We start from the raw sequence: 98,102 nt of genomic DNA on the forward strand, positions 1-98,102 counted from the left end.
TACCGAAGGCATGGAGCAGTTGTTGCGCGAGCTTGGTCATGGGCTGGGGTCCGGCGAGCTGCCGCCAGCACCCGATACTCCGAGCGAAGAAGTGGTAAAGCAGCTCGCGCAACAACTCGATGCCATGGGCTATGAGGCCGTTGCCGCGCGTCATGGCGAGGAATGGCAAGTCGAAGCATTCAATTGTGTATTCCATGCGCTGGCGCAGCAGCATCCGCAGGTGTGCAAGTTCGATCTTGCCTACATGGAAGCAGCCACCGGGCGGCGCATTCACCACATGGAATGCATGGTGCGTGGCGGGCAGTTATGCCGCTTTCGCGTGGGTGCGGTGTTGTCCCCGGAGGAGGAAAATTCATGACCGCCATCGCGGTATGACATCACCGGCGTGACGTCGCTCGCTTTTGAGAATCGTCTGAATACAAAAAGGATTGAGACAGTTCTTATGTTTTGAGCGTAGGGCAAATCCGATCATTTACCTCGTGCAGACGGACAGCACGAAGCGCAAACACCTTACACGCGCTTCCCGACCACTTCGGATGGTTCCCGTCAATGATCTCTCGAGGAATTGCCATGAACGCCGTGTATCGCATCGTGTGGAACACCACCCAGCGTACCTGGGTTGTCGCTTCTGAATTCGCCAAGGGCCATAAGAAGCAGTCCAAGCGCCGCAACATGGCGTTGGCCAGCCTCGCCGCGTCGGTCGCGTTTCTTGCCGGTGGCCTGCTGACGGCCAATGAAGCCCATGCAGAGGGTCCGGGCAATGCGACGGGTGCCTGCACCACGGCCAGCACCGAAGGCAGCGTTGCCGTTGGCGGCAATGACGCCAGCAAGTGCACCACGGCCAGCGGTGCTTCGTCGGTGGCGATGGGTGAACTCTCGCAGGCGGTCGGCGCTCACTCCGTGGCCATGGGTTATAACGCCGTTGCCGGTGATACGCAGGGCATCGCCATTGGCGATAACGCCCGCACCATGCAGGCCCCGTGGGGTCTTTCCGGCAACATCGCCATGGGCACCAATGCGCTCAATCACGGCAACAACGCTGTGGTCATCGGCACCAACGCCTCTTCCGGAACGGAATCGAACTGGAATAGCTGGGGTGGCTCCGTGACCATCGGTAGCGGTGCCCATACCGAGAACGGCGCGCAGATGGCCCTGGGCGGCAACTCCTACGCAACCACCACCGGTGCGATCGCCATGGGTTTCGGCGCGGAAGCATCGGGTTGGTTCTCTACTGCTATCCAGACCGGTGCGACGGCGAGCGGTGCCAACGCCGTGGCCATCGGCACCAGCGCAAAGGCAGCCGCCGACGCGGTCGCGATCGGTGGCAACAGCGATCCCAATGATCCGTGGACGACAGGTGCCAACGCGCAGGGCGCGCGTAGCGTGGCGCTGGGCGCTCGCGCAAATGCGACGGTGGACGACAGCGTCGCCATCGGCTCCGGCGCCGTCGCAAAGGCCGCGCAGGCCACCACCGGTGGCGAGATTGCCGGCAATCACTACGACTATGCGGGCGCTGCCCCGATGGGTACGGTGAGCGTGGGCGATGTTGGTGCCGAGCGCACCATCACCAACGTAGCGGCAGGCCGCGTAAACGCTGGCAGCACCGACGCCGTCAATGGCTCGCAGTTGCATGCAACGAACCTGGCGGTGGAAAACCTCGACAAGGCCAGCGCCAAGTACGACGTAAATGCCGACGGTTCGATCAACTACAACAGCATGACGTTGGCTGGTGCCACGTACGATTCGGCAAGCAAGTCGGGTGGCACCCGCATCAAGAACGTGGCACGCGGCATTGACGATGGCGACGCCGTCAATGTGCAGCAGCTGAAGGACGTGGGCCTCATCGACAGCAGCGGTAACAGCATGGATGCCGTGGTGTACGACCCGGGTTCAAACCGTGCCTCCGTTACTTTGGGCGGCGTCAACGCCTCCGCCCCGGTGGTCCTGCGTAACGTGGCAGCCGGTGTGGCGGAAACGGACGCAGTCAACGTGTCTCAGCTCAACCAGCTCAAGGGTCAGGTCAACAACATCGACGCGCGTGTCACCACCATGGAGAACGGTGCTGGCGGTACAGCGCAGGCCCCGCGCCCGGAGAGTGCCGCCGCGATCGAACAAACGCCCGTTACCCCGGCCAACACGGCGAGCACGGCGCAGTTGCAGGGTGTGACCAGCGCTCTGGGTGGCGGCAGCACCATCGATGCCTCGGGCAATGTGACCGCGCCCAACTACAACGTCGCAGGTAGTTCGTACAACAACGTCGGCGATGCATTGCATGGCCTGGACACCAAGCTGGACGACAACTTCAACAAGCTCAACAGTTCGATCAGCAAGGTGAATCGTCAGGCCAACCGTGGTATTGCCGCCGCTTCGGCTGTGCAGTCTGTAACGCCGTATATTCCGGGCAAGGTGGCCATCAACGCAGGTGTGGCCGGCTACCGTGGCGAAGCTGCACTGGGTGTAGGCATCTCGCGCTGGAACAACAGTGGCAAGGTGAATTTCAACGCGGGTGTATCGACGGCGCGTGGCGATGTCCCGGTGTTCCGCGTCGGCGTGGGCATGGTGCTGGGCGAATAAGCCTTACACGGGGTGGATCAACGAAGAGGCCGGCGATGTTTCCATCGCCGGCCTCTTCGTTGCTGTATCGGTGAAACTCATTTCGACGCTGGCAGATACTTCTCAAACCACATCAGTGCGCGTTGCAACACATCGCGCTGGTGATCGGGGTCGACGAAATGGTGCCCCTCATTCGGATACACCACCAGCGAGGTGGGCACGCCTTGCGCGCGTAGCGCATGCCAATATTCGAACGATTGCGGCGCCGGACATTCTGCGTCGCGGTCGCCCACCACCACCAGCGTCGGCGCCTTCACCTGTTTGATGAAGTTGATAGGCGAACTCTTCGCGTACACGGCCGGGTCGTCGTATACCGAGGCACCAAAGAACGGCACCATCCACTGATCGATCAGGTTCTGACCGTAGTAGCTCTGCCAGTTGGCAATGCCGGCGCCCGCCACCACGGCGCGGAAGCGCTGCGTCTGCGTGGGGATGAACATGCTCATGAAGCCACCGTAGCTCCAGCCGGTGAGGCCGAGGCGCTTGTCGTCGACCGGCAGCTTCTTCTCGATGGTGTCGATGCCAGCAAGGATGTCGCGCAGATCGCCATGGCCAAAGTCTTTGCGATTGGCCTGCACGTAAGCCTCACCCTGACCAAAGCTGCCACGCGGGTTGGGCATAAATACGAAATAGCCAAGCGCGGAGAACGGCACGCCGCCGAAACCAACGCTGGGCCAGCGCGGCAGCACCGCTGCCGATGGACCACCATGCACGGTGACGATCATCGGGTACGACTTCTTCGCGTCGTAGTTGGCCGGGTACAGCAACCAGCCCTGCACGTGACGGCCTTCGTTGTCCCACTCCACCGACTCGGCCTTGCCCCAGCCCGGCTTGAACGCGGCGTTGATGGTGGTGACAGCAGCCGGCGGGGTGTCACCCAGCGCACCGGCATACACCTCGGGTGCGGATGCATAGGAACTCTGCTCGAAAGCCACCTTGCGATGATCGGCGGAGAGCGACAACCCCATCCAGGCACTGCCATCACCGATGGTGGCGGGCAGGGTAAACAGCGTATGCGTCGCCACCGCCTTGTCGGCAGCGACGGCATAGGTCGCCACCTGACTCTGGCCGTTGCTGATTTGCGAGACCAGCCATTGCTGATCATCGAGCCACGTGAACCAGCTGGGAGTCACACGGATATCGGGCGTGAAGTTGACGGGATCGCCACCGCTACTCGACACCGCATAGATGTCACCACCGGTGGAACCCTGGTCACTCATCAGGCCACCGATGAACGCGATGCGCTTGCCGTCCGGTGACCAGCGCGGCAATGCGATCTGCAGACCGTGCAACGAACCTTTGACGGTGGAGGGATCGAGCACCACGGAAGCCTTCGCATCCGCCTGCGCGTTCTGCACGTAGAGCTTGGCCACCCACCAGTTGTTGTCGCCCGGCGGTAGGGCACCGATGTAGGCGATGCGCCGGCCATCCGGCGACCACGCGAATTCGTAGGCGTAGGTGTCGGCGGCGGTGAGCAGATGCACGGCGCCACCGGCGGCATCGACCGCCGCCACACGCTGCACTTCCAGGTCGTCCACGCCGATCTCACCGGCTGCCGGCCTGGCGGCATACACCGCGCTGGCCCGCCGCGTGCCGTTGGGCACGTAGAGGAAGCCCACGGATTTGCCGTCCGGCGACCAGCTCAGGTCCTGCGCCATGCCGGGCAGGGAGGCCATATGCCGGGGTGATTCCCGGGTGGAAGCGTCGACCACCAGCAGGTCTTTCTGCTTGCCGCCGGCGCCGCAGCTGGAGAGAAAGGCGAGATGGTGCGAGTCCGGTGCCCAGGCGATCTCGCTCTCGTTGCAGTCACCGTTTTTGACGGCGCTGACGCGATGCGCGTCACTGCCATCCGCTTTCGCCACTTCCACGGCATCCTTGCCGTTGGTGCGCACCACCCACGCAAGCTGGTTGCCGTCCGGCGAGAGCTGTACCGCACTGATCTGGCGCACCTTGCCCAGCTCAGTGAGCAGTTGCTCGATGCGCGGATCGACGGTGGTGGGCTTGGCCTGCACGGCCGGAACAATGGCTGCAGCCATCAACAGTGGCAGCAGACGGGTGGGGTGTCGCATGGCGGAGCCCGTATGGCGTGGAAAGCCGCCAGCTTACAGGCGCAGGAGCTCTCTGTAAGAGCGCACTGGCAGGAAGCCCTCGTCGCGCACCCGTGCGCTCCTACAGAGAATCGGCGACGGTTTCAGTGCGCGGCGACGGCCTGCTGCTGACGCGCCGCCTGTACCGCCGCGAGCTTCGCCTTGATCGCCGGTATCGCCGCCAGCGCAGCACGTTCGCCTTCCAGAATGGCCTGGTTCTTCTGTTCGAAATCGGTCGAACCAATCTGACTGACCTTGGGGCGTATCACGATGTCCGCGCGCGCCAGCTCCTGCGCACCGAGCTTCTGGCCCATGATGGCAATGGACTGGCCGACAATATTCAGCATGCCCTGCGGGTTGGTGCCGCTGGCTTTGCTCGAGATATCCACCGCGATCACCACATCCGCACCGAGTTGGCGCGCCGCGTCGACCGGCACCGGGCTGACCACGCCGCCATCCACGTAGTGCTTGCCGTTGATATCCACTGGCTCGAACACGCCGGGCACGCTGCTGGATGCACGCACCGCCTGGCCCGTATTGCCGCGAACGAACACTGTGCGTTCGCCGGTCTCCAGTTGCGTGGCGACCGCAGCGAACGGCACGTTGAGCTTGTCCAGCGGGCGGTTCTTCACCATCTGGTTTACGTAATCCTGCAGCTTCTGGCCCTGCACCACGCCGCCGGAAAACAGCCGCACATCGCGGATCTGACTCTGGTCCATGGCGGAGGCCGTTTCCTGTAGCTGGAATGCATCCATGCCGCTGGCATACAGCGCACCGACCACACTGCCGGCGCTGGTGCCGGACACCACATCCGGATGGATGCCGTTGGCTTCCAGCATCTTGATCACGCCGATATGCGCGAAGCCCTTGGCCGCGCCGCCGCCGAGCGCCAGACCGATGCGCAGCTTCACCGGTGCCGGTGGCACCACGGCAACGGGCGGTGGCGTGGGCTTGGTGCTGCCGAAGCAGGCGCACAGCACCAGGCTGGCGAGCAGGGGCAGGAGCGGGCGGTAACGGCGGGTGGACGTCATGTCGGTGGGCGCGGTCGGCTGGGTGATGGGAGGCCGGTCCACTGATCCGTCAGCGGGCCGGCGATTGGCGGCCGAGTGTACGACCGCCGAAGGGCGCCGCGATGGCGGGATGCGGCGCCCGTTGGGCGCCGGTCAGCTGGCGATGCGCCACTACGCTCGTCATCCCGGCGCAGGCCGGGACGACGGTGAGGGGAGCTGGCGTCGAGGCTAGCCCCCTCCCGCGAATCACACCGCCGCGTCAGCCTCGACGTGGTAATGCGTCGCCACTTCCACTTCCTTCTTCGAGCCAAGGAACACCGGCACGCGCTGGTGCAGGCCAGTGGGCTGGAGATCCATGATGCGCTGGCGGCCGGTGGTGGCAGCGCCGCCGGCTTGCTCGATGATCATGGCCATCGGATTGGCCTCGTACATCAGGCGCAGCTTGCCGCCCTTGGACTTGATCTTGGCGTCCAGCGGATAGAAGAACACGCCGCCGCGCGTGATGATGCGATGCACGTCGGCCACCATCGAGGCGACCCAGCGCATATTGAAATCACGACCGCGCGGACCGTCCTTGCCGGCCAGCAGCTCGCCGATATAGCGCTGCATCGGCGCTTCCCAGTGGCGCTGGTTGGACATGTTGATGGCGAACTCGCCGGTTTCTTCCGGAATGCGGATGTCGCGGCGGCTCAGGATGAAGCTGCCCACTTCGCGATCCAGCGTGAACTCGTGCGTGCCATGGCCAAAGGTCAGCACCAGCACGGTGGCCGGGCCATAAACCACGTAGCCGGCGGCGAGCTGCGTCGTACCCGGCTGCAGGAAGTGCTCAGCCTTCGGTTCGGTGATGCCATCGGGGCAACGCAGCACCGAGAAGATGGTGCCGACGGAAATGTTCACGTCGATGTTGGAGCTGCCATCGAGCGGATCGAACAACAGCAGATGGTTGCCCTTCGGGTACATATCGGGGATCGGCTGCGGATCTTCCATTTCCTCCGACGCGCAGGCGGCGAGCTGGCCGCCCCAGGCGTTGGCTTCGAGCAGGATCTCGTTGGAGATCACGTCCAGCTTCTTTTGTGCCTCGCCCTGGATGTTGCCGGTGCCGGCTTCGCCGAGCACGCCGCCGAGGGCGCCCTTGTTGGTGGCCACCGCGATGCGCTTGCACGCACGCGCAACCACCTCGATCAGCAGGGAAAGCTCGGCGTTGATGCGGCCGGCGCGGCGTTCCTCGATGAGGAACTGGATGAGTGAGATGGACTTCATGACAAACCCGAAGGCAAAGGAGCGCCTATTGTCCCGGGAGACCCGGCCACTTGTCAGCTCAAAGTGTGACCAGTGGGTTCATCTTCCCGTTCTGAAACCGTTTTCTGGCAAACCACCTGCCGCGCTCCCGCAGGGGCTGACGGGGCGCTTGGTCACCCCTGCTGACAACACGTTGGCAGCAGGGGGTACCCAGACTGTGCACCTCATAAGGAGGGAGTCTCATGCGCGACACGGTGTATTTCCTGGCATTCGACGGCTTTGCGGATTGGCACGCGGCGCAGGCCCTGTGCGAGATCCGCCGCCCGGGCGAATGGCGGCTGCAGACAGTAGGGTTCTCCATGCAGCCGGTGCTGTCGATGGGCGGGCTGCGGGTGGTGCCCGAGCTGACCCTCGATCAGCTGGACCTCAAGCGGGCGGCGTTGCTGATCATCCCCGGCGGTTACCTGTGGGAACGCGGGCAGGGTGAGGAAGCGGTGGCGGCTGCACGCCGCGTGCACGCCGCAGGCGCCCCGGTGGCGGGCATCGATAGCGGCGTGCTGGTGCTGGCCCGGGCCGGCCTGCTGGATGCCTGCCGTCATACCGGCAGCTGGCCCGGCCACATCGGCGCTCACGTGCCGACCTACGCAGGCGCCGAACAGTACGACGCTCACGTGCTTGCCGTGAGCGACGGCGGCGTGATCACCGCCAGCCAGCTGGGCAGCGTGGAATTTGCCCGTGAGGTGATCCGCACGCTCGATCTCTACAGCCCCAGTGATCGCGAACACTGGTTCCGCTTGTTCAAACACGCCATGCCGCCGCCGTGGCTGGCCAGCGAACCTGCCGCCGTGGCGGCGTGAGGAGGGTGCAATGGCATTTCCGATTGGAAAGATCCTGATGGCCTACCGGCCGATGTACCTGCGTGGCCTGATGATGGATGGCCACTACCGGCTTCCGGCCAGCACGCCAGCGCCGGTGCAGGGAAAGACCATCAAAGCGAACCGCAAGGTCGTAGCCGAGCGCAATCCGGCCACCTCATCCAAAACCCCGCAAGGAGCTAGCGCATGACCCGCATTTACCAAGGCAGCTGCCATTGCGGCGCCGTTCGTTTTGAAGCCGAACTGGATCTCGCCGGCGGCACCGGTCGCTGCAACTGTTCGATCTGCCGCAAGCTCCGCTTCTGGGGCGCGATGACCAACCCGAAGACGTTTCGATTGATCAGCGGCGAAGACGCGCTGGCCGACTATCAGTTCGGCACCAACAGTGCACACAATCTTTTCTGTCGCCATTGCGGCGTGCATGCGTTCCACCGCGGCTACGTCGAACAGATCGGCGGCGAGTATGTCTCCATCAACATTGCCTGCCTGGACGATGCAAGCGATGAGGAATGGGCGTCCGCGCCAGTGCGTTTTGCCGACGGCCGCGACAACAACTGGCGCCAGACGCCTGCCGTGACCAGCCATCTTTAACGACGAGGTTGCCGCCATGAGTGCCGAACGCGTCACCTTCTATCACGCTCCCAACAGCCGCTCCGGTGGTACGCGCGCCCTGCTCGAAGAGCTGGGCGTGGAGTACGACATGCATGTGCTCAACTTCAAGAAAAACGAGCAGCGCCAGTCGGCCTATACGGCGGTGAATCCCATGGGCAAGGTGCCGGCCATCTGGCATCGCGGCGAGCTGGTGACCGAGCAGCCGGCGGTGTTTCTCTACCTCGCCGATCTTTATGCGGAGAAAGGGTTGGCGCCCGCTCTCGACGATCCGTTGCGTGGTGCGTATCTGCGCTGGATGGTGTTCTACGGTTCGTGCTTCGAGCCGGCGATGGTCGATCGCGGCATGAAGCGCGAAGCGGTGCCACCGTCGACCTCTCCCTATGGCGATTGGGACACCATGTTCAACACGCTGGTGGCTCAGCTCGAACGCGGGCCGTACATGCTGGGCGAGCGCTTCAGTGCGCTGGATGTGCTGTGGGGCAATGCGCTGCACTGGATGACGATGTTCAAGCTGGCGCCGGAGTTGCCGGTGATTCGTGCCTATGTTGATCGCGTCATGTCACGGCCGGCACAGCAGCGTGCGGCGGCGTTGGATGCAGAGTTGGCCGCGTTGCAGGTGGCGTGATGAAGGTAGTCGTGGCCTCAGTCTTCAATCCCGTCATCCCAGCGAAAGCTGGGATCCAGTGCCTTTCAGCGCTTCAGCAAGGTCACGAAGTCGCTGGATCCCAGCTTTCGCTGGGATGACGGTCGAAAGGTCAGTCCATCATGAGGTTGTCCCCGATCTTCATGACGCAGCCCATTCGTGACCACCGGCGCTGGTCGAGCCCCCGCGAGTCGGCCATGATTGCCCGATGCGTCGCGCCGACCGGCTCTTCCTCATCATTCACGCCCTGCGCGGGCGTCGTACCGCGCTGCAGGCGCGCCAGCTCGCGGGCACGCTCGGGGTCTCGTTACGCACGGTCTACCGTGATGTGGCCGACCTGCAGCTTTCCGGCGTGCCCATCGAAGGCGAGGCCGGCGTCGGCTATCTGCTGCGCAAGGGCTCGGATATCCCGCCGCTGATGTTCACCGCCGACGAACTCGAATCGCTGGTGGTCGGCACACGCTTCGTGCGCGCATTCGCTGGCCAGAAGCTGGCGGAAAGTGCGCAGGCGGCGTTGCTGAAGATCGAGGCCGTGCTGCCACCTGAGTTGCGTGAACGCGCCACCCGCACGCGCATCTACGCGCCGATCTGGCGCGATCAGAACAAGACGGAGTTCGCCGCGTTGATCGATCGGCTCAACGCCGCCATCACCGACAACCAGGTGCTGCGGCTGGACTACAGCGACGAAGCCGGCCGCACGAGCTCGCGCGAGGTTGAGCCGCTGTGCCTGGCGTTCTGGGGCGGCAAGTGGACGCTTGGCACGTGGTGCCGGTTGCGCGTGGGGTTTCGCAATTTCCGTCCGGACCGCATCGCCGGTTGCACGGTGACGGGCGAGCGCTTCAGTGATGCGGAAGGGCGCAATCTGGATGCCTACCTGCAGGCCATGCAGGGGTATTACGAGGGCATGGAGAGCTGAGCTTTTCGCTCCCTCTCCCCTGCGGGGAGAGGGCTGGGGTGAGGGGCCAATCTAGCGACAAGGCATCCAAGGGCGGCTGTTCTCCCTGAGAGAAGAAGCCAACGCCCCAGATCAGCTACCCTCGACTCGCCCTCGTGCCGGAGCGATCCATGTCCTCCCCAGAGACCCCCTCGCTATCCACCTGGCGCCCCGACCTCATCGCGGGGCTTTCCATCGCCGGCCTGCTATTACCGGAGGCGGTGGCTTATTCCAGCATTGCCGGTCTACCGCCGCAGGCGGGCGTGATGGCCCTGTTCGTCGGTCTGGCGACGTATGGATTGTTGGGACAGAGCCGTTTCGCGATTGTCTCGGCGACGTCTTCGTCCGCCGCGGTGCTGGCGGCGGGCACCCTTGCGCTGGCGGGGGGCGACAGCGTTTCCCGCGCTGCGGTGGGGGCCATGCTGGTGCTGCTGGCGGGCGTGTGCTTTCTGATCGCCGGGGCAGCGCGTCTGGGCGGCCTGTCACAACTGATCGCCCGCCCGGTGCTGCGCGGCTTCACCTTTGGTCTCGCGTGCGTCATCACGTTGAAGCAGCTGCCGCACCTGCTCGGTGTGGGCGGCATGCATGGTGATTTCGTGCCCGCACTGGTGGGCCAGCTGATCGAAGCGATTCCTCGGGTGAACCCCGCTGCGCTGCTGGCCGGTGCGGTGGCGCTCTTGCTGCTGTTCGCCTGCGAGCGGGTCCGCCGTTTGCCCGGCAGTCTGCTGGCGATTGTGCTGGGTGTCGCCGCGTCTGGCTGGTTGGCTGCGCATGGGGTGGAGCTGACCGGTGAGATCCGCCTGACCGCCGCGCTGGAATGGCCGGCCTGGCCGCAAAGCGGGCAATGGCTGCCCAGCGTGGAACTGGCGGCAGCGTTGTTGCTGATCCTGTACGCGGAGTCGTACAGCTCCATCCGTGGCTTTGCGCTGAAACACGGCGATCAGGTCAATCCGAATCGCGATCTGCTGGTGCTCGGCGTGGCCAATGTGATCTCGGGCGTGATGCATGGCATGCCGGTGGGTGCGGGCTATTCGGGCACGTCGGCCAACGAAGCGGCGGGCGCGCAGTCGCGTCTGGCGGGGCTGATCGGTGCGGCCAGCGTGCTGGTGCTGGTGCTGCTGGCGCTGCGCTGGATCGAGCGCATCCCGCAGCCGGTGCTGGCGGCCATCGTGATCCATGCGGTGAGCAAGTCGCTGCGCCTGTCGACCTTCGCGCCGTACCTGCGTTGGCATCGCGATCGCCTGGTGGCGCTGGCGGCCGTGCTTGCGGTGCTGTCGCTGGGCATCCTTAACGGTCTGCTGGTGGCCATTGCCTTTAGCCTGGTGATGCTGCTGCGGCAATTGGCGACGCCGCGACTGGCGGTACTGGGTCGTCTCGGTGACGGCCACGATTTTGTCGACACGGTGCAGCATCCCGATGCCAAGCCGGTGCCGGGCATGCTGATCGTGCGGCCCGAGGAGCCGCTGTTCTTCGCCAATGCGGAGGCGGTGCTGGCGCAGGCGCGGCTCCGGGTCGAGGCAACCCAGGAGCTGCGCCGGGTGGTCCTCAGCCTGGAGGAATCGCCCGACCTCGACGGCACGGCGCTTGAGGCCATCGGCGATTTCGCCGCCTGGCTGGAGGCTCGTGGCATCGAGCTGCGCGTGGCACGATTGAAGGACGCAGCGTGCGATGCCCTGACACGCATGGCACTCCCCCAGCTTCCGCCACAGGCGCTGCAAGACTGGAGCGTGGACGATGCCGTGTTGGCACCGCCCGCTATACCCGCCTATTCCAAGGGAAACACGAAGTGATCAAAGCGCACCGCATGACCTGGCTGGCCCTGACCGCCCTTGCACTGACCGCACCGGCGCTGGCCGCGCAGAACGCGGACGCCCGCTTCAAGCAGATCTATGAGCAGGAATGGGCATGGCGCAACGGCCAGTCCGGTATTGCGACCTCCGGCGAGGCGCAACCCAATGGTGCGCGACTGGACAATGTGGACGCCGCCAGTCAGCAAAAGCGGCTGGATTACTGGCAAAAAGTGCTGACCGACCTCGACGGCATCGACGTCAAGCAGCTATCGCCTGAAGAACAGATCAACTACGCCGTGTACCGCGCGCAGATCCAGAATTTTTTGGCTGCGCAGCAGTTCAAGCAGTGGCAGATGCCGTTCAACAGCGACTCGGCGTTCTGGAGCGATCTGAACTACGTGCTGGAAGCCGACAACCTGCGCACGGCGCAGGACTATCGCCGCTACCTCGATCGCCTGGGTGAAGTGCCGGCGTATTTTCAGCAGCAAACCGACAACATGCGCGATGGCCTTGCACGCGGCTTCACCGTGCCGCGCGACGTGCTCAAAGGGCGCGATGTGTCGATCGCCTCCGTGGCCGAGCTGAGAGATCCCACGCAAAGCAGCTTCTACAAACCGTTCGAAAAGATGCCCTCATCGATCGCACCGGCCGACCAGGCGAAGATGCGCGACGAAGCGAGGCAGGTCATCGCTGACAAGGTGATCCCCGCTTACGGCAGTCTGCTCACCTTCTTCCGCAACGAGTACGTGCCCAAGGCGCGCGCCACGCTCGCGGCCGAAGCCATGCCGGATGGCAAGGCGTGGTATCGCCAGCAGATCATCGAGTACACCACGCTGGACCTCAGCCCCGATCAGATCCACCAGGTGGGTGTGGATCAGGTGGCAAAGATCCATGCCGAGATGGTCAAGACCATGCAGGAGACGGGCTTCAAGGGAAGCTTTGCGGACTTCCTGCATTTCCTGCGCACCGACCCGCAGTTCTACGCCAAGACGCCGGACGAACTGCTGATGCGCACCTCGTGGGTCGCCAAGCAGGTGGACGCGCAACTCGGCAAGGAATTCGGCCGTCTGCCGCGCCAGCGTTTCGCCATCGTGCCGGTGCCGGCCGATATCGCGCCGTATTACACCTCCGGCCGCGGCGGCGCGGGCACCTATCTGGTGAACACTTACGATCTGCCGTCGCGCCCGCTCTACAACATGCCTGCGCTGACCTTGCATGAATCCGCACCCGGCCATTCGTTGCAGCTCGCGCTGGCCGCCGAGCAGCATGGCCAGCCAGCGTTCCGCCGCGAGGGTTACATCTCCGCGTTCGGCGAGGGCTGGGGCCTGTACTCCGAGTATCTCGGCAAGGAAATGGGCATCTACAAAACGCCCTACGAGCGTTTCGGTTATCTCACCTATCAGATGTGGCGTGCCTGCCGCCTGGTGGTGGATACCGGCATTCATCATCTTGGCTGGACGCGACAGCAGGCGATCGACTTCATGACCCAGAACACCGCGTTGTCCGATCGCGAGATCGCCAACGAAGTGGATCGCTACATCAGCTGGCCGGGTCAGGCGCTGTCGTACGAGCTGGGTTATCTGAAGATGCTGGAGCTGCGCCAAAAGGCCGAGCAGGCCCTGGGGCCGAAGTTCGACATCCGCCACTTCCACGACACCGTGCTGCAGATCGGTTCGGTGCCGCTGCCGGTGTTGGAAAAGCGCATCGAGCGCTTCATTGCCGAAGGCGGTCCGGAGCCGGAATTCGGTTGCGATTGCGGGAAGGATAAGGACGGGAAGAAGTAAACGCGCCCTAGCGGCCACTCGCACGCGGTTCCACACGACGTCATTCCCGCCTCCGCGGGGATGACGTTTTGTTTCCCGACGTCGTGAGGGTCAAGCTCAACCCTCTATCGATGCTTCAAGGCGTGTTCTTCTCCGCATAGCCCTGTAATCGCTGCAGCTGTTCCATCAACACGCCGTCGACTGACGGCGCGAGCTTATCCAGCCCGCTCGCGCTCGATCCGTTGACGCGATACTCGAATTGCAGCGCGGTGCCATCAGCGGCGGGCTTGAGCGTGAACGTCATGACGCCTTGCACCGCCAGGCTCTGCAAGGGGCCAAGCGCGGTGTCGAGCCGAAGCAGATGGGCTGGCGATGCCCAGATCACACGCCCGTGCGCGACGCTCTGGTTGTCCCAGCGCTCACAGAAGCAACCGCCGGCCTCCGGCTGAATGCTGAGGTGCGCGGCGTCGCCGGAATACGTGTGCTTGCCGTTCCACCAGTGGCCGATGTCGACGAGGGTGGCGTAAAGCTTGTCCGGTGGCACGTGCACCGTGCGGTGGTCCTGGATCAGCAGGTGGTCTGGGCTGGCCTCCTTCACCTCCGCCTGAGCGGCGGTTGCCAGCGATAGCAGCGGAACGAGTGCGGCAAGGGCGCGGAAACGCATATCGGCGACTCCCGGGAAAGGGTGGCCGAGTATGCGGCCGCCCGGTATCCGGCGTGCACTGGCCGTAAGGCGGAGAAACGCCGGTTGCGGACTGGCGAAAAATTCACCAGTAGAGTAAAGTCACATCTAACTTCACTGGGAGAGTTCGCCATGGCCGCGCATCTCCAGCCTGAATCCATCCCCGCCGCCGACCTGAGCGGCCCCGCGCTGCGAGCCTTTTTCAATCTGGCCGAACGCTGGGATCTGCGCATTGCCGACCAGCGCCGTCTGCTGGGCGACCCGCCGGAATCGACGTTCTACAAGTGGAAGCGCCTGCAGGGTGGCACGCTGGGCCGCGACACGCTGGAGCGCATCAGCTACCTGCTCGGCATCTTCAAGGATCTGCAGATCCTGTTCCCCGACCCGCAACAGGCAGACGGCTGGGTCCACCGCGCCAACCAGGCACCCTTGTTCGGCGGGCAGTCGGCGCTAGAGCGCATGTTGTCCGGCAACGTCGCTGATCTTTACGTCGTGCGCCAATACCTCGACGCGCAACGCGGCTGAAAGGCAGGAGTGAGTTAAGAAGAGTGAGAAGTGAGAGAGAGCTGCGGGTTGCCGCTCTCACTTCTCACTCCTCTTTACTCACTCTTCGCTTTCCCGGCTCAGGTCGCAGCCTGCGATACGCCCGGTTGCGATACTCCCCATCTCTGGCAGACCGCGTGAGAAGCACTCGTCATGGCCGACATTCCACCGCTCAAACGTATCCGCTGGAGCCAGGCCTATCGCATCGTTCCCAGCCGCTTTCCGCCGGTAGGCGTGTTTGATCGCATTGCCGCGCCCGGTGATCTGGAGGCGCTGTACGCCATCGAGGCCATGACCAATCCGCGTCTGCGCGAGGAAATGGGCGAGTTGAAGCTGGTGCCGCCCGAGCGTCGTGTCAGTGGCCCCGGCACCACACCGGTCATGGCGGCCTTCACGCATCTCAATCCCGAAGGCAGCCGCTTCTCGGATGGCAGCTGGGGCGTGTTCTACGCCGCACACAGCGTGGCTACGGCGGTGGAGGAAACGGTGTATCACCGCGAGCTGTTTCTTGCCGCCACCGCCGAACCGCCGTGCGATATCGAGATGCGCTGCTATCGCACTCACATCCAGGCCAGGCTGCATGACATTCGTGGCGGATGGAAAGCCGAGCACGATCCGGATCACTACGCTGCGGGCGTGACGCTGGCGCGGCGGTTGCGCAAAGCCGGTTCCGATGGCCTGGTCTACGACAGCGTGCGCCATCGTGGCGGCGAGTGTGTCGCGGTGTTCTATCCCGATCGGGTGGGGCCCTGCGTCCAGGCGCAGCATCTGATGTATCGCTGGGACGGCAAACGCATCGCCCAGGTGCTGACGGTCGACGAGTGGAAGCGCGGTTGAGTTTCGCCCCAAAAAAAAGGCCCCCCTTTCGGGAGGCCCGTCCAGCATTCATGCCGGTGACCCTGTGAAGGGTCAGAAGCGATAGCCGAGGCTCACGCCGAAGACGATCGGGTTGATCTTGGCCGTGCCGATCTTGGTGCCGTCGACCTTCACATCGCTCTCGATGTTGACCCAGCGGACGTCAGCGGTGGCGAGCCACTTCTCGTTGATCTTCATGTCAAAGCCAGCGCGGGCGGCCACACCAAAGCTATTGGCGATGCTCACATTGCTGCCGTACAGCGCACCAGCGCCCTTGGTGTTGTAGAAATTGGTGTAGTTGAGGCCAATGCCCACGAACGGCGACCAGTCGCTGTTGGGCATGAAGTGGTAGTTGAGGCCGAGGGTCGGCGGCAGTTCCATGGTGCGCGCCACGGTGCCGACGCCATCGAGCTTCACATCATGCTTGAACGGCCATGCCACGAGCAGATCGACGCCCAGGTTAGGGGTGAACATGTACTCGATGCTTCCGGTCGGACGCGCGCTGCTGGAGGTGCTCGACTGGACGCCGGCCAATTTGCCGGTGTTGTTCTGCGGAACCACATCATGCACGCCAAAACGCACGACCCAGTTGTCATTGGTGTCTGCATGGGTGGCGGGAGCGGCGACTGTACCGAGTGCTGCGGCGATAACGAGGGGAAGCAGGACTTTCATGGATCTCATCCGTTAGTTTTTTTGCGGGGGGTGAGTCCATGCTCGTGAGAATTTCGTTGTGCATGCTTGATCTGAATCAAGCACGTGTAGGGCATACGGCCGCAGTTCCGTCGGCCCAAAAGCAAGTGGCCCGCACGATGGCGGGCCACTTGGCATCAAGCGATGTACTGCATCAGGTGTCGGCGTTGGTCGCCCAGCCTTCGCGATTGCCACGCGTAAACACGCGATCACTATCGAGCACCGCACCTGCCGCATGGGCCGGCTCTTCGCGCAGCTTTGCGTAGATCGGCGTGAAGTCCGGCCGGGTGGCTTCAAACAGCTGCTCGAAGCTGTCGATCACAAAGTACGTTTGCTGATACGTGTCGATGCGGTAGCGCGTGCTCATCACGCGTTCCAGACCGAAACCGATGCGGTTGGGCGAGGCCGAGTCGAGCGAGTAGATCGATTCGCCCTTGGAGCTGACGATGCCTGCGCCGTAAATGCGCATGCCTTCCTTGGTGTTGATCAGGCCGAACTCGACCGTGTACCAGTACAGGCGCGTGAGGTTCATCAGCGCTTCGGGGCCGATGGCAAACGCCTTCATGCCGCCGCGGCCGTAGGCCTGCATGTAGTCGGCGAACACGGGGTTGAGCAGCAGCGGCACGTGACCGAACAGGTCATGGAACAGGTCAGGTTCGCTGAGGTAGTCGAGCTGGTCGGGCTTGCGGATCCACCAGCTCACCGGGAAGCGGCGATGGGCGAGGTGGTCAAAGAACACTTCGTCCGGCAGCAGCCCTTCCACGGCCACCAGCTCCCAGCCGGTCGTTGCGCCGAGCACCTTGTTGAGGTCGGCAAACTTCGGGATGCCACCGTCGCCGAGGCCGAAACGCTCCACGCCATCCATGAATTCCTGGCAGGCCCGGCCCGGCAGCATCTCGCGCTGGCGCTTGTAGAGGGTGTCCCACACTTCGTGATCGGTGGGGGTGTAGTTCGACCACGGCTGTTCGACCACGCCAGTGGCGTACACCGGCACATAGCCACGGTCCGTCTGGTGATGTTCGACGCGGCGGGGTGTGGTGGTGTCCATGTCAGGCTCCTGGCATTCGGGCCGTGGGGTTTATCGGATGACTGAGCATAGGGCCGTTGCCACGCACGATGTTTGTTTTGTTGCTCCATGAAACCGCGTTTGCGCAATAATCGTGCGTACAAATGGCTCATGTTGGGGTTTTATTGCCATGGCGAACCTGGACCGCACCGACCTGCGCATCCTCGCCGTTTTGCAGGGCGACGGGCGCATCACCAACGCCGATCTGGCTGAGCGGGTCAGCCTGTCGGCGTCAGCCTGCCTGCGCCGCCTGCAACGGCTCGAATCGGAGGGCATCCTCACCGGCTATTCGGCCCAAGTGGACCCCCAGGCGGTAGGGCTGGGGCTGGAGGCCTTTGTGCGCGTGCAGCTGACCAAGCACGAAAGCGCCGCGGTCGAACGCTTCGTGGAACTGGTCAATGGCTGGGACGAGGTAGCGGCGTGCTACGCGCTTACCGGCGACATGGACTACCTGTTGCATGTCTATGTGTCTGATCTGCAGGACTTTTCACGCTTTCTGCTCGACCGTCTGTTGAACGCCGCCGGGGTGGCCGATGTCAATTCCAGTTTCGTCTTGCGGACGGTGAAACGGTCGACGGCTCTGCCGTTGGCCCAACTGGAGCGTTAACAGCCTTGGCCTGCGACACGGGGCCGCAGACCCCCGACTAACGCTAAACTAACCGAACTGATGAACACCCAAACCGTTTCCGCCCCGGACCGCCGCGACCTGTTGCGACCCCTGCGTTACGCCTGGCGCGTGCCATTGCTGCTGCTGCACGTGGTGCTAGGCGTGCTGTTGTGCACGCTGATCCTCAGCTGGGGCCGCAACGCGGTCATGAAGAACGGCCGCGAGCCGTTTCCGCACCGCACCATTCGCTGGTGGTCCACGGCGCTGCTGCGCATCTTCGGACTGCGCTCGGTGCGGGTAGGCAAGCCGCTGGCGGACCCGGTGCTGTTTGTCGCCAATCACACGTCCTGGGTGGATATCGAACTGCTGCACAGCCAGCGTGCGGCCTGCTTTGTGGCCAAGGCCGAAATTGCCAGTTGGCCGCTGGTGGGCTGGCTGGCCGCTTCCGGTGGCACCATTTTCCATCGCCGCGGCAGCAACCACTCGCTGGCGGCGGTGATGCAGGTGATGGTTGACCGCTTGCGCATGGGCCGTTCGGTAGCGGTGTTCCCCGAAGGCGGTACCGGCCATAACGGTGTGTTGCGCGTGTTCCATGCGCGCATCTTCCAGGCTGCGCTCGATGCTGAGGTGCCGGTGCAACCGGTGGCCTTGCGCTTCGCCCGCGATGGCCGCCGCGTGGTCGATGCCGGATTTCGCGAACGCGAAAACTTCATGCAGAACTTCCTGCGCCTGCTGGGCGAGCCGTCGATGGATGCCGAGGTGCACTTCCTCGAGCCGGTGCCGGCCACCCCGGACGCGCGTCGCCGCATGGCGGAACTGTCGCGCGAGCGCATCGCCGTGGCGCTGGAAGACAAACCCGTCAACGAACAGCACGCATGACGCTTCCAACCGGGAAGGATTTCCTGCCACCGAGGCCGCTGCGCAGTGGCCATATCCAGACCATGCTGTCGTCCAGCGGTGTGCGCCGCGTGCTGTTGCCCAAGGCCGCGCAGACCGTGCTGGAAGGCGCGGAACCAGTGACCGTGGATGGCGGCGACGGCGTACGCCTGACCGGTGCCTACACCGCGCAGAAAGTCCAGCCGCAGTCGCGTGGCCTGGCCGTGCTGTTCCATGGTTGGGAAGGCAGTGTTGATTCCACCTATGTCTTGCAGACCGGCAGCCGCCTGTTGCGCGAGGGGTGGGACGTTTTCCGGCTGAACTTCCGCGATCACGGCGATAGCCATCAACTCAACGAAGCGCTGTTCCATTCGTGCCGCATCGATGAGGTGGTCAACGCACTGGGCGATATTGCCCTGCGTTATCCAGACCGGCCAATGGCGCTCGCGGGTTTTTCGCTGGGCGGCAACTTCGCGCTGCGCGCGGCATTGCGTGCACCGGCCGTGGGTCTCCCGCTGGCTTACGCGCTGGCGGTGTGTCCCATCATCGATCCCAGCGAAGGTTTGTTTTCGCTCGAAGCCGCCGCGCCGTGGTTTTACCAGGCGTACTTCATGCACAAGTGGCGGCGTTCGCTGCAGGCCAAGCAGGCAGCGTTTCCCCATCGCGAATACTTCGAGCTCTCCGAGCTCAAGCAGAACCTGCGCGGCCTCACCGCCTCACTGGTGGCGCGGCACACGGATTTCGGTTCGCTGGAAGCCTATCTGGACGGCTATTCGGTGGCGGGCCGCGCGCTTGCCGATCTGCACGTGCCGGCCACCATCCTCACCGCGCGTGATGATCCTGTGATTCCGGTGGCCGCGTTCGAAAAGCTGGAGCTGCCTGCCAACGTCGAGCTGGATATCGCCACCTATGGTGGTCACTGCGGTTTCATCCGCGGCTGGGACATGACCAGTTTCACGGACGACTACATCGCCGCGCGTTTCAATGCTCTGACCACGGCGTGATCCTCCGGCGTCGTTGACGCGGGCTGTCACGCCGCCATGGCACCATGCACCGCGCCATGACGCGCACGAGAGGACATGGATATGGCGACACTGGCCAAGGGCACGTTCGACATAAAGATGTTGCCGCTGCCGGCACAGGATGATGTGGGCGACCCCGCCATCGGCCGGATGGCGCTGGACAAGCAGTATCACGGCGACCTCGATGGCGTCGGCAAAGGCCTGATGCTCGCGATGGGAACGGCCGTCGACGGCTCGGCTGGCTATGTCGCCATGGAGCGCGTTGTCGGTAGTGTCCACGGGCGCCATGGCAGCTTTGCGCTGCAGCATTGCGGCGTGATGAATCGCGGCACGCCAAGGCTTTCCATCGCCATCGTGCCCGATTCCGGGGCCGAAGCGTTGGCGGGCATTGCCGGCACGCTCGAGATCGTCATCGCCGAAGGCAAGCACACCTACGCCCTGTCCTACACGCTCCCGGATACGGCATGAGTGTTCGCATGAGGTTGTCCTAAGCGTTACGCTTTCCCATCCCGATCATGGAGGCCACGTCCATGCGCAAGCTGATGTTCGCCTTGTCCGGTTTGCTTGCGATGCATGCGGCCGTTGCCGCACCGCAATTGGACAAGCTGACGCTGCCCAAGGGCTTCCATGTCGCTGTCTATTCGGACCAGGTGCCCAACGCACGCGAAATAACGCTGGGTGCCAAGGGCACCGTGTTCGTGGGATCGAACAGCGCAGGCAAGGTCTATGCGCTCACCGACAGCAAGGGCGATGGTCATGCCGACCAGGTGCGGGTGATTGCCAGCGGTTTGCAGTTGCCAGTGGGCGTGGCGTTCAAAGAGGGTGATCTGTACATCTCCGCGGTCAGCAAGATCCTCGTGCTGCGTGACATCGAGCATCATCTGGACCATCCGCCGAAACCCGAGATCGTCTACGACAAGTTTCCCACCGAGACGCATCACGGTTGGAAGTTCATTGCGTTCGGACCGGATGGCAAGCTCTACGTGCCCATCGGCGCGCCCTGCAACGTCTGCGACAAGGGCAAGGACTACGCCAAGCTCACACGCATGAATGCTGACGGCAGCGGGTTGGAAGACGTGGCCTACGGCATCCGCAACACCGTGGGTTTCGACTGGCAGCCGGGTACGAAACAGCTGTGGTTCACCGACAACGGGCGCGACCTGATGGGCGACGACATGCCCAGCGACGAGCTCAACAAACTCAGTCATGCCGGTGAGCATTTCGGCTTTCCATATTGTCACCAGGGCGACACGCTCGATCCGGAGTTCGGCCAGGGCAAGCGTTGCAGCGATTACACGCCGCCCGTGCTCAAACTCGGCGCGCACGTCGCATCGCTCGGCATGCGCTTCTACGAAGGTGCGCAGTTTCCGGCCAGCTACAAAGGCGCCATCATCATCGCTGAGCATGGCTCGTGGAACCGCACCAAGAAATCCGGTTATCGCGTGATGACAGTGCGCCTCAACGGGGACAAGGTCGTTTCCTACGAACCCTTGCTCGACGGCTTCCAGCAGGATGAAAAAGCGTGGGGCAGGCCGGCTGACGTGCAGCCGCTTCCCGATGGCAGCCTGCTGGTCAGCGATGATCTCGCCGGCGCGGTCTATCGCGTGACTTACCAGAAACCCTGACGTCCGCCACCGGCGACGCCACACACGCTTTAACAGGAGAACCGCCTTGCAACTGCGTAGCGACAACTTCGAACACAGTCAGCCGATTCCCGCGCCACTTGCCTTCGGCAAGCCAGGCGCGCCGGTTGCGTTGTCGGATAACCTGAGCCCGCATCTGGCGTGGAAAGACGCACCACTCGCCACGCGCTCCTTCGTACTTACTTGCATCGACTTTGACGTGCCGAGCAAGCCCGACGACGTCAACAAGGAAGGCCGTACGGTGCCGGCGGATTTGCCCCGCGTGGAGTTCGTGCACTGGCTGATGGCCAATATTCCGGTGGAATGCGGCGAGCTGGCCGAAGGCGCGTGCAGCGACGGCATCGTGCCGCGCGGTAAGCGCGCGCCCTATGGCCCGCCCGGCAGCGTGCAAGGCATCAACGACTACACCGGCTGGTTCGCCGGCGACGCCGACATGGGCGGCGAGTATCTCGGCTATGACGGCCCGTGTCCGCCGTGGAACGATGCCATCGTGCACCACTACCACTTTCGCCTGTACGCGCTGGATGTCGACAGTCTCAAGCTCGCGGACGGTTTTACCGTTGCCGAGCTGCGTGCGGCGATGGACGGCCATGTGCTGGCCGAGGCCGAGCTGATGGGAACCTATACGCTCAATCCCGCATTGGGTTGAGAGCCGCTGGCAAAACGACTGCGCGGCCGCTCGCTACGTTTTGTCAGCGACCCCAGGGCGTTGGTTGAGGCAGCGTGAATGGCGCGCAACGGCGTGTTGACGGCGCGCCAATTTCACGCCCGCAAGGCAGGCGCTGTGGATGAATGGCAACGGGGCGATACGCTGCCCCGTCGAGAGGAACGCACCATGCTCCATTACGCCCTGGTATTTCTGGTTATCGCCATCATTGCTGCCCTGTTTGGGTTCACCGGCATTGCCGGTACGGCGGCAGGCATTGCGAAGATTCTGTTCGTCATCTTCCTGATCCTTGCCGTGATCGCCTTCTTTCGCCGCACAAGCTGAGCGCCGGCGCGCAGGGTCTTGCCCCAACCGGTGCGCGCCCGGCTGATCAGATTGGTAAAGTGGATCCCCCCCGCCTCATCGGAGAACGTCATGAACAAGCAAGTCCAGGCGCATGAGGAAAACAGTGCCGCCGAGCGCATCGAGGAGCGCGCCGAACGCATCAAGCAGGCCACCTCCAGCGCCGTATCGAGCACCAAGGAAGCCGTGGAACGCGCCGCGGACCAAGTCGAGGAGCGTCTGCACCAGGCCACCGACAAAGCGGCCGATGCCGCCACGCGCGCCAGCGCCAAGGCCGATGAATACCGCCAGCGCGGACGCGATGCCTACGGTGACGCCAAGGATCGCGCCGACGAATGGCTGGAGCTGGCCCGTGAGTACGTGCGTGAGAAGCCCGTGCAGTCCGTGGCCATTGCCCTTGGCGCAGGCTGGCTGCTGGGCCGCATACTCCGCCGCTAATTCACGCCATTTGAGGACAGCGGATGGACCAGACCGGACGCGACGACGCGCCCGCCTCGCCTGACGAGACGCCGCCGGCACCGCCAGGCTTGTTGGAAGACCTGGGCCGGTTGGGCCGCGCGTTCCAGAAGCTGTTTGGCGCCCAGCTTCGTCTGCTGGCGACCGAGCTGGGGCTGGCGCGCGCCGCGGTTCACTGGCTGCTCGCCGCCGGCCTGGTAGCCACGGTGGCCGCCGTGGGTTTTGGCCTGACCCTGCTCGGTCTCATTGGCTGGCTGCTGGCCCAGTGGTTCGGGTCGTGGACCTGGGCGCTGATCGTGATGGCGCTGTTGGAGCTGGGCGTTCTGCTCGGCGCCATCGTGCTGTTCCGCCGTTGCATGCACTGGATGACCCTGCCCGCGACGCGCAGCGAGTGGAATGCGATCATGCAGGAGACCCTGCGTCGTCCCAAAACGCAGGAACCGTCCGGTCCGGAGGACAACCCATGAGCCTCGCCAAGCAACTGCATGCCGTGCGCACGGCAAAACAACGTGCGCAGGAAGCGCGCCACGAACTGGCCGTGCCGGCGCAGGCGCTGTTGTCGCGCGGCCAACGTTATCCCCTGACCACGGTGGGCGCAGCCGCTGGCGCAGGCTTCGTGCTGGGTCAACTCAACGTGCACCCGCTGCGTGTACCGGGCCTGGGTGCTCTGATGAGCGGCACGGCGGCTGAAGTGGTAGGACAGGTCACGCGCCTGCTCGCCGATTTCGCGCAAGATCAGTTCAACGCCTCATGAGTGCATCTGGTTCAACGTCAACGCCCGCCACCTCGAGTGACGCGGCGCACTCCCCGGCATCCGCAACCCGGTCGCAGGCATACCGGCTGCAGCACGCACGTAGTGCGCGCAGCCATCTGCGGGCGATACGCATCGCGTTGAATCTACTGCTGGTGCTGGCGCTGATGTACACCATCACGCTGATCAAGGGCTTGCTGATACCGTTGGTGCTGGCCGCGTTCATCGGCCTGGCGCTCAACCCCATTGTCGCCAGCGGCGCGCGCCTGGGCCTGCCGCGCTGGCTGTGCGCCAGCGTGCTGATGTTGGCGTTGATTGCCGGCATTGGCACCGGCATCAGCGCACTCGCCACGCCGGCGCTTGGCTGGTTCCACGAGGCGCCCGTAGCCATCCGCGGTTTTGTGCCTAAATTGAAATCGGTGCTGCAGCCCATCGAGGCGGCAAGCCGCGCAACGCAAAGCCTGGTGACAGGACAAACGGTGCGTACGCCTGCGAGTTCGCCCGCCACCATGGCCATCAGCATGTGGGATGTCGTCGCCACTACGCCCAAGGTGCTGGCGGCTGTGCTCACGGTGGTGTTGCTGGTCTTCTTCTTCCTGATCTATGGCGATTTGCTGTTACGCCGGCTCGTGGAGTCGGCGCCCAGTTTCGGCGTCAAACGCCATGCCGTGGCTATCGTGCGCAGCATTCAGACCGAAGTGTCGCGCTACATTCTCACCACCACGCTGATCAACCTGATGTTGGGCGCGGTGACTGCCGGCATGCTGTGGCTGTATCACATGCCTGATCCCTTGCTATGGGGCGCGGTGGCCATGTTGGCCAACTTCATTCCCTATGTGGGTGCGATCACCACCACGACGGTGTTGGCGCTGGTGGGTCTGATGAATTTCAACGACGCCGGCCCGGCCTTGTTGCCGGCGCTGACCTTCGCGGGCATCACCGCCGTCGAGGGCAATCTGGTCACGCCGATGATCCAGGGCCGGCGCATGCGCCTGAGTCCTATCGCCATCCTGCTCTGGCTATTGATCTGGGGCTGGTTATGGGGCGTGCCTGGCGCGTTGCTGGCGGTGCCCATGCTCACCAGTTGCAAGCTGGTGGCGGAGCGTGTGCGCGGCTGGCGATGGTTTGCGCAGATGGTGCAGCGCTGATGCAGGCAGTCACGGTCCGGTTCGTGACAGAGGCGGACTTCGATGCGTGGAAACCGCTGTGGGATGGCTACAACGCCTTTTACGGGCGTAGCGGCGATGCCGCCTTGCCCGACGAGTTCACGCGCATCGCCTGGTCGCGCTTTCTCGATCCGGACGAACCGATGCACGCACTGGTGGCCGAACGCGGCGGGCAACTGCTGGGCCTGGTGCATTACCTGTTTCATCGCAGCACGACTAACCCCGCCAACAGCTGCTACCTGCAGGATCTCTTCACCGTGAAGGAAGCACGCGGGCTTGGCGTCGGTCGCGCGTTGATCGAAGCGGTCTATGCCCGGGCGCGCGACGCCGGCGCGGCGCGTGTGTACTGGCAGACGCACGAAACCAATGCGACGGCCATGCAGCTTTACGACAACGTAGCCGAGAAGTCAGGGTTTATCGTGTATCGCAAGCCGCTGTAGCATCGCGAAACGTTCATCCGGGACAGGATTTCCGATGTCTGCCGTATCGCCTCGTTCGACGCGCATGGTCCGTCTGCTGACACGTACGGCTACTGCAACGATGCTTCTCCTCGGCTGTGGCTTGCCGATCGCCGTTACTGCGCAGACGCCCGGCGAGCACCCCTTGTGCGCAACGTCATCGGCCGCAGGCTATCCCGTCGTGACACATACGACGCTGGCGGGCGTGCCGGCCATCCTTCGTGTTCCCGAGCACATACGGAAGCCACCGGTGGTTCTGTGGCATGGCTTCGGTCCTCCCGCGAGCGAAGAGGCCATGATGGAGGCGCTGCCGCTCGACGACGTGGACGCGGTGAAGGTCTATCTCGGCCTGCCGCTGTTCGGCGCGCGTGCACCAGCGGGTGGCAACAAGGAACTTGCTCGCCGCCAATCAGAGGATGTGGGATTGCAGGTGTTCAAGCCTGTGGTTGCCGGCGCGGGCGATGAGTTACCGGGCGTTGTCGCTGCTCTGCAAAGCGGTGCCTGCATGACCAAAGGCGGGGCCATCGATCTGGTCGGCTTTTCGGCAGGCGGAGCGGCGGCCTTGTACGCGCTGTCACAGGGCGGGGTGCATGTAGCTGCCGCCGTGCTGATCAACACCTCCACCGGTCTGAGCGCGTCAGTGCAGGCCTATGAACATGCCACCCACCAGACCTACGCGTGGTCGCCGGCATCGCGTGAGCTCGCGCAGAAAACCGACGCGGCCGGCCGCGTGGCGGATATTGCCGGTGCACATCCGGCGTTGCTCTTCGTTACCGGCACGGCCGATAAGGTGATCGACACCGACGCGATAGCCGACGTGTATAAAAAGCTGAAGCCGTACTACCGGAACGATGATGCACGGCTTCAGTGGAAGGCGATGCCCGATATGCCGCATCAGTGGGCGGCCGACCCGCAATCGCTGGCCAGCATCCGCCAGGCCACGGGTGAATGGCTCAAGGGTTCCTCAACGCCTCAATGATCGATGCCGTGCGACCTGAGCACGTCGCTGATATCGAACAACCAGAGATTGCGCGAGCCGTTGAGCGGTTCCTGCAACCGGTGTTGCAGGGAGGCAACATCATCGCGCGCTTTGGGAAAGCTCACTTCGGCTTGCCGATTGCTCGACACATACAGTTCGCCGAACTGGCGGCCCAATGACGGCGCGTTTTCCAGCGACGCCGAATTGACGTCGCCCGACAGGTGCACGGGCTTGCCCCAGTGTCCGTCCGCATCGCGGAAGGCGATGTAGATATCGGCACTGCCCATCGAATCGCCTTCGTTACCGGCGTAGACCAGGAAGCGCTGTTGCGGATCGATGCTCGGGTCCATGCGGTTGTGCGCGACATCGCCCAGGTCGATGCGCTCCGGTGCCGCGTAGCCGCTCTTGCTGCGGCGAGCGACATAGATCTGGTAGGCCTTGCCCGAATCGCTGCGATGCGCGGAGAAATAGATATCGCCGTTGGCTGCAATCGATGGGTTGTAGATCATCGCGCCGTCGTTGAGTGCGCCATCCACGTGCATGGGCTTACCCCAATGTCCGTCCGGCTGCATGTCCACGTACCAGAGATTTTTACCGGGAAACGTTTGCCCCGCCATCTCCGCCATCACCGGCACGCCACCGGGTTGCGGCGGCCTGTTGGAAACGAAGTAGAGGCGCTTGCCATCGGGCGACAGGGCCGGTTCCGAATCGTGCCACTGGCCGGAGAACGGCACGACTTCTGGCGTGCTCCAGCCGTCGCCAGCGCGGTGGGTGACGAGGATGGTGTCATCCTTCTCGGCGAAATCCGAGCGCATGAAGTACAGCGTGTTGTTGTCAGGACTCAGCGCGGCTGACGTCTCTTGCAGTCCGGTGGATATCACACCTGGCGCGAGCAGTTCGCCTGCCCATAGCGGGGCAGCGACCAGCGCAGCTAACAAGGACGTGACCAGCAAGAACGGCTTGGACGGCATGCACGACGCTCCTTCAGAGGTGGGGACGGTGAAGTGGCATCAGCATGAGCAGGGCGGCATGCCTTCGCAGCAGCTTTGTGATCGGCGGTGGCGCCCGCGTGACAAGCGGTTGCTGTCAGCGTGCCGGCGGTCAGGCCATGCCGAGTGCGCGGCGCGCCTGCGCACGAAAGCGCCGGCTCAGGCTGAGCCGCGTGCCATCCTGCAACACCACCTCCGCACTGCCCTGAAAGAGCGGGTGCACTTCGCGGATGCGTTCCACATTCACCGCGATGCCGCGATGGATGCGCAGGAACCGGCCAGGATCGAGCACGCCGAGCAGATGCCGCAGCGATTCGCGATGCAGATAGGTCGCTGTACCCGCGTGGATGTGCACGTAATTGCCGTCAGCGCGAATCCAGTCGATATCGTTGGCGGCAACGACACGAATGTGTTCGCCCTGTTGCACGCTGAGCCGTTGGAGGTAGGGCGAAGCCGCGGGCGCAGGGGCCGTTGTGCTTGATACGGCCGAGGTCACCTGCAGCCCATGCCAATGGCGGCGCACGCGTGCCATGGCCTGATCAAAGCGTTCCTGGTCGATCGGCTTGAGCACGTAGTCGATGGCATTGGCGTCGAACGCGCGCAAGGCGTGTTGCCCGTAGGCGGTCGCAAACACCACCATGGGTAAGTTACCGCGCTTCATGCCGTGCAATAGTTTGAACCCATCCATGCCCGGCATGCGGATATCGAGAAACAGCAGATCCGGCTCAAGGGCCTCGATGGCCTGCCGTGCTTCGCCTGCATTGGCGCATTCGCCCACGATGGCGACGTCGTCGTGCGCGGCAAGCGCCTGCCGTATCGCCAGGCGTGCCAGCATTTCGTCGTCGACCAATAGCGTGCGGATGAGCGGCCGGTTCATGCGGCGCACTCCCGGAACGGAAAGCGCAACTCCACGCGCGTGCCGCCCTCCACCTTGCGTTGCAGATCCACCGTGGCCGCCTCGCCGAACAACATGTCCAGCCGCGTGCGTGTGTTGCCAAGCCCGAGCCCGTCTTTTGGCCCTTCCGGCGGCAAGCCGATACCGTCGTCGTCCACACGCAGCAGCAGATCGTCGCCATCGCGACGGGTCACGATATGCAGCGTACCGCGCTCGGTCTTGTCGAGCAGGCCATGGCGCAATGCGTTCTCCACCAGCGGCTGCAGGATCATGTTGGGCACCAGCGCACGCAGCGTGTCGGCTGATACATCCAGATGCGTGGTCAGGCGATCCTGAAAGCGCACCTGCTGGATGCCGAGATAGCAGTTGAGAAATTCAACCTCGCGCGACAGGGGCACCTGCTGCGCATGACGTTCCTCCAGCGTAAGCCGGAGAAAATCGCTGAGGCGGGCAATCATCTGCCGTGCCTGCACCGGGTCGGCCAACGCCAGCGCCGAAATCGCGTTGAGCGTGTTGAACAGAAAGTGCGGTTGCAACTGCACGCGCAGCGTTTGCAATTGTGATTGCACCAGCTGGGTTTCCAGTTGCGAACTGCGCAGCCGCTCGTCGCGCAGACGGCGCTGTGATTCCAGGGCACGCAGCACCACCAGCACCACGCCGTAGGTAAGCAAGCTCAGGTGGAAGTTGTACGCAAACTGCATGCGCGCGAAAGCGCCAAACGTCAGGCCGGGCCGTGTGGCGGGCGGTCCGCAGAGCGTCCAGTAGATACACATCACCAGGCCCACCTGCGTGGCGGCGAGCAGCACGCTGCTCGGCCCATGCACGGCCCAGAACCGGCTCCAGCCGTCACCGCCGCCCTGGCGCCCAAGCCACGCCACCAGTGGTGTGAGCAGCATCCACAGATACGCGTTGGTGAGGTTCCAGGTAAGCGGCCGCGTCCAGGTGAACGCCTCGCCCTCGCTCATCATCGAAATCACCGAGCTCGCCGTGTACGACAGGGCGAGCACGGTCCATAGCGCGAAGACGAGCGCCCAGATCTTCCAGCGTGGTGCAGTCATCAGGTCGGACACGGTGGCCTCACCGGCATGAGCCGCGGTAGCGAACCGCGATAGTGTGGAAGCGGCGTCACTGCGGCGACAGTGCCTGAAGACGCAGGCTGGTCATCAGCCAACCGTGCAGGACGGCGCAGCGGCGGGCACCGTCTCGCCGTGCGCCGCAAGCCACGGTGTCAGCGAGACCCGCCAGATGTGGTCGCTGCCTGCATCAGGCTTTGGATCGCGCTGGGAAACGGCCGGCGGCAGGCTGCGGTCGCTGGCGAAATACAGTGTGCGGTGGTCGCAGCCAAACTGGGAGTCCATGTTGTGCGTACCGCCATTGACCCCATCGCCAAGGTCCTGCGGCGGACTCCAGCTATCGGCGGTGTGGAAAGCGATCGCGAGGCGGTACGCCTGCTTCGGATCGTGGCGGATGCTGAAGACCATGAACGAGCCATCCGGCGCAATGGCGACATCGCGGATTTGCGCGTCCTTGTCGCCCACGGCCACCACGTCAGGTGCCCGATAGTGACCGTTCTCGTAGACCGCCCGCAGCGGACGCAACACGCCATCCGGCGCGCAACCGATGTAGTAAATGCTGCCGTCCGCCGCCACGCTGGGCGCAAAGATGCGACTGCACGCGTTGACGGTGTCGGGCAGGCGCACCGGTTCGCTCCAGTCATCGCCCTTCCGGTCCACGCGCCAGAGGTTCAGGCCCTGGCCCGTCAGAAGCTTTCCGTTGCTTACGGCATCGAGGGCTTTGCCATCCGGCGTGGCGGGTCGATTGGAGGTAAACAGCAGAAAGGAGCCATCCGGCGCCATGGTGGGATCACCGTCGCGCCAGCGCCCGGAAAAAGAGGCTGTCACCGGCGCGGACCACTGGCCGTTCACCCGGTGCGACACCAATACGGCGGCACCGTTGCTGCTGCCGCGCATGAAGTAAACGGTGCCGCCATCGGGAGTGAACGCGGGCGAGGCGCTATCGGCGAGATCGCCAGGAAGGAACACGCTGGGCACCGGTGGATCGGCGGGCAGCGGGGTGATCGCCGGCGACATCGCCAGCAGCACGACGCAGATCATCTCTTGCCACATGGTGAACACGCCCTCGGATGTGCACGGGATATGGCGCTTCAACCTAAGGGAATTCAGGCCGGTCGTCGCCCGTTCTGTGACGACCGGTACCTGCGCTGCCGCAAGCGGTGGTGCGGGTGTGCCCAGAGGCGCCAGCGAGGACGTCAGTCCTGCGCTACGCGCACCACCAGCTTGCCGACGTTTTGTCCCTCCAGCAGCCCGATGAAGGCCTCGGGCGCGCTTTCCAGTCCATCCACGACGTGCTCGATGGCCTTGACCCGTCCGTCGGCGATCCACGTTGCCATGTCGCGGCGAAACGCTTCGAACCGGTCGGCATAGTGGTCGAGGATGATGAAGCCTTGCATGCGGATGCGCTTCATCAGGATCGCGGAGGTCACCCGTGGCAGGCGGTCCGGGCCGGCGGTCGGCGCGTGATCGTTGTAGTGCGCAATGAAGCCGCACACCGGGACGCGTGCATGTAAATTCAGAAGCGGCAGTACGGCATCGAATACCTCACCACCGACGTTCTCGAAATAGACGTCTATACCCTTGGGGCAGGCGTCGGCCAGGCGTGCGGCGAGCAGCGGATCGTGGCGATCGATGCAGGCATCGAAGCCCAGCGTCTCCACCGCGTGGCGGCACTTGTCGGCGCCGCCGGCGATGCCGACCACGCGCGCGCCCTTGATCCTGGCGATCTGCCCGACCATGGCACCGACCGCGCCAGTGGCTCCAGCGACGACCACGGTTTCCCCCTGTTTTGGTTGGCCGATATCAAGCAGCCCCACGTACGCGGTGAAGGCCGGCATGCCCAGCGCACCTAGCGCGAGCGACGGCTGCGGCATGTCGCCGAGCGGCGACAGTTCCTTGCCATCCGATACAGCATGCTCCTGCCAGCCAGCGTTACCCAGCACCAGATCGCCCGCGCGGAACTGCGGATGTTTCGACACCACCACGCGACTGACCGTGCCGCCAACGATCGGTTGGCCAATGGGTATGGCCGAGGCGTAGCTCGTGCCCGCTTCGTCCATCAGGTTGCGCATGTACGGGTCGAGCGAGAGATAGAGCGTGCGCAGCAGCAATTCGCCATCCGCAAGCGTGGGCAGGCGAGTTTGTTCGAGCCGGAAGTCGTCTGGAGTGGGCCGGCCCTGTGGGCGAGCGGCAAGGACGATGCGGCGATTGGCGAGTTCGTTCGATGACATAGCGATTCCGTTCGAAAGGGATGGTGTTACCAGTCGATGCGCATGCGGTCGCGGAAAAAGCCGCCCGTAACCGCGGGCCGCCCAGGCAACATGGCGGCCCACACGATACCAGCGGCACCCTCGGCAACCGGCCGACCGCCATGGCCGCCCATGTCGGTGGCGACCCAGCCAGGGCATACCGCATTGACGAGAATGCCGCTGCCTGCGAGTTCCGCCGCTAACATGCGTGTGTGGCTGTTGAGCGCGGCCTTGGAGACGCGGTAGGCGGGACAGCAGGTGCCATCGCTGTCCATGGCACCGCAGCCGCTGGAAACGTTCACGATACGGCCGTAACCGTGGCGCTGCATCAGCGGCAGCATCGCCTCGGTGAGTTGCCAGGCGCCGAGCAGATTGGTCTCAAGTGCCTGACGCACGACATCCAGGCTGACCGAAGATGCCTGATTGTCGACATCGAAGTACGCACCGGCATTGTTCACCAGAATATCCAGCCGCCCGTACTCACCTTGGATACGGGCGGCAAGCTCGCGCACGTCACCTGCTGAGGTGACATCCAGCGGCACCGCGATCACCTTGCCGCCATCTCGGCGCAGCTGTCGCGCCGCCTTTTCTCCGGCGAGCGAGTTGCGCGAGCCCATCAGTACGGTCACGCCGCTGGCCGCGAGTTGCCGGGACACCTCGAGTCCGAGGCCGCGATTGGCGCCGCTCACCAGCGCGACACGCTGGGAGGGCTCCGGCTCGGCCGCCGTCACACGACGGCGGGACGGCCTTACCGGAAACGCCACCGCGTTCATGGCGTCGTGGCCAGCTGATCGCAACGCTCGGTGGCGCATGCCTGCCAGCCGCCACCCAATGCCTTGTACACCGACACCGCGCGCAGGTTGATCGCCGCCTGCGCATCGGCCAGCGCGTCCTCGGCTTCCAGCTGGGTGCGCTCGGCATCCAGCAATTGCAGGAAGTCGGCGGCACCTTCGTTGTAGCGGATGCGGGCAAGATCCGCAGCACGACGGCTGTTGGTCACCTGATCCTGCAGCTTGAGCACGCGATCGCGTTGCAGGTTGTAGCCGACGATGGCGTTGTCCACGTCTTCTACGGCTTGCAGCACAGTGCGTTGGTAGTAGGCGAGTGCAGCATCCGCACGTGCCTCGCTGGCCTTTACGTTGGAGCGAACGCGCTGCACGTTCAGGCCCGACCAGGTAATGCTCGGGGCGATCGACCATGCACGTGACTGTGCGCCGCCAAAGTCGTTGCTGCGGCCGGAAAGGAAGCCAAGAAAACCACCCAGCGTGATGTGCGGGTAGTAGTCGGCCTTGGCCACGCCAATGCGGGCATTGGCGGCAGCGAGCTCGCGTTCCGCGACGCGCACATCCGGCCGGCGTTGCAGCACATCACCCGCGTTGCCGATGTCCAGCGCGACATCGATGGGCTTGAAGCTCTGCGGCGACAGATCGACGTCAAGTTCACCCGGACGTTCGCCCAACAGCACGGCCAGACGCGACGTATCGTTTTGCGCCAGCGTCTGCAGCGTGGGTAGCTGCGCTTCCACAAACTTCAGTCGTGCCGTGGCGCTGGCCACGTCCTGTTCCGAAACCGTACCGATGTCGTTACGGGCATGGATAAGACGCAGCGTCTCGCGCTGGTTTTCGATATCGCGGTTAGCCACGTCGATACGCAACTGCACGCCGCGCAGGTCAAAGTAATTGCGGGCGACTTCGGCGAACAGTGTCACCTGCGCGTCCTGCAGCGACGCTTCGCTGGCACCGGCCTCCGCGCCCGCCGCTTCCACCGAGCGGCGAATGCCGCCGAACAGATCAATTTCCCAGCTGGCGTCGAAGCCGGCCTGATAGCTGGTAATGGTGGTGCGTTTGTCGGTGAAGCCCGGTTGCTGCTGGCGGCTGCGCGAATAGTTGGCGACCGTTTCCACGTCGGGAATCTGCTGGGACTTCGCTACGCCCAGCATGGCGCGCGATTCGCGCAGACGTGCATAGGCGATCTTCAGATCGGGGCTGTTCGCGGCAGCGCGCTGGATCAAAGCGTCCAGCGTGGGGTCGTTGAACTGCTTCCACCATTGCGCCTGGAACGTCTGCGTGGATTCCTGCGCGTTGACGCCCTGCATGGCCACAGGTTTTTCCTGTGGCGCGTGATAGTCGGGGCCGACGCTGGCGCAGCCGGCAAGCATGATGGCTGCCGCGATGGCGGTGACTTTCTTCGCGGCAGAGCGGCGCGACACGGGGCCACAGGAGGGCGTCGGCGTTGCTGCTATATCCATGAAACCGACGCCGGATGAAAGGGTGTCGCCAGATTGGCCCCTCACCCCGGCCCTCTCCCCGGAGGGGAGAGGGAGAAGTGTGGCGAAGAGGTTTTTCAAAGAAGACATATCAATGCTCCTCGAGGAGGTTGCTGGCCTGCGCAAGTTGCGCGGCCTTGCGGGCGCGGCGGCGTTCGCTCGTGCGTTCGCTCCAGCCACGTACCAGCACATAGAACAGCGGCGTAAAGATCAGGCCGAAGAAGGTGACGCCCAGCATGCCGGCGAACACCGCCACACCCATCGCGTGACGCATCTCCGCACCCGCACCGTGCGAGGTCACCAGCGGCACCACGCCCATGATGAAAGCGAACGAGGTCATCAGGATCGGGCGCAGTCGCAGGCGGGCTGCTTCAAGCACGGCCTGCGTGCGATCCATGCCTTCGATGATCTGGGCTTCGCGGGCGAACTCCACGATCAGGATCGCGTTCTTGCACGCCAGGCCAACGAGCACGATCAGGCCGATCTGGGTGAAGATGTTGTTGTCGCCACCGGAGAGCCACACGCCCGAGATGGCAGACAACAGCACCATCGGCACGATCAGGATCACTGCCAGCGGCAGCAGCAGGCTTTCGTACAGCGAGGCCAGCACCAGGAACACGAGCAGCACGCACAAGGGGAACACGAGCACTGCGGTGTTGCCGGCAAGAATCTGCTGATAGGTAAGCTCGGTCCACTCGAACGTCATGCCGTTGGGCAGGTTTTCCGCGGCGAGCTTCTCGATCGCCGCTTGCGCCTGACCACTGCTGTAGCCCGGTGCCGGGCCGCCGTTGATCTCGGCGGTCGGGTAGCCGTTGTAGTGCTGCACGCGATCCGGGCCAACGGTCTGCTTCACCGTAAGGAACGAACCCAGCGGAATCATCTCGCCTGTCGAGCTACGCGTCTTGAGGCCCAGGATGTCCTGTGGCTCATGACGGAAGCCCGGCTCGGCGGAAACGTTCACCTGGTACGTGCGACCAAAACGGTTGAAGTCGTTGACGTAGAGCGAGCCGAGATACGCCTGCATGGTCTGGTACACGTCGGCCAGGTCCACGCCTTCGGCCTTCGCCTTCTCGCGATCCACGTCCGCGTCGATCTGCGGCACGCTCACCTGGTAACTGGAGAACAGGCCCGCCAGCGTCGGCACCTTGGTGCTTGCCTGGATCAGGTTTTGCGTCTGCTTGTAGAGCTCCTCGAAGCCTGCGTCCGAACGATCCTCCACCTGCAATCGGAAGCCGCCGATGGTGCCAAGGCCATTGACAGGCGGTGGCGGGAAGATCGCGATGTACGCGTCCTGGATGCCCGCGTACTTCTGCTGCAGAGCCGCGGTGATCGCACCGGCCGAGAGCGAGGCATCACGACGCTCCTCAAACGGCTTGAGCGTGACGAATACGATGCCCGAGTTGGTGCTGTTGGTGAAACCGTTGATCGACAGACCGGGGAATGCCACGGCGCTTTCCACGCCCGGTTGCTTGAGCGCGATATCGCTCATGCGACGAATCACGTCTTCCGAACGATCCAGCGAGGCGGCATCCGGCAGCTGCGCGAACGACACCAGGTACTGCTTGTCCTGCGGCGGCACGAAGCCGGTCGGTACATGGGCAAAGCCAAACAGGCCAAGCAACACGAGGCCACCATAGATCACCAGCGCAATGCCGCCCGAACGCAGGATGCGCTTGACGCCACCCACATAGCGGTTCGCACTGGTGACAAACAGGCGGTTGAACGGACGGAACAGCCACCCGAACGCACGGTCGATGAGCAGGCTCAGCTTGTCCTTGGGTGCGCCGTGTTCCTTCAGCAGCAAGGCGGCAAGCGCGGGGCTCAGCGTGAGCGAGTTAAAGGCCGAGATCACCGTGGAGATGGCAATGGTCAGCGCAAACTGGCGATAGAACTGGCCGGTCAGGCCGCTGATGAAGGCCGCCGGCACGAACACTGCGCACAGCACCAGCGCCGTGGCCACGATGGGCCCGGTCACTTCATTCATGGCCTTGCGCGTTGCTTCCTTGGGCGACAGACCGTGCTCGATGTGTCGCTCGACGTTCTCCACCACCACGATGGCGTCGTCCACCACGATGCCGATGGCCAGCACCAGGCCGAACAGCGACAGCGCATTGAGCGAGAAGCCTGCCATCAACATCACCGCGAACGTACCGATCAACGACACCGGTACTGCGACCAGCGGGATGATCGATGCACGCCACGTCTGCAGGAACAGAATCACCACCAGCACGACGAGCAGGATCGCTTCGAACAGCGTATGCACCACCGCTTCGATCGAACCGCGCACGAACACGGTCGGGTCATAGACGATCTTGTAATCCACGCCCTGCGGGAAATCCTTCTTGAGGTCCGCCATCAGGGCGCGGACTTCATCGGAAATCTGGATGGCGTTGGAACCCGGACGCTGGAAGATCGGCAAGGCGACCGCCGGCTGGTTGTTGAGCAAGCTGCGCAGCGCGTAACTGTTGGAGCCGAGTTCGACGCGGGCCACGTCGCGCAAGTGCACGAACGAGCCATCGGCATCCTTGCGCACGATGATGTTGAGGAAATCCTCCTCAGAGATCAGGCGGCCCTGCGTGTTGATGTTGAGCTGGAACGCAGCATTGGTGGGGCCCGGCGGCGCATTCAGCGCGCCGGCCGCCACGGTGATGTTCTGCTCCTGGATCGCATGCACCACATCGCCCGTGGTCAGCTGACGCGAAGCAAGACGCTCCGGGTTGAGCCACACGCGCATGCTGTATTCGCCCGCACCAAAGATCTGCACGTCGCCCACGCCATTGAGGCGGGCGAGCTGATCCTTGATGTGCAGCCGCGCATAGTTCGACAGGTAGAGCATGTCGTAGCGCTGATCGGGCGAGATCAGATGCACCACCATGGTGAGGTCGGGCGAGCTCTTTTGCGTGGTCACGCCAAGACGCTGCACTTCCTCAGGCAAACGCGGCAACGCCTGCGACACGCGGTTCTGCACCTGTACCTGCGCGTTGTCCAGATCGGTGCCCAGCGCAAAGGTGACGGTGAGCGTCATCGCGCCGTCGCTGGTGGACTGCGAGCTGGTGTAGAGCATGCCTTCCACGCCGTTGATCTGTTCTTCCAGCGGCGTGGCGACAGTTTCGGCGATCACCTTGGGGTTGGCGCCGGGGTAAGAGGCACGCACCACCACGGTGGGCGGCACCACTTCGGGATACTCGCTGATCGGCAGTTTGAACAGCGCGATGCTGCCCGCGATGACGATCAGCACGGAGAGGACGCCAGCCAGAATCGGCCTGTCCACAAAATACTGAGCGAGTTTCATTGCATTCGTCCTGGTTGCTCTTGGCACCATTCCCGCGCGAAGCGGGGACTTTGGGTGCCTTGTTCGCGTTGTGCTGGGACAAAGCGGCCCTGGCCCTCTGCTCAAATGAGAGAGGGCATCCATGATTTGCGTGTTTCCTTCCTAGTTCGTCATCCCTGCGAGAGCAGGGATCCAGCGCCTTTATGCGTGGCGACTAAGTCACTGGATTCCTGCTTTCGCAGGAATGACGATCAAAACCGATTACGGGTTCTGCGCAGCCTTGTTGCCGCTGCTGCCACCCGCCATCGCCAGCTGCTTGTTCGGATCGAGACTACGCGTCTCCATCGCCACCTTGGTCGGGTTCACTTCCACACCCGGACGCACGTGCTGAAGGCCGGCGACGATCACGGTGTCCTTGGCGTCCAGACCTTCGCTAACCACGCGCAGGCCGTCGAGCAGCGGACCGGTGACCACGCGGCGGTATTCCACCTTGCGATCCTTGTCGATCACGTAGACGAACTTGTTGCCAAGGTCGGCGCCTACGGCGCGGTCATCGACCAGTGCACGCGGCTGGCGGCTGTCGCTACGTAGCTGGATACGGACGTACAGGCCCGGTGTGTAGCTGGCGTCGCTGTTGTCGAACACCGCACGCAGGCGGATCGTGCCGCTGCCTGCACGCAGCTGGTTGTCGACGAAGTCGACGCGGCCGGCGTGGGGAAACCCTTTCTCATCCGCCAGTGCCATCGAAATCTGCGGCGAACCGCCATGGTCGCGACGCTGACGGTCGAACTTCAGATAGCTGTGCTCATCGACGTCGAAGTAGGCATAGATCGGGTCGATGCTCACCACGCTGGTCAGCACATCGTTGCTGGTCACCAGGTTGCCCGGCGTCACCAGCGCATTGCTGACGCGTCCGTCGATAGGCGCGCGTATTTCGGTGAAGCCGAGGTTGAGCTTGGCGGCGTCGAGTGCGGCGGTGGTGGATGCCACCTGCGCCTTGGCGCTCTGCGCGGCCGTCTGCTGACGGTCGGCTTCTTCCTTGGCGATGGCGTGCTGCTCAAGCAGTCGCTCGGCGCGTTCGGCATTGGCCTGCGCGAGTCCTTGCTCTGCCCTGGCCTGGCCGAGATTGGCATTCAGACGATCCACTTCGGCCTGATAGGGCCGCGGGTCGATGCGGAAGAGCAGGTCGCCCTTGCGCACGATGGCGCCTTCCTTGAAGTGGACGGAATCCACATAGCCGCTGACGCGGGGCCGCAGCTGGATGGTGTCGACGGCCTGCAAGCGGCCGGTGAACTCGTCGGCGTCGTCCACGGGGCGTACCAGCACCTGGGCTACGGTGACAGTGGGTGCCGGCGGCGGGCCAGCCTGCGCATGGGTGTCACTGCTGTGGCCCAGCAGGGCCCAGCTTCCACCCACCACGGCGACGGCGAGAGCGGTAAGGATCCATCGTTTTTTCATGTCGGACTCCCAGAATGATCTCGTCGGCATGGGGGTAGGGCCGGCGAGCAGGGGCGAGAGATTAGGTGTACGATGGAGTTCAATAAATCCCTTTTGATGCAATGCAATAGTGACTGGCAGTCACGAATGGGGTGAAAATCGAGCCTATGGAAGACTTTGCAGCAATCTCTGCCTTCGTCCGGGTGGTTGAGGCCAAGAGCTTCGCCGCCGCCGCCGCCCAGCTCGGCATGACCCCCTCAGGTGTCAGCCGAGCCGTATCGCGCCTTGAAGAGAGCCTGGGTGCCCGGCTGCTCTACCGATCTACGCGTTCGCTGCGTTTGACCGACGATGGCGCCGCGTTCCACGCACGTTGCAAGGAAATCCTTGCTGATCTGACCGAGGCCACCGAGGCTCTGGGCTACGCCAGCCGCAAGCCCACGGGCAAGCTGCGCATCGGTGCGCCGGCGGCGGTGGGGCGTACGGTGATCATCCCGAGGCTGGCGGAATTCGAGCAGCGCTATCCGGATATCCGGCTGGAGCTCTCGATGTGCGATTACCCCTACGACCTCAATGAGGAAGGCATCGATTGCGCGGTGCGCGTGGGGCCGCTGGAGGATTCCAGCCTGATTGCTCGCAAGATCGGTTACCTGCGCAACGTGATCATCGCCTCGCCGGAGTACCTGGCCAAACACGGTGCGCCGCAGAGCATCGAGGACCTGAAGAACCATCGCTGCATCAACTACATCATGCCCAACGGGCGCCCGCGCCAGTGGCAGTTCGACACGCCGAGCGGTCAGGTCGCCGTGGATATCGATGCGCATCTGCTGATCAACGATGCGGAATCGGTGATCCAGGCGGTGGTTTCCGGATTGGGCATTACCCAGGCGCCGCATGTCATCGCCGCCTGCATGCTGGACATGGGCAAGCTCGAGCTGGTGATGACTGACACCATTTCCGCCGGCAAGCCGGTGTGGATCGTCTACCCGCAGAAGAAGCACCTGTCCGCGCGCGTGCAGTGCTTTATCGAGTGGGTGCGCGAGGTGTTCGAGCAGACCAACGAGCCGGGTAAGCACAAGAAGCCGGTGGTCTCGGCGGTGCCGCAGCGGTTGAGCGCGTAAGCGCGGGGTCTTTTCAAATCCACCGGTGAGCTTCGCTATCGCCCCACCGTCATCCCCGCGAAAGCGGGGATCCAGCGACTTTCGGTTTACCTCAGCGCTCAAAGGCACTGGATCCCCGCTTTCGCGGGGATGACGGTGCAGGGTATTCCGTTACGCCCCTGCCGGAATCAGCAGCAACAACGCCACGCCCAGCGCAATGCGATAGATCGCAAACGGCGTAAAGCGATGGCTGCGGATGTAGCCGAGCAGCCACTTCACCGCGATGAACGCGACGATGGCCGACACCACAAAGCCGACGCCAAAGGCGGTCCAGTCCTCGTGGTGCACACCGCCTTCCTTCAACACCTTGAGCAACTCGTAACCGCTGGCGGCATACATGGTGGGAATGCCGACCAGGAAAGCGAACTCCGTCGCCGCTGCGCGATTGCTGGTGCCGGCAAGCATGGCGGTGAAGATGGTCGCCGCCGAGCGCGACGTGCCCGGGAAAATGCCAGCCACCATCTGAGCAAAGCCAACCAGAATCGCCACGCGCCACGTCACCTGCGTGCGGTCGGGCTGGCGGGCGGCGAGCCGTTCCGCCGCGATCATCCAGAAGCCACCGATGACCAGCGCCCATGCCACCGGGGTCACCGCCTCGGGCAGCTTGAAGCCGAGTTTCACGGCAATGAAGCCGAGCACGGCGGTGATCATGAAGGCGACAAACAGCTTCGCCAGATAGTCGCGGTTGGCCGGGTCACGCCACTGCGTGAACAGGTTCCAGATGCGGTTCCAGTAGATAAAAGTCACCGCGAGAATCGCGCCGGCCTGGATGCCGACATTGAACAGATCCGAGCGCTCGCCCAAACCGAACTTCTCGGCAATCAGCAGGTGACCTGTGCTGGAAATGGGAAGGAATTCGGTGATGCCCTCGACGATGCCGAGCAGGATGACGTTGATGAGATCGCTCACGAAAACTCCGGTGGTGGGCGGGCGCCGGTTCCATACCGGCGCAAAGGGGCATAGCTTAAGGGACCGGGGTGGCGTTTTTGGGGCGAGACCTTGTTAGCACCCTTTGTCCCCCCTCACCGTCATTCCGGCGAAGGCCGGAATCCAGCGCCGTTGAGTGAGTCAGAGCAAAGTCACTGGATTCCGGCCTTCGCCGGAATGACGTGATCGGATTAGAAATGCCCCATAATGGTGCAAATCACCGTTTCATTTTAGTGCAATAAAGTCATATCAATATGGGTGGCAGCAGCCTAACTTATTGATATGGCAGACATCCATCGCTTGGCACGCGCCTTGCTCAGAACCACACGTTTCCTCACCTTCTATCCCGCCGAGGTTGTCCATGTCGTCCGCCGTCCAGAAAGTGCTCGATCAGATCCAGGAACACGAGGTCGAATTCGTCGACTTCCGTTTTGCCGACATGCTCGGCAAGCATCACCACGTCACGTTCCCGGCTCATGCCATCGACGAAGGCACGTTCGAGGACGGCAAGATGTTCGACGGTTCGTCGATCGCCGGCTGGAAGGGCATCAATGAATCGGACATGGTGCTGATGCCGGATCCGGACACGGCCTACATCGACCCGTTCAGCCAGCACACGCAGATGGTGCTGCACTGCGACGTGCTCGAGCCGTCGACCATGCAGGCTTACGGCCGCGACCCGCGCTCCATCGCCAAGCGCGGTGAGGCATTCCTCAAGTCCACCGGCATCGCCGACACCGCCTACTTCGGTCCGGAGCCGGAGTTCTTCATTTTCGATTCCGTGCGCTGGCAGAACGACATGGGCCGCGTGTTCTACGAAATCGGCTCCGAAGAAGCCGCATGGAGCTCGCGCTACAAGTACGAAGACAACAACACCGGTCACCGTCCGGGCGTGAAGGGCGGCTACTTCCCCGTCAGCCCGGTCGACTCGCTGGGCGACCTGCGCGCTGACATGTGCAAGGTGCTCGAGTCGCTGGGCCAGGTGGTGGAAGTGCACCACCACGAAGTGGCCAACGCTGGCCAGTGCGAGATCGGCGTGAAGTTCAACACGCTGGTGCAGAAGGCCGACGAACTGATGACCATGAAGTACGTCATCAAGAACGTCGCCCATCAGAACGGCAAGACCGTCACCTTCATGCCCAAGCCCATCGTCGGCGACAACGGCAGCGGCATGCACGTGCACCAGTCGCTCGCGAAGGACGGCAACAACCTGTTCGCCGGCGACCTGTACGGCGGCCTGTCGCAGACGGCGCTGTGGTACATCGGCGGCATCTTCAAGCACGCCAAGGCCATCAACGCCTTCGCCAACTCCACCACCAACAGCTACAAGCGTCTGGTGCCGGGCTTCGAAGCCCCGGTGATGCTGGCGTACTCGGCCCGCAACCGTTCGGCCAGCTGCCGCATTCCGTACGTGTCGAGCCCGAAGGGCCGCCGCATCGAAGTGCGCTTCCCCGATCCGATGAACTCCGGCTACCTCGTGTTCACCGCGCTGATGATGGCCGGCCTCGACGGCATCATCAACAAGATCGACCCGGGTGCGCCGAGCGACAAGGACCTGTACGACCTGCCGCCGGAAGAAGAGAAGAACATCCCCCAGGTGTGCTCGAGCCTCGACGAAGCGCTGAACGCGCTCGACAAGGACCGCGACTTCCTCAAGGCCGGCGGCGTGTTCAACGACGACTTCATCGATGCCTACATCGAACTGAAGATGCAGGAAGTGACCCGTTACCGCGCCAGCACGCATCCGCTGGAATTCCAGATGTACTACGCGCTCTGATCGCGAACCCACATGTGGAAGAGAACAACGGGCGCTTCGGCGCCCGTTGTTTTTTGGGGTACTGGCGCGCGGCGAAACCCCTCTACGGCGCCCCGCTGGCGAAGCGCCTCAGCGCCCCGATTCGTTGCCAAAATCCACCACGCTCAACGGTGCTGGAAATTCGTTTTGCCGCATGTCGGCATCCGGAAGAGCCTGCCATGGCTGACCTTGCGCAAACGTATCAATCGTCGCGTAGGAACCAAGCAGGCGGAATCGGTCCAGCCCATAAGGCAAACCTTCGGCAGCGAGCGGTGCGTTGGCGTCGCTCACATGAAAATGCAGGTGCGGGCCGGTCGATTCGCCGGTGAAGCCGAGCTTTCCGATGACCTGTCCGCGCCGCACGTGCTCGCCGGGCCTGACGGCAATGCTTCCGGGCTTGAGATGTTCGTAGAACGCGAAACGGCCATCGCCGAGATCCAGCGCCACATAATTGCCCGCTGCGTTCTCCAGCGGCGCCTTGTGCGCCATGCCTTCGGCAAGCGAACTCGCCTCGGCGACACCTTCGCCGATGGACGCCACCACGGCGTCCGTCACCGCGAGCACATCGGCGCCGTAGCCGAACCATTGCGATGCCAGCTTGCCGTCGCCGCGAGCAAATCCGCCGTGGGGACCGACGCGAATCCAGTCGATGGCGAAGCGCCCGGGCACATGCACAGCGCCGTTCACGGCATACAGCACACGTCGATGCCCCCGCTCCCAGCGTGCATCGTAGATGGCGACCCATGGACCGCCACGCAGGGGCGGACCCAGTTCGGATACGTTGGACGGCTGCACGATCAGTGCTGCGCCATCCACCGTCGCGGTACCTGGCTCCGCCCCCGCCCTGACATACGTGGCACGGTGGACCAGCCGCAGCGGCTGAGTAACACGGTCCTTCAGCGGCACCGATAAATAAACCACGGCATCGATGCCCGGTGGCCATTGCGTGCGAAGCGCTTCGGCGGGCCGATCGCTACGTCCGATGGCATGGCTGAGCGCGTCACCTTCGATCTCTGCCAGAGTCTGACCCTGATCATCCAACACGCTGATGCGCTGAAGCGTCAGGGGTTCTTTGGCAAAGTTGGTGAGGTGCAACTCGTACAGCAAGGATGTCCGGCCATCGACGTTGACCGGTTCAGGCATCCATGCCACGCGCATATCAAACGACTGTTGCTGCGGTGCGCGTTGCGCCAGGGCCGCGCCGACCAAAAGCACACCAAGCAGCGCGAACAGGGTTTTGAACCATGAATGCATGACGGCCGCTCCCGCTCGGTTGGGGTGCCCAGCTTCAGGGGCGCTGGCGAACGGTACCAATGCCATATGTCATTGCGAGCGGCCCTTGTACGACCGCTGCTCGGACAGCACAGGACGCTATGGTGCGCCGGGATGTCGCGCCGAGTCAGCTTAGGTCAGACAAAAGTGGGGCATCATCGCTACCTTCGACAACAGCGATAGACAGGTCGCGAAGACTGGGTGTTCCGAATGATCAAGAGCTGGCAGGCCGTCACATTTTCCATCGTGCTCAGCGCAGTGCTGGTTGCGTTTGACGTGCCATCAGGTGACTGGTGGTCGACCAGCGCTTTCAGCCTCGCGGCGGGCGTGGCAGCGCTGTCGATGATGGGTATCGCGGCGGTGTTGAGTGCGCGGCTGGCATGGGTCGAGTCGCTGTTTGGCGGGCTCGATCGCCTCTATCTCGTGCACAAGTGGCTCGCCGTCTGGGCACTGGGGTTGGCATCGTTCCACCTGGTTTTTCACGCGGGCATGCAGGGCTGGAACACAGCGCCGATCATCGCGATGCCGCGCGACGTCACGCGCTTTCTGCGGCAGTTCTCGTTTGTCGGTGTGATGTTTATCGTGCTGCTGGCGCTGAACCGGAACATCCCTTATCGGGTATGGCGGCAGTGGCACAAACTGTCGGGGCCGTTGTTCATCGTAGTCATCCTGCACTGGCTCAGCATCAAGTCGCCGGTTGCGTGGACGAGTCCCGCAGGTCTCTGGATGGCGCTGACGACCGGGGCAGGCGTCGTGGCCGCGTTGTACAAGCTGGTGTTGTATCGCTTCGTCTCCGGTCAGGCGGAATATCGAGTGGTGGCAGTGTCGCCGGGCAAAGCGGCCATCCATCTGGAACTGGAACCGGTCGGTAAACCGATCGCCTTCACGCCTGGACAGTTCGGTTTTCTGCGCATGAAGCACGACGGTCTGCGCGAACCGCATCCATTCACCATTGCGAGTGGACAGCACCCCGATGGCCGCGTGGACTTTGTGATCCGCGCGCTGGGCGACTTCACCAGCCAACTCGTTGCCAACGTGCGTGTGGGCATGCTGGCCGATATCTATGCACCGCATGGCCGCTTTACCCGCAACACACAAGCGCCGCGCGAAGTGTGGATTGGCGGCGGCGTGGGCATCTCGCCGTTCATCGCCTGGCTCAAGGACAGCGAAGCCGGCGGCTTCGAGCACGTCACCTTGTTCTACTTCTATACGCCAGGCCGGGAATTCCCCGAGGTGCCTGTGCTGCAGGCCATGGCTGATCGTCGTGGCGTCACGCTGGTGCCGGTACCGGATGGCCCCATCAGCCCGACGTTTCAGCAGCGCTTCGGTGCCATCGTGCGCGAGATCGGCGGGCCGTCCGTGGACGTCTCGTTCTGCGGCCCATCGGGGCTGCTGCACGTCATTCGCGCCCAGATGCACGCGGATGGCGTACCGGAGACGAACTTGCGCTACGAGTACTTCAACTTCCGCTGAGGCTTGTGGACAGAACTGCAAGGTTCAGTTGAGCGCCTGACAACGCAGACACTTTTCGATTCGTCGGATGCTGATGCGAGCTCTGGCGTGCCGATGGTACGAACTGGATGGCAATCGCCGGGTGGGCGGCGGCGGGACATTACGCGCGGAAACGCAGCTGCGGTATGTCAGTGCGCTGGTTTGTCATTCGCCTTGGCTTCGTTAGTCATCGCCGCGTGTGCCAGTTCGAGTGCCTTGTCGAGCGCTAGCTCGGGCGGGGTTGGTACATCCGGCTTCACGCCCACACCCTGCCAGTCGGTGCCGGTGATGGGATTGATCGAGCGCATTTCCGGCAACTTGATCAGGAAGTGATCGGTGAGGCGCCGACGCTCATACGGATGCGCCCCACCGCCGCTGGCTTCGCCCACCACGGTGACGCGCTTCATGGCCTGCAGGTCGTAAGCGAAAGCTTCAGCGGCGGAAAAGGTCTTGTGCGAGATGAGTACATAGACCGGTTTGACGCCGCCGAATCGGCGGCCGGCCACCCACACTGGCGACATGGCACGGGTGAGCCGATTGCTCGGGCGATCATAGATGGCGCTCATTTCCGCCGGCTGGTCCAGCAGATATGCGGCCATCAGCATCTCCATGCTGCTGTCGCCGCCGCCGTTGTTGCGCAAGTCGATGATCAAGGCTTTGGACTGCGCCAGCAGGGTCATCGCGGATTGCAGCATGTCGGCCGCCACGCGCGGCGGTGCGAACACGCGCAGGTCGAGGTACCCAATGTCACCATCGAGACGTCGCACGCTCTCGAAGCCATGGTTGATAGCCGGGCCGGCCCAACTGTCGTCGTCTTCTTCGTATTGATCGGCAGCCTTCGCATCGGGCATCGGTACGGGCTGCACGCTGTAGTTGATGCGAAAGTGTCCGTCGCCGGATAGTTTGCGCAGCTCGGTGGTCAGCGCCTGGGCGAACGCTTCGGGATCGCGAACACCCTTGAACGCATCGGTGTTGGCCTGCTGGCGAATGGTCTGGGCGACCTTGAGCCCCAATGCCTGATCCACATAGCGAGCCTGGATCACCTCGGCAGCTCGTTCGATCACCTCACGTTGCCCGTCCGCTGTGATCACCGAAGCGTCGAGTTCGGTCGCGGTGGCACAGCAGAAGCCAAGGGTCAATGACATGGCAAGCAGGATGCGTTTCATAGAGGGGCCTGGCTGGGATGGCTGCGTGAGCTACGCCAAATATTCCGGCACGTTGATCAAACGATAGGCATGGGCGTCGCGGTAGTTCACAGCGAGTGCTTGTGATGTCGAAAGGGGAGCTGTCGACGAAGTAGCGTGGTGGACGTGTAACGTTGGCCGTTGCTCGCGAGTCACCGTGCCCGCACAAGGTGGGCAATCACGCATCGTTCGTTCGTTTCTTCTTCGCGGCACCCTTGCTCGCACCTGCAGTGTGCTTTCTCGCAGCGCTCCTGCCAGATGGCGACTCCGCAACGGATAGTCGCGAGCGCGCTTTCGCCATTCGATCGCCGAACGATTCCACTTCAAGTGCCGCGATGGCCTCGCCGAGTGACTGCGCCAGGGGGCGCGGTAGCGATGCATCGAGGCTTTCGCCGGCCATCTGCGTTACCTTCCAGCATTCGCGCAGTCGCGGAAGCATCGCGCGACCGCGGGGCGATAGACGAATCAGTCGTTGGCGACCGTCGACCAGCCCAGGTTCGGAGTCGAGCAGCCCTTCCTTGATCATCAAGGCCACGGTCTGTGTCGCTGCCGGTTGAGTGATCTTCGCCGCCTCGGCAATCTGCCCGATCGTGCATGGCTCGCACGCGATCAATGCGCGCATCACCGGCGTGTATCGAGGTCGATAGCGAAGTCCTGCCGATGCGTAAGCTTCTTCCACCGCGCCGTCGAGCAGTTCGATCAAATGGCGTAATTGGGTACCGAGTCCGGGCATCATGTGGACATATATATAAGCGCTTATGTAATGTGTCAAGCACAGCTGATGAGAGGGCTGGTGTGGCTGCAGGGCGGTACGCGACCGCTTTACAGCGCAACTCGGGTGCCGCGCTCCTCAGCTGTAAATGGAAGTCCGTTTACACCAAAGGGCGCAGGCCCTTCCCACATCATCCCCAAGGAAGAAAGCACCATGAATGACACGACGTTCATCACCATCGGCGACGGATGCCGCATCGCTTACCGCCTCGACGGCGCCGACGACAAACCCGTGCTTGTCTTGTCGAACTCGATCGCTACGACGTTGCACATGTGGGACGGCCAGATTGCCGCGCTGACCCAGCACTTTCGCGTACTGCGCTACGACGCACGTGGCCATGGCAACTCGGACGCGCCCGCGGGTGCCTATTCCATGGATCGTCTGGGCCGCGACGTCATCGAGTTGCTCGATGCGCTCGGCATCGAGCGCGCACACTTCCTTGGCCTGTCGCTTGGCGGCCTGATTGGGCAATGGCTGGGCATCCACGCGCCGGATCGCATCGATCTACTGATCTTGAGCAATACGTCTGCCCACCTGGGACCTGTCAGCGAGTTCGATGCACGCATTGCAGCCATGCAGACGTCGCCCGACATGGACGCAGTGGCGCAGGCGTTCCTGGCAAACTGGTTTCCGGCCCGCATGCTCGAAACAAAGCACCCCGCCATCGAGCCGTTCCGAGACATGCTGCTTTCCACTGCGCCTCAAGGGCTGGCCGGGTGCTATGCCGCTGTGCGCGACAACGACATGCGGCGAACGATTGCCCTCATTAACCGCCCAACGTTGGTGATTTCCGGCAGGGACGATACCGTCACGCTGGCAAGCCATGGTGAGCACATTGCCGCGACAGTACCGGGTGCGCGCCTGGTGATCCTCCCGGCCGTCCATTTGCCCAACGTCGAGCATCCGGAGATGTACGTGCGCACGGTGCTGGACTTTCTGCTGGAAGGCGAAGCCGCCTAAGGGGTAACCATGACCGTAGATTCACTTCGGTCCGTCGGTGAAGGTATCTGGCCGGCGTAGCCACGCACACCTTCTGGCGCACATGGCCGGGTTGTCGAGCCAAGCGCGGCAACCCGGCAACACCATGTACGTTGGAGTCGGTGGTTACGGAGTCGCGCCTGCGCTTTGGGTGGCCATATACGTCTTTGCCCAAAGCGCCATCTGCATATGCGCCGATTTGCACCAGGCGCTGTGCATGCCGGCAACGTCGGACTCATCATGGCCTTTGGCGGCGAGATAGGGCCGTATGGTTTCGTTGAGCACAGCAAGAAAGGCGACGATATCGCTGTAAGGCACGTGGGGCGTGGATACAACGCCGTCCGTCTGGTTCTTTTTCACAGGGGTATGCCGAAGGGCAATCTCGTGCTGGTAGTTGAGCCAGTCCTGATCGTAGGGACGCTGGCAGGTATCGCGAATCCATTGCTGGAACCGCAGGTTGCTCCGCGCCAGATAGTCCGGCAACGGCGAGCCATCTTGGTGGCGCGAGTGCTTCGCCAGATGAGGAATGCCCGCGATGATCTGGGACCGCCAGTGATTGACGATGGCCTCGACCTGATCATCGAGTACCGTGCCTGCCAGTTGCAGAAAGTGCTCGTCCTCTTGCGTGAATCTTACGGACGTCTTGAGCTGCTCGAGATCGGCAAGTGTGGCGGGAGAGGGCGCAACCTCGGTTGTTCCGTACGTATATCCCGGGATGTCGATCGCAGAACGATTCATGGGGTGCCTCGGTGATGAAGTGCTTGGCCACCCGCTGCATCTGGATGCGGTGGCATCTGCTTTTGCACAACCACCTGGCGGGCGCCGCGGCCCGCCGGGTGGCCGATGTTTGCTTGTATCGGTGAAGCTTTCCTGTGCCACTCGTTGGGCCGAACACGTCGGCGCCGCAGAGATGATCAGGCCGACGCACCGTACTGACTGGCGGCGTCCATGACGCGCGCGGAATACACCAGCGCGGCGCCTGCATTCAGCGCGATAGCCACGCCAAGCGCTTCTGCAATTTCCTCGCGAGTGGCACCTTGCTTGAGGGCTTCGCTGGTGTGGACCGTAATGCATCCGTCACAGCGACTGGTGACCGACACCGCCAGGGCGATCAACTCACGCGTCTTCGCGTCCAGCTTGCCGGTCTTGCTGCCAGCCTTGGACAGCGTCTGATAGCCGGCGAGCGTATCGGGGCTCAGCTTGCCGATCTCCCCAATGCGACCCAGCAGTTCCGTGCGGTATTCCGGCCAGTTCATCATGCGAGTTCTCCTCAGGTGGTGATGGCCGCGTAAGCTACGCCGAACTGTTCTGCTTGTTGATCGAAAGTTGTGCATAAGCTTCATGCACAATTGCATGGGGATCGCGGTGGTCCATCGCGACAAAACCGTGCGTACGATCAGGGAGCTTTCGATGGAATGGAGTGATCTGCGGGTTTTCCTTGCCGTGGCCCGAGAGGGAACGCTGGGCGGTGCGGCGCGCAAACTGGGGCAGACCCAGCCCACCATGGGGCGACGATTGCAGGCCCTTGAACAAGCGCTCGGGCAACGGTTGTTACAGCGCACCAAGGATGGTTTCGTTCTGACGGGCGAAGGCGCGGCGGTGCTAGGTCATGCCGAGCGCATGGAGGAGGAGGCGCTCGCCTTTCAGCGCCAACTTGCCGGGAAGGAGCAACAGCTCGACGGCATGTTGCGCATCACCTCGTCGGATTGGTTTGCCGAGTACGTGTTGACGCCCGTCATCGCCCAATTCTCCGTGCGCTATCCGCATGTCATCCTGGAACTGCTGACCGATTCGCGGCTCTTCAGCTTGTCGCGGCAAGAGGCTGACCTGGCATTTCGCATCCAGCCATTCGACGAGCCAGACGTTGTTTCCCGCAAGCTGCTCCGTATGCCTTACGGTGTTTATGTAGCGCCAGGTCATCCGCATCCCGTGCCGGGTGATGGCGAGGGCGCGTCATTGCTGGTGATGAATACCGCATTTGGCGGCATGCCCGAAATCGAATGGTTGCAACGCATGCTGCCCAACGCGCGCGTTGTTTTCCGCAGCAACGCACGCGCCGTGCAGGCACGCATGTGTATCGAGGGCGCGGGAATCGCCGTGCTTCCGCGGCCATTGGGCGACGCCATCGGGCAACTCGATCGCATCGACCTCGGCGAAGAGCCGCCTATACGTGATATCTGGGTGGGCTATCACCGCGACATGCGTGGGCTCGCAAGGCTCCGGATGCTGCTGGATATGGTCGTGGATAGGCTGGCGAACTGACGAATCCGATGGCTCTTTGTCGGCCTTCGTCGCTAACAACGTCAAGACAAAACCTGACAGGCGAGGCTGCGGGGTTCTGTTACGTTCGGCGTGTCGCTCGCGCCGTCTCTCATAGGGCAACGCGAGCGACCATGGCAGTGATGTCATGAGTCGCGGGCCGCAGGTGTTACAAGCACCTACGACCCGCTAACCACAACCAACTTACGACGAGTTGATCATGGCTAACCGCGATCATACGGCACACACACGCCCGTTCGTTCCCCCTGACGGCACCCTCACTGGCCCGCCCGGCGGCCCGCATCCTGCGGGTAATCAAGCCACGCCACGGCGTTTATCGCTCCCACTCGATCCGGTCCTGGCGTCGTATGTCTTGACGCGCTTGCGGATGGATCTGGAAGCCCGCCGAGCGGATGAGGCCTCTGGCCACCCGGCAAAGCCATGGCAGTGGCCCCATTCCGGTGAAGTCATTGCCTGCCTCACCACGGCCATTCACTGCCTTGACCATTACGCCGGCCTGCTCGGTCACGAGCCCCCAGTGAACACTTAACCCCGTCCGATGATCGTCCCCCGTGGCGCATCGGCTCTCCGGTCGATGCGCCACACCTGGATGATCACGGACGGGCAAAGAGGTCATTCCCCTACACGAAGCAGCGTCATCCCAACGCCGCCGCTTTGCTGTGCCCGACCGGAAAGCCAGCCCATGGACCTGATCACACTCACCCCGCGCGTCAGCGTGGACCTTTCGCTGCGTCTGCGCTCCCCAGGCCAGGTGCTGCTGCATGACTACCTGGTGCCACAAGCGCTGAACAACGCGCAGCTCGCCCGCCGCACGGGCATTCCCGTAAAGCACATCAAAGAATTCATCCTGGGCGACCGCCCCATGAGCGCCAATCACGCGATACGACTAGCCGCCGTGCTCGGTACCACCGAGTTTTACTGGCTGGCGCTGCAGGCGCATTACGACCTGGTGCGTGAGTGGCAAAAACATCGCGCAACGTTACCGCTGGTGGGCTAGGTGAAATCGCGCTCTGCATAGGAGCCGGAGATAGAGAGGGAGCACCGCAAAACGGCGCGATAGGTCTAACTAACTGCGCTCCCTATTTCCGTCCCCTACTTCTGAGGTTGGGATCAGCGGAAGAAGCGCTGATCGATGAAGAACGGCTCCACCAGGCTCTCGGTCAGATGCGTGGCCGCCTGCGGGTGTTCCGGATTGATGATGTAGTTGGTCGAGTGCGCGAGGATGGCCGACGGTACGGGCATCAGGAGCGCGGTGCCACCTTTCAGCCAGGCACTACCGATCGCGCGGGTGGCGGGTTCGTTTGCCTGCCAGCCTTCGGGTAGGTCCGGCGTTACGTCCATCGTTGCGCCGTCCGCGATGTCGACCCGTATCAACTTGAGCGTCGTGGGAATGTTCGGCAGGTCCAACTGCATATGGGCCATGGTTTCGGCGAGCGCCAGTGCGGGATGCTCGCCCAGGTAAATGACGCGGTGGCCCTGGCTGTGCCAGCGACCTTCCGCGTATAGCCCACCCTCGCCCGTGAGTCCCGGGTACTTGGATATCCGCCATCCGTGCATTAGAGCATTCCGTATGCCGTGCGCTTCATCATCGACTCGACCAGGCGTGCGCCGGAATCCGTCTCGGCCAACACCATGGGCGTCACGTCCTTATCTTCATGCAGGAAGTCACGCGGCGTATTGAGCCACTTCAAAGCGCTGTCGCGGTTACCGAAGAGAAGTGTGGCTTCCGCGACGATTCGTGCGTAGCGCACCGCTTTTTCGCTCTCGGCTTCGTTGAGCACTGGGATGGTCGGTTTTTCGGCGGCAACTTGAGCACGCGCCTTGCTGCGCGCGACGGCCTTCTGCCTGCGCGTCTTCATGCGCTCGAGCTGTTCGAGGCGGCGCCGCATGGTGGTGGCAGGCGCGACGGCGTCCGAGCGCAGGCTCACCATGCTGGCGAACTTCACGTAGTTGGCGGTTGGGACGCCACGCTTGGTGACGCGCAGCGCGTCCGCTTCGTTGCGGATCTCGGTGCCCAGGAGCAAGGCCATATGGTCGTAAACCGTATGAGGGATGCTCGGCTTCTTAAGGATGGTCACAGGCATAGCGGCTCTCCATTTGGAGAAAATAATACGCCAAATGGTGAAAGCGGGCGTTAAGCCCGTCCGAGCTATTTACGTGTGCCTCGCGAATAGCGATCGAGTCGCTTGGCCAGATCCTGCAGGCGGGCCTGGTCTTCGGCGGGCCACTTTCCGTTCGCCAACGCCTCTATCACCAGGATGCGCACGATCGTGCAGGTTTCCGGGGAAAGCGTCAGGCGTTTGCCGCCCTGAACTGCCAGGCGGCTCCAGTGCACAAACTATGCGATTCGAAACACACAACACACCCGCCTTTGGCATCCATCCGGAAAAGCGATTGCACCAGCACAGCGCATTGTCCATGATGGTGCAATGAGTGAAATGGCAAGCCGGACGTGGGCTGAGCCGCTGGCGACCGGTGTGGCGCTGGCGGATGCGCAACTGCGTCTGCTGTGGGTGAACCCAGCGCTGGCTGAGCTATTGGATATCGGGCCGCGTAGCGCGGTGGGCCAGTCGTTGGCCGTGTTGCTGCACGATCCCGCATGGATGGCGTTGGCGGAACGCGCGCTGGAGGAACCCTCGCCGTTGCAACTTCGCGGTATCGAGATACCTTCCGGGCGTGGCGAGACCGCGCACATCGATGTGTCGATGCAGCGCCTGCCCCATGGTGAACTGTTGGTGGAAGTGCACGCGCTGGCGCCGCCGGCTGTATCGGAAACGCCGCTATCGGCCACGTTGCGTGGCTTCGCCCATGAGGTAAAGAACCCACTCGCAGGCCTGCGTGGCGCGGCGCAGTTGCTGCAGCGGCGCGTGGAAGAGGAGTCATTGCGCGCGCTGGCCGGGTTGGTGATTGCCGAGGCCGATCGGCTGACCACGCTGGCCAACCGTCTGTTGCGCCAGGACGGCGCCGCGGCGCAGCTCGGTCCCGTGAACATTCACGAGCGCCTGGAGCGGCTGGGCGATCTCTTGCTGGCCGAGCCCACGCCGTTGGCGTTGCGGCACGACTACGACCCCAGCCTTCCCGATGTGTTTGGCGATGCGGATCGACTGCTTCAGTTGTTGCTCAACCTTGCGCGCAACGCGACCGAAGCCGGGGCGCGTACGCTGACCTTTCGCACCAGGGCAGAGCCCGGCGTGCGGTTGGGCGAACGCACGGCACGCATGGCCTTGCGCGTGGATGTGATCGACGACGGTCCGGGCGTACCCGCCCACCTGCGAGACACGCTATTTGAACCGCTGGTATCGGGCCGCGCGGATGGCACCGGTCTGGGTTTGGCCCTGGCGCGTGAGATCGCACGCGAGCATGGCGGCGAATTGCGCCATGCAAGCCGGCCGGGCGAAACCGTGTTTTCCCTCTATTTGCCAATGGGGCCCACCCATGACTGAGACGCGCCCTGAAATCTGGATTGCCGACGACGATCGCGGCGTGCGCTTTGTACTGGCCGAAGCGTTGCGCGATGCGGGCCTGCTGGTGCGGGAGTTCGGCAATGGCGAAGAAGTGCGTGACGCTCTGCGCGATGCACGTCCCGCGTTGCTGCTCACCGATGTGCGCATGCCCGGCGAAGGCGGGCTGGCGTTGGTATCGGCGCTGAAAACGCAGGACGTGGGTCCGGTGATCGTGATGAGCGCCTACACCGACGTTGCTACCACGGCGGCGGCCTATCGTGCGGGCGCTGTCGATTACCTCGCGAAGCCGTTTGATCTCGATCAGGCCGTAGCCGCTGTGCAACGGGCGCTTGCCGACGTACCGGCGACAGCCGCCCCGCCAGCACCGCAGCCAGCACCCACGCACGCGCTGCTGGGCGAGAGCCCTGCGATGCGCGAAGTGTTTCGTTTGATCGGCCGCGTTGCGGCCAGCGATCTCAACGTGCTGATCACCGGTGAAACCGGCACAGGCAAGGAGCTGGTGGCACGTGCGCTGCACGAAGAGAGCGCAAGGCGCGACAAGCCATTCGTGGCACTCAATACCGCCGCCATCCCAAGCGAGCTGCTGGAAAGCGAGCTGTTTGGTCACGAAGCGGGCGCGTTCACCGGCGCCACGCGCCGCCATGCGGGACGCTTCGAGCAGGCGGAGGGCGGCACGTTGTTTCTCGATGAAATCGGTGACATGCCGCTTGCGCTGCAGACACGTTTGCTGCGCGTGCTGGCGGGTGGCGAGTTTTATCGGGTGGGTGGCCGCGAGTTGATTCGCGGCAACGTGCGCATCATCGCCGCGACCCATCAGGATCTGGATAGTCGCGTCGCCGCCGGTCAGTTCCGCGCCGACCTCAAACATCGGCTCGACGTGGTGCGCATCGAATTGCCGCCGCTGCGGCAAAGGCGCACCGATATTGCGCTGCTGGCGCAGCACTTTCTCGCCATCGCGGCGCAGGAGTTGAAAGTACCGCCCAAGCGTTTTTCCAAGGCAGCGCTGAAGGCGATCGCGCAGCGCGAATTCCCTGGCAACGTGCGTGAACTGGAAAACCTCTGTCGCCGACTGGCGGTGATCGCGCCCGGCGTCGAGATTCTGCCGTCCGATCTTGGTGCATCCGCGGCGAGCAGCAGCGCGGGCGGATGGACAGAGGCGCTGCGCGAATGGGTCACGCAGGCGTTGGCGGATGGCGAAGTCGACATCCACACGCGGGCACGCGATGCGCTGGACCAGACGTTGTTGCAGGTTGCGCTCGAAGCGCACGAGGGGCACCGCCAGCACGCGGCGGCCGCACTCGGCGTTGGGCGCAATACGTTGACCCGCAAGCTTGGCGCGTCGCGCACGCGTCGTCCCCCCAAATCCTGAGCTGCACACCATGACCATCTCCGTTCGCACTGCTACCCGCGCCGACATTGCTCACGTAGCGCAATGGAACAGCGCCATGGCCTGGGAAACCGAGCGCAAAGTGCTGGATCCCGCCACGATTGAACGCGGCGTTACGGCAGTGCTCGATGAGCCGCGGCGCGGTTTCTATCTCATCGCCGAACGCAACGGGATGCCTTGCGGTTGCCTGCTGGTGACCTACGAATGGAGCGACTGGCGAGCAGGCGACTTCTGGTGGATCCAGAGCGTGTACGTGGTGGAGGCGGCGCGGCGCGATGGGGTGTTCCGCCGCCTCTATGAAGACGTGCAGCAGCGTGCCAAGCACGCGGGCGCCGTGGGCTTGCGGTTGTATGTAGAGACCGAAAACGAACGGGCGCAACGCACCTATGCCGGTTTGGGCATGGAGCGCTGCCACTACTTCATGTACGAAGCGGAGTTCTGAGGCGAGGGTCGCGCACGCGAGTGCGGGACCAACCTGCCTCAGGCCATCAGCAACTGCTCGCCAAGCTCTTCGGGCGGCTGCGCTGTGCCAAACAGAAAGCCCTGTAGCAGCGAGCACCCGGCACGGCGCAGATGCTCGGCCTGCGCGAGCGTTTCCACACCCTCGGCCACTACAGTCATATCCAGGCCGTGGGCCATGGTGATGATGGCGTCGGTGATGGCGGCATTGTCGGCATCGGTAGCAATGTCACGCACAAAGGTGCGGTCGATCTTCAGCGCATCGATAGGGAAGTATTTCAGGTACGACAAGCTGCAATAACCGGTGCCGAAATCGTCCAGCGCCAGGCTGACGCCGAGATCCTTGATGTGCTGCATCAGTGCGCGGCTCTGGTCGCCGGCGGACATGACCATGCGTTCGGTGAGTTCCAGTTCGATCAGTGAGGGTGGCAGCTGCGCGTCCTGCAAGGCGGACTGCAGCACGTTGTGAAAATTCGGATGCTGGAACTGCGGCGCCGCGACGTTTACCGCCACCACGATGGGCTTTCCCGAGCGATACCATTCGCCCGCCTGGCGGCAGGCTTCGCGGATCACCCACTCGCCAATGGGTACGATCAGACCCGTTTCCTCGGCCACCGGAATGAACTGGTCGGGCTGGTACACATCCTGTCCATCGACCTGCCAGCGCAGCAAGGCCTCGGCGCCCACGATGACGCCGGTGCGCGCGTCCACCTTGGGCTGATAGTGCAAGCGCAGATCGCCGCGACGCAGCGCCTTGCGCAGATCCTGCTCGATGCGCAGACGGGCGCTGGAGCGCTCGCTCATCGACGGTACAAAGAAACGGTAGCCGTTACGGCCCTGCATCTTGACCTCGTAAGCGGCGATATCGGCATTGCGCAGCATGGCCTCGGCGTCGGAGGCGTCGTCTGGGTACATGCTGATGCCCACGCTGAAGGTGATGACAAAGTCACCCATCCGGCTGGCGCTGGAAATGGCCCACAGCCGTATCAGCTTCTCGCACAGCTGGCTGGCGCTGATGCGCCCGTCCACGTGCGATAGCAGCACCACAAACTCATCGCCGCCGACCCGGCTGACCGTGTCTTCGTTGCGCAGGTTGAGGCGCAGGTATTCGGCAAACCCACGCAACAGCTCATCGCCCGCAACGTGGCCCAGCGTGTCGTTGATCTGTTTGAAATGATCGATATCGATATGCAGCAGGGCGGCCTGATCGTGCCGTCGCATCGCCGCGCTCACCACTTGCTCCAGCCGCGACTGCAGCAGACTGCGATTGGGCAGGCCGGTGAGCGTGTCATGCTGGGCGAGGTGCGCCATCTTCAGCGCCAGTGCGCGCGTTTCGCTGACGTCGTGAAACACCAGCACTCCACCGATAACGCTACCGGCGTGATCGTGAATCGAAGCGGCCGAATCTTCGATGGGCGTTTCGAAGCCGTTTCGGTGGACCAGCACGGCGTTACCCTTCAGCTCGACGATGGCATCACGGGCGATGGCGTCGAGTAGCGGATTGTGCACTGGCATGCGCGAGCGGCTGTCGATGAGTTTGAACACCTCGTTCATCGACCTGCCCACGGCTTCGGCATGGCTCCAGCCGGTCATCGCTTCAGCGATGGGATTGAGCGACGTGACGCGATGCTGCAGGTCGGTGGTGATCACCGCGTCGCCGATCGAACGCAACGTCACTTCGGCAAGTTCGCGCTCGCGGAACAGCGCTTCCTCATAAGCCTTGCGCTGGCTGATATCCATGATCTGCGCCACCGCGTGGTACGGCTGGCCGTCAGCGCCGCGCACCACCGATACACTGAGCAGTACGTGCACCGGGTGGCCGTCGCGATGGATATACCGCTTCTCGAGCTGGTAGGTCTCGTGATCGCCTTCCTTGAGTGCGCGGGATAGCTCGCGCGAAGCGGGAAGGTCGTCGACGTGAGTCAGCTCGGGCAGCGATCGCGCCAGCAGTTCCTGCTCGTTGTAACCAAGCATCTGGCACAGCGCGTCGTTGACTCGCAGCATCTGGCCTTCGTTGGTGACCAGCGCCATGCCGATCGGTGCATGCTGGAAGGCGCCGTAGAAGCGCTGCTCACTTTCGCGTAGCTGCGTTTCCAGCACATGGCGCGCGGTGATGTCGATGAACGCGGTGAACACACCCCGCACCCGGCCATCGTCGTCGAAGTCGGGCTGGAAATTGCCGTGCACATAGCAACGCGCAGCGCCACTGAACAGCTCACCTTCGTATACCGCGGGCTCGCCGGCCAGCGCCTGATCGAGGCAGGCGCCGGCTTGCTGCATACTCCAGGCATCCATGACTTCGTCCACCCGGCGTCCCACCATGCGCTGGGGATCGGCTCCGAGCCACGCCTGATGAGTGCCGTTGACGAAACGAAAGCGCCGATGGGCGTCGATATAGGTGATCAGCGCGGGAGCGCCCTGCAATACATGCGCAGGCCATGGCGCCTGGTCGCCGGCAGGTACGAACTCGTGATCGGATGGATGCATCTGGGTTACGGCCCGCCGGCGCACCATCCGCGCCCATCGCCGCATCATGCGCCAAGTGAGCGCAGCTGTGCAGATGGGCGTTGAGGATTTGCGAATCTTTTACTGGCGCGAATCGCGCCTCAGCTTAGTGTAAGGATTCAGCGGGCGCGGCCAGCTTGCCGTCGGCGTCAAACAGGATACGACCGAGCGCGTGCAGATCAGGGGCGATGCGGTAATGGTCGGCCAATGCCGCTACCAGCGGTCCGAGCGCTTTCGAGTGCAGGGGATAACCATGCGCCAGTACGCGGGCGCGACCACCTTCGCCGCGCTGGGCCAATGTGACCGCCACCACGCCGAGACCGGGGGCTTCGTGGGCGTACAAGGCCGGTGCGTCGTAACGCGCATCGGCGGTGTCCAGGGTTTCCAGCAGATAGCCGGTGGCAGGCGTGGCATCGGCCAACACCAGGGGCAGATGATGGGCGTCGAGCAGGGCGGCGTACTGGCGCAGTTCGAATACGACGCCGGCGAAGTCGTGCGCGCGTTGGCCCGGATCGCCTGCCTGACTGTGCAACCAGGCTGCGGGCGATTGCACTTCCACCTTGCCGTCGTGATAGCGCAGCGCGAGACCGCGGGCGCTCATCGTGGGTTCGTCGCGGTAAGGGGTGAGCAGCGCGGCTTCGAGCAAGGTCCACAACGGAGCGAGATTGACGTGCTCGTACTGAACGCAGGTCAGTGCCAGCAGATCGTTGCGGCTCAGGTAGCGGACGTGCTCCAGGCGTACGCCCAGGGTGCGCATCAGCCAGTCGGCGGTGCGGGCGCCGGCTTCGCCACGGCCGACCAGTTCCACTTCCAGCTTTTCGGACAGGCTCTCAACCAGTGCCTCGGGAGCCAGCAGGGACATCGGCAGCAGGCGCATGGGGCCATCGGCGAACGTGGCCTCCGGTTCCAGCGGCTGGGCGGGCATATGGCCTTCATGCGTGCCAAAGGCCACCACGTTCTCAAGATGGCCGCGCGGCACGCGCCGCGCCAGCTCATCCAGCGTGGCCCATACCGGAAACCCGGGACGCAGCAGTTCCACCGCGTCGAACAGGGCGCCGGCCACGGCAAGCCGGGCTTCGTCCACCTGCGGCACCAGCGTGTGCAGGTCGGCCGCGACCAAAGCAGCCAGCTCGGCCGCCTCGTCGCGGGTCAGCGTACGGCGCGTTGGCGTATCGCCGGGCGACAGCTCCAGCGCAAGGACCACGGGGAGGGCGACGAGCGTTTGTGCTTCCACAGATGACAAACCCGAACAGTGAAGAACTGGATTCTAACATTTGCGGGTTTTGGGCTTCCGCGCCGTGGCGGGGCGGGTTAGCCTTGACGACTCCGTTTTTTCTGACATCGGACTGCTCCAGCCATGGAAAACACGCTCAAGCGCGTTGGTGTGATCGGCGGCGTACGTATCCCGTTCTGCCGCAATAACACTGCCTACGCCGATGTCGGCAACTTCGGCATGTCGGTAAAGGTGCTTGGGTCGCTGGTAGAGCGGTACGGCCTGCATGGCCTGGAGCTGGGCGAGGTGGCCATGGGGGCGGTGATCAAGCACTCGTCCGAATGGAACCTGGCCCGCGAGGCCGTGTTGTCGTCGGGCCTGGCGCCCACCACGCCGGCCATCACGACGGCCCGCGCCTGCGGCACCTCGCTGGACAACGCCATCATCATCGCCAACAAGATCGCCACGGGGCAGATCGAGGCCGGCATTGCCGGTGGCTCCGATACCACCAGCGATGTGCCCATCGTGCTGGGCGAGCGTCTGCGCAAGCGTCTGCTGGCGCTCAATCGCGCCAAGACCTGGCAGGACAAGCTGCGTGCCGCCACCCAGGGGTTCTCTTTCAGGGAGTTCAAGCCGGCGTTTCCGGGCGTGGCCGAGCCGCGCACCGGCATGTCCATGGGCGACCACTGCGAAAAGATGGCCAAGGAATGGCACATCACGCGCCAGGCGCAGGATCAGCTGGCGCTGGAGAGCCATCACAAGCTCGCCGCCGCCTATGAGGCGGGTTTCTTCGAGGATCTGGTGGTGCCGTTCCGCGGTTTGAAACGCGACGGTTTCCTGCGTCCCGATTCGACCATGGACAAGCTGGCGTCGCTCAAGCCCGCCTTCGACAAGACCTCCGGTCACGGCACGCTGACCGCCGGCAATTCCACGGGTCTTTCCGATGGCGCGGCAGCGGTGCTGCTGGGTACGGAAGCGTGGGCGGCCCAACGCGGTCTGAAGGTGCAGGCGTGGTTCCGTGACGCCGAAGTGGCCGCGGTGGATTTCGTCCATGGCGAAGGTCTGCTGATGGCGCCAACCATCGCGGTGCCGCGCATGCTGGCCCGGCACGGCCTCACCCTGCAGGATTTCGATTTCTACGAGATCCACGAAGCCTTTGCCGCCCAGGTGCTGTGCACCCTGCGTGCCTGGGAAAGCGCCGACTACTGCAAGCATCGCCTCGGTCTGGACCAGCCGTTCGGCAGCATCGACCCGGCCAAGCTCAACGTGCATGGCTCGAGTCTCGCGGCGGGCCATCCGTTTGCGGCGACGGGTGCACGCATTATTGCCACGCTGGCCAAAATGCTGGAGCAGAAGGGTTCCGGCCGTGGCCTGATTTCCATCTGCACGGCCGGCGGCATGGGCGTGACCGCCATTCTCGAACGCTGAGCGGGTTCGCCCCCCGTTCTCGTTGCCGATGTTTCGCCTTCGCACTACCGCCAGCCTGAGCCTGCTCGCGCTGGTGATCGGTGTTGCGGGCACGGCCTGGCTCAGCACCCTGACGGATCAGTGGAAGGGCCCGTCAGGCGTCTCGGCTATGCGCGGCCGAGACACCGTGCGGCCCATGACGTCGCACCATCGGTATCCGCACGCCATCAGCCAACACGCGCCGGCCGCCGCCGTAGCGCACGCGGCGCCTGCGCCGGTGCGTCCCGCAGAGACGCTGCCCACGCTTACGCCGGTCGACATGCCACCCCTGCCGGCGTCATGGCTGCAGCGCACGGTGTTTGCCAGTGGACGCGTGGTGCTGCGGCTTACGGTCAACGGCGAGGGCCGCGTCGGGCAAGCTGTCGTGGCGGAATCCAGCGGGAACGATGGACTCGATGACCGGGCCTTGCGCACGGCAGAGCGCTGGCGCTTCGCCGTGCCGAGCGATCATCCGGATGGTTTGAGCGGCTTGCTGGTGATGCGTTTCGACGCGCAGAGCGAGGAGTGAGTGAAGAGGAGTGAGAAGTGAGAAGTGAGAGAGCAGCTGGCGCTTTTCTCTGTTTTCTCACTCCTCTTCACTCACTCCTCAGCTCCTACAGCACGCCCTCCGCTCCCGACCCGAACGCCGTGATCAGCCGCGTGTAAATCAGCTTTGGCGACACGTCGACATCCGGGAAATCGCCTACCGGCGTATAGCAGCTGAAGAACGCGGGATCGCTCGGGCGCATCGGCGTGCAACCGGCCTTGAGGTCATAGCTGGTGGCGTAGCGGTAAGGCCAAAGGTCGAACAACGGCAGGCTGGCGGAGATGTCGCCGATCGCCGTACTTGCGCTGTTCCGCAGACGCGGCGCTACCACCCAGGCGTTCTCCGGCTGGGTATCGCGCAGGATGCTTTCACGCAGTGCGTTGGCGAAACGCGCGTCATACACGATGACGCCGGCTTCGGTGTTGTAGTGGTCCGAGCGCGGGTCGAAGTTGTGCGAGCCCACCATCGCGAAATCGTCGTCCACCACGATGGACTTGGCATGCAAGGCAAAACGCCGGCCCGGCACAGTGAGCGGCGCCGGACGATTGCGTCGTGCCGAGCCGTGACTGCCCAGCAGGCCGCGATCGGTGCCCACGCGCCGGTGTTTGGGTTTGTTGCCGGTCAAAGGCGGCGTCGGACCTTCATCGGTTGCGGTCTGCGCGTTGTCCTCAGCGGGACCCACCGCATGCGGTTTCAGCTCGTAGATCTCGAAGCCGTCGTCCTTGAGGTAGCGCTTGCGATGCTTGTAGGACAGCGCATACACCGCGAATGCATCCGTGGAAGCGAGTGAATTGGTCGATACGACGATGCGCGGCGGTGTTTCGCGTTGGCGCAGCCGGCTGAAGATTTCCTGCGCACGGTCGCTCAACACCAGATAAGGCGTTTGCAGTATCACCTCGTGCTGGGCCGAACTCACCAGATGCATCAGGCGTGTGGTGAATTCGTGGGCGCCGTGTTTATCCGGTTTGTTGGTCTTGGCGGGCAGGTCGCTGAAGTACTCGACGCGGCCGGTGCGCAGGGTATCCGAGACCAGGGCGTCGTCCAGCCAGTCGTCGTCTTCGGCCTCTTCCTGCACGCGCGCGACACGCTGCGGGTGCGTGTAGTGCGGCTCGGGCCAAGGGGGCGGGGCCTCGAGATGGAGCAGGTCGCGATTGATGTCGCGCAGGTGCGTCAGCGGCGTGGAACGTTTGTGGTTCCAGAACGTTGTGAAGCTGGTGGCCATCGACTGTGCTGCAGGGCCGCCTACCATCACATCGCGATCGACGTAGTCGAACTCATCGTCCCAGTCGAAATAGCGGTCCTGGTAGTTGCGCCCGCCGGTGATGCCGATGGTGTTGTCCACCAGTAGCAGCTTGTTGTGCATGCGCTGGTTGAACTTCATGAAACAGCACACGATGCTGGCGCTGAATTCCACGACTGACGTTTGTGCCTCGTGGAAGGTCGGGTTATAGAGGCGTACTTCCAGATTCTGGTGCGCCGTGGCGAGCCGATCGAGCAGCGCCGCATCGCCAAAAGAGAACAGCTGATCGGCAAGGATGCGCACCTTCACGCCGCGCCGCGCCGCCTTCAGCAACTCGTTGAGCACCAGCTGGCCCGCGTCATCCTGATCCCAGATATAGGTCTGCACGTCGATGGAGCGCTGCGCCGCGCGGATCAGGTTGATGCGCGCCACCATGGCCGCTTCGCTGTCGTTGAGCAGGGTGACCACATGCACCGGCTGGGTGTCGGTGGAGTCGGCCATGGCCTGGTGGGCGGCATCGAGCAGCGGCGAGTCGATGGCACAGTGATCCGGGCGGTCGCAATCGAGCTGCCGCTGTATGCCGGCAGCAACCACCGCGTCGGCGCGACGGACGCGCGTGGGCGACACGCTGCATCCCGACGAAAGCAGGATCGCTATAAACAGGGTAGATAGGGCGATCCAGCGTTGGCGCATGCCCGGATGATACGGAAACGTGTTTAACGCTTGGCGTAATCCAGGCTGATCATCATGCCCAGTTCGACGCGATCAGACAGGGCGGTACGGTGACCGTTCATGCCGAAATCGCTGCGCTGGATGGTTCCCTTTACCGCGATCACGCACTGCTGCGGCTCGGCCAGCGGGCAGCGCGAAGGCAGCAATTCGAAATGGGCCGGCCGGGTCACGCCGCGTACGGTGAGCGTACCGTCGAGGTCGCCGCCTTTCTCGAGCAAGGTCAGCGAAACGGGTTCGGATATGAAGTGAATCGAAGGATAGTGCGAAACATCGAAAAACTCCGGCGCCAGCACCCAGCGGCGCACGCGGTCCGAACTCATATGGATGCTATCCACCGTGATGTGGGCGTCGACGATGGCCGTGTCGTGCAGGGTACTGAGGGTGACGTCGCCGTCGATCTCCTCGAAGCGGCCCGAGATCTGGCTCAACCACAACAGACGTACCCCGAAGTCTGCGTGAGAACGTGCGGGATCAATGCGATAGTCAGCCGCGTGTGCCGGCACGGATGCCAGCAGCAACACGGCCAGACAAGGGATGAGCCACGTCATGGAGACCAGAATGCATCCAGTCGGGCATTGCCCGGCTCAAGCGTACCGTTGAGGTGCAGGACGGCCAGGCCGCCAGGCGGCATGCCGCGGAATTCGTCGGAGCGGCCTTCCACCAGCAAGGCCACCAGGCGTTCGATGCCCGGATTGTGGCCGACCAGCATGACCGTTCCTGCGTCGCCGTGCTGATCCAACAGGGCCAGCAGCTCGCCCGGGGTGGCTTCGTAGATGTCATCGGCAAATTCAGGGGCGGGCGCGTGCTTCATCGCCTCCAACGCCAGCACCGCGGTGCTGCGGGTGCGTTCGGAAGGAGAGCACAGCACGCGGTCGGGCTTCACCCCGTGCGAAGCCAGCCATTTGCCGGCGGCTCGTGCCTCCTGTTCACCGCGTCCGCTGAGCCGCCGGACCTGGTCGCTGCCGCCCGAGGGGGCCGGCTGGGCTTCTGCGTGACGCAACAGGATGAGTTCGTGCATGGTCTGGCTCCTAATGTCGTGCCGCTCAGGTAGCACGCGGTTCATTGCTGGCGCTTGATCCAGCGCAGGAGGTGTTTCCAGTCCTCCTGGTGGCTCCGGACGTTTTCCGAAGCGTAATCAAAGATGCCCTTGCCGAGTGCGGTCAGCAGCACATAGGCCTGGCTGTCCCGCAACTGCGCCACGATCGGAAACGGCGAGCGCTCGGCCAGTTGCGTCATGGCGTCCTGGCTGGCGTTGGTCCACGGCTTCAGCCGGTTGCCGACCAGGCCCACCGGCAGCTTGCCGCGCTTGATGCGGTTGATCTGCTTGAGATGTTCCAGGAAATCGAACGTGGCATCGAGGTCGAAGGTTGACGGCAGCACGGGTACCAACAGTACATCCGCTTTTTCCAGATACGGTTCAAGGTCGCGTTCTTGCGAGCCGGCGGGCGTGTCGATCAGCACGCGCTGGGTATCCGTGGGGAGCTTTTCGAGCGACCGGCGATGGCCTTCAAGCGCCAGAACGCCGGGCACGTTGTCGGGGCGCCGCGCGGCCCAACGGAAACCGGACTGTTGCCGGTCGGCGTCCACGATGGCCGTGTGCTTGCCATCCTGTGCCCAATGCGAAGCCAGCTGAGTGACCAGCGTGCTCTTGCCGCAACCGCCTTTGCTGCTTGCTACCAGTACCGTCAGCATGATGCCGCCCCAGTGTCCAAGCTTGGAACAAGCCTACACGATGGTTGGGGCAGCAAAGCAAGCGCAGGCGACAACATGCAGGTTTTGCATCGCCGGCGCAGGCGACAGGCGCCTCAGCCCGCCTTGTCGGTTTCCCAATCGGCTGGCGCGTCGACCGGAATCTCATAGTCGTGCAATGCCGTGAGCATCAGGCTCATCTGATTGCCGCCTGAGCGGGCCAGCGCCATCAGGTGCTGCGCGATCGCGGCGTCGCCCTGCGCGCGTGCGGAAAGCTGGGAGAAGTTCTGCACCTGCCACACCAGATTGCGGCGAGCACGTTTCGCGTCGTCTTGTTGGGCCGCGTCGTCGGCCAGCACCTCGCGCAGGTGCAAACCCAGTGAGCGGGCCAACGGGCTGGAGCCCCATTCCAGCAGCTTGCCCAGCTTGAGACAGTCCGCCTTGATGGAGGCATCGCCGACGCCGTCCTCGCACAGTCGCGAGGTGGCCTGCAGCCCCGGTTGCGGCTGGGTTTCGGCCAGGCCAAACACCATGGTCATCTGCACCCCGACGGCACCGGTGGCCGACAGCGGGTTGATCACCGCCTGGGGCGGCGGCAGCAGGGTCACCGTGGTGGCCAGCGCCTTGAGGCTGGCGCCGGTGTAATCGTCGTAAAGCTTGGCCGAGGCGGCTTTGGCGAGGTCTTCGCGGGCGGCGTCCGACTTGGTGTCGCGTACATCCTGAGCGAGCTTCAACAGCCACACGGCGGCGTTGTCCGGTACCTGCGCCGTCAGCTTGTTCATGGCGTCGCTATTCGGACAGTCGTCCGCCTTGGCGTCACAATCGCTCAGGCGGACCCAGTTGATCTCCGGGCCGGCGCCCTCGGCCTGTTCGGCGCGGTTGATCAGGGTATGGAAGCTGTTGAAATCTGGTTGGTTGGTGAGCGGGCGTGCCAGCAAAGCCCCGCCAAGCAAGGGCGTGGGCAGGGCCTGGGGGGCAATGACGCTGACCAGATCTTTCTGGAAGGCCAGCAGCGCCTGGTTGCGCGCGGCCTGTTGTTTGTCGATGGAAACGGCAGGCTTGGCTGCAGGTGCCGGCGATTTCGCGGCCAGGGCGGGACCGGCCGCGACGGCCAGCAGCAGGGCAAGCGTGAGGGGGTGCCGTCCAAGCATCGGGTCATCCTTCCGAAAACGAAGCGGCCAGCATACCTGCCGAGGATTAAGCTTGCCTGATCCGGCGAACCGGGCAGACGGGAGAAGGCGCCCAGCCTTGCTAGCATGGCCGCTTCGCGACGCCCCAGGATGCCCAGTCATCCTGCGCAGCACAGGAGAGAACCACCGTGAACGATATTTCCCATCTGGCCGACAGCCCGGCCCCCTGGTTTGTTGGCTGGGGCACGCTGGCCCTGATCAACGCCGGGTTGGCCCAGGGCAAAAACCGCAGCGGCATACTTTGGTTCCTGCTGTCACTGCCGCTCGGCCCGATCGCCACGCTGATCCTGGTGATGCTGCCCAAGGCTCGCCAGACGATGTTCTGATCGGACACCGGCGCCTTTTCTGTCGGAGCAACACCCATAAAAAAGCCCGGCGTGGGAGACCACGCCGGGCTTTCGTTGGAACGGGGGAGGCTTACTCGCCCAGCGCTTCGCGCAGGAATTCCGGCTGAGCCAGCGCCGCCTTGTGCATATCGGCGTTGTAGTAGCGGGTAGCGAAGTTCTTGCTCAGCGCACCGCGCTCGCGGAAGCCGGCCAGGTCACCGCCCTTACGGGCCATGGTGCAGCTCCACCAGCCGGTGGGGTAGCACGGCTGCGGGAACGGCAGCGTCTTCACAGCGCTGAAGCCGGCGGTGCGCATGGCCGAACGCATGGACTTGATCAGCTCCAGGTGCGCGATGGGCGACTCGGACTGCTGCACCAGGATGCCGCCATGGCGCAGGGCCTTGTAGCAGCTGGCGTAGAAGGCGGCGTTGAACAGGCCTTCCGCCGGGCCGACCGGGTCGGTCGAGTCGACAATGATCAGGTCCAGCGATTCCGGCTCGGCCTCGGCCATGTACTTGATGCCGTCGATGAACAGCAGCTCGGCGCGTGGGTCGTTGTTGGACTCGCACAGCTCCGGGAAGTACTGCTCGGCCAGACGCGTGACGCGCTCGTCGATCTCCACCTGCGCGGCGTGTTCGACTTCCTCGTGCTTGAGCACTTCGCGCAGCGTGCCGCAGTCGCCGCCGCCGATGATCACCACGCGCTTGGCGCGCGCATGGGTGAACAGCGCCGGGTGGGTCATCATCTCGTGATAGAGGAAGTTGTCGCGGCTGGTCAGCATCACGCAACCGTCGATCACCATCAGATTGCCCCAGTCGGTGGTCTGGTAGATCTCGATGGTCTGGAACGGGGTTTTCTCGGCGTGCAGCAGCTTCTCCACGCGGTAGCCGATGGAGGAGCCGGAGGCCTGGTGGGCTTCGGTGAACCAGCTGGGGTGCTGCGACATGAGGTTGTTCCTGACAATCAATGGGTTCAAAGAACGGGAATTGTAGCCGAACGGGCCTGGCCGGACTGTCTCAGGGACGGCCCAGACTTCGGCACATTGTCACAAGAGGCCGTTACAATAGCCGCCCGGATCGCCGCGCCAAGCCGTTTGCGATCCCCAAGTCAGTCCGGCCCCGCGGCGTGCAAGGCTTCCGGCCGGCTGACTTTGCCTCGTCAAGGCTCCGCCGCTGCGACGACATGTTCAGGGTGTAACACGCCCGTTGTACAAGGAGCCCTCCATGTCGAAGCACTGGAACATTGATGCTGCCCGCCATACCTACGCCGTCCCGCACTGGGGCGACGGCTATGTGGATGTGAGCGCGGCCGGCCATATCGTGATGCGCCCGCACGGCGCCAAGGGTCCGGCCCTGTCGCTGCCGGCGATTGTCGATCGCGCCCGCGCCGAAGGCCTGCGCCTGCCGTTGCTCGTGCGCTTTCCGGACATCCTCGCCGACCGTTTGAAGCGTTTGCAGGACGCCTTTGCCAAGGCCATTGGCGAATGGAGTTATGCGGGCGGGTATACGGCCGTCTATCCGATCAAGGTGAACCAGCAGCGCGGCGTGGCCGGCGAGCTGGTGGCCGCCGGCGAGCACGGCTTCGGCCTTGAGGCCGGTTCCAAGCCGGAGCTGATGGCCGTGCTGGCGATGGCCCGTCCGGGCAGCATCGTCATCTGCAACGGCTACAAAGACCGCGAATACATCCGCCTCGCGCTGATCGGCCGCAAGCTCGGTCTGCGCGTGCACATCGTGATCGAAAAGCTTTCCGAGCTCGATCACGTCTTCACCGAAGCCAAGGCGCTGGGCGTCGAGCCCTTGCTCGGCGTGCGCGTGCGCCTTGCCTCCATCGGTGCCGGCAAGTGGCAGAACACCGGCGGTGACAAGGGCAAGTTCGGCCTGTCGCCGAGCCAGGTGCTCACGCTGGTGGAACGTCTGAAGCACGCTGGCCTCATGCACACGCTGAGGCTGCAGCACTTTCACATGGGCTCGCAAATCTCCAACGTGCGCGACATTGCCAACGGCATGCGCGAGGCCACGCGCTACTTCGTGGAACTCAAGCGCATGGGCGTGCCGCTGGATATCGTCGATGTGGGCGGTGGCCTTGGCGTGGATTACGAAGGCTCGCGCTCGCGTAGCCACAACTCGATCAACTATTCCATTGAGCAGTACGCCTCGACCATCGTGCAATCGCTGGCCGAGGCCGTGGCCGAGGAAAATCTGCCCGCACCGCACATCATTACCGAGGCTGGCCGCGCCATGACCGCACACCACGCCGTGATGGTGGTCAACGTGACGGAAGTGGAAGAAGTCCCCGCCGGCAACATCCCGTCTGCACACGAGCATGAGCCTGCCGTGCTGCGCCGCCTGCGCGAGACCTGGGCAGAACTCGACCAGCGTCCCGCGCTGGAACTGTTCCACGAAGCCCAGCATCACCTCGCCGAAGGCCAGACGCTGTACGCACTGGGCCAGTTGAATCTGGAAGACCGCGCGCGTCTGGACGACATGTACTACGCCATCGCCAACGAGGTGCGTACGCGCCTGTTGCCCGCTGAGCGTTCACACCGTCAGGCGCTCGATGAGCTGGATGAAAAGCTGGTCGACAAGTACTTCGTCAACTTCTCCGTGTTTGAATCCGTGCCGGATATCTGGGCCATCGACCAGATCTTCCCGATTGCACCGATTGCGCGTTTGAACGAAGAGCCAACCCGTCGCGGCGTGATCGTGGACCTCACCTGCGATTCCGACGGCCGCATCGACGACTACGTCGACGCCGAGGGTGTGGACGTGAGCCTGCCGCTGCACGCGCTGAAAGAAGACGAGAGCTATCGCCTCGGCATCTTCATGGTCGGCGCGTACCAGGAAACGCTGGGCGACATCCACAACCTGTTCGGCGATACCGATGCTGTGAACGTGCGCGTCGATGGCGATTCGTATGTTTTCGCGCACAAGCGCCGTGGTGACACCACCGATCTCATGCTCGACTACGTCGGCTACGACTTGGAAGTGCTGCGCCGCAGTTACCGCGAGCGCATTGCTGCGGCTGGCGTGGACGGCGACGCTGCCGAACAGTTGTTCGTCACATTGAACGAAGGATTGACCGGCTATACCTATCTTTCTGAGGGTGCGCACTAAGCCGATACGGCGCTTGAAGCCACGCTCCTTGCTCGTCATTCCGGCGTGCGCCGGAATGACGAAGTAGCGAGCGCATTTTCAAGCTTGTCCATTCGTCGCATGGATGTGTGCTCCCAAGCTGTGCAAGCCTGTTTCGTATAGACGGACAGGCCACGCAGCCCACAACCTGATTTCCGTTTCTGCTTTCCCCGTTCCCCATCGACAGGAGTGGTTATGGCAAGTCTCGACGGCAAGGTGGCACTCATTACTGGCGCAGCCAGCGGCTTGGGCAAGGCAATCGCCGAGTTGTATGCAAAGAACGGCGCGGCGGTCGCCATCGCTGACATCAATCAGCAGGCGGCAGACGCAACGGCGGCAGAGATCAATGCGGCCGGCGGCAAGGCCATCGGTATCGCGATGGATGTTACTGACGAGGCCGCCGTCAACGCTGGCACCGACAAGGTCGTCGCCACCTTCGGTCATCTGGACATCCTGATTTCCAATGCAGGCATCCAGATCATCAACCCCATCGACCAGTTCTCGTACGCCGACTGGAAGAAGATGCTCGCCATCCATCTCGATGGCGGCTTTCTCACCACCAAGGCTGCGCTCCAGCACATGTACAAGGACGATCGCGGCGGCATCGTGATCTACATGGGTTCGGTGCACTCGCACGAAGCTTCCAAGCTCAAGTCCGCCTACGTGGCCGCCAAGCATGGCTTGCTCGGCCTTGCGCGCACGCTGGCGAAGGAAGGCGCTGCGCACAACGTGCGTTCGCACGTGATCTGCCCCGGCTTCGTGCGCACGCCGCTGGTGGAAAAACAGATTCCGGAGCAGGCCAAGGAGCTGGGCATCAGCGAGGCCGAGGTGATCAAGAACGTGATGCTGAAGGACACGGTGGATGGCGTGTTCACCACCGTCGACGACATCGCGCAGACCGCGCTTTATCTGGCCAGCTTCCCGTCGGCGGCGCTGACCGGTCAATCGATCGTGGTGAGCCACGGCTGGTACATGCAGTAGTTGCCATGCTCTGCCCGGCCATGCCGGGCAGAGCCGCTCTATCCCATCGATACCGGTCCGCGCGGGCCAGGATGCACCGTGCGGACAAGCTGCCAGGAGCGACACCGCCATGAAGATTGCCGATGTGAAGGCCAATGCCTTCGCCATGCCTTTGACCAGCCCGGCGTTTCCGCCCGGGCCTTACCGCTTTGTTGATCGGGAGTTCCTGGTCATCACCTATCGCACGGACATGGATGCGCTGCGCGCCGTGGTACCCGAGCCGCTGGAAGTGACCGAGCCGCTGGTCAAGTACGAATTCATCCGCATGCCCGATTCCACCGGTTTCGGCGACTACACCGAATCCGGGCAGGTCATTCCGGTCACCTTCCAGGGCCAGCATGGCGGCTATGTGCATTCGATGTATCTCAACGACCATCCGCCGATTGCCGGCGGACGGGAGCTGTGGGGATTTCCCAAGAAGCTTGCGACGCCGATCCTGGAGACCGAGATCGACACGCTGGTCGGCACGCTCGATTACGGCAAGGTGCGCGTGGCCAAAGGCACCATGGGCTTCAAGCATCGGCCGGCCGATCACCAGGCCGTGCTGGCCTCACTGGCGGCGCCCAACTTCCTGCTCAAGATCATTCCCCACGTAGACGGCACGCCGCGCATCTGCGAGCTGGTCCGCTACTACACCACCAACGTCACGCTCAAGGGCGCCTGGACAGGCCCGGCGGCATTGGAACTACATGCCCACGCACTGGCCCCGGTCGCCGATCTGCCGGTACTGAAGGTGGAATCGGCGTTACATTTCATCACCGACCTGACCCTCGACCTGGGCACCGTGGTGTACGACTATTTGGCTGATTGAGTTGAGGCTGATGCGTATGGACGTCCGTAAAAACTCGTCAGAATCGAAGCTGTCCGATCACGACCGGCTGCGACAGCTTCACAAGCAATATCACACCACCGCGCTGGTGCTGCAGGGTGGCGGCGCGCTGGGCGCCTACCAGGCGGGTGTGTACGAAGCGTTGGATGAGATTGGCATTCATCCCAACTGGGTCGCCGGCATATCGATCGGTGCGCTTAACGCGGCCATCATTGCGGGCAATGCGCCGGAACATCGCGTGGCGCGGCTACGCGAATTCTGGGAAACGATCTGCCGCCCGCCGGTATTTCCGGGGTGGGTCACCGCGCCGCTGGACCCGGGTGCCTGGGAATTGCCATGGCAGAACGGCCTGAGCGGATGGGCGGCATTGCGTGCGTTGGTCGAAGGGCAGCCGGGCTTCTTCAGTCCGCGCCCGTTCCCCTTGATGCCGTGGCGCGCCTCGCCCACCACGGCAAGCTGGTATGACACCTCGCCACTCAAAGCCACGCTGGAGCGGCTGGTGGATTTCGACCGCATCAACCACAAGCACGCACTGCGTGTATCCGTTGGCGCGGTAAACATCCGAACCGGCAACTTCGTCTATTTCGACAATACCCAGGGCGAATTGCGGGCTGAGCACTTTATGGCCTCCGGTGCCTTACCGCCGGGTTTCCCCGCCATTGAAGTGGATGGCGAGTTCTACTGGGACGGCGGCATGGTCTCCAACACGCCGCTGTACAAGGTGTTGTCGGATCCGTCCTGCCGCGACTCGCTGATCTTTCAGGTGGATTTGTGGAGCTCGCGCGGCGAGGTGCCGCGCGATCTGGCCGAAGTCACCTCGCGCGCCAAAGACATCCAGTATTCCAGCCGTACTCGCCTCATCACCGAGTACATGGGGCTACGGCAGCGCCAACAGCGCATACTTCACGACCTGATGGCGCTGGTGCCGGAAGACCAACGGCAACAGCCTGCCTATCGCCAGGCAGAGCTCCACGCCAGCGGCGCCATCGTCAACCTGTTTCACCTGATTTACCGCAACAAACCGTACGAAGGGCACTACAAGGACTACGAGTTCAGCTTCGACAGCATGCGTCAACACTGGAGCAGCGGCCTGGATGATCTGCGCTGCACCTTTGCGGAACCGCACTGGTTTGAGCTGCCGAGTGCCGAGCATCCCTTCGTCACGCACGACGTACATTGTGAAGATTGATCCACCGGGAAACCTCATGAGTCTCAACGTTGCATTCATCGGACTTGGCGCAATGGGCACGCCCATGGCCGGTCACCTCAAAGCTCGTGGCCTGCTGCATGCCGTATCGAGCCGCACGCAAGCCAACGCCGACGCCGTCGCGAACGAGCTCGGCGTTTCCGCACCGTCGTTGGCCGACATTGCAGCGCAGTGCGACGTCATCGCGCTGTGCGTCACCGCTGACGCCGACGTGCTCGGCCTGATCGATGCGCTGGCGCCGCATCTGAAGAAAGGCGCGATCGTTATCGATCACTCCACCGTCGCTCCCGATACGGCCAAGCAGGCGGCGGCACGCTTGTCCGCCGTCGGCGCGCATTTCCTCGATGCACCCGTTTCCGGCGGCGTCGAAGGCGCCAAGAACGGCAAGCTCTCCGTGATGGTGGGCGGCGACGCCGATGTGCTCGAACGCGCGCGCCCTGTACTGGAAGCCTATGCACTGCGTGTCACCCACCTTGGCGGCGTCGGCGCAGGCCAGGCGACCAAGGCGGTGAATCAGGTGCTTGTTGCGGGTATCGCGCAGGGCGTGTGCGAAGGCCTCGCCCTCGCCGAAGCGCTGGGCCTCGATCCGGAGCGTCTGCTGCCGACACTTGGTGCAGGTGCTGCCGGCAACTGGTTCCTCGAAAAGCGCGGTGCCACCATGCTGCGCAACGAATTCAGCGTCGGCTTCAAGCTCGGCCTGCTGCACAAAGACCTCGGCATCGTCCGCCGCATCGCTGAAAGCGCTGGCACCAGTCGCAGCGTGATCGAGCGTTCGCTCGCCGATTACGCTGAGTTGATGAGCCAGGGTTACGGCGACGACGATATTTCTGGATTGATCAGGCTGAAGCGCAAGGGTTGAGCTACTCGTTGCTCATGGTAAAGCCCAACAATCCCCGATTTCTGTAAGAAAAAAAGCGCCCTGCAAGGGGCGTTTTTTTATATTGGTGCGAACACGTTTGTCTCATCGCACATCCACATTCCTATCTGCATTTCGGATTTGTCTGATGTTTCGCCGTGCTTAGTCGGCCCTAGACTGCGCGTCGCCATTGAGCTTATCGGTTTCTTTCCTCCCCCCGATGTGGCTTGGCCGGTAAGCCAGATGGCGCTGGACGTGGTTGAGGCGCGGCCTTAGCAAAGAGTTCCACAAGGGCGCCTCCCCATTTTTAGGTTAGTGATTTGGCTGCGACGTCGTCGCGGCGTGGTCGCGCTTGTCCTGGAAAGACGTGCTCGTGATGAAGATCAAGCAGTTCACATTGCCGCGGCGATCATGGCTGGTGCTCGCAAGCTTATGCATGCCGATAGCCTCAGTAACGGCACAGTCGGCCGACACGGCGACCCTAGAACTGCTGCGTCAACAAGAACGTGAGCGCGCACTGCGCGAGCAGCAAGAGACCACGCCCGATGTGCGTTTGCCGCAACCTGTGCAATCGGCTGAAGATCGCATTCCCGCCGACGAAACCCCGTGCTTTCCCATCCAGCACCTCATCCTGGACGGTCAGGACGCATCCCGATTCCAGTGGGCGGTGAAAGCGGCCAATGTTCCAGGGGATGATGCCGCTACCGGCCGCTGCCTCGGCACGGCCGGCATCAACGTCGTGATGAAGCGTATCCAGAACGCCATCATTGCGCATGGTTACGTCACCACCCGTGTACTGGCCAAACCGCAGGATCTGCAAGCGGGTGTACTGACCCTCACCGTGGTACCCGGACGCATTCGTGCCATCCGGTTCGCGCAGGGTGTGGATGACCGCGCTACCTCATGGCGCGATGCTTTGCCCGCGCGTCCGGGTGATCTGCTTAACCTTCGCGACATCGAACAGGCGCTGGAAAACTTCAAGCGCGTGCCCACCGTCGATGCGGACATCAAGATCGCGCCGGCCGACGGGGGCGATGCGCAGCCCGGTGACAGCGATCTGCTCATTGTCTGGAAACAGTCCGCGCCCGCGCGCATCGCCGTTAGCCTGGACAACTCCGGCAGCCAAGCCACCGGCAAACTGCAGGGCAGTGCCACCTTGTCACTGGACAACCTGCTGACGTGGAACGATCTGTTCTATGCCAATCTCGGGCAGGATGTCTTCGACGGTAACCACAAGGGCACGCGCAGCTACACCTTTCACTACGACGTGCCCTATGGCTACTGGCTGCTGGGCGCCACCGCCAGCGCCTACACCTATCATCAGACCGTTGCCGGCTACGCGCAGAACTACGTCTACAGTGGCACCAGTCACAACGCCGATGCACGCCTGAGCCGCCTGCTGTACCGCAACGCCACCGTCAAGGTCGGTGCCTACGTGCGCGCGTGGGAGCGTGATTCCAACAACTTCATCGACGACACCGAAGTGCTGGTGCAGCGCCGTCGTCAGGGCGGCTGGGAAGCCGGTGTTACCTACAAACAATTCATCGGCACCGCCACGCTCGATGCCAATGCTGCCTACCGCCGCGGCACCGGTGCTTTCAATGCGCTCCACGCCCCCGAAGAAGCCTTTGGCGATGGCACCTCACGCACCAAGCTCTTCACCGCCGACGCGCAGCTCACCGCGCCGTTCCAGCTGGGCGACAAGCGCTTCCGCTACATCGGCAGCTGGCGCGCGCAATGGAATCAAACACCCCTGGTCCCGCAGGACCGCTTTGCTATCGGCGGCCGCTATACGGTCAGAGGATTTGACGGCGAGCTGCAACTCACCGGCGATCACGGCTGGCTGATTCGCAACGACCTCGGCTGGACCGTGCTGGGCAGCCAGGAACTCTATCTCGGTCTCGACGTAGGCCACGTCGGTGGTCCGCCCACGCAATGGGAATTGGGGCAGACCCTGGCCGGTGGCGTGGTCGGTTTGCGCGGCGGCTGGCGTGGCTTCGCGTGGGATGTGTTCGCGGGTGCGCCGATAAGCAAACCCCATGGTTTCCAGACCGCTAACCCCACCGCGGGCTTCAGCCTTAGCTGGTCCTACTGATCGGCGCGTCGCTCATGGCCTTTACGCCTGTTTGCTGGAACACGTACACGAAGGAATCGTCGGATGAACAAGCACCTCTATCGCGTCATCTTCAACCACGCCCTGGGCCTGTGGCAGGCGGTGTCCGAACTGGTGCGTCGTCCGGGGCGGGGTGCCGGGCAGGCGAATGGCGTGGTGGCCACGGCGGTGCGTCCGGTCAGCCTGGGCCTGTGGGTGGCCTTTGGTTGGATTGGCTTCGCTTCCGTGGCGAGCGCCCAGATCGCCACCGACATGAGCGCGCCGGGCAACCAGCGTCCGACCGTGACGGGTTCACCGGGCGCAGCCCCCGTGATCAACATCACCACGCCCAGCAAAACCGGCATCAGCCGCAACACCTTCAGCGACTTCAATGTTACAGATGCGGGTGCGGTGTTGAACAACTCGCGCACCAACACACAAACGCACCTTGCCGGGAGCGTCGCCGGTAACCCATGGCTCGCCACCGGCACCGCCAAAGTCATCCTCAACGAAGTCACCGGGCCTCGCCCCAGTGCGCTCAATGGCTATATCGAAGTAGCCGGCGATCGCGCTCAAGTCATCGTGGCTAACCCCGCCGGCATTTCGTGCGATGGTTGCGGCGTCATCAACGCTAACCGTTTCACCCTCACTACCGGTGTGCCGCAGCTCATGGGTGGTGCATTGGACAGCTACCGTGTCACCGGTGGCGTGGTGTCGATCCACGGCAACGGCCTCGATGCCAGCCGCGCCGACTACACCGACATCATCGCCCGTGCCGTCCAGGTGAACGGGGGCATCTGGTCGCCGCAATTGCAAGTCACCACCGGTGCCAATCTAGTGAGCGCGGATCACACGCAAGTCGCCGCGATGCGCAGTTCAGGTGACAAACCCACCTTTGCGCTGGATGTCAGCGCGCTGGGCGGCATGTACGCCAACAAGATCGTGCTGCTCGGTACCGAGCAGGGCGTGGGTGTACGCAATGCCGGCACCCTTGGCGCCCAGGCCGGCGACCTCATCGTCACCGCCGACGGTCGCCTGGAAAATACCGGCAAGCTCCAATCGCAATCGAATACCGCGATCAACGCGAGCGGCGGTGTCACCAATGCCGGCACCCTCAGCGCCACGCGCGAGCTGACCATCAGCACGCCGCAAGACGTGGACAACCGCCACGGCACCCTCAATGCAGGCCGCATAGACGTCGATGCCAACGCACTGCGCAACGCTGGCGGCACCATCGCGCAGACCGGTCTACAGGCGATGACCCTGCATGTCGGCGAGCTTTCCAACAACGGCGGTCGCATGGGTGCGCCCGACGTGGATGCCGGTAGCGGTAACGCTGATGCGCCAAGCGCAGGACCTGGCAGCACGATCGATACGTCGAATGCCGGTGGCAGTCATGGCACGGCAGGCGATACACCCAGCATCACGCCCATGGCGCCGCTCGCTGACGGCGCATTACGCATCAGCGGCACCCTCAATAACGACGATGGCCGCATCAGTGCTGCCTCCGGCTTCGACCTCACCACCACCCACGGTCTGGTCAACGACGGCGGTCACCTCGACCTGCGTCAGCTCACCTTGAACGGCGGCAACCTCAGCAACCGTGGCGGCGAGTTGGCCATCGACGGCACCGCCACCGTGCATGCCGCCACACTCACCAACGACAGCGGTCAGCTGACCTTCCATGGTCCGCTCACTATCAATGCACAGACGCTCTCCAATCGCGGCGGCACCCTCTATCAGCTCGACAAGAGCGCGACCACGCTCACCGTCGCCGGCACGCTCGACAACACCGACGGTACGCTGGCGAGCAACGCGTCCGCACTCACGCTCGCCAGCGGCGCACTGATCAACGAGCGCGGCGCCATCCAGCATGTCGGCACGGCCGGCTTCACGCTGACCTTGGGCAGCTGGCAAGGTGCAGGTGGCACCGTGGCAACGGCCAGCGCGGCCAACATCGCGGCTGGCACCATCGACCACCGTGGTGCCACGCTCAGCGCCACCCAACTGACGTTCGTGGCCGACGACCTCGACAACCGAGGCGGCGTGATCGTCACATCTGACGCCACCCCCAACACACTGACCGTCGCCGGCACACTCGACAACGGCGACGGCGGCACCCTGGCCAGCAACGGCGACCTGCAGATCAGCGCCACCACCCTCGGCAATGCCGGAGGCACCATTCAACAGGCCGGGCAGGGCTCGCTTACGATCTACGCGACCGCGCTCCATGGCGCGGGCGGCACCCTCGCCAGCAACAGCAACCTCACCCTGGCCGGGGGCACGTTCGACCTGCGCAACGGCAACACCTATGCGCAAGGCATCGCCGTGGATGCGGCGGCGCTCACGACCGCCGGGGGGCAGTTCTCGGCCATGGGTACCAGTCCGTTATCCATCAACGTGCGCGGCGTGCTCGACAATACCGCCGGCACCATTGCGGCCAACGGTGCGCTGCAGCTCAACGCGCAGACGTTGACCAATACGGATGGCACGCTCATGGCTGCCGGCCGTGAAGCCACGACGCTCACCGTCGCCAACGCCTTCGACAACGTACGCGGCACGCTGGCTACCGCTGGTGCCACCACGCTGCACGCGGGCGATCTCAACAACACCGGGGGCACCGTGCAGGCGGCAGATACATCGCCATTGACGGTGACGAGCGATGGCGCCCTCGTCAACGACTACGGCTCTCTGGTCGGCAACGGAGCCATCGCTCTCACGGCTGGATCCGTCAGCAACCACGGTGGTGCCATCCAGGCACAGCAGGCTATCCATGCCACTGTGACGGATACGCTGGATAACAGCGGTGGCGTGCTGATCACGGGTGACGACCTCACCGTACAGGCGGACACGCTGCTCAATCGCGACACCCGCAACACCGACGTGCTGCAGGGCCTGTATGGCAACCGCGTCACCGTGCAAGCCCAAGCGATCGACAACACCGACGGCCAGCTGCACGCCAACGACACGCTCGCGCTAAGCGGGGGTACGCAAGCGGGTGTCGCGCTAACCAACGCGGGTGGTGTTATCGACGGCACCGGCACGGTAACGGTCAACGCCACTACGCTCAACAACACTGGCGGCCAGCTCATTCAGCGCGGTGAGGGCGGCTCACTCACTGTCAACGCCAGTCAGTCGCTCAACAACACGGCAGGCGGCCTCATCGGCGCCGAAGGCGCGGCCAACCTCCAAGCCCGCACGCTGGATAATTCCGGCGGCACGCTCTTCGCACAGCACGACCTCTCGGTCACCAGCGGCGGTGACCTGCTCAACCGCAACGGTGGCCAGCTGCAAACCCAGGGCAGTCTCACGCTCACCGCCAACGGCACCCTTGATAACAGTGGCGGCGCGGTGGACGCCTCCGGTGCGGCGGCTGTCGCGGCGACCGCCCTCGCCAACGTGGGCGGTCAGATTCTTGCGGGTGACCAGAACAACCCCGATGCGAGTCTTACGGTGGTGTCAGGCAACCACATCGACAATCGTGGCGGCACCCTCGGCAACCGCGGTGGCGACATCACGCTGCAAGCGGCGAGTATCGACAATAGCGCTGGTGGCATCGCGGTGGCGCAGCGCGACCTGAACCTGGATAACGTTGGCACGTTCACCAACGCTGGCGGCAAGGTCGTCGCCGCACGCCACCTCAGCTATCAGAACGCCGGTGCCACCCTCGACAACACCAACGGCTCCGTCGGTGCCGGCGACACCGCATGGCTGAATCTCGGCACGCTGACCAATACGGCCGGCCAGGTGCAAGCCAACACGCTGTGGCTCACCACACCCGTACTCAACAACCAGGATGGTGATGTCGGAGCCAACACGCTGCATGCCACCCTCACCAACTTGAATGGTCTGGGCACCCTGCATGGCACCGACACGCTGGATATCCATGTTCTGGGCGACTACACGCATCAGGCCGGCCAGCACTTCAACAGTGACGGCGTACTCAGCCTCACCGTCGACGGCACGCTGACCAACCAGGGCACCCTGCAGACGCAAGGCGAACTGGATGTCACCGCAGCGGACCTCATCAACCAAGGCACCCTCAACGCCAGCGCTACCGACGGCAGTGCCCGCGCCACGCTTACCATCGCCGGCACGCTGGACAACCACGAGGCCGACGCTTCCATTGCAGGCGATACCCTCACGCTAAGCGCCAACGACATCCGCAACACCAGCAGCCAAGGCATCACCGGTGATGTGGTGCAGATCAACGCCAACACGCTCACCAATGGCCGCGACCTGGGCACAGCCGATGCCGCGGTCGCCTACGGCGAAGGCTTTATCGGCGCCAGCCAATACCTCGAACTGCGTATCGGCCAACACCTCGCCAACCTCGATGGCGAGATCTACAGCGGCGGCGACTTCAGCATCGCCGGACGTGTGGACGGCTCACGCGTCGCCACCCTCGACAACGTCTCCGGCCGCATTCAGGCCGAAAGCAACGGCCGCATCACCGCCGACTTAATCACCAATCGCCGTCGATTCATCGAGACCGAGCAATACATGCTGTCGCCGGACGAGCAGGTCGCGCTCAGCTCCGAGCGCGCCTATGACATCGCGCTGGCGCCTATCGAGCAGCAGCGCATGAATCAATTGCTGCTAACCAACGGCACCACCCCGCTCAACAGCACCGATCGAGCCGAGCTGGCCGGTTATCTCGCGCGCCTCGGCTGGGTGCACATCGATCACGTCAGCGACGCAGACCTCGCCGCGATGAACACCGAGTTCCGTCGCCTAATTCTGCAAGGCTGGGGCTATCAGGATGGCTTTATCGTCGTCGGTGCGGGTGGCAACCCGGGCGCTGAGTACAAACAAACCGACACCTATCTCAGCGGCACGCGCCTGCTGCGCGAAAGCGCCGACAGCCAAATCCTCACCGGCGGCGACCTCAGCATCGATCTGGGAACGCATCTGACCAACGTTGCGTCCACCATCGCCGCCACCGGCGATCTCCTTATCAGCGGCCAGGCATACGACGGCCGCCCCGACGCACGCATTGCCAACATTGCTGTCACCGGCCAATACACCTTTCAGCGTGACACCGTCGCGTGGCTGGTCGATAACGTACCAATTCGCTACCCGTTTGTATTCGCTAGCGACGTGCGCATTGAGCCGCAGGCGCAGGTGATCTATCAGTCGTTGAAGACCAACGCATTCACTGACGCCGATGATCTGCGAGTTTCGCCGAAGAACACCGGCGCATGGTTGGGTCGCGTGGGTGCGAATCTCGGCAAGACGTTTGTCACCGGGGCAGGGCAGCGCTGGACCCCGTGGATGCGGGTGAACTACTTGTGGAGTTCTGGCAGCGCCAGCAACGTGACGGTTGCCAGTGACGAGTGGGGAGTCAGCAACACCTTTACCACTGGAAGCTGGGGACAGGCGTGGCAGTTGGGTGGGGGTGTCACGGGTGCGCTGACGCGTACGATTTCGGTGTACGCCAATGCCGATTACCAGGCCAGGACAGGTGGAGCGGGTGAGCAGGGTTGGAGCGCGGGAATGGGGATGCGCTGGCAGTTCTAATCTGAGAGGCGGGCAGTGTGAGCGCTGTCCGCTTCTCCATGGCCCAGGTGTTATCTGTTATATCGAGTGAGCAAATAAAAAGGCCGTGTCGCGAGACACGGCCTTTTCTTGTGCAGTGAGTCGAGAGGGGGCGGCTTACCGGCCTTCCTTCAACGCAATGGCATTAATGCCCGCGGAAGCGAGGCGCTGCTTCGTTGATTCCAGTTCCGTGGCGGAATGGAACGGGCCGAGGCGCACGCGGTTATAGGTCTGGCCGTTGACGCTGACCGAGGCCACGTTGGCGACAAAACCCTGCATGGCGAGCTTGGCTTTCAGCGTCTCGGCGTCGGCGGCGCTCGGGAAGGCACCTACCTGCAGCAGATAGCCAGCGCCGGAGGAGTTAGCGGGTCCGGCAGCCGGTGGTGCCGATGCATGGACGGCTGACTCGGGTGCGGGGGTCACTGCTTCGGACACGGCAGCTGGGCCCGGTGCCGGCTTCTGCGCAGCGGCTGCCTGTTGCTGAGCGGCAGCCTGCGCGGCCTGCTGGGCCGCCTGCTGCTTCTGCTGCTGCTCGGCCTTGGCTTGCGCGCTGATGACCGCATCCGGAATACGCACTTCCTTTTCGGACAGCACGGAATAGAAGTCGAATTGCGGCTTCTTCGGGGCGGGGGCGCTGTCGGTGGCCGACGTCGATTCATTGGCGGCAGCACCGGCGTCGCTGCCGCGCTGTGCGGTGGCCTGCGCGTTCGGCTGCGGGCCCTGGTTGCCGCGCGGCGCCATCGGCAGGCGGCCGCTCATGGCAAACATGAGTCCCGCGCCGATCGCGATGCCGATAACGGCCCAGCCCCAGCCGGGCATACCGCCGCTGTTGTTGCGGACGGCCTGTCGGCCTTTGCCCTTGCGTGCTGCCATTTACATCTTCTCCGGGGCACTGAGTCCCAGCAAATCCAAGCCGTTACGAATCACCTGGCGCGTGGCGAGCACCAGCGTGATGCGCGCGTTGCGCAACTCGGCGTCGTCCACGATCCACTTGTGCTCGTGATAGTAACTGTGGAGGGCGCCGGCGAGTTCGCGCAGATATTGCGCGATCAGGTGCGGTTCCAGATTGGCGGCGGCGGCTTCCACCACTTCGGGGTAGCGGGACAGCTCGGTGAACAGGGCCTGCTCATGCTCGGTGTCCAGGCGCGCCAGCTGGTTGACGCTGGCCTGCGTGTCGACCGCCGGCAAGCCACGCTCGGCCAGCTCTTCCAGCACGCGGCAGACGCGGGCGTGGGCGTACTGGATGTAGTAGACCGGGTTGTCGTTGCTCTGCGAGCGGGCCAGGTCGATGTCGAACACGAGCTGGGAATCGGCCTTGCGGGCGATCAGGAAGTAGCGGGTGGCGTCGCGGCCGGCTTCCTCGATGAGGTCACGCAGGGTGAGGTAGCTGCCGGCGCGCTTGGAGAGTTTTACCTCTTCGCCGCCGCGCATCACCGTCACCATCTGGTACAGCACGTAGTTCGGGTAGCCCTTGGGGATGCCTTCGTCCAGCGCCTGCAGGCCGGCCTTCACGCGGGCCAGCGAACCGTGGTGGTCGGAGCCGAGCACGGTCACGGCGTTGACGTAGCCGCGCTGCCACTTGGTCATGTGGTAGGCGACGTCTGGCACGAAATAGGTATAGGTGCCGTCGGACTTGCGCATCACGCGGTCTTTGTCGTCACCGTAGTCGGTGCTGCGCAGCCACAGGGCGCCGCCTTCCTCGTAGGTGTGGCCGTGGGCGACCAGCTTGCTCACGGTCTCTTCCACCTTGCGCTGGGTGTAGAGCGAGGATTCCAGGTAGTACACGTCGAAGCCGACACCGAAGGCGGCCAGATCCAGGTTCTGCTCGCGGCGCAGGTAGGCCACGGCGAAGTGGCGGATGGCTTCCAGATCGTCGGCGTTCTTGGCGCCGGTGACCACATGGCCTTCCACTTCGACGCTGTCGCCGTTGAGGTAGGCCTGCGCCACGTCGGCGATGTAGTCGCCGCGGTAGCCGTCTTCCGGCCAGCCGGCGTCGTTCGGCGTCAGGCCGCGGGCGCGGGCCTGTGTGGAGATGGCCAGGTTTTGGATCTGTACGCCGGCGTCGTTGTAGTAGAACTCGCGCTTCACATTCCAGCCGGTGGCATCCAGCACGCGGGCGATGCAGTCGCCCAACACGGCGTTGCGGCCGTGACCGACGTGCAGCGGACCGGTCGGGTTGGCGGAGACAAACTCCACGCCGGCCGTGACGCCCTTGCCGCTGGTGCTGCGGCCGTAGGCGTTGCCGCCGGTGAGCACACGGCTCACTTCGGCGTGATAGGCGCCCGGGGCGAGGAAGAAGTTGATGAAGCCGGGGCCGGCAATGTCGACCTTGCCCACCAGTGCGTTGGCCGGCAGGGCGGCGACCAGCTTCTCGGCCAGTTCGCGCGGCTTGGCGCGGGCCGGCTTGGCCAGCAGCATCGCGGCGTTGGCGGCAAAGTCACCATGCTCCCGGCTGCGCGTGCGCTCGATCACGAAGTTCGGTACTTCGAGGTCGGCGGGCAGGGTGGAGTCGTTCTGCAGGGTACGAATAGCCTGCAGCAGCAGTTCGCGCAGCTGTTCTTTCACGGTATGGGGTCAGGCGACGATGGAACCCCCAATCCTATCAGACCGGCGCCTCAGCGGCCGGCCTCCGCAGGCCAAAACAGCGTGTTGCGCTGCGGAGGAAAAGTCTGTGGATAAGTCTGTGAGAAAGCGTGAGCTTCGCTGGAGGTGTCACGTGCAAAACGCGGCGGAAACCGAGATGTAAAGAAAAAAAGACAATACAAACAACAACATCGAAGTCACACGTGACGCCCCCTGGAGCAAATGACTGGAAAGTGCCGTTGCAGGCCGAATGTGCATAAGTCGTGGATGGTCAAGACATGCCCGACGGTATGGGCCCTGACTGGCCTGACGTCATGCCTCTGTCATGCGGCACTGCCACACTGACTTCCGTCCCCCCGGCACCTCCCCGCTGGCTGGGGACGGGAGCCTGCCGTGGCTCCATCTCTCCCCACAAAACGGCCTGACGGCGCGGATCTCCCCCCGCGCCGTTGCTTTTTTATGGCCTCCGGGCTCCTACAGCAGCCCCCGTGCCGCCATAGATACCGGGACGCCAATGCCGATCACCAGGTGATCCAGCACCCGAACCCCTATCAGCTGCAACACGGCCTGCAGTTCGTGGGTGAGCGCTCGATCCGCGGGGCTGGGCTCTGCCACGCCTGAAGGGTGGTTATGGGCAAAGATCACCGCGGCGGCGTTATGGCGCATGCACGCTCGCACCACTTCGCGCGGGTGCACGCTGGCGCCATCCAGCGTGCCGCGAAACAGCTCCTCGAACGCGAGTACGCGATGCCTGTTGTCGAGGAACAGACAGCCGAACACCTCGTAGGGCAGGTGGCGCAGCTGGGCGCGCAGATAGTCGCCGCTGTCAGTGGGGTTGCCCAGGGTGGGCCGCTCGGTCAGCTGCTCTGCCAAGGAGCGGCGGGCCAGCTCCAGGGCGGCGATCAGGCGGGCCCGCTTCGCCGGTCCGATGCCGCGTAATTGAGCGACGCCCCCGGGATTGCCAAGTAATGCACTCAGGCCACCGCTGGTGCCGAGGAGTTCCCGACCCAGCGCTATGGCGTCTTTCCCGGGGACGCCGCTGCCCAGCAGCACGGCGATCAGCTCGGCATCTGACAGCGCGGCGCAACCGCGCGCGATCAGTTTCTCCCGGGGGCGTTCCAGTTCTGGCCATTCACGAATGCTCATTCCGGCAGCTTGCCCGCCGGGCGGGAGGAAGCCCATCGGCCAATGGCCGGGCTTGCGGTCAGGGCTGCCATGGATATCGCGTGGGCTGTGCCGGAAGGCAGGTTGTCCGTCGCAGGAATCCGGGTATGAATTAGCTGTCCGGTCACCGAGCCAGCCTGGCGATTCCGGTAAGCTACCGGGCCAAACACGTTTGTCAGGCCTACACCATGAGTCTTGCCCAACGCCGCATCCTGCTTGGCGTGTCGGGTGGCATCGCCGCCTACAAGTCTTGCGAGCTGGTTCGTCGCCTGCGCGACCTCGATGCCGAGGTGCGCGTGGTGATGACCGAAGGCGCCACGCATTTTGTCAGCGCCACCACGTTCCAGGCGCTATCGGGTCAACCGGTGCGCATGAGTCTGTGGGATTCCGAGGCTGAGGCGGCCATGGGGCACATTGAGCTGGCGCGTTGGGCCGAACGCATTGTGATTGCGCCGGCCAGCGCCGACCTGATCGCCCGTCTCGCCCATGGCATGGCCAATGACCTGCTCACCACCGTGTGTCTGGCCAGTGCGGCGCCCGTGTATGTGGCACCGGCCATGAACCAGCAGATGTGGGCGCATGCGGCGGTGCAGGCGAACATCGATACGCTGCGCCAGCGCGGCGTGCAGCTGCTGGGTCCTGCGTCGGGCGATCAGGCCTGTGGCGATATCGGCTCCGGCCGCATGCTGGAGCCACTGGAGTTGCGTGCGGCCATCGTCGCCTCCTTTGGCCATCCGGTTCTGCAAGGGCTGAAGGTGGTGGTCAGCGCGGGCCCCACTTATGAAGATATCGATCCGGTTCGCTTCATCGGCAATCGCAGCTCCGGTCGCATGGGTTTCGCCGTGGCAGAAGCTGCCGCACAGGCGGGCGCCGAGGTGATCCTGGTCGCCGGCCCAGTGAGCCTGGCCACGCCGCCTGGCGTCCTGCGACGGATCGACGTGCGCAGCGCCGCTCAGATGCGCGATGCGGTGGTAGCGGCCGCATCCGGCGCGGACATTTATATTGGTGCGGCTGCCGTGGGCGATTACCGGCCTGCGGAAGTGGCTGACCACAAGCTCAAAAAGCACGACGGCGCGCCGCTCGAACTGCATCTGGCCGAAAACCCGGACATTCTCGCCACCTTGGCTGCGCAAACCGTGCGCCCCTTCTTGGTCGGATTCGCCGCGGAAACGCATGATGTGGAGCGATACGCCCGCGACAAACTCAAGCGCAAGGGATTGGACATGATTGCCGCCAACCAGGTCGGCGGCGGCCTCGGCTTCGAGGCCGCTGATAACGCACTGACGCTGTATGGTCCCGAGGGGGCCATCGAGTTGGCGCGCGCATCGAAAACCGAGCTGGCGCACCAGCTCGTGGCCAAGGTGGCCGAGCGTTACCGGGCGGTGCGTGGATGATTGATGTCGAACTGAAGATTCTAGACTCGCGTCTGGGCGACACCATTCCGCTACCCGAGCCCGCTACCCGCGGCAGCGCGGGCATGGATCTGCGTGCCGCCATCGAGTCGCCCATCACCTTGCAGCCTGGCGAAAGCACGCTGGTGCCCAGTGGCATGGCTATCCATATCGGTGATCCGGGCTGGTGTGCGCTGATCGTGCCGCGCTCCGGCCTGGGTCATAAACATGGCTTGGTGATGGGCAATCTGGTGGGCGTTATCGATGCCGACTACCAGGGTCCTTTGATGATTTCTTGCTGGAACCGTGGCTCGCAGCCTTACACCATCGCGGTGGGCGATCGCATCGCCCAGCTGTTATTGGTGCCGGTGGCGCAGGCGCGGTTGAATGTGGTGAAGGAGTTCGCGCCATCGCAGAGGGGCGAGGGCGGTTTCGGATCAACCGGCGTTAATTAGGCGAGAGATCCGGGTGCCTTTGGGCCCGTGATCGAACGTCCACTTAGCCTGTGTGGGGACAGGGCATGGTGAAAAGCATCAGCCTCGGCGGGCGACCGCTCGTAGGACCAACCGAATGGAAGCGTTTGCTGCCGTTGGCGGCCGGCACGTTATTGCTCCTCGGCGGGCTGTTCTGCTTGTGGCAGACGTGGCTCATTGCCGACGAAAGCAGTGCCGTCGAGCGTGTTCATGTGGCGCAAAAGCAGGCCGCGGAAGCGCTGACGGCGGAAATCGCCAGCGAACGCGGCCGCGTGGAAACCATCGTGCATGCCATGGATCCGGCGGCACTCGCCGCTGATCCAACGCAGGCGGCAGCCACTTTGCGTCAGGAGATTCCTCAGGCGCAGGCGGTGGAGGTGTACAGCGGCAGCCTTGATGAGGTGTTGCACGCCAACTACCGGGCGTTCGGCTATGGCAAGGCCGCCCAGCTGATGACAGCTCAGACCGCCGACGGCAAGCCATTGGCGCAAACCGTGCCCAACCCCAAGGGAGGCCGCGTGCTCAGCCTGGTGATTCCGGCCGGTCGGCCTGAGCACCCGAAGGCGTGGGTCTGGGTAGCGCTGCCGTTTGATCCGCTGCAAGAACGTTTCGAATCCATTTCGCCGGCGGGTGGTCGACTGGAGCTTCGGCAAGGTGACGATCGCGGCGAGTTGGGCTTGTTGGCGCGAGGTAGCGCCTCCGCGGAGCGCGAATCGAACGCTGGCGAACCAGTGGCCAACAGCACACTCAGCGTGATGGCCGCCGTGCCGGTGGCCTACATCGTGCTGCCGCACAGCTGGCCTCTGACAGCGTTGCTCGCACTGCTGGGCCTGGGTGGTGGCCTTTATCTGCTGTGGTTGCGCAATCATCCACGCGTTGGACGGGATCACGCGGTCGACGAGCCTCTGTTTGCCGATTTGATCGACGCCGCACCTCCGGAACCGGTCAAACCCGCCGCAACCGCCCGCCTTGAGGCGATCAAGCGGGCATCGGCTACGCCTGCGACGGTCGACCCCACCATCTTCCGTGCGTACGACGTGCGCGGCGTGGTCGACAAGTCGTTGACCAGGGACGTTGCCCGTCTGCTGGGTCAGGCTATCGGTACGGTGATGCGCGAGCGTGGCCTGCTGGAAATCGTGGTGGGCAGGGACGGGCGTTTGTCTGGTCCTGAGTTGGCTGGGTCCCTGTCCGATGGCTTGCGCGAGGCAGGGGTCGACGTGATTGATCTGGGCGCGGTGCCCACGCCGGTGGTCTATTACGCCGCGTTTCGTTTCAACACCGGTTGCGGTGTGGCCGTAACCGGCAGCCACAACCCGCCGGAGTACAACGGTTTCAAGATCGTGGTGGGCGGCGAGACCTTGTCCGAAGGTGCCATCCAGGATCTCTATCAGCGCATCGTGGGCAATCAGCTGGAGCGTGGCGGCAAGGGCCGGTTGCGGCATCTGGATGTGCTGCCGGACTACATCGAGCGCATTGCCTCCGACGTGCAGGCCGAGCGCCGCCTTAAAGTGGTCGTGGACTGCGGCAACGGCATCGCAGGCGTGGTGGCTCCGCAGGTGTTGGAAGGTATCGGCTGCGATGTCGTGCCGTTGTATTGCGATGTCGATGGCACCTTCCCCAACCATCACCCCGATCCGTCCGATCCCGAGAATCTGGAAGACCTGATCTTCGCCGTGAAACAGACTGGCGCAGATCTTGGCATCGCCTTCGATGGCGATGGTGATCGCCTTGGGGTGGTGACGAAGGAAGGCGAGATCATCTTCCCCGATCGCACGCTGATGCTGTTCGCACGCGACGTGCTGTCTCGCCAGCCAGGCGCCACGGTCATTTACGACGTGAAGTGCACGGGCCATCTCAAGGGCGAGATCCTCGATGCGGGCGGCAGTCCGCTGATGTGGCGCACGGGTCACTCGCTGATCAAGGCCAAGATGCGCGAGACCGGCGCGGAGCTGGCCGGCGAGATGAGCGGCCACTTCTTCTTCAAGGAACGTTGGTACGGCTTCGACGATGGTGTCTATGCAGGCGCGCGTTTGATGGAAATCCTTGCCGGCGATCTGGAAGAGCGCACGCCGGAAGAGATTTTCGCCACGTGCCCGAAGGGTGTGTCCACGCCCGAGCTCAAGGTCGGGATGGCCGAGGGCGAGCATTACCGCTTCATCGAGCAGTTCCGCCAGAAGGCCAGTTTCGGCGACGCCACGCTCACCACGATCGATGGCGTGCGCGCCGATTGGCCCGATGGTTGGGGGCTGGTGCGGCCTTCCAACACCACGCCGGTGCTGGTGCTGCGCTTTGATGCGGACAACGAGGCGGCGCTAGCCCGCATCCAGAAGCTGTTCCGCCAACAGCTGCTGGCGGTGGACCCTGCGCTCAAACTGCCGTTCTGAAAGCAGAAGGCCCCGGCATGACCGGGGCCTTATCGAGGGCAGGCTAATGGCCCCCTCTGATCGTCATTCCAGCGAGGTACTCAGCTGGTTTTCGCGTGACGTCTCGTGCTCACTGCCCCAGTCGCGCCTTCTCCTGCGCAGCCTTCAGATCCCGATAGTGCTGCAGGTCCTTCGCGTTCTTCTGCTCCGTCGTTTCGCGCGCGGTCTGCTCGCGCTCCAACGTATCGCGCTGATGGGCCACGACGTCACGTTGCTTGGCGATGTTGTCGTTGAGGAACTTGGGCACCGGCTGTTTGGCGCGCTCAAGATCGCCCGCACGGGTCAGCAGATCGGTCAGCGCCTTTTCCTGAGTGCGCAGGTTGGAGCGCGTGGTGCTGATCTGCTCATCGATGTTGTCCAGCGCTTGCCGCTGTGATGCTTTGTACGCCTCCTCGGTGGGATAGGCGTTGAGCAGCTGGGAATCGTTGCGTGCACGCTGTTCCGCGGCACGATCGTCGGCCGCCTTCTGCTCGGCCACTTTGGCCGCTGCAGCCCGCTCCTCCGGGGTCAGCTGACGATCGACATGCTGTACGGTGATGCCACGGTCATTGACGACGTCATAGCCGTACTTCAGTGCATCCGCGGTCAGGCTATCGCTGTAATGCGGCAGGCCGGACGAGTCCTTCCAGCGATAACGATAATGGCTGGCGCTGCTATTAGTGGTCTGAGCGTGCACGCCGCTGGTCAGTGCAAGCATCGCGATGGCAAAAATGGTTTTACGCATGTCATTCCCCCTTGTCGGCGGAAGTATAGCGGGCGGTATCGCGACACCATGACATGGTTCAGGTGCCGCGATTCATGGTGTGACCGGCGTCGCCAAGGTCACCCGTCACTCAGGCATTGACGCCATAGCGTTCGCGATATGCGACCAATCGCACATGCTCGGCGGCCAGCTCCGGCCGTTCGCCGGCATAGGCCAGCACATCGCCAAGGCTGGTGATGGCGATGACCGGAATACCAAACTCAGCGGTGACTTCCTGCGCAGCCGACAGCGCACCCTGGCCACGTTCCTGTCGGTCGAGCGCAATCAGTACGCCTGCTGGCGTGGCGCCCTGTGCGCGGATCAGTGCCAGCGATTCACGCACGGCGGTACCCGCGGTCATCACATCGTCGACGATCAGCACCCGGCCCTTCAGCGGTGCGCCAACCAGCACGCCGCCTTCACCGTGATCCTTGGCTTCCTTGCGGTTGTAGGCCCACGGCAGATCGCGGCCGTGTTGATCTGCCAGTGCGATGGCGGTGGCTGCGGCCAGCGCAATGCCCTTGTAGGCAGGGCCAAACAACATGTCGATCTGAATACCCGAATTCACCACAGCAGCGGCGTAAGCGCGACCCAGCTGGGCCAGCGCAGCGCCGGAGTCGATACGACCCATGTTGAAGAAGTACGGGCTCTGGCGGCCGGACTTGAGGGTGAACTCGCCAAAGCGCAGCACGTCGCGCTGCAGGGTCAATTCGATGAAATCGCGCTGGTAATCGTGCACGGCCGCTGTCTCTTGATGGCAGGTCAATCGGGGAGGGCCCGCACCATGAGGTGCTGCGGGCCGGAAGGCCCACCATGGTACAGCGCCCCGGTATCCGAGAAGCCGAGTCGTCGATAAAGCGCCACGCCGGCGGCGTTGCGGACGTTCACGGTAAGGGCGACATCCCGTGCAGCAGGATGCCGGTGCGCCATGTCTTCCAGTATGGCGGCGAGTGCCAAGGCCCCCATTCCGCGCCCTTGCCATCGATGATCGATGAAGAAAGAGCGTAAGCCCAGCGTAGGGCGCGGGAAATCCTGGCCTGTCAGACAGCGGGCCGCTGTTTCGATGCGATAAAAGCCGATGGGCGCACCGTCCAGCAGAATCGACATGGGCTCGCAGCCTGTGCAGCTCTCGGCGTCAGCCAGCAGATCGGCTATCGCGCCGACAAACGGGCGCTGCTCTTCGTGCACCCGCAATCGCAAAAGTGCTGGCCGCAGCTCGGCATCGACGGGCATGACTCGGATATCGGGGGGATGGGACATGGTTGCTATGATGGGCCATCCCCAGGAGTGACGCATGCGCATTATCAGTCTCAATGCCAACGGAATCCGCTCGGCCGCCACCAAGGGCGTGTTCGAATGGTTGCGCCAGCAGAAGGCCGACGTGGTTTGCCTGCAGGAGACCAAGGCACAAGAAGATCAGCTCACTGACGCCATGTTCCGCCCGGACGGACATCACTGTTTCTACCGGGACGCCACCAGCAAAAAGGGTTATAGCGGTGTGGCCATCTACGCCAAGCGCGAGCCGGATGACGTGCTCGCTGAGCTCGGTTGGGATGCGTTTGATAACGAAGGCCGCTATATCGAGGCTCGTTTCGGCAAGCTCAGCGTGGTGTCGCTGTATGTGCCTTCGGGTTCATCGGGCGAGGAGCGTCAGCAGTTCAAGTTCGAAGTGATGGACTGGCTCTCGCCGATTTTCGCCAAGTGGGCCAAGAGTGGACGTGACTACGTCCTGTGCGGCGACTGGAACATCGTGCGCAGCGAACTGGACATCAAGAACTGGCGTTCGAACCAGAAGAACTCCGGGTGCTTGCCCGAAGAGCGCACCTGGCTCAACGATCTCGTCGAGAAACACGGCTGGGTCGACAGCTATCGCACGCTCAAGCCCAAGGGCGAGGACTACACGTGGTGGTCCAACCGCGGCAACGCGCGCGCCAACGACGTGGGTTGGCGCATCGACTACCAGATCGTGACGCCCTCGCTGCGCGATCGGTTGAAGCGCTGCTCCATCTATCGCGATGAGCGCTTTTCCGACCACGCGCCGTTTACGGTCGACTATGCCGACTGAGGCGGTGCCGGCAAAGCGCAAACCGTCGGTCTGGCGTTCGTTCACGGAGCCGGCGGCGTGGACGATGTGTCTGCTGGGGTTCTCCTCCGGACTGCCGTTCCTGTTGGTATCCGTCACGCTATCGCTGTGGCTGAAAGAAAACGGCATCGCCCTGAAGAGCGTCACGATGATTGCCAGCGCGGGCATGAGCTACGCGCTCAAGTTTCTTTGGGCGCCGCTGCTCGATCACTGGCGGCTGCCGCTATTCACCCGATTGGGATTGCGTCGCGGCTGGTTGCTGTTTGCCCAGTTGGGCGTGCTCTGCGGTCTGTTGCTGATGGCGTCGTTCACACCCCATCGTCTGCAGCCTTTTGTGCTGGCTACGCTGCTGGTGGCCTTCATGGGGGCGACTCAGGACATCGCCATCGATGCCTATCGGATCGAAATCGCGCCGCCTTCCGCTCAGGGCGCGCTGGTGGCCACTTACTCGCTGGGCTATCGGTTGGGCCTGCTGCTTGCGGGCGCGGTTGCGCTGATTCTGGCAGACCACATTGCCTGGTCCTGGATCTATGTGGCCATGGCGGCAGCGATGGTGGTGCCGATCGTCACTACGTTCATGATGCGCGAACCGGCCGTCGCCCGTCCGAGGCCCCCAAGCTGGCGCATGGCGATGCGCGAGAGCGTGATCGACCCGTTCGCCGATTTCTTTCGCCGATACAGCTGGCCCATCGCGGGGCTCACGCTGTTGTTCATCTTGCTGTTCAAGCTGCCAGAACAGTCCATCGGCACCATCTTCAACCCATTCATGCGTGACATGGGCTTCAGCAAGACCGAGATCGGTGCCGTTACGAAGATCTATGGTGTATGGATCGGCATCGCTGGTGCTTTTGTCGGCGGTGCGGCTGTGGCGCGCTGGGGGGCCTGGCGAACCCTGGGCGTGGCTATCGTGCTGGGGGCCTGCAGCAATCTGCTGTACCTGACGCTGCTGGGAAACCAGGGGAATCTTGCGATATTGACGCTCGCGATTTCCGGGCAAAACTTTGCCGAAGGTCTGCTGGGCCCACCGACGGTGGCCTTCCTCTCCCTGTTGGTGAACCGGCAGCACACGGCCACGCAATATGCGCTGCTGAGCTCGCTGGTGAACCTCCCTGGCAAAGTGTTGGGGTTTTTCGCGGGTGGGCTTGTCGCCATCATGGGCTATGGCGGGTACTTCGCCATTACCGTGATCTCGATGCTTCCCGCGATGCTGCTATTCGCCGTTCTGTGGCCACGATTTGGCCGCGACCGCCCGGATACTGACGCCACCCCGGCAGAGTGAGTCCGGCATGAGAATCTGCCAGTCGGCCGATTCTCTTCCACGGCAACCCTGTGCCAAGATGGTCCACACAGGGGGCTTATGACTGCAGGAGGGAGTGTCCGTGCCGGACCTCGTCATACGCCATATCGACAACCTTATGGCCGAGCGCATCAAAGCGTTGGCCAAGGAACGGCAGTGGTCGATCAATGACGTGGTGCTGCATGCACTGCGGCATGGACTCGGCATGGCTTCAACCAACCTGTTTGCCGAGACGATGCTCGATCCCGGTGACCTGACCACCCTGGGTGGTCAGTGGGAAGCGAGCGAAAAGGCAGCCTTTCAGGAAGCCGTACAGGCGTTGTCCCGCGCACCGGCGTCGACCCTGGCGAACGGCAACCGCAGGCTCGGCGACGACGACTAAGAAGCGGTGTAAGCGCTCAGCGCGGCGCGGGGTAGACCGCGCCCAGCACGCGCAGACCGCGCGCCCCCGTGACTGCCGGTAGATTGCCCGGCAGCCCAAGCAGGCGCTGACGAGCAAGCCACGCAAATGCTGTGGCTTCCAGATAGTCCGGATCGACGCCGTGCGTGGCGGTACTTGTCAGCACACGCGTTCCCAGCAGTTCGCCCAGCCGCCGCATTAATGGCTCATTGTGGACGCCACCGCCGCAAGCAAGCACGTCGCTGGCCGAGGGGGCGTAGCGCTCAATCGCATCCGCCACACTGCGCGCCGAAAGCTCCAACAGGGTGGCCTGCACATCCGCCGGCGCAAGCGACGCCAGGCGTGCGTGGGACTCCAGCCACACCAGATGAAAATGTTCGCGGCCCGTACTCTTGGGTGGTGGCAGGGCGAAATAAGGATCAGCCAGAAGCGCTGCCAGCAAGGTGTCGTCGACGCGGCCCGAGGCTGCAAAGGTGCCGCCTGCATCGTAGGCCGTGCCGTGATGGCGCTGATTCCATGCATCCATCAACCCATTGGCGGGGCCGGTATCGAAACCAAACACCTCGCCTGCGCCGCCAAGCACCGTGATGTTGGCGATGCCACCAAGATTCAGCACAACGCGCGTGTGCCCCGGTTGGGCCAACAGCATGGCGTGAACAGCGGGCAGCAAGGGCGCGCCCTGACCACCGGCAGCAACATCGGCGCGGCGGAAATCAGCAACGACGTCGATGCCACAGCGTTCCGCGATCACCGAGGGGTCGCCCACCTGCAACGTAAAAGGAAACGCTCCAGCCGGCCGATGCCGCAGGGTTTGCCCATGCGAACCGATTGCGCGCACATCGGCTGCCAGCGCGGGACGGCGCGACAGCAGATTCTGCGCGGCGTCGGCGAAACACTGGCCGATGGCCACATCCAGCCGGCCGTAGCCATCGAGATCCAACCGGGTTTCATCCTGCGCGACCGCCAGGATGCGAGCGCGCAGCGTGTCTGGCCAGGGATGCGTCAGCGCATCGACCAGCTGAGGTGTGTTTTGCTCGAAGCGCACCAGCGCGGCGTCAATACCGTCAGCGCTGGTGCCCGAGATCAGGCCGAGATAAAGCGCCGAGGCGTCGTTCACTGCGATCAGTCGTCGTTACGTTTGGTGCTGCCGACCTTGGCCAGCTTGATGTTGGTGTCCAGGCTCTTCAGGCGGGCCAGCTGTGGCTGCACCACCTGCGACCGGAACTTGGCCAGTTGCGCGGCTGGCAACGGTTCGGGCTTGGGCAGGGTGACCTTCTGCGGATCACGTTGCACGTCGTTGACGCGGAATTCGTAATGCAAATGGGGGCCGGTAGCGAGGCCGGTCATACCGACGTAGCCGATCACCGCGCCCTGGCTGACCCGCTGGCCGACCTTTTCATTGCCGAACTTCGACATGTGGCCGTAGGCCGTGCTGATGGAGCTGTTGTGTTGAACAATCACGAAGTTGCCGTAACCGTTCATCCAGCCCTTGAACTTGATGACGCCATCGCCGGCTGCATGAATTGGCGTGCCGGTTGGCGCGGCATAGTCCACGCCCTTGTGGGCGCGCATCGTGCCGAGCACCGGGTGCAGGCGCGCCGCGCTGAACTGCGAGGAGATGCGGGTGAAATCCACCGGAATGCGCAGGAACGACTTCTGGATCGGGCGACCGTCCTCGCTGAACCAGCCGTAGCTGCCGTCTTCTTTCTTAAAGCGATACGCGGTGTAGCGATCGCCCTGGTTGACGAACTCCGCCGCCACGATCTCGCCTTCATGCAGATAGGCGCCGTCGCGATATACGTCGTCATAGATCACGGTGAAGCTGTCGCCTTCGCGCAGGTCCTGCACAAAGTCGATGTCGTATTTGAAGAGCTCGGCCAGCTTGAGCACCATCTGATTGCTCATGCCCGCCTTGGACCCGGCGGCAAACAGCGAGCTGTCGATCATGCCGTGGGCGACGTGCTCGCGGCGCTCCACTTCGCGAGCTTCCGCCGTCACCGAGGCCTTGTCGCCATCGAACCGCATCGTGGTGCGGTTGGATTCGTCCTTGTCGAAGCGGATGCCCTTAAGGCTGCCGTCGCTGTCGAGCAGGAAGTCGAACTCCTGACCGGGGCTGATATGGTGCAGCGTCTTGGCGTCGCCCGACTGGTCGACCACATGTTGTACGTCGGTCAGGCTCAGGCCCTGGCTCTGGAACAGATCGGAAAGCGTCTGGCCCGGCTGCACCTGCACGATGTGCCAGTCTTCAACCGTAGGCGCGTGAGCGACTTCGGGGGCGGCCTTGGGCAGCGCCAACGGCAGCACAGCGTGTGCCGTGGACACCGTGTCGGGGCGCATCGCGCTTGCCCAGGCGGGAATAAGGAAGCCGGAAACAGCCGTGATCAGCAGGGCCGTGCCTGCGAGCATCCAGCGTTCGCGGTGCCAGCGAATCGGCTCCCCATCACCATGGCAGCCGAAAGACCAATGGGCACAACGCTCATAAAAGTGAGAGTGGCGTCGCTGCGCCTTTCGGCGCATAGCCAATTTGCGCGCAGAACGCGCGATCTCGTTTCTCTCACCCATGCCCGGTGTTCCCCAGGTACAAATATTTTAATTGGCGCGTACCATAGCGGCCCTGTGTAAAGGGCGTCAACGCCTTTTCCATCAATGAGTTGCGCGAATTTTGCGGTTAACGCACACTTAACGGAACCGCCCGGGAAGCTATGATTTCCGGTGATGCCCAGACAACGAAAATTTGAGGAATACATGAACGAGCTTGAGCAGGCGCTGGCCACCATCGCCCGGGGCGCCGACGAAATCATCAAGCAAGAGGATCTGGCCGAGCGCCTGAAACTCGGTCGTCCGCTACGCATCAAGGCGGGCTTTGACCCCACCGCGCCCGATCTGCACCTGGGCCATACGGTGCTGCTCAATAAGATGCGCCAGTTCCAGGACCTGGGGCACCAGGTCATTTTCCTCATCGGCGACTTCACCGGCATGATCGGCGACCCGACCGGCAAAAACGTCACCCGCAAGCCGCTATCGCGCGAAGACGTACTGGCCAACGCCGAGACCTACGCCGAGCAGGTCTATAAGGTGCTGGACAAGGAGCGCACCGAGCTGCGCTTCAACTCCGAGTGGTTCGGCCAGATGACCGCCGCCGATATGATCAAGCTCGCCGCCCAGCACACCGTGGCGCGCATGCTCGAACGCGACGACTTCTCCAAGCGCTTCGCTGGCCAGCAGCCGATCGCCATCCACGAATTCCTTTATCCATTGGTGCAGGGCTACGACTCCGTCGCGCTCAAGTGCGACGTCGAACTCGGCGGCACCGACCAGAAGTTCAACCTGCTGATGGGTCGCGCCCTGCAGGAGCACCACGGCCAGCCGCCGCAGATCGTGCTCACCATGCCGCTGCTCGAGGGCCTGGACGGCGTCAACAAGATGTCCAAGTCCCTGGGCAACTACATCGGCATCAATGAGCCGGCCATCGACATCGTCACCAAGACGCTGAAGATCGGCGACGACCTCATGTGGCGCTGGTTCGAGCTGCTCAGCTTCGAGACCTCGATGGACGACATCGCGCACATGAAACAGGAAGTAGCCAGCGGCGTGCTCAACCCGCGCGACGCCAAGCTCAAGCTCGCGCGCGAACTGGCCACACGTTTCCATGATGCGGCGGCAGCAGAGCAAGCGATTGCCGGTTGGCATGCCGTAGTGCGTGGTGAAGGTGATACGAGCTTATTGCCGCTCACCGAAATTGCTGTGCCTGCCGAAGGGTTGCGTCTTCCTGCACTACTTACTGCGGCGGGCCTCACGCCAAGCAATGCAGAAGCAAACCGCAAACTCAAAGAGCGCGCAGTGCGCATCGATGCGGAAGTGATTGAAGATGCGCAGCGCGTGTTTACCCCGGGTTTTGAGGGTGTTTTGCAGATCGGCAAGCGCAACTTCGCTCGCGTGTTGTTGACTCAGGCATGAGTTGTTCGCGACGACGCAACGTCGTCGCGAACAAAAAAAGAAAAGAGTTTCGCGTGAGAACAACGTCTTACGCGAAACATGAAAAATAATTTCAAAAATTGCTTGTCAAAGGTGGGGTGCCTGCCTATTATTCGCCTCCCGCCGCTGGCATCGCCCTCCGGACGGCAACAACGACAGCAAAAATTCTTCGCTGAAGGTGTTGACGGACTGGAAAGATGATGTAAGATGAGCGGCTCACTCGGAACGAAATGTTCCAACGCTGAAACGGAAACGGTCAGCAAGTGATTGAGATCTTTGACAGTGTGCGCAGGTG

90 protein-coding genes (1 of these 90 cut by a window edge) are annotated in these 98,102 nt (G+C 63.5%); 50 read left to right on the forward strand and 40 right to left on the reverse strand.

Annotation, left to right across the window (positions count from 1 at the left end; genetic code table 11):
- Both OQE56_RS16300 and OQE56_RS16305 read left to right on the forward strand, forming a co-directional pair.
- A protein-coding gene (locus tag OQE56_RS16300; RefSeq protein WP_267225703.1) for a helix-turn-helix transcriptional regulator crosses the window boundary here: on the forward strand, positions 1 to 358 show its 3' portion. The gene continues 299 nt to the left of window position 1, outside the view; 358 of the gene's 657 nt are visible here — the last part of the coding sequence; the start codon falls outside the window, past its left edge; its stop codon occupies positions 356 to 358.
- Positions 359 to 570: 212 nt separating this feature from the next.
- On the forward strand, positions 571 to 2,574 hold the full coding sequence (locus OQE56_RS16305) for a YadA-like family protein (protein ID WP_267225704.1): 2,004 nt from the start codon (positions 571 to 573) through the stop codon (positions 2,572 to 2,574).
- 77 nt (positions 2,575 to 2,651) lie between these two features.
- On the opposite strand, the gene OQE56_RS16310 is transcribed toward OQE56_RS16305, so the two are convergent.
- The 3 genes from OQE56_RS16310 to OQE56_RS16320 all read right to left on the reverse strand — a co-directional run bounded on the left by OQE56_RS16310 (position 2,652) and on the right by OQE56_RS16320 (position 6,970).
- Positions 2,652 to 4,682: an alpha/beta hydrolase family protein gene (locus tag OQE56_RS16310; RefSeq protein ID WP_267225705.1), complete on the reverse strand. Its 2,031-nt coding sequence runs from the start codon at positions 4,680 to 4,682 to the stop codon at positions 2,652 to 2,654.
- A 122-nt stretch (positions 4,683 to 4,804) separates the two neighbouring features.
- Entirely contained in the window at positions 4,805 to 5,731 is a 927-nt protein-coding gene (locus OQE56_RS16315; protein ID WP_267225706.1) for a patatin-like phospholipase family protein, read from the reverse strand.
- Positions 5,732 to 5,956: 225 nt separating this feature from the next.
- The gene (locus OQE56_RS16320) at positions 5,957 to 6,970 is read right to left on the reverse strand and encodes a class 1 fructose-bisphosphatase (protein WP_267225707.1); all 1,014 of its coding nucleotides are present in this window, start codon (positions 6,968 to 6,970) and stop codon (positions 5,957 to 5,959) included.
- Positions 6,971 to 7,191: 221 nt separating this feature from the next.
- Between OQE56_RS16320 and OQE56_RS16325 the strand changes: the two genes are divergently transcribed.
- The 7 genes from OQE56_RS16325 (at position 7,192) to OQE56_RS16355 (ending at position 13,587) form a co-directional block, all read left to right on the forward strand.
- The gene (locus OQE56_RS16325) at positions 7,192 to 7,806 is read left to right on the forward strand and encodes a DJ-1/PfpI family protein (protein ID WP_267225708.1); all 615 of its coding nucleotides are present in this window, start codon (positions 7,192 to 7,194) and stop codon (positions 7,804 to 7,806) included.
- 10 nt (positions 7,807 to 7,816) lie between these two features.
- Complete coding sequence (locus OQE56_RS16330; protein WP_267225709.1) at positions 7,817 to 8,014, forward strand: hypothetical protein; 198 nt, start codon at positions 7,817 to 7,819, stop codon at positions 8,012 to 8,014.
- Complete coding sequence (locus OQE56_RS16335) at positions 8,011 to 8,415, forward strand: GFA family protein (RefSeq protein WP_267225710.1); 405 nt, start codon at positions 8,011 to 8,013, stop codon at positions 8,413 to 8,415. The genes OQE56_RS16330 and OQE56_RS16335 overlap by 4 nt, the downstream gene beginning before the upstream one ends.
- A gap of 16 nt (positions 8,416 to 8,431) precedes the next feature.
- Positions 8,432 to 9,061 (forward strand): glutathione S-transferase family protein, encoded by a 630-nt coding sequence (locus OQE56_RS16340; RefSeq protein WP_267225711.1) that lies wholly within the window; start codon positions 8,432 to 8,434, stop codon positions 9,059 to 9,061.
- Between the two features lie 226 nt (positions 9,062 to 9,287).
- Positions 9,288 to 9,995, forward strand: coding sequence for a helix-turn-helix transcriptional regulator (locus OQE56_RS16345; protein ID WP_267225712.1), 708 nt, complete (start codon positions 9,288 to 9,290; stop codon positions 9,993 to 9,995).
- Between the two features lie 149 nt (positions 9,996 to 10,144).
- Positions 10,145 to 11,803, forward strand: coding sequence for a SulP family inorganic anion transporter (locus OQE56_RS16350; protein WP_267225713.1), 1,659 nt, complete (start codon positions 10,145 to 10,147; stop codon positions 11,801 to 11,803).
- Positions 11,804 to 11,817: 14 nt separating this feature from the next.
- Positions 11,818 to 13,587 (forward strand): DUF885 domain-containing protein, encoded by a 1,770-nt coding sequence (locus tag OQE56_RS16355; protein WP_267225714.1) that lies wholly within the window; start codon positions 11,818 to 11,820, stop codon positions 13,585 to 13,587.
- A 115-nt stretch (positions 13,588 to 13,702) separates the two neighbouring features.
- On the opposite strand, the gene OQE56_RS16360 is transcribed toward OQE56_RS16355, so the two are convergent.
- Positions 13,703 to 14,230, reverse strand: coding sequence for an SRPBCC family protein (locus tag OQE56_RS16360; RefSeq protein ID WP_267225715.1), 528 nt, complete (start codon positions 14,228 to 14,230; stop codon positions 13,703 to 13,705).
- A 150-nt stretch (positions 14,231 to 14,380) separates the two neighbouring features.
- On the opposite strand from OQE56_RS16360, the gene OQE56_RS16365 reads away from it, so the two are divergent.
- Both OQE56_RS16365 and OQE56_RS16370 read left to right on the forward strand, forming a co-directional pair.
- Positions 14,381 to 14,773 (forward strand): MbcA/ParS/Xre antitoxin family protein, encoded by a 393-nt coding sequence (locus OQE56_RS16365; RefSeq protein ID WP_267225716.1) that lies wholly within the window; start codon positions 14,381 to 14,383, stop codon positions 14,771 to 14,773.
- A 171-nt stretch (positions 14,774 to 14,944) separates the two neighbouring features.
- On the forward strand, positions 14,945 to 15,628 hold the full coding sequence (locus tag OQE56_RS16370; RefSeq protein ID WP_267225717.1) for an RES family NAD+ phosphorylase: 684 nt from the start codon (positions 14,945 to 14,947) through the stop codon (positions 15,626 to 15,628).
- A 72-nt stretch (positions 15,629 to 15,700) separates the two neighbouring features.
- On the opposite strand, the gene OQE56_RS16375 is transcribed toward OQE56_RS16370, so the two are convergent.
- Positions 15,701 to 16,318: an OmpW/AlkL family protein gene (locus tag OQE56_RS16375; protein WP_267225718.1), complete on the reverse strand. Its 618-nt coding sequence runs from the start codon at positions 16,316 to 16,318 to the stop codon at positions 15,701 to 15,703.
- Positions 16,319 to 16,490: 172 nt separating this feature from the next.
- Positions 16,491 to 17,384 carry a phenylalanine 4-monooxygenase gene (gene phhA, locus OQE56_RS16380; protein ID WP_267225719.1) on the reverse strand — a complete coding sequence of 298 codons (894 nt, stop codon included), beginning with the start codon at positions 17,382 to 17,384 and terminating at the stop codon, positions 16,491 to 16,493.
- Positions 17,385 to 17,532: 148 nt separating this feature from the next.
- Here phhA and OQE56_RS16385 point away from each other — a divergent pair, with 148 nt between their 5' ends.
- The 13 genes from OQE56_RS16385 to OQE56_RS16445 all read left to right on the forward strand — a co-directional run bounded on the left by OQE56_RS16385 (position 17,533) and on the right by OQE56_RS16445 (position 26,369).
- The gene (locus OQE56_RS16385; RefSeq protein ID WP_267225720.1) at positions 17,533 to 18,009 is read left to right on the forward strand and encodes an Lrp/AsnC family transcriptional regulator; all 477 of its coding nucleotides are present in this window, start codon (positions 17,533 to 17,535) and stop codon (positions 18,007 to 18,009) included.
- A gap of 60 nt (positions 18,010 to 18,069) precedes the next feature.
- Positions 18,070 to 18,888, forward strand: a complete 819-nt coding sequence (locus OQE56_RS16390) for a lysophospholipid acyltransferase family protein (RefSeq protein ID WP_267225721.1) — start codon at positions 18,070 to 18,072, stop codon at positions 18,886 to 18,888.
- Positions 18,885 to 19,889, forward strand: a complete 1,005-nt coding sequence (locus OQE56_RS16395) for a YheT family hydrolase (protein WP_267225722.1) — start codon at positions 18,885 to 18,887, stop codon at positions 19,887 to 19,889. Before OQE56_RS16390 ends, OQE56_RS16395 begins: the two co-directional genes overlap by 4 nt.
- A gap of 75 nt (positions 19,890 to 19,964) precedes the next feature.
- Entirely contained in the window at positions 19,965 to 20,375 is a 411-nt protein-coding gene (locus tag OQE56_RS16400) for a DUF3224 domain-containing protein (RefSeq protein ID WP_323748593.1), read from the forward strand.
- A gap of 62 nt (positions 20,376 to 20,437) precedes the next feature.
- A complete protein-coding gene (locus tag OQE56_RS16405) occupies positions 20,438 to 21,532 on the forward strand; it encodes a PQQ-dependent sugar dehydrogenase (protein ID WP_267225723.1) in 1,095 nt (364 codons plus the stop codon).
- Between the two features lie 46 nt (positions 21,533 to 21,578).
- On the forward strand, positions 21,579 to 22,199 hold the full coding sequence (locus OQE56_RS16410; RefSeq protein WP_267225724.1) for a YbhB/YbcL family Raf kinase inhibitor-like protein: 621 nt from the start codon (positions 21,579 to 21,581) through the stop codon (positions 22,197 to 22,199).
- 186 nt (positions 22,200 to 22,385) lie between these two features.
- The gene (locus tag OQE56_RS16415; protein WP_267225795.1) at positions 22,386 to 22,541 is read left to right on the forward strand and encodes a DUF1328 domain-containing protein; all 156 of its coding nucleotides are present in this window, start codon (positions 22,386 to 22,388) and stop codon (positions 22,539 to 22,541) included.
- 90 nt (positions 22,542 to 22,631) lie between these two features.
- Positions 22,632 to 22,997 (forward strand): ElaB/YgaM/YqjD family protein, encoded by a 366-nt coding sequence (locus OQE56_RS16420; RefSeq protein ID WP_267225725.1) that lies wholly within the window; start codon positions 22,632 to 22,634, stop codon positions 22,995 to 22,997.
- Positions 22,998 to 23,020: 23 nt separating this feature from the next.
- Positions 23,021 to 23,482, forward strand: coding sequence for an ABC transporter ATP-binding protein (locus OQE56_RS16425; protein WP_267225726.1), 462 nt, complete (start codon positions 23,021 to 23,023; stop codon positions 23,480 to 23,482).
- The gene (locus tag OQE56_RS16430) at positions 23,479 to 23,769 is read left to right on the forward strand and encodes a hypothetical protein (protein ID WP_267225727.1); all 291 of its coding nucleotides are present in this window, start codon (positions 23,479 to 23,481) and stop codon (positions 23,767 to 23,769) included. Before OQE56_RS16425 ends, OQE56_RS16430 begins: the two co-directional genes overlap by 4 nt.
- Positions 23,770 to 23,906: 137 nt before the next feature.
- A complete protein-coding gene (locus OQE56_RS16435) occupies positions 23,907 to 24,914 on the forward strand; it encodes an AI-2E family transporter (protein WP_267225728.1) in 1,008 nt (335 codons plus the stop codon).
- The gene (locus OQE56_RS16440) at positions 24,914 to 25,372 is read left to right on the forward strand and encodes a GNAT family N-acetyltransferase (protein WP_267225729.1); all 459 of its coding nucleotides are present in this window, start codon (positions 24,914 to 24,916) and stop codon (positions 25,370 to 25,372) included. Before OQE56_RS16435 ends, OQE56_RS16440 begins: the two co-directional genes overlap by 1 nt.
- A gap of 34 nt (positions 25,373 to 25,406) precedes the next feature.
- Positions 25,407 to 26,369 carry a prolyl oligopeptidase family serine peptidase gene (locus tag OQE56_RS16445; protein ID WP_267225730.1) on the forward strand — a complete coding sequence of 321 codons (963 nt, stop codon included), beginning with the start codon at positions 25,407 to 25,409 and terminating at the stop codon, positions 26,367 to 26,369.
- Here OQE56_RS16445 and OQE56_RS16450 read toward each other — a convergent pair.
- The 9 genes from OQE56_RS16450 to OQE56_RS16490 form a co-directional block, all read right to left on the reverse strand.
- Positions 26,363 to 27,340: a TolB-like translocation protein gene (locus tag OQE56_RS16450; protein ID WP_267225731.1), complete on the reverse strand. Its 978-nt coding sequence runs from the start codon at positions 27,338 to 27,340 to the stop codon at positions 26,363 to 26,365. The two genes, OQE56_RS16445 and OQE56_RS16450, sit on opposite strands and share 7 nt — an antisense overlap.
- Before the next feature lie 130 nt (positions 27,341 to 27,470).
- The gene (locus OQE56_RS16455) at positions 27,471 to 28,235 is read right to left on the reverse strand and encodes a LytR/AlgR family response regulator transcription factor (protein ID WP_267225732.1); all 765 of its coding nucleotides are present in this window, start codon (positions 28,233 to 28,235) and stop codon (positions 27,471 to 27,473) included.
- The gene (locus OQE56_RS16460) at positions 28,232 to 29,323 is read right to left on the reverse strand and encodes a sensor histidine kinase (RefSeq protein ID WP_267225733.1); all 1,092 of its coding nucleotides are present in this window, start codon (positions 29,321 to 29,323) and stop codon (positions 28,232 to 28,234) included. Before OQE56_RS16460 ends, OQE56_RS16455 begins: the two co-directional genes overlap by 4 nt.
- Before the next feature lie 93 nt (positions 29,324 to 29,416).
- A complete protein-coding gene (locus OQE56_RS16465; RefSeq protein WP_267225734.1) occupies positions 29,417 to 30,379 on the reverse strand; it encodes a TolB family protein in 963 nt (320 codons plus the stop codon).
- 143 nt (positions 30,380 to 30,522) lie between these two features.
- The gene (locus OQE56_RS16470) at positions 30,523 to 31,557 is read right to left on the reverse strand and encodes an NADP-dependent oxidoreductase (RefSeq protein ID WP_267225735.1); all 1,035 of its coding nucleotides are present in this window, start codon (positions 31,555 to 31,557) and stop codon (positions 30,523 to 30,525) included.
- 26 nt (positions 31,558 to 31,583) lie between these two features.
- Positions 31,584 to 32,348, reverse strand: coding sequence for an SDR family oxidoreductase (locus tag OQE56_RS16475; protein WP_267225736.1), 765 nt, complete (start codon positions 32,346 to 32,348; stop codon positions 31,584 to 31,586).
- Positions 32,345 to 33,823, reverse strand: coding sequence for an efflux transporter outer membrane subunit (locus OQE56_RS16480; protein WP_267225737.1), 1,479 nt, complete (start codon positions 33,821 to 33,823; stop codon positions 32,345 to 32,347). Before OQE56_RS16480 ends, OQE56_RS16475 begins: the two co-directional genes overlap by 4 nt.
- A 109-nt stretch (positions 33,824 to 33,932) precedes the next feature.
- Positions 33,933 to 37,133 (reverse strand): efflux RND transporter permease subunit, encoded by a 3,201-nt coding sequence (locus OQE56_RS16485; RefSeq protein WP_267225738.1) that lies wholly within the window; start codon positions 37,131 to 37,133, stop codon positions 33,933 to 33,935.
- Positions 37,134 to 37,373: 240 nt separating this feature from the next.
- On the reverse strand, positions 37,374 to 38,570 hold the full coding sequence (locus OQE56_RS16490) for an efflux RND transporter periplasmic adaptor subunit (RefSeq protein WP_267225739.1): 1,197 nt from the start codon (positions 38,568 to 38,570) through the stop codon (positions 37,374 to 37,376).
- Positions 38,571 to 38,716: 146 nt separating this feature from the next.
- Here OQE56_RS16490 and OQE56_RS16495 point away from each other — a divergent pair, with 146 nt between their 5' ends.
- The gene (locus tag OQE56_RS16495) at positions 38,717 to 39,667 is read left to right on the forward strand and encodes a LysR family transcriptional regulator (RefSeq protein WP_267225796.1); all 951 of its coding nucleotides are present in this window, start codon (positions 38,717 to 38,719) and stop codon (positions 39,665 to 39,667) included.
- 150 nt (positions 39,668 to 39,817) lie between these two features.
- Here the strand turns inward: OQE56_RS16495 and OQE56_RS16500 are convergent, their stop codons facing one another.
- Positions 39,818 to 40,615, reverse strand: coding sequence for an undecaprenyl-diphosphate phosphatase (locus tag OQE56_RS16500; protein WP_267225740.1), 798 nt, complete (start codon positions 40,613 to 40,615; stop codon positions 39,818 to 39,820).
- 379 nt (positions 40,616 to 40,994) lie between these two features.
- Between OQE56_RS16500 and glnA the strand changes: the two genes are divergently transcribed.
- Complete coding sequence (gene glnA / locus OQE56_RS16505; RefSeq protein WP_267225741.1) at positions 40,995 to 42,410, forward strand: type I glutamate--ammonia ligase; 1,416 nt, start codon at positions 40,995 to 40,997, stop codon at positions 42,408 to 42,410.
- Between the two features lie 108 nt (positions 42,411 to 42,518).
- On the opposite strand, the gene OQE56_RS16510 is transcribed toward glnA, so the two are convergent.
- Positions 42,519 to 43,682 carry a M23 family metallopeptidase gene (locus OQE56_RS16510; RefSeq protein ID WP_323748594.1) on the reverse strand — a complete coding sequence of 388 codons (1,164 nt, stop codon included), beginning with the start codon at positions 43,680 to 43,682 and terminating at the stop codon, positions 42,519 to 42,521.
- A 228-nt stretch (positions 43,683 to 43,910) separates the two neighbouring features.
- Between OQE56_RS16510 and OQE56_RS16515 the strand changes: the two genes are divergently transcribed.
- The gene (locus OQE56_RS16515; RefSeq protein ID WP_267225742.1) at positions 43,911 to 45,173 is read left to right on the forward strand and encodes a ferredoxin reductase family protein; all 1,263 of its coding nucleotides are present in this window, start codon (positions 43,911 to 43,913) and stop codon (positions 45,171 to 45,173) included.
- A 167-nt stretch (positions 45,174 to 45,340) separates the two neighbouring features.
- Here the strand turns inward: OQE56_RS16515 and OQE56_RS16520 are convergent, their stop codons facing one another.
- Together OQE56_RS16520 and OQE56_RS16525 are read right to left on the reverse strand one after the other, a co-directional pair.
- Positions 45,341 to 46,357, reverse strand: coding sequence for a S41 family peptidase (locus tag OQE56_RS16520; protein ID WP_267225743.1), 1,017 nt, complete (start codon positions 46,355 to 46,357; stop codon positions 45,341 to 45,343).
- 196 nt (positions 46,358 to 46,553) lie between these two features.
- A complete protein-coding gene (locus OQE56_RS16525) occupies positions 46,554 to 47,111 on the reverse strand; it encodes a MarR family winged helix-turn-helix transcriptional regulator (protein WP_267225744.1) in 558 nt (185 codons plus the stop codon).
- 189 nt (positions 47,112 to 47,300) lie between these two features.
- Between OQE56_RS16525 and pcaD the strand changes: the two genes are divergently transcribed.
- Entirely contained in the window at positions 47,301 to 48,107 is an 807-nt protein-coding gene (pcaD, locus tag OQE56_RS16530) for a 3-oxoadipate enol-lactonase (protein ID WP_267225745.1), read from the forward strand.
- A gap of 144 nt (positions 48,108 to 48,251) precedes the next feature.
- Here pcaD and OQE56_RS16535 read toward each other — a convergent pair whose 3' ends face one another.
- On the reverse strand, positions 48,252 to 48,863 hold the full coding sequence (locus OQE56_RS16535) for a protoglobin domain-containing protein (protein WP_267225746.1): 612 nt from the start codon (positions 48,861 to 48,863) through the stop codon (positions 48,252 to 48,254).
- Between the two features lie 176 nt (positions 48,864 to 49,039).
- Complete coding sequence (locus tag OQE56_RS16540; protein ID WP_267225747.1) at positions 49,040 to 49,384, reverse strand: carboxymuconolactone decarboxylase family protein; 345 nt, start codon at positions 49,382 to 49,384, stop codon at positions 49,040 to 49,042.
- A gap of 151 nt (positions 49,385 to 49,535) precedes the next feature.
- Between OQE56_RS16540 and OQE56_RS16545 the strand changes: the two genes are divergently transcribed.
- On the forward strand, positions 49,536 to 50,387 hold the full coding sequence (locus tag OQE56_RS16545) for a LysR family transcriptional regulator (RefSeq protein WP_267225748.1): 852 nt from the start codon (positions 49,536 to 49,538) through the stop codon (positions 50,385 to 50,387).
- 700 nt (positions 50,388 to 51,087) lie between these two features.
- Positions 51,088 to 51,402, forward strand: coding sequence for a HigA family addiction module antitoxin (locus OQE56_RS16550; RefSeq protein WP_267225749.1), 315 nt, complete (start codon positions 51,088 to 51,090; stop codon positions 51,400 to 51,402).
- Between the two features lie 113 nt (positions 51,403 to 51,515).
- Here the strand turns inward: OQE56_RS16550 and OQE56_RS16555 are convergent, their stop codons facing one another.
- From OQE56_RS16555 to OQE56_RS16565, 3 genes are all read right to left on the reverse strand, one after another.
- Positions 51,516 to 51,962 (reverse strand): RES family NAD+ phosphorylase, encoded by a 447-nt coding sequence (locus OQE56_RS16555; RefSeq protein WP_267225750.1) that lies wholly within the window; start codon positions 51,960 to 51,962, stop codon positions 51,516 to 51,518.
- The gene (locus OQE56_RS16560; RefSeq protein WP_267225751.1) at positions 51,962 to 52,429 is read right to left on the reverse strand and encodes an antitoxin Xre/MbcA/ParS toxin-binding domain-containing protein; all 468 of its coding nucleotides are present in this window, start codon (positions 52,427 to 52,429) and stop codon (positions 51,962 to 51,964) included. Before OQE56_RS16560 ends, OQE56_RS16555 begins: the two co-directional genes overlap by 1 nt.
- Before the next feature lie 125 nt (positions 52,430 to 52,554).
- The gene (locus OQE56_RS16565; protein WP_267225752.1) at positions 52,555 to 52,740 is read right to left on the reverse strand and encodes a hypothetical protein; all 186 of its coding nucleotides are present in this window, start codon (positions 52,738 to 52,740) and stop codon (positions 52,555 to 52,557) included.
- Positions 52,741 to 52,834: 94 nt separating this feature from the next.
- On the opposite strand from OQE56_RS16565, the gene OQE56_RS16570 reads away from it, so the two are divergent.
- Genes OQE56_RS16570 through OQE56_RS16580 form a run of 3 tightly spaced genes read left to right on the forward strand, consistent with a single transcriptional unit; the run spans position 52,835 to position 55,698 of the window.
- On the forward strand, positions 52,835 to 53,848 hold the full coding sequence (locus OQE56_RS16570) for a two-component system sensor histidine kinase NtrB (protein WP_267225754.1): 1,014 nt from the start codon (positions 52,835 to 52,837) through the stop codon (positions 53,846 to 53,848).
- A complete protein-coding gene (gene ntrC / locus OQE56_RS16575) occupies positions 53,841 to 55,238 on the forward strand; it encodes a nitrogen regulation protein NR(I) (protein ID WP_267225756.1) in 1,398 nt (465 codons plus the stop codon). The genes OQE56_RS16570 and ntrC overlap by 8 nt, the downstream gene beginning before the upstream one ends.
- Before the next feature lie 10 nt (positions 55,239 to 55,248).
- A complete protein-coding gene (locus OQE56_RS16580) occupies positions 55,249 to 55,698 on the forward strand; it encodes a GNAT family N-acetyltransferase (RefSeq protein WP_267225757.1) in 450 nt (149 codons plus the stop codon).
- Positions 55,699 to 55,736: 38 nt separating this feature from the next.
- Here OQE56_RS16580 and OQE56_RS16585 read toward each other — a convergent pair whose 3' ends face one another.
- A complete protein-coding gene (locus OQE56_RS16585; protein ID WP_267225758.1) occupies positions 55,737 to 58,202 on the reverse strand; it encodes a sensor domain-containing protein in 2,466 nt (821 codons plus the stop codon).
- A 124-nt stretch (positions 58,203 to 58,326) separates the two neighbouring features.
- Positions 58,327 to 59,454 carry a hypothetical protein gene (locus OQE56_RS16590; RefSeq protein ID WP_267225759.1) on the reverse strand — a complete coding sequence of 376 codons (1,128 nt, stop codon included), beginning with the start codon at positions 59,452 to 59,454 and terminating at the stop codon, positions 58,327 to 58,329.
- Positions 59,455 to 59,577: 123 nt separating this feature from the next.
- Between OQE56_RS16590 and OQE56_RS16595 the strand changes: the two genes are divergently transcribed.
- Together OQE56_RS16595 and OQE56_RS16600 are read left to right on the forward strand one after the other, a co-directional pair.
- A complete protein-coding gene (locus tag OQE56_RS16595) occupies positions 59,578 to 60,861 on the forward strand; it encodes an acetyl-CoA C-acetyltransferase (RefSeq protein WP_267225760.1) in 1,284 nt (427 codons plus the stop codon).
- Positions 60,862 to 60,889: 28 nt separating this feature from the next.
- Positions 60,890 to 61,408 carry an energy transducer TonB family protein gene (locus OQE56_RS16600; RefSeq protein WP_267225761.1) on the forward strand — a complete coding sequence of 173 codons (519 nt, stop codon included), beginning with the start codon at positions 60,890 to 60,892 and terminating at the stop codon, positions 61,406 to 61,408.
- 85 nt (positions 61,409 to 61,493) lie between these two features.
- On the opposite strand, the gene OQE56_RS16605 is transcribed toward OQE56_RS16600, so the two are convergent.
- The 5 genes from OQE56_RS16605 to OQE56_RS16625 form a co-directional block, all read right to left on the reverse strand.
- A complete protein-coding gene (locus OQE56_RS16605; RefSeq protein WP_267225762.1) occupies positions 61,494 to 63,359 on the reverse strand; it encodes a phospholipase D-like domain-containing protein in 1,866 nt (621 codons plus the stop codon).
- 23 nt (positions 63,360 to 63,382) lie between these two features.
- Positions 63,383 to 63,946 (reverse strand): YceI family protein, encoded by a 564-nt coding sequence (locus tag OQE56_RS16610; protein ID WP_267225763.1) that lies wholly within the window; start codon positions 63,944 to 63,946, stop codon positions 63,383 to 63,385.
- Positions 63,943 to 64,416 carry a SixA phosphatase family protein gene (locus tag OQE56_RS16615; RefSeq protein ID WP_267225764.1) on the reverse strand — a complete coding sequence of 158 codons (474 nt, stop codon included), beginning with the start codon at positions 64,414 to 64,416 and terminating at the stop codon, positions 63,943 to 63,945. The genes OQE56_RS16610 and OQE56_RS16615 overlap by 4 nt, the downstream gene beginning before the upstream one ends.
- A 41-nt stretch (positions 64,417 to 64,457) precedes the next feature.
- The gene (locus tag OQE56_RS16620) at positions 64,458 to 65,090 is read right to left on the reverse strand and encodes a ParA family protein (RefSeq protein WP_267225765.1); all 633 of its coding nucleotides are present in this window, start codon (positions 65,088 to 65,090) and stop codon (positions 64,458 to 64,460) included.
- Positions 65,091 to 65,203: 113 nt separating this feature from the next.
- Positions 65,204 to 66,238, reverse strand: a complete 1,035-nt coding sequence (locus tag OQE56_RS16625; RefSeq protein ID WP_267225766.1) for a hypothetical protein — start codon at positions 66,236 to 66,238, stop codon at positions 65,204 to 65,206.
- Between the two features lie 167 nt (positions 66,239 to 66,405).
- On the opposite strand from OQE56_RS16625, the gene OQE56_RS16630 reads away from it, so the two are divergent.
- Positions 66,406 to 66,603, forward strand: coding sequence for an antitermination protein NusB (locus OQE56_RS16630; protein ID WP_267225767.1), 198 nt, complete (start codon positions 66,406 to 66,408; stop codon positions 66,601 to 66,603).
- Positions 66,604 to 66,694: 91 nt separating this feature from the next.
- Here OQE56_RS16630 and speE read toward each other — a convergent pair whose 3' ends face one another.
- The gene (speE, locus tag OQE56_RS16635) at positions 66,695 to 67,549 is read right to left on the reverse strand and encodes a polyamine aminopropyltransferase (RefSeq protein ID WP_267225768.1); all 855 of its coding nucleotides are present in this window, start codon (positions 67,547 to 67,549) and stop codon (positions 66,695 to 66,697) included.
- 277 nt (positions 67,550 to 67,826) lie between these two features.
- Here speE and speA point away from each other — a divergent pair, with 277 nt between their 5' ends.
- The 7 genes from speA to OQE56_RS16670 all read left to right on the forward strand — a co-directional run bounded on the left by speA (position 67,827) and on the right by OQE56_RS16670 (position 81,258).
- Positions 67,827 to 69,716, forward strand: coding sequence for a biosynthetic arginine decarboxylase (gene speA / locus OQE56_RS16640; protein ID WP_267225769.1), 1,890 nt, complete (start codon positions 67,827 to 67,829; stop codon positions 69,714 to 69,716).
- 213 nt (positions 69,717 to 69,929) lie between these two features.
- The gene (locus tag OQE56_RS16645) at positions 69,930 to 70,715 is read left to right on the forward strand and encodes a 3-hydroxybutyrate dehydrogenase (RefSeq protein ID WP_267225770.1); all 786 of its coding nucleotides are present in this window, start codon (positions 69,930 to 69,932) and stop codon (positions 70,713 to 70,715) included.
- Positions 70,716 to 70,824: 109 nt separating this feature from the next.
- Complete coding sequence (locus tag OQE56_RS16650) at positions 70,825 to 71,565, forward strand: acetoacetate decarboxylase (RefSeq protein WP_267225771.1); 741 nt, start codon at positions 70,825 to 70,827, stop codon at positions 71,563 to 71,565.
- A gap of 16 nt (positions 71,566 to 71,581) precedes the next feature.
- A complete protein-coding gene (locus OQE56_RS16655) occupies positions 71,582 to 72,772 on the forward strand; it encodes a patatin-like phospholipase family protein (RefSeq protein WP_267225772.1) in 1,191 nt (396 codons plus the stop codon).
- Positions 72,773 to 72,788: 16 nt separating this feature from the next.
- Positions 72,789 to 73,649 carry an NAD(P)-dependent oxidoreductase gene (locus OQE56_RS16660; RefSeq protein WP_267225773.1) on the forward strand — a complete coding sequence of 287 codons (861 nt, stop codon included), beginning with the start codon at positions 72,789 to 72,791 and terminating at the stop codon, positions 73,647 to 73,649.
- Positions 73,650 to 74,082: 433 nt separating this feature from the next.
- Positions 74,083 to 75,741 (forward strand): ShlB/FhaC/HecB family hemolysin secretion/activation protein, encoded by a 1,659-nt coding sequence (locus OQE56_RS16665; protein WP_267225774.1) that lies wholly within the window; start codon positions 74,083 to 74,085, stop codon positions 75,739 to 75,741.
- A 63-nt stretch (positions 75,742 to 75,804) separates the two neighbouring features.
- Positions 75,805 to 81,258 carry a two-partner secretion domain-containing protein gene (locus OQE56_RS16670; protein WP_267225775.1) on the forward strand — a complete coding sequence of 1,818 codons (5,454 nt, stop codon included), beginning with the start codon at positions 75,805 to 75,807 and terminating at the stop codon, positions 81,256 to 81,258.
- A gap of 135 nt (positions 81,259 to 81,393) precedes the next feature.
- Here OQE56_RS16670 and OQE56_RS16675 read toward each other — a convergent pair whose 3' ends face one another.
- The 3 genes from OQE56_RS16675 to radC form a co-directional block, all read right to left on the reverse strand.
- The gene (locus OQE56_RS16675) at positions 81,394 to 82,149 is read right to left on the reverse strand and encodes an SPOR domain-containing protein (protein ID WP_267225776.1); all 756 of its coding nucleotides are present in this window, start codon (positions 82,147 to 82,149) and stop codon (positions 81,394 to 81,396) included.
- Complete coding sequence (argS, locus tag OQE56_RS16680) at positions 82,150 to 83,841, reverse strand: arginine--tRNA ligase (RefSeq protein WP_267225777.1); 1,692 nt, start codon at positions 83,839 to 83,841, stop codon at positions 82,150 to 82,152.
- A gap of 492 nt (positions 83,842 to 84,333) precedes the next feature.
- The gene (radC, locus tag OQE56_RS16685) at positions 84,334 to 85,005 is read right to left on the reverse strand and encodes a RadC family protein (RefSeq protein ID WP_267225778.1); all 672 of its coding nucleotides are present in this window, start codon (positions 85,003 to 85,005) and stop codon (positions 84,334 to 84,336) included.
- Positions 85,006 to 85,211: 206 nt separating this feature from the next.
- Here radC and coaBC point away from each other — a divergent pair, with 206 nt between their 5' ends.
- From coaBC to OQE56_RS16700, 3 genes are all read left to right on the forward strand, one after another.
- Positions 85,212 to 86,417 carry a bifunctional phosphopantothenoylcysteine decarboxylase/phosphopantothenate--cysteine ligase CoaBC gene (gene coaBC, locus OQE56_RS16690; protein WP_267225779.1) on the forward strand — a complete coding sequence of 402 codons (1,206 nt, stop codon included), beginning with the start codon at positions 85,212 to 85,214 and terminating at the stop codon, positions 86,415 to 86,417.
- Positions 86,414 to 86,869 (forward strand): dUTP diphosphatase, encoded by a 456-nt coding sequence (dut, locus tag OQE56_RS16695; protein ID WP_267225780.1) that lies wholly within the window; start codon positions 86,414 to 86,416, stop codon positions 86,867 to 86,869. Before coaBC ends, dut begins: the two co-directional genes overlap by 4 nt.
- Before the next feature lie 65 nt (positions 86,870 to 86,934).
- Positions 86,935 to 89,271 carry a phosphomannomutase/phosphoglucomutase gene (locus tag OQE56_RS16700; protein WP_267225781.1) on the forward strand — a complete coding sequence of 779 codons (2,337 nt, stop codon included), beginning with the start codon at positions 86,935 to 86,937 and terminating at the stop codon, positions 89,269 to 89,271.
- A gap of 109 nt (positions 89,272 to 89,380) precedes the next feature.
- Here OQE56_RS16700 and OQE56_RS16705 read toward each other — a convergent pair whose 3' ends face one another.
- From OQE56_RS16705 to OQE56_RS16715, 3 genes are all read right to left on the reverse strand, one after another.
- Entirely contained in the window at positions 89,381 to 90,034 is a 654-nt protein-coding gene (locus tag OQE56_RS16705; RefSeq protein ID WP_267225782.1) for a DUF4124 domain-containing protein, read from the reverse strand.
- Between the two features lie 109 nt (positions 90,035 to 90,143).
- A complete protein-coding gene (pyrE, locus tag OQE56_RS16710; RefSeq protein ID WP_267225783.1) occupies positions 90,144 to 90,791 on the reverse strand; it encodes an orotate phosphoribosyltransferase in 648 nt (215 codons plus the stop codon).
- A gap of 23 nt (positions 90,792 to 90,814) precedes the next feature.
- Positions 90,815 to 91,285 (reverse strand): GNAT family N-acetyltransferase, encoded by a 471-nt coding sequence (locus OQE56_RS16715; RefSeq protein ID WP_267225784.1) that lies wholly within the window; start codon positions 91,283 to 91,285, stop codon positions 90,815 to 90,817.
- Positions 91,286 to 91,346: 61 nt separating this feature from the next.
- Here OQE56_RS16715 and OQE56_RS16720 point away from each other — a divergent pair, with 61 nt between their 5' ends.
- The 3 genes from OQE56_RS16720 (at position 91,347) to OQE56_RS16730 (ending at position 93,814) form a co-directional block, all read left to right on the forward strand.
- A complete protein-coding gene (locus tag OQE56_RS16720) occupies positions 91,347 to 92,117 on the forward strand; it encodes an exodeoxyribonuclease III (RefSeq protein WP_267225785.1) in 771 nt (256 codons plus the stop codon).
- Entirely contained in the window at positions 92,107 to 93,414 is a 1,308-nt protein-coding gene (locus tag OQE56_RS16725) for an AmpG family muropeptide MFS transporter (RefSeq protein ID WP_267225786.1), read from the forward strand. The genes OQE56_RS16720 and OQE56_RS16725 overlap by 11 nt, the downstream gene beginning before the upstream one ends.
- 100 nt (positions 93,415 to 93,514) lie before the next feature.
- The gene (locus tag OQE56_RS16730) at positions 93,515 to 93,814 is read left to right on the forward strand and encodes a hypothetical protein (RefSeq protein WP_267225787.1); all 300 of its coding nucleotides are present in this window, start codon (positions 93,515 to 93,517) and stop codon (positions 93,812 to 93,814) included.
- A gap of 16 nt (positions 93,815 to 93,830) precedes the next feature.
- Here the strand turns inward: OQE56_RS16730 and OQE56_RS16735 are convergent, their stop codons facing one another.
- Together OQE56_RS16735 and OQE56_RS16740 are read right to left on the reverse strand one after the other, a co-directional pair.
- Positions 93,831 to 94,949 (reverse strand): anhydro-N-acetylmuramic acid kinase, encoded by a 1,119-nt coding sequence (locus OQE56_RS16735; protein ID WP_267225788.1) that lies wholly within the window; start codon positions 94,947 to 94,949, stop codon positions 93,831 to 93,833.
- A gap of 5 nt (positions 94,950 to 94,954) precedes the next feature.
- Complete coding sequence (locus OQE56_RS16740) at positions 94,955 to 96,394, reverse strand: OapA family protein (protein WP_267225789.1); 1,440 nt, start codon at positions 96,392 to 96,394, stop codon at positions 94,955 to 94,957.
- 183 nt (positions 96,395 to 96,577) lie between these two features.
- On the opposite strand from OQE56_RS16740, the gene tyrS reads away from it, so the two are divergent.
- A complete protein-coding gene (tyrS, locus tag OQE56_RS16745; protein WP_267225790.1) occupies positions 96,578 to 97,789 on the forward strand; it encodes a tyrosine--tRNA ligase in 1,212 nt (403 codons plus the stop codon).
- Positions 97,790 to 98,102: the final 313 nt, after the last annotated feature.

The organism is Dyella silvae (assembly GCF_026421305.1).
In the GTDB taxonomy this organism is placed as follows: Bacteria; Pseudomonadota; Gammaproteobacteria; order Xanthomonadales; family Rhodanobacteraceae; genus Dyella; species Dyella silvae.

Bases quoted from the DNA above. Each gene is read 5' to 3' on its own strand.
- OQE56_RS16650 (WP_267225771.1), top strand. From the start codon at position 70,825: ATGAAGATTGCCGATGTGAAGGCCAATGCCTTCGCCATGCCTTTGACC.
- OQE56_RS16480 (WP_267225737.1), bottom strand. From the start codon at position 33,823: ATGGATATAGCAGCAACGCCGACGCCCTCCTGTGGCCCCGTGTCGCGC.
- OQE56_RS16315 (WP_267225706.1), bottom strand. From the start codon at position 5,731: ATGACGTCCACCCGCCGTTACCGCCCGCTCCTGCCCCTGCTCGCCAGC.
- OQE56_RS16320 (WP_267225707.1), bottom strand. From the start codon at position 6,970: ATGAAGTCCATCTCACTCATCCAGTTCCTCATCGAGGAACGCCGCGCC.
- OQE56_RS16355 (WP_267225714.1), top strand. From the start codon at position 11,818: ATGACCTGGCTGGCCCTGACCGCCCTTGCACTGACCGCACCGGCGCTG.
- dut (WP_267225780.1), top strand. From the start codon at position 86,414: ATGATTGATGTCGAACTGAAGATTCTAGACTCGCGTCTGGGCGACACC.
- OQE56_RS16570 (WP_267225754.1), top strand. From the start codon at position 52,835: ATGAGTGAAATGGCAAGCCGGACGTGGGCTGAGCCGCTGGCGACCGGT.
- OQE56_RS16585 (WP_267225758.1), bottom strand. From the start codon at position 58,202: ATGCATCCATCCGATCACGAGTTCGTACCTGCCGGCGACCAGGCGCCA.
- OQE56_RS16540 (WP_267225747.1), bottom strand. From the start codon at position 49,384: ATGATGAACTGGCCGGAATACCGCACGGAACTGCTGGGTCGCATTGGG.
- OQE56_RS16440 (WP_267225729.1), top strand. From the start codon at position 24,914: ATGCAGGCAGTCACGGTCCGGTTCGTGACAGAGGCGGACTTCGATGCG.
- OQE56_RS16610 (WP_267225763.1), bottom strand. From the start codon at position 63,946: ATGACGTGGCTCATCCCTTGTCTGGCCGTGTTGCTGCTGGCATCCGTG.
- OQE56_RS16545 (WP_267225748.1), top strand. From the start codon at position 49,536: ATGGAATGGAGTGATCTGCGGGTTTTCCTTGCCGTGGCCCGAGAGGGA.
- OQE56_RS16465 (WP_267225734.1), bottom strand. From the start codon at position 30,379: ATGTGGCAAGAGATGATCTGCGTCGTGCTGCTGGCGATGTCGCCGGCG.
- OQE56_RS16525 (WP_267225744.1), bottom strand. From the start codon at position 47,111: ATGATGCCCGGACTCGGTACCCAATTACGCCATTTGATCGAACTGCTC.
- OQE56_RS16470 (WP_267225735.1), bottom strand. From the start codon at position 31,557: ATGTCATCGAACGAACTCGCCAATCGCCGCATCGTCCTTGCCGCTCGC.
- OQE56_RS16665 (WP_267225774.1), top strand. From the start codon at position 74,083: ATGCCGATAGCCTCAGTAACGGCACAGTCGGCCGACACGGCGACCCTA.
- speA (WP_267225769.1), top strand. From the start codon at position 67,827: ATGTCGAAGCACTGGAACATTGATGCTGCCCGCCATACCTACGCCGTC.
- glnA (WP_267225741.1), top strand. From the start codon at position 40,995: ATGTCGTCCGCCGTCCAGAAAGTGCTCGATCAGATCCAGGAACACGAG.
- OQE56_RS16485 (WP_267225738.1), bottom strand. From the start codon at position 37,133: ATGAAACTCGCTCAGTATTTTGTGGACAGGCCGATTCTGGCTGGCGTC.
- speE (WP_267225768.1), bottom strand. From the start codon at position 67,549: ATGTCGCAGCACCCCAGCTGGTTCACCGAAGCCCACCAGGCCTCCGGC.
- OQE56_RS16615 (WP_267225764.1), bottom strand. From the start codon at position 64,416: ATGCACGAACTCATCCTGTTGCGTCACGCAGAAGCCCAGCCGGCCCCC.
- OQE56_RS16620 (WP_267225765.1), bottom strand. From the start codon at position 65,090: ATGCTGACGGTACTGGTAGCAAGCAGCAAAGGCGGTTGCGGCAAGAGC.
- OQE56_RS16450 (WP_267225731.1), bottom strand. From the start codon at position 27,340: ATGCCGTCCAAGCCGTTCTTGCTGGTCACGTCCTTGTTAGCTGCGCTG.
- OQE56_RS16370 (WP_267225717.1), top strand. From the start codon at position 14,945: ATGGCCGACATTCCACCGCTCAAACGTATCCGCTGGAGCCAGGCCTAT.
- OQE56_RS16445 (WP_267225730.1), top strand. From the start codon at position 25,407: ATGTCTGCCGTATCGCCTCGTTCGACGCGCATGGTCCGTCTGCTGACA.
- OQE56_RS16395 (WP_267225722.1), top strand. From the start codon at position 18,885: ATGACGCTTCCAACCGGGAAGGATTTCCTGCCACCGAGGCCGCTGCGC.
- pcaD (WP_267225745.1), top strand. From the start codon at position 47,301: ATGAATGACACGACGTTCATCACCATCGGCGACGGATGCCGCATCGCT.
- OQE56_RS16720 (WP_267225785.1), top strand. From the start codon at position 91,347: ATGCGCATTATCAGTCTCAATGCCAACGGAATCCGCTCGGCCGCCACC.
- phhA (WP_267225719.1), bottom strand. From the start codon at position 17,384: ATGGACACCACCACACCCCGCCGCGTCGAACATCACCAGACGGACCGT.
- OQE56_RS16335 (WP_267225710.1), top strand. From the start codon at position 8,011: ATGACCCGCATTTACCAAGGCAGCTGCCATTGCGGCGCCGTTCGTTTT.
- OQE56_RS16360 (WP_267225715.1), bottom strand. From the start codon at position 14,230: ATGCGTTTCCGCGCCCTTGCCGCACTCGTTCCGCTGCTATCGCTGGCA.
- OQE56_RS16405 (WP_267225723.1), top strand. From the start codon at position 20,438: ATGCGCAAGCTGATGTTCGCCTTGTCCGGTTTGCTTGCGATGCATGCG.
- OQE56_RS16655 (WP_267225772.1), top strand. From the start codon at position 71,582: ATGGACGTCCGTAAAAACTCGTCAGAATCGAAGCTGTCCGATCACGAC.
- OQE56_RS16520 (WP_267225743.1), bottom strand. From the start codon at position 46,357: ATGAAACGCATCCTGCTTGCCATGTCATTGACCCTTGGCTTCTGCTGT.
- OQE56_RS16420 (WP_267225725.1), top strand. From the start codon at position 22,632: ATGAACAAGCAAGTCCAGGCGCATGAGGAAAACAGTGCCGCCGAGCGC.
- OQE56_RS16310 (WP_267225705.1), bottom strand. From the start codon at position 4,682: ATGCGACACCCCACCCGTCTGCTGCCACTGTTGATGGCTGCAGCCATT.
- OQE56_RS16600 (WP_267225761.1), top strand. From the start codon at position 60,890: ATGTTTCGCCTTCGCACTACCGCCAGCCTGAGCCTGCTCGCGCTGGTG.
- OQE56_RS16415 (WP_267225795.1), top strand. From the start codon at position 22,386: ATGCTCCATTACGCCCTGGTATTTCTGGTTATCGCCATCATTGCTGCC.
- OQE56_RS16725 (WP_267225786.1), top strand. From the start codon at position 92,107: ATGCCGACTGAGGCGGTGCCGGCAAAGCGCAAACCGTCGGTCTGGCGT.
- OQE56_RS16330 (WP_267225709.1), top strand. From the start codon at position 7,817: ATGGCATTTCCGATTGGAAAGATCCTGATGGCCTACCGGCCGATGTAC.
- OQE56_RS16700 (WP_267225781.1), top strand. From the start codon at position 86,935: ATGGTGAAAAGCATCAGCCTCGGCGGGCGACCGCTCGTAGGACCAACC.
- OQE56_RS16510 (WP_323748594.1), bottom strand. From the start codon at position 43,682: ATGCATTCATGGTTCAAAACCCTGTTCGCGCTGCTTGGTGTGCTTTTG.
- OQE56_RS16425 (WP_267225726.1), top strand. From the start codon at position 23,021: ATGGACCAGACCGGACGCGACGACGCGCCCGCCTCGCCTGACGAGACG.
- OQE56_RS16715 (WP_267225784.1), bottom strand. From the start codon at position 91,285: ATGCCCGTCGATGCCGAGCTGCGGCCAGCACTTTTGCGATTGCGGGTG.
- OQE56_RS16350 (WP_267225713.1), top strand. From the start codon at position 10,145: ATGTCCTCCCCAGAGACCCCCTCGCTATCCACCTGGCGCCCCGACCTC.
- OQE56_RS16645 (WP_267225770.1), top strand. From the start codon at position 69,930: ATGGCAAGTCTCGACGGCAAGGTGGCACTCATTACTGGCGCAGCCAGC.
- OQE56_RS16495 (WP_267225796.1), top strand. From the start codon at position 38,717: ATGGAAGACTTTGCAGCAATCTCTGCCTTCGTCCGGGTGGTTGAGGCC.
- OQE56_RS16535 (WP_267225746.1), bottom strand. From the start codon at position 48,863: ATGAATCGTTCTGCGATCGACATCCCGGGATATACGTACGGAACAACC.
- OQE56_RS16455 (WP_267225732.1), bottom strand. From the start codon at position 28,235: ATGAACCGGCCGCTCATCCGCACGCTATTGGTCGACGACGAAATGCTG.
- coaBC (WP_267225779.1), top strand. From the start codon at position 85,212: ATGAGTCTTGCCCAACGCCGCATCCTGCTTGGCGTGTCGGGTGGCATC.
- OQE56_RS16345 (WP_267225712.1), top strand. From the start codon at position 9,288: ATGCGTCGCGCCGACCGGCTCTTCCTCATCATTCACGCCCTGCGCGGG.
- OQE56_RS16375 (WP_267225718.1), bottom strand. From the start codon at position 16,318: ATGAAAGTCCTGCTTCCCCTCGTTATCGCCGCAGCACTCGGTACAGTC.
- OQE56_RS16340 (WP_267225711.1), top strand. From the start codon at position 8,432: ATGAGTGCCGAACGCGTCACCTTCTATCACGCTCCCAACAGCCGCTCC.
- tyrS (WP_267225790.1), top strand. From the start codon at position 96,578: ATGAACGAGCTTGAGCAGGCGCTGGCCACCATCGCCCGGGGCGCCGAC.
- OQE56_RS16430 (WP_267225727.1), top strand. From the start codon at position 23,479: ATGAGCCTCGCCAAGCAACTGCATGCCGTGCGCACGGCAAAACAACGT.
- ntrC (WP_267225756.1), top strand. From the start codon at position 53,841: ATGACTGAGACGCGCCCTGAAATCTGGATTGCCGACGACGATCGCGGC.
- OQE56_RS16515 (WP_267225742.1), top strand. From the start codon at position 43,911: ATGATCAAGAGCTGGCAGGCCGTCACATTTTCCATCGTGCTCAGCGCA.
- OQE56_RS16475 (WP_267225736.1), bottom strand. From the start codon at position 32,348: ATGAACGCGGTGGCGTTTCCGGTAAGGCCGTCCCGCCGTCGTGTGACG.
- OQE56_RS16625 (WP_267225766.1), bottom strand. From the start codon at position 66,238: ATGCTTGGACGGCACCCCCTCACGCTTGCCCTGCTGCTGGCCGTCGCG.
- OQE56_RS16390 (WP_267225721.1), top strand. From the start codon at position 18,070: ATGAACACCCAAACCGTTTCCGCCCCGGACCGCCGCGACCTGTTGCGA.
- OQE56_RS16675 (WP_267225776.1), bottom strand. From the start codon at position 82,149: ATGGCAGCACGCAAGGGCAAAGGCCGACAGGCCGTCCGCAACAACAGC.
- OQE56_RS16670 (WP_267225775.1), top strand. From the start codon at position 75,805: ATGAACAAGCACCTCTATCGCGTCATCTTCAACCACGCCCTGGGCCTG.
- OQE56_RS16385 (WP_267225720.1), top strand. From the start codon at position 17,533: ATGGCGAACCTGGACCGCACCGACCTGCGCATCCTCGCCGTTTTGCAG.
- OQE56_RS16595 (WP_267225760.1), top strand. From the start codon at position 59,578: ATGGAAAACACGCTCAAGCGCGTTGGTGTGATCGGCGGCGTACGTATC.
- radC (WP_267225778.1), bottom strand. From the start codon at position 85,005: ATGAGCATTCGTGAATGGCCAGAACTGGAACGCCCCCGGGAGAAACTG.
- OQE56_RS16365 (WP_267225716.1), top strand. From the start codon at position 14,381: ATGGCCGCGCATCTCCAGCCTGAATCCATCCCCGCCGCCGACCTGAGC.
- OQE56_RS16550 (WP_267225749.1), top strand. From the start codon at position 51,088: ATGGACCTGATCACACTCACCCCGCGCGTCAGCGTGGACCTTTCGCTG.
- OQE56_RS16605 (WP_267225762.1), bottom strand. From the start codon at position 63,359: ATGCGCCAACGCTGGATCGCCCTATCTACCCTGTTTATAGCGATCCTG.
- OQE56_RS16705 (WP_267225782.1), bottom strand. From the start codon at position 90,034: ATGCGTAAAACCATTTTTGCCATCGCGATGCTTGCACTGACCAGCGGC.
- OQE56_RS16740 (WP_267225789.1), bottom strand. From the start codon at position 96,394: ATGGGTGAGAGAAACGAGATCGCGCGTTCTGCGCGCAAATTGGCTATG.
- OQE56_RS16325 (WP_267225708.1), top strand. From the start codon at position 7,192: ATGCGCGACACGGTGTATTTCCTGGCATTCGACGGCTTTGCGGATTGG.
- OQE56_RS16400 (WP_323748593.1), top strand. From the start codon at position 19,965: ATGGATATGGCGACACTGGCCAAGGGCACGTTCGACATAAAGATGTTG.
- OQE56_RS16490 (WP_267225739.1), bottom strand. From the start codon at position 38,570: ATGAAAAAACGATGGATCCTTACCGCTCTCGCCGTCGCCGTGGTGGGT.
- OQE56_RS16555 (WP_267225750.1), bottom strand. From the start codon at position 51,962: ATGCACGGATGGCGGATATCCAAGTACCCGGGACTCACGGGCGAGGGT.
- OQE56_RS16305 (WP_267225704.1), top strand. From the start codon at position 571: ATGAACGCCGTGTATCGCATCGTGTGGAACACCACCCAGCGTACCTGG.
- OQE56_RS16580 (WP_267225757.1), top strand. From the start codon at position 55,249: ATGACCATCTCCGTTCGCACTGCTACCCGCGCCGACATTGCTCACGTA.
- OQE56_RS16660 (WP_267225773.1), top strand. From the start codon at position 72,789: ATGAGTCTCAACGTTGCATTCATCGGACTTGGCGCAATGGGCACGCCC.